This is a genomic window from Staphylococcus carnosus, assembly GCF_900458435.1.
Classification (GTDB): Bacteria; Bacillota; Bacilli; order Staphylococcales; family Staphylococcaceae; genus Staphylococcus; species Staphylococcus carnosus.
In genome coordinates, this window is the sequence record NZ_UHCT01000001.1 from 692060 (window position 1) to 807402 (window position 115343).

115 protein-coding genes, 2 pseudogenes and 1 riboswitch (1 of these 118 cut by a window edge) are annotated in these 115343 nt (G+C 34.3%); of the genes and pseudogenes, 75 read left to right on the forward strand and 42 right to left on the reverse strand.

Translation table 11 applies throughout. The annotated features are described in order from the left end of the window. Positions 1-1412, reverse strand: the 5' portion of a protein-coding gene (locus DYE31_RS03005) for a CDP-glycerol glycerophosphotransferase family protein (protein ID WP_015901110.1). 310 nt of this gene lie to the left of the window's left edge; 1412 of the gene's 1722 nt are visible here — the first part of the coding sequence; the start codon lies at positions 1410-1412; the stop codon falls past the left edge of the window. Between the two features lie 401 nt (positions 1413-1813). Between DYE31_RS03005 and DYE31_RS03010 the strand changes: the two genes are divergently transcribed. Beyond that, positions 1814-3415: an L-lactate permease gene (locus tag DYE31_RS03010; protein ID WP_015901109.1), complete on the forward strand. Its 1602-nt coding sequence runs from the start codon at positions 1814-1816 to the stop codon at positions 3413-3415. A gap of 100 nt (positions 3416-3515) precedes the next feature. Here the strand turns inward: DYE31_RS03010 and DYE31_RS03015 are convergent, their stop codons facing one another. Beyond that, positions 3516-4688 carry a glycosyltransferase gene (locus DYE31_RS03015; RefSeq protein WP_015901108.1) on the reverse strand — a complete coding sequence of 391 codons (1173 nt, stop codon included), beginning with the start codon at positions 4686-4688 and terminating at the stop codon, positions 3516-3518. A gap of 323 nt (positions 4689-5011) precedes the next feature. On the opposite strand from DYE31_RS03015, the gene mqo reads away from it, so the two are divergent. Next, complete coding sequence (gene mqo, locus DYE31_RS03020) at positions 5012-6493, forward strand: malate dehydrogenase (quinone) (RefSeq protein ID WP_115314359.1); 1482 nt, start codon at positions 5012-5014, stop codon at positions 6491-6493. Between the two features lie 49 nt (positions 6494-6542). On the opposite strand, the gene DYE31_RS03025 is transcribed toward mqo, so the two are convergent. Further along, entirely contained in the window at positions 6543-7922 is a 1380-nt protein-coding gene (locus tag DYE31_RS03025; RefSeq protein ID WP_015901106.1) for a sensor histidine kinase, read from the reverse strand. After that, the gene (locus tag DYE31_RS03030; RefSeq protein ID WP_015901105.1) at positions 7915-8589 is read right to left on the reverse strand and encodes a response regulator transcription factor; all 675 of its coding nucleotides are present in this window, start codon (positions 8587-8589) and stop codon (positions 7915-7917) included. The genes DYE31_RS03025 and DYE31_RS03030 overlap by 8 nt, the downstream gene beginning before the upstream one ends. Before the next feature lie 164 nt (positions 8590-8753). Here DYE31_RS03030 and DYE31_RS03035 point away from each other — a divergent pair, with 164 nt between their 5' ends. Both DYE31_RS03035 and DYE31_RS03040 read left to right on the forward strand, forming a co-directional pair. Further along, entirely contained in the window at positions 8754-9812 is a 1059-nt protein-coding gene (locus DYE31_RS03035) for an ABC transporter permease (RefSeq protein ID WP_015901104.1), read from the forward strand. Further along, a complete protein-coding gene (locus tag DYE31_RS03040) occupies positions 9812-10501 on the forward strand; it encodes an ABC transporter ATP-binding protein (RefSeq protein ID WP_015901103.1) in 690 nt (229 codons plus the stop codon). The genes DYE31_RS03035 and DYE31_RS03040 overlap by 1 nt, the downstream gene beginning before the upstream one ends. A gap of 76 nt (positions 10502-10577) precedes the next feature. On the opposite strand, the gene DYE31_RS03045 is transcribed toward DYE31_RS03040, so the two are convergent. Beyond that, the gene (locus DYE31_RS03045; protein WP_231839062.1) at positions 10578-11327 is read right to left on the reverse strand and encodes a YdcF family protein; all 750 of its coding nucleotides are present in this window, start codon (positions 11325-11327) and stop codon (positions 10578-10580) included. A 400-nt stretch (positions 11328-11727) separates the two neighbouring features. Between DYE31_RS03045 and DYE31_RS03050 the strand changes: the two genes are divergently transcribed. The 3 genes from DYE31_RS03050 to DYE31_RS03060 all read left to right on the forward strand — a co-directional run bounded on the left by DYE31_RS03050 (position 11728) and on the right by DYE31_RS03060 (position 15292). Next, entirely contained in the window at positions 11728-12189 is a 462-nt protein-coding gene (locus DYE31_RS03050) for a MarR family winged helix-turn-helix transcriptional regulator (RefSeq protein WP_015901101.1), read from the forward strand. Positions 12190-12520: 331 nt separating this feature from the next. Next, positions 12521-13879, forward strand: coding sequence for a TcaA NTF2-like domain-containing protein (locus DYE31_RS03055; RefSeq protein ID WP_015901100.1), 1359 nt, complete (start codon positions 12521-12523; stop codon positions 13877-13879). Between the two features lie 192 nt (positions 13880-14071). After that, the gene (locus DYE31_RS03060) at positions 14072-15292 is read left to right on the forward strand and encodes a multidrug effflux MFS transporter (protein ID WP_015901099.1); all 1221 of its coding nucleotides are present in this window, start codon (positions 14072-14074) and stop codon (positions 15290-15292) included. Positions 15293-15363: 71 nt separating this feature from the next. Here the strand turns inward: DYE31_RS03060 and DYE31_RS03065 are convergent. Then, positions 15364-17864: pseudogene (locus tag DYE31_RS03065) on the reverse strand (MMPL family transporter). Between the two features lie 131 nt (positions 17865-17995). Further along, positions 17996-18568 (reverse strand): TetR/AcrR family transcriptional regulator, encoded by a 573-nt coding sequence (locus tag DYE31_RS03070; RefSeq protein ID WP_015901096.1) that lies wholly within the window; start codon positions 18566-18568, stop codon positions 17996-17998. 126 nt (positions 18569-18694) lie between these two features. On the opposite strand from DYE31_RS03070, the gene DYE31_RS03075 reads away from it, so the two are divergent. Next, positions 18695-19342 (forward strand): HlyD family secretion protein, encoded by a 648-nt coding sequence (locus DYE31_RS03075; RefSeq protein WP_015901095.1) that lies wholly within the window; start codon positions 18695-18697, stop codon positions 19340-19342. A 12-nt stretch (positions 19343-19354) separates the two neighbouring features. After that, positions 19355-21271: a DHA2 family efflux MFS transporter permease subunit gene (locus tag DYE31_RS03080; protein WP_015901094.1), complete on the forward strand. Its 1917-nt coding sequence runs from the start codon at positions 19355-19357 to the stop codon at positions 21269-21271. Between the two features lie 159 nt (positions 21272-21430). On the opposite strand, the gene DYE31_RS03085 is transcribed toward DYE31_RS03080, so the two are convergent. The 3 genes from DYE31_RS03085 to DYE31_RS03095 are packed head-to-tail and all read right to left on the reverse strand — an operon-like array spanning position 21431 to position 23034. Continuing rightward, entirely contained in the window at positions 21431-22069 is a 639-nt protein-coding gene (locus DYE31_RS03085) for a hypothetical protein (protein ID WP_015901093.1), read from the reverse strand. Positions 22070-22114: 45 nt separating this feature from the next. Further along, entirely contained in the window at positions 22115-22555 is a 441-nt protein-coding gene (locus DYE31_RS03090) for a hypothetical protein (RefSeq protein WP_015901092.1), read from the reverse strand. Continuing rightward, positions 22552-23034 carry a thioesterase family protein gene (locus DYE31_RS03095; protein ID WP_015901091.1) on the reverse strand — a complete coding sequence of 161 codons (483 nt, stop codon included), beginning with the start codon at positions 23032-23034 and terminating at the stop codon, positions 22552-22554. Before DYE31_RS03095 ends, DYE31_RS03090 begins: the two co-directional genes overlap by 4 nt. A gap of 110 nt (positions 23035-23144) precedes the next feature. On the opposite strand from DYE31_RS03095, the gene corA reads away from it, so the two are divergent. From corA to nrdG, 5 genes and pseudogenes are all read left to right on the forward strand, one after another. Then, positions 23145-24092, forward strand: coding sequence for a magnesium/cobalt transporter CorA (corA, locus tag DYE31_RS03100; RefSeq protein WP_015901090.1), 948 nt, complete (start codon positions 23145-23147; stop codon positions 24090-24092). Positions 24093-24190: 98 nt separating this feature from the next. After that, a complete protein-coding gene (gene fni, locus DYE31_RS03105) occupies positions 24191-25231 on the forward strand; it encodes a type 2 isopentenyl-diphosphate Delta-isomerase (protein WP_041613132.1) in 1041 nt (346 codons plus the stop codon). Positions 25232-25550: 319 nt separating this feature from the next. Beyond that, positions 25551-26039 (forward strand): hypothetical protein, encoded by a 489-nt coding sequence (locus tag DYE31_RS03110; protein ID WP_041613016.1) that lies wholly within the window; start codon positions 25551-25553, stop codon positions 26037-26039. A 188-nt stretch (positions 26040-26227) separates the two neighbouring features. Continuing rightward, the gene (nrdD, locus tag DYE31_RS03115; RefSeq protein WP_015901087.1) at positions 26228-28081 is read left to right on the forward strand and encodes an anaerobic ribonucleoside-triphosphate reductase; all 1854 of its coding nucleotides are present in this window, start codon (positions 26228-26230) and stop codon (positions 28079-28081) included. After that, positions 28075-28610 (forward strand): annotated as a pseudogene (nrdG, locus tag DYE31_RS03120) (anaerobic ribonucleoside-triphosphate reductase activating protein). The gene nrdD and the pseudogene nrdG overlap by 7 nt, the downstream one beginning before the upstream one ends. A gap of 40 nt (positions 28611-28650) precedes the next feature. Here nrdG and DYE31_RS03125 read toward each other — a convergent pair. Next, positions 28651-29271, reverse strand: a complete 621-nt coding sequence (locus DYE31_RS03125) for a DNA-3-methyladenine glycosylase (protein WP_015901085.1) — start codon at positions 29269-29271, stop codon at positions 28651-28653. Between the two features lie 294 nt (positions 29272-29565). Between DYE31_RS03125 and DYE31_RS03130 the strand changes: the two genes are divergently transcribed. From DYE31_RS03130 to DYE31_RS03180, 11 genes are all read left to right on the forward strand, one after another. Next, positions 29566-29889, forward strand: coding sequence for a DUF805 domain-containing protein (locus tag DYE31_RS03130; RefSeq protein ID WP_015901084.1), 324 nt, complete (start codon positions 29566-29568; stop codon positions 29887-29889). Further along, positions 29867-30136, forward strand: a complete 270-nt coding sequence (locus DYE31_RS03135) for a hypothetical protein (protein WP_015901083.1) — start codon at positions 29867-29869, stop codon at positions 30134-30136. The genes DYE31_RS03130 and DYE31_RS03135 overlap by 23 nt, the downstream gene beginning before the upstream one ends. After that, positions 30121-30606, forward strand: a complete 486-nt coding sequence (locus DYE31_RS03140) for a DUF805 domain-containing protein (protein ID WP_015901082.1) — start codon at positions 30121-30123, stop codon at positions 30604-30606. Before DYE31_RS03135 ends, DYE31_RS03140 begins: the two co-directional genes overlap by 16 nt. A 44-nt stretch (positions 30607-30650) precedes the next feature. Further along, on the forward strand, positions 30651-31268 hold the full coding sequence (locus DYE31_RS03145) for a DUF805 domain-containing protein (protein WP_015901081.1): 618 nt from the start codon (positions 30651-30653) through the stop codon (positions 31266-31268). A 146-nt stretch (positions 31269-31414) separates the two neighbouring features. Then, positions 31415-31621 carry a helix-turn-helix transcriptional regulator gene (locus DYE31_RS03150; protein ID WP_046100007.1) on the forward strand — a complete coding sequence of 69 codons (207 nt, stop codon included), beginning with the start codon at positions 31415-31417 and terminating at the stop codon, positions 31619-31621. Further along, entirely contained in the window at positions 31614-32348 is a 735-nt protein-coding gene (locus DYE31_RS03155) for a DUF3169 family protein (RefSeq protein ID WP_041613015.1), read from the forward strand. The genes DYE31_RS03150 and DYE31_RS03155 overlap by 8 nt, the downstream gene beginning before the upstream one ends. A gap of 122 nt (positions 32349-32470) precedes the next feature. Next, positions 32471-33370 (forward strand): ABC transporter ATP-binding protein, encoded by a 900-nt coding sequence (locus DYE31_RS03160; protein ID WP_015901078.1) that lies wholly within the window; start codon positions 32471-32473, stop codon positions 33368-33370. Beyond that, positions 33363-34592: an ABC transporter permease gene (locus tag DYE31_RS03165; protein ID WP_015901077.1), complete on the forward strand. Its 1230-nt coding sequence runs from the start codon at positions 33363-33365 to the stop codon at positions 34590-34592. The genes DYE31_RS03160 and DYE31_RS03165 overlap by 8 nt, the downstream gene beginning before the upstream one ends. A 125-nt stretch (positions 34593-34717) precedes the next feature. Continuing rightward, the gene (locus tag DYE31_RS03170) at positions 34718-35044 is read left to right on the forward strand and encodes a YnfA family protein (protein WP_015901076.1); all 327 of its coding nucleotides are present in this window, start codon (positions 34718-34720) and stop codon (positions 35042-35044) included. A gap of 38 nt (positions 35045-35082) precedes the next feature. Further along, positions 35083-36099 carry an aldose epimerase family protein gene (locus DYE31_RS03175; RefSeq protein ID WP_041613130.1) on the forward strand — a complete coding sequence of 339 codons (1017 nt, stop codon included), beginning with the start codon at positions 35083-35085 and terminating at the stop codon, positions 36097-36099. 23 nt (positions 36100-36122) lie between these two features. After that, positions 36123-36806, forward strand: coding sequence for a ribose 5-phosphate isomerase A (locus tag DYE31_RS03180; RefSeq protein ID WP_015901074.1), 684 nt, complete (start codon positions 36123-36125; stop codon positions 36804-36806). Positions 36807-36863: 57 nt separating this feature from the next. On the opposite strand, the gene sdpC is transcribed toward DYE31_RS03180, so the two are convergent. After that, positions 36864-37940, reverse strand: coding sequence for a peptidoglycan release complex CPBP-like subunit SdpC (sdpC, locus tag DYE31_RS03185; protein WP_015901073.1), 1077 nt, complete (start codon positions 37938-37940; stop codon positions 36864-36866). A gap of 396 nt (positions 37941-38336) precedes the next feature. On the opposite strand from sdpC, the gene hutG reads away from it, so the two are divergent. Next, positions 38337-39266, forward strand: a complete 930-nt coding sequence (hutG, locus tag DYE31_RS03190) for a formimidoylglutamase (RefSeq protein ID WP_015901072.1) — start codon at positions 38337-38339, stop codon at positions 39264-39266. 94 nt (positions 39267-39360) lie between these two features. Here hutG and DYE31_RS03195 read toward each other — a convergent pair whose 3' ends face one another. Next, positions 39361-40239, reverse strand: a complete 879-nt coding sequence (locus tag DYE31_RS03195) for a LysR family transcriptional regulator (RefSeq protein ID WP_015901071.1) — start codon at positions 40237-40239, stop codon at positions 39361-39363. Positions 40240-40843: 604 nt separating this feature from the next. Between DYE31_RS03195 and DYE31_RS03200 the strand changes: the two genes are divergently transcribed. The 9 genes from DYE31_RS03200 (at position 40844) to DYE31_RS03240 (ending at position 51579) form a co-directional block, all read left to right on the forward strand. Next, positions 40844-42169 (forward strand): YjiH family protein, encoded by a 1326-nt coding sequence (locus DYE31_RS03200; protein WP_231839074.1) that lies wholly within the window; start codon positions 40844-40846, stop codon positions 42167-42169. Between the two features lie 30 nt (positions 42170-42199). Beyond that, positions 42200-43888, forward strand: a complete 1689-nt coding sequence (gene hutU / locus DYE31_RS03205) for a urocanate hydratase (RefSeq protein WP_015901069.1) — start codon at positions 42200-42202, stop codon at positions 43886-43888. After that, entirely contained in the window at positions 43881-45143 is a 1263-nt protein-coding gene (gene hutI / locus DYE31_RS03210) for an imidazolonepropionase (RefSeq protein ID WP_015901068.1), read from the forward strand. The genes hutU and hutI overlap by 8 nt, the downstream gene beginning before the upstream one ends. Before the next feature lie 149 nt (positions 45144-45292). Continuing rightward, positions 45293-46486 (forward strand): SulP family inorganic anion transporter, encoded by a 1194-nt coding sequence (locus DYE31_RS03215; RefSeq protein ID WP_015901067.1) that lies wholly within the window; start codon positions 45293-45295, stop codon positions 46484-46486. Further along, positions 46464-47579: an amidohydrolase gene (locus DYE31_RS03220; protein ID WP_015901066.1), complete on the forward strand. Its 1116-nt coding sequence runs from the start codon at positions 46464-46466 to the stop codon at positions 47577-47579. Before DYE31_RS03215 ends, DYE31_RS03220 begins: the two co-directional genes overlap by 23 nt. 69 nt (positions 47580-47648) lie before the next feature. Beyond that, positions 47649-48530 (forward strand): SDR family oxidoreductase, encoded by an 882-nt coding sequence (locus DYE31_RS03225; RefSeq protein WP_015901065.1) that lies wholly within the window; start codon positions 47649-47651, stop codon positions 48528-48530. Positions 48531-48710: 180 nt separating this feature from the next. Beyond that, entirely contained in the window at positions 48711-49322 is a 612-nt protein-coding gene (locus tag DYE31_RS03230; protein ID WP_015901064.1) for a flavin reductase family protein, read from the forward strand. 89 nt (positions 49323-49411) lie between these two features. Next, positions 49412-49509: riboswitch (SAM riboswitch) on the forward strand. A 76-nt stretch (positions 49510-49585) separates the two neighbouring features. Beyond that, a complete protein-coding gene (locus DYE31_RS03235; RefSeq protein WP_041613014.1) occupies positions 49586-50899 on the forward strand; it encodes a Na+/H+ antiporter NhaC family protein in 1314 nt (437 codons plus the stop codon). Between the two features lie 158 nt (positions 50900-51057). After that, entirely contained in the window at positions 51058-51579 is a 522-nt protein-coding gene (locus DYE31_RS03240) for an SRPBCC family protein (RefSeq protein ID WP_015901062.1), read from the forward strand. A gap of 58 nt (positions 51580-51637) precedes the next feature. Here the strand turns inward: DYE31_RS03240 and glpT are convergent, their stop codons facing one another. The 3 genes from glpT to DYE31_RS03250 form a co-directional block, all read right to left on the reverse strand. Further along, on the reverse strand, positions 51638-52993 hold the full coding sequence (glpT, locus tag DYE31_RS03245) for a glycerol-3-phosphate transporter (protein ID WP_015901061.1): 1356 nt from the start codon (positions 52991-52993) through the stop codon (positions 51638-51640). A 136-nt stretch (positions 52994-53129) separates the two neighbouring features. Beyond that, a complete protein-coding gene (locus tag DYE31_RS12670) occupies positions 53130-53297 on the reverse strand; it encodes a hypothetical protein (protein WP_156248362.1) in 168 nt (55 codons plus the stop codon). Positions 53298-53615: 318 nt separating this feature from the next. Continuing rightward, positions 53616-54152: a hypothetical protein gene (locus DYE31_RS03250; RefSeq protein ID WP_015901060.1), complete on the reverse strand. Its 537-nt coding sequence runs from the start codon at positions 54150-54152 to the stop codon at positions 53616-53618. A 218-nt stretch (positions 54153-54370) separates the two neighbouring features. On the opposite strand from DYE31_RS03250, the gene DYE31_RS03255 reads away from it, so the two are divergent. Both DYE31_RS03255 and DYE31_RS03260 read left to right on the forward strand, forming a co-directional pair. Further along, positions 54371-55006, forward strand: a complete 636-nt coding sequence (locus DYE31_RS03255) for an HAD family hydrolase (protein ID WP_115314360.1) — start codon at positions 54371-54373, stop codon at positions 55004-55006. A gap of 12 nt (positions 55007-55018) precedes the next feature. Next, positions 55019-55201 (forward strand): hypothetical protein, encoded by a 183-nt coding sequence (locus tag DYE31_RS03260; RefSeq protein WP_015901058.1) that lies wholly within the window; start codon positions 55019-55021, stop codon positions 55199-55201. A 54-nt stretch (positions 55202-55255) separates the two neighbouring features. Here the strand turns inward: DYE31_RS03260 and DYE31_RS03265 are convergent, their stop codons facing one another. The 3 genes from DYE31_RS03265 to DYE31_RS03275 all read right to left on the reverse strand — a co-directional run bounded on the left by DYE31_RS03265 (position 55256) and on the right by DYE31_RS03275 (position 56676). Further along, a complete protein-coding gene (locus DYE31_RS03265; protein ID WP_015901057.1) occupies positions 55256-55438 on the reverse strand; it encodes a hypothetical protein in 183 nt (60 codons plus the stop codon). Then, entirely contained in the window at positions 55435-55788 is a 354-nt protein-coding gene (locus tag DYE31_RS03270; protein ID WP_015901056.1) for a hypothetical protein, read from the reverse strand. The genes DYE31_RS03265 and DYE31_RS03270 overlap by 4 nt, the downstream gene beginning before the upstream one ends. A 66-nt stretch (positions 55789-55854) precedes the next feature. Then, positions 55855-56676, reverse strand: coding sequence for a formate/nitrite transporter family protein (locus DYE31_RS03275; protein ID WP_015901055.1), 822 nt, complete (start codon positions 56674-56676; stop codon positions 55855-55857). Positions 56677-57392: 716 nt separating this feature from the next. Between DYE31_RS03275 and DYE31_RS03280 the strand changes: the two genes are divergently transcribed. After that, entirely contained in the window at positions 57393-58784 is a 1392-nt protein-coding gene (locus DYE31_RS03280; RefSeq protein ID WP_015901053.1) for an amino acid permease, read from the forward strand. A 45-nt stretch (positions 58785-58829) separates the two neighbouring features. Here DYE31_RS03280 and DYE31_RS03285 read toward each other — a convergent pair whose 3' ends face one another. Further along, complete coding sequence (locus DYE31_RS03285) at positions 58830-59702, reverse strand: MurR/RpiR family transcriptional regulator (protein ID WP_053464353.1); 873 nt, start codon at positions 59700-59702, stop codon at positions 58830-58832. Positions 59703-59986: 284 nt separating this feature from the next. Continuing rightward, positions 59987-60334 (reverse strand): hypothetical protein, encoded by a 348-nt coding sequence (locus DYE31_RS03290; protein WP_015901050.1) that lies wholly within the window; start codon positions 60332-60334, stop codon positions 59987-59989. A 104-nt stretch (positions 60335-60438) separates the two neighbouring features. Between DYE31_RS03290 and DYE31_RS03295 the strand changes: the two genes are divergently transcribed. Then, positions 60439-61155 (forward strand): CPBP family intramembrane glutamic endopeptidase, encoded by a 717-nt coding sequence (locus tag DYE31_RS03295; protein WP_015901049.1) that lies wholly within the window; start codon positions 60439-60441, stop codon positions 61153-61155. 62 nt (positions 61156-61217) lie between these two features. Here DYE31_RS03295 and DYE31_RS03300 read toward each other — a convergent pair whose 3' ends face one another. Continuing rightward, entirely contained in the window at positions 61218-61916 is a 699-nt protein-coding gene (locus DYE31_RS03300; RefSeq protein ID WP_015901048.1) for a helix-turn-helix transcriptional regulator, read from the reverse strand. Between the two features lie 398 nt (positions 61917-62314). Here DYE31_RS03300 and DYE31_RS03305 point away from each other — a divergent pair, with 398 nt between their 5' ends. The 8 genes from DYE31_RS03305 to DYE31_RS03340 all read left to right on the forward strand — a co-directional run bounded on the left by DYE31_RS03305 (position 62315) and on the right by DYE31_RS03340 (position 71010). Next, a complete protein-coding gene (locus tag DYE31_RS03305; protein WP_015901047.1) occupies positions 62315-63124 on the forward strand; it encodes an inositol monophosphatase family protein in 810 nt (269 codons plus the stop codon). 116 nt (positions 63125-63240) lie between these two features. After that, positions 63241-64167 (forward strand): LCP family glycopolymer transferase, encoded by a 927-nt coding sequence (locus DYE31_RS03310; RefSeq protein WP_174221505.1) that lies wholly within the window; start codon positions 63241-63243, stop codon positions 64165-64167. A gap of 132 nt (positions 64168-64299) precedes the next feature. After that, positions 64300-64599 carry a hypothetical protein gene (locus tag DYE31_RS03315; RefSeq protein ID WP_231635377.1) on the forward strand — a complete coding sequence of 100 codons (300 nt, stop codon included), beginning with the start codon at positions 64300-64302 and terminating at the stop codon, positions 64597-64599. 584 nt (positions 64600-65183) lie between these two features. Next, the gene (gene fdhF, locus DYE31_RS03320) at positions 65184-68144 is read left to right on the forward strand and encodes a formate dehydrogenase subunit alpha (RefSeq protein WP_015901043.1); all 2961 of its coding nucleotides are present in this window, start codon (positions 65184-65186) and stop codon (positions 68142-68144) included. Further along, positions 68137-68607 (forward strand): helical membrane plugin domain-containing protein, encoded by a 471-nt coding sequence (locus tag DYE31_RS03325; RefSeq protein ID WP_041613013.1) that lies wholly within the window; start codon positions 68137-68139, stop codon positions 68605-68607. Before fdhF ends, DYE31_RS03325 begins: the two co-directional genes overlap by 8 nt. A gap of 123 nt (positions 68608-68730) precedes the next feature. Continuing rightward, positions 68731-68982: a hypothetical protein gene (locus tag DYE31_RS03330; RefSeq protein WP_015901041.1), complete on the forward strand. Its 252-nt coding sequence runs from the start codon at positions 68731-68733 to the stop codon at positions 68980-68982. Between the two features lie 21 nt (positions 68983-69003). Next, complete coding sequence (locus DYE31_RS03335; RefSeq protein WP_015901040.1) at positions 69004-69783, forward strand: N-acetylglucosaminidase; 780 nt, start codon at positions 69004-69006, stop codon at positions 69781-69783. Between the two features lie 102 nt (positions 69784-69885). Further along, positions 69886-71010: an FAD-dependent monooxygenase gene (locus tag DYE31_RS03340; protein ID WP_015901039.1), complete on the forward strand. Its 1125-nt coding sequence runs from the start codon at positions 69886-69888 to the stop codon at positions 71008-71010. A gap of 64 nt (positions 71011-71074) precedes the next feature. Here DYE31_RS03340 and DYE31_RS03345 read toward each other — a convergent pair whose 3' ends face one another. The 4 genes from DYE31_RS03345 to DYE31_RS03360 form a co-directional block, all read right to left on the reverse strand. Then, complete coding sequence (locus DYE31_RS03345; RefSeq protein WP_015901038.1) at positions 71075-72046, reverse strand: 2-hydroxyacid dehydrogenase family protein; 972 nt, start codon at positions 72044-72046, stop codon at positions 71075-71077. A gap of 81 nt (positions 72047-72127) precedes the next feature. Further along, a complete protein-coding gene (locus DYE31_RS03350) occupies positions 72128-72442 on the reverse strand; it encodes a DMT family transporter (protein WP_015901037.1) in 315 nt (104 codons plus the stop codon). Continuing rightward, complete coding sequence (locus tag DYE31_RS03355; protein ID WP_015901036.1) at positions 72442-72774, reverse strand: DMT family transporter; 333 nt, start codon at positions 72772-72774, stop codon at positions 72442-72444. The genes DYE31_RS03350 and DYE31_RS03355 overlap by 1 nt, the downstream gene beginning before the upstream one ends. Before the next feature lie 123 nt (positions 72775-72897). Beyond that, complete coding sequence (locus DYE31_RS03360) at positions 72898-73278, reverse strand: DUF4870 domain-containing protein (RefSeq protein WP_015901035.1); 381 nt, start codon at positions 73276-73278, stop codon at positions 72898-72900. Between the two features lie 441 nt (positions 73279-73719). On the opposite strand from DYE31_RS03360, the gene DYE31_RS03365 reads away from it, so the two are divergent. The 3 genes from DYE31_RS03365 to DYE31_RS03375 all read left to right on the forward strand — a co-directional run bounded on the left by DYE31_RS03365 (position 73720) and on the right by DYE31_RS03375 (position 77013). Continuing rightward, entirely contained in the window at positions 73720-74790 is a 1071-nt protein-coding gene (locus tag DYE31_RS03365; RefSeq protein WP_015901034.1) for an NAD/NADP-dependent octopine/nopaline dehydrogenase family protein, read from the forward strand. A 21-nt stretch (positions 74791-74811) separates the two neighbouring features. Beyond that, positions 74812-76191 (forward strand): Na+/H+ antiporter NhaC, encoded by a 1380-nt coding sequence (gene nhaC / locus DYE31_RS03370; protein WP_015901033.1) that lies wholly within the window; start codon positions 74812-74814, stop codon positions 76189-76191. A 318-nt stretch (positions 76192-76509) separates the two neighbouring features. Next, positions 76510-77013 carry a hypothetical protein gene (locus tag DYE31_RS03375; RefSeq protein ID WP_015901032.1) on the forward strand — a complete coding sequence of 168 codons (504 nt, stop codon included), beginning with the start codon at positions 76510-76512 and terminating at the stop codon, positions 77011-77013. Between the two features lie 173 nt (positions 77014-77186). Here DYE31_RS03375 and DYE31_RS03380 read toward each other — a convergent pair whose 3' ends face one another. Continuing rightward, the gene (locus DYE31_RS03380) at positions 77187-77978 is read right to left on the reverse strand and encodes a CHAP domain-containing protein (protein ID WP_115314361.1); all 792 of its coding nucleotides are present in this window, start codon (positions 77976-77978) and stop codon (positions 77187-77189) included. Between the two features lie 645 nt (positions 77979-78623). Here DYE31_RS03380 and DYE31_RS03385 point away from each other — a divergent pair. The 3 genes from DYE31_RS03385 to DYE31_RS03395 all read left to right on the forward strand — a co-directional run bounded on the left by DYE31_RS03385 (position 78624) and on the right by DYE31_RS03395 (position 80747). Further along, positions 78624-79673 (forward strand): LLM class flavin-dependent oxidoreductase, encoded by a 1050-nt coding sequence (locus DYE31_RS03385; protein ID WP_015901030.1) that lies wholly within the window; start codon positions 78624-78626, stop codon positions 79671-79673. Between the two features lie 18 nt (positions 79674-79691). Next, on the forward strand, positions 79692-80057 hold the full coding sequence (locus DYE31_RS03390) for a DoxX family protein (RefSeq protein ID WP_015901029.1): 366 nt from the start codon (positions 79692-79694) through the stop codon (positions 80055-80057). A 333-nt stretch (positions 80058-80390) separates the two neighbouring features. Further along, positions 80391-80747 (forward strand): transcriptional regulator, SarA/Rot family, encoded by a 357-nt coding sequence (locus DYE31_RS03395; protein WP_015901028.1) that lies wholly within the window; start codon positions 80391-80393, stop codon positions 80745-80747. Positions 80748-80910: 163 nt separating this feature from the next. Here DYE31_RS03395 and DYE31_RS03400 read toward each other — a convergent pair whose 3' ends face one another. The 7 genes from DYE31_RS03400 to DYE31_RS03430 are packed head-to-tail and all read right to left on the reverse strand — an operon-like array spanning position 80911 to position 85971. Then, positions 80911-81750 carry an urease accessory protein UreD gene (locus tag DYE31_RS03400; RefSeq protein WP_015901027.1) on the reverse strand — a complete coding sequence of 280 codons (840 nt, stop codon included), beginning with the start codon at positions 81748-81750 and terminating at the stop codon, positions 80911-80913. Beyond that, a complete protein-coding gene (gene ureG, locus DYE31_RS03405) occupies positions 81750-82364 on the reverse strand; it encodes an urease accessory protein UreG (protein WP_015901026.1) in 615 nt (204 codons plus the stop codon). Before ureG ends, DYE31_RS03400 begins: the two co-directional genes overlap by 1 nt. A 12-nt stretch (positions 82365-82376) precedes the next feature. Continuing rightward, positions 82377-83066 (reverse strand): urease accessory protein UreF, encoded by a 690-nt coding sequence (locus tag DYE31_RS03410; protein WP_015901025.1) that lies wholly within the window; start codon positions 83064-83066, stop codon positions 82377-82379. Next, positions 83059-83511: an urease accessory protein UreE gene (ureE, locus tag DYE31_RS03415; protein ID WP_015901024.1), complete on the reverse strand. Its 453-nt coding sequence runs from the start codon at positions 83509-83511 to the stop codon at positions 83059-83061. The genes DYE31_RS03410 and ureE overlap by 8 nt, the downstream gene beginning before the upstream one ends. 15 nt (positions 83512-83526) lie before the next feature. Then, positions 83527-85242 (reverse strand): urease subunit alpha, encoded by a 1716-nt coding sequence (ureC, locus tag DYE31_RS03420; protein WP_015901023.1) that lies wholly within the window; start codon positions 85240-85242, stop codon positions 83527-83529. Continuing rightward, positions 85239-85652 carry an urease subunit beta gene (gene ureB / locus DYE31_RS03425; RefSeq protein WP_015901022.1) on the reverse strand — a complete coding sequence of 138 codons (414 nt, stop codon included), beginning with the start codon at positions 85650-85652 and terminating at the stop codon, positions 85239-85241. The genes ureC and ureB overlap by 4 nt, the downstream gene beginning before the upstream one ends. 16 nt (positions 85653-85668) lie before the next feature. After that, complete coding sequence (locus DYE31_RS03430; RefSeq protein ID WP_015901021.1) at positions 85669-85971, reverse strand: urease subunit gamma; 303 nt, start codon at positions 85969-85971, stop codon at positions 85669-85671. A 304-nt stretch (positions 85972-86275) separates the two neighbouring features. On the opposite strand from DYE31_RS03430, the gene yut reads away from it, so the two are divergent. Next, entirely contained in the window at positions 86276-87217 is a 942-nt protein-coding gene (gene yut, locus DYE31_RS03435; RefSeq protein WP_015901020.1) for an urea transporter, read from the forward strand. Positions 87218-87285: 68 nt separating this feature from the next. Here yut and DYE31_RS03440 read toward each other — a convergent pair whose 3' ends face one another. Then, the gene (locus DYE31_RS03440; protein WP_015901019.1) at positions 87286-88200 is read right to left on the reverse strand and encodes an ABC transporter substrate-binding protein; all 915 of its coding nucleotides are present in this window, start codon (positions 88198-88200) and stop codon (positions 87286-87288) included. Positions 88201-88428: 228 nt separating this feature from the next. Then, positions 88429-89577, reverse strand: a complete 1149-nt coding sequence (locus DYE31_RS03445) for an acyl-CoA dehydrogenase family protein (protein ID WP_015901018.1) — start codon at positions 89575-89577, stop codon at positions 88429-88431. A gap of 221 nt (positions 89578-89798) precedes the next feature. Between DYE31_RS03445 and DYE31_RS03450 the strand changes: the two genes are divergently transcribed. The 3 genes from DYE31_RS03450 to DYE31_RS03460 all read left to right on the forward strand — a co-directional run bounded on the left by DYE31_RS03450 (position 89799) and on the right by DYE31_RS03460 (position 92176). Continuing rightward, on the forward strand, positions 89799-90743 hold the full coding sequence (locus tag DYE31_RS03450; RefSeq protein ID WP_015901017.1) for a nucleoside hydrolase: 945 nt from the start codon (positions 89799-89801) through the stop codon (positions 90741-90743). 98 nt (positions 90744-90841) lie between these two features. Beyond that, positions 90842-91393 (forward strand): biotin transporter BioY, encoded by a 552-nt coding sequence (locus tag DYE31_RS03455; RefSeq protein WP_115314362.1) that lies wholly within the window; start codon positions 90842-90844, stop codon positions 91391-91393. Between the two features lie 27 nt (positions 91394-91420). After that, positions 91421-92176 (forward strand): GNAT family N-acetyltransferase, encoded by a 756-nt coding sequence (locus DYE31_RS03460; RefSeq protein WP_015901015.1) that lies wholly within the window; start codon positions 91421-91423, stop codon positions 92174-92176. Between the two features lie 26 nt (positions 92177-92202). Here the strand turns inward: DYE31_RS03460 and fdhD are convergent, their stop codons facing one another. Beyond that, the gene (fdhD, locus tag DYE31_RS03465) at positions 92203-93024 is read right to left on the reverse strand and encodes a formate dehydrogenase accessory sulfurtransferase FdhD (RefSeq protein WP_015901014.1); all 822 of its coding nucleotides are present in this window, start codon (positions 93022-93024) and stop codon (positions 92203-92205) included. A 145-nt stretch (positions 93025-93169) separates the two neighbouring features. Between fdhD and DYE31_RS03470 the strand changes: the two genes are divergently transcribed. The 9 genes from DYE31_RS03470 to DYE31_RS03510 all read left to right on the forward strand — a co-directional run bounded on the left by DYE31_RS03470 (position 93170) and on the right by DYE31_RS03510 (position 101882). After that, positions 93170-94168 (forward strand): LacI family DNA-binding transcriptional regulator, encoded by a 999-nt coding sequence (locus tag DYE31_RS03470; protein ID WP_015901013.1) that lies wholly within the window; start codon positions 93170-93172, stop codon positions 94166-94168. Positions 94169-94257: 89 nt separating this feature from the next. Next, entirely contained in the window at positions 94258-95424 is a 1167-nt protein-coding gene (locus tag DYE31_RS03475; RefSeq protein WP_053464338.1) for a galactokinase, read from the forward strand. Positions 95425-95444: 20 nt separating this feature from the next. Continuing rightward, complete coding sequence (gene galE, locus DYE31_RS03480) at positions 95445-96434, forward strand: UDP-glucose 4-epimerase GalE (RefSeq protein ID WP_015901011.1); 990 nt, start codon at positions 95445-95447, stop codon at positions 96432-96434. 17 nt (positions 96435-96451) lie between these two features. Continuing rightward, a complete protein-coding gene (gene galT, locus DYE31_RS03485) occupies positions 96452-97948 on the forward strand; it encodes a UDP-glucose--hexose-1-phosphate uridylyltransferase (RefSeq protein ID WP_015901010.1) in 1497 nt (498 codons plus the stop codon). Between the two features lie 159 nt (positions 97949-98107). After that, positions 98108-98893, forward strand: a complete 786-nt coding sequence (modA, locus tag DYE31_RS03490) for a molybdate ABC transporter substrate-binding protein (protein WP_015901009.1) — start codon at positions 98108-98110, stop codon at positions 98891-98893. Positions 98894-98904: 11 nt separating this feature from the next. Next, complete coding sequence (gene modB, locus DYE31_RS03495) at positions 98905-99576, forward strand: molybdate ABC transporter permease subunit (protein ID WP_015901008.1); 672 nt, start codon at positions 98905-98907, stop codon at positions 99574-99576. Further along, positions 99577-100185 carry an ATP-binding cassette domain-containing protein gene (locus DYE31_RS03500; protein ID WP_015901007.1) on the forward strand — a complete coding sequence of 203 codons (609 nt, stop codon included), beginning with the start codon at positions 99577-99579 and terminating at the stop codon, positions 100183-100185. Positions 100186-100336: 151 nt separating this feature from the next. Beyond that, a complete protein-coding gene (locus DYE31_RS03505) occupies positions 100337-101338 on the forward strand; it encodes a ThiF family adenylyltransferase (RefSeq protein ID WP_015901006.1) in 1002 nt (333 codons plus the stop codon). 31 nt (positions 101339-101369) lie between these two features. Beyond that, complete coding sequence (locus DYE31_RS03510) at positions 101370-101882, forward strand: MogA/MoaB family molybdenum cofactor biosynthesis protein (protein WP_015901005.1); 513 nt, start codon at positions 101370-101372, stop codon at positions 101880-101882. A gap of 183 nt (positions 101883-102065) precedes the next feature. On the opposite strand, the gene moaC is transcribed toward DYE31_RS03510, so the two are convergent. Beyond that, positions 102066-102551, reverse strand: a complete 486-nt coding sequence (gene moaC, locus DYE31_RS03515) for a cyclic pyranopterin monophosphate synthase MoaC (protein WP_015901004.1) — start codon at positions 102549-102551, stop codon at positions 102066-102068. 64 nt (positions 102552-102615) lie between these two features. On the opposite strand from moaC, the gene DYE31_RS03520 reads away from it, so the two are divergent. Genes DYE31_RS03520 through moaA form a run of 6 tightly spaced genes read left to right on the forward strand, consistent with a single transcriptional unit; the run spans position 102616 to position 106715 of the window. Further along, on the forward strand, positions 102616-103875 hold the full coding sequence (locus DYE31_RS03520; protein WP_053464334.1) for a molybdopterin molybdotransferase MoeA: 1260 nt from the start codon (positions 102616-102618) through the stop codon (positions 103873-103875). Then, on the forward strand, positions 103872-104354 hold the full coding sequence (mobB, locus tag DYE31_RS03525; protein WP_015901002.1) for a molybdopterin-guanine dinucleotide biosynthesis protein B: 483 nt from the start codon (positions 103872-103874) through the stop codon (positions 104352-104354). Before DYE31_RS03520 ends, mobB begins: the two co-directional genes overlap by 4 nt. Further along, on the forward strand, positions 104351-104803 hold the full coding sequence (locus DYE31_RS03530) for a molybdenum cofactor biosynthesis protein MoaE (protein ID WP_053464333.1): 453 nt from the start codon (positions 104351-104353) through the stop codon (positions 104801-104803). The genes mobB and DYE31_RS03530 overlap by 4 nt, the downstream gene beginning before the upstream one ends. Continuing rightward, complete coding sequence (gene moaD, locus DYE31_RS03535) at positions 104803-105036, forward strand: molybdopterin converting factor subunit 1 (RefSeq protein WP_015901000.1); 234 nt, start codon at positions 104803-104805, stop codon at positions 105034-105036. The genes DYE31_RS03530 and moaD overlap by 1 nt, the downstream gene beginning before the upstream one ends. Before the next feature lie 4 nt (positions 105037-105040). Continuing rightward, entirely contained in the window at positions 105041-105634 is a 594-nt protein-coding gene (gene mobA, locus DYE31_RS03540) for a molybdenum cofactor guanylyltransferase MobA (RefSeq protein ID WP_015900999.1), read from the forward strand. A gap of 58 nt (positions 105635-105692) precedes the next feature. Further along, entirely contained in the window at positions 105693-106715 is a 1023-nt protein-coding gene (gene moaA / locus DYE31_RS03545) for a GTP 3',8-cyclase MoaA (protein WP_015900998.1), read from the forward strand. A gap of 102 nt (positions 106716-106817) precedes the next feature. Here moaA and DYE31_RS03550 read toward each other — a convergent pair whose 3' ends face one another. From DYE31_RS03550 to DYE31_RS03560, 3 genes are all read right to left on the reverse strand, one after another. Continuing rightward, complete coding sequence (locus DYE31_RS03550; RefSeq protein WP_041613012.1) at positions 106818-107117, reverse strand: transcriptional regulator, SarA/Rot family; 300 nt, start codon at positions 107115-107117, stop codon at positions 106818-106820. Between the two features lie 455 nt (positions 107118-107572). After that, positions 107573-108718, reverse strand: a complete 1146-nt coding sequence (locus DYE31_RS03555; RefSeq protein WP_046100076.1) for an MFS transporter — start codon at positions 108716-108718, stop codon at positions 107573-107575. Positions 108719-108782: 64 nt separating this feature from the next. Beyond that, on the reverse strand, positions 108783-109199 hold the full coding sequence (locus DYE31_RS03560; protein WP_015900995.1) for a MarR family winged helix-turn-helix transcriptional regulator: 417 nt from the start codon (positions 109197-109199) through the stop codon (positions 108783-108785). A 267-nt stretch (positions 109200-109466) separates the two neighbouring features. Here DYE31_RS03560 and DYE31_RS03565 point away from each other — a divergent pair, with 267 nt between their 5' ends. Continuing rightward, a complete protein-coding gene (locus DYE31_RS03565; RefSeq protein WP_015900994.1) occupies positions 109467-110222 on the forward strand; it encodes a VOC family protein in 756 nt (251 codons plus the stop codon). On the opposite strand, the gene DYE31_RS03570 is transcribed toward DYE31_RS03565, so the two are convergent. Then, positions 110219-110470 (reverse strand): hypothetical protein, encoded by a 252-nt coding sequence (locus DYE31_RS03570; protein ID WP_041613011.1) that lies wholly within the window; start codon positions 110468-110470, stop codon positions 110219-110221. The genes DYE31_RS03565 and DYE31_RS03570 overlap by 4 nt on opposite strands. A 121-nt stretch (positions 110471-110591) precedes the next feature. Between DYE31_RS03570 and DYE31_RS03575 the strand changes: the two genes are divergently transcribed. Both DYE31_RS03575 and DYE31_RS03580 read left to right on the forward strand, forming a co-directional pair. Continuing rightward, positions 110592-111842 carry a lipid II:glycine glycyltransferase FemX gene (locus DYE31_RS03575; RefSeq protein WP_015900992.1) on the forward strand — a complete coding sequence of 417 codons (1251 nt, stop codon included), beginning with the start codon at positions 110592-110594 and terminating at the stop codon, positions 111840-111842. A gap of 155 nt (positions 111843-111997) precedes the next feature. Beyond that, positions 111998-115156, forward strand: a complete 3159-nt coding sequence (locus DYE31_RS03580; protein WP_015900991.1) for an efflux RND transporter permease subunit — start codon at positions 111998-112000, stop codon at positions 115154-115156. Positions 115157-115343: the final 187 nt, after the last annotated feature.

The window sequence follows — 115343 nt, forward strand, 5'->3', positions numbered from 1 at the left end:
AAAATTAAATCTTGTGTTTCAATATGTGCTGAAGGTATGATGACTTCTTTCGGTAAATACTCAGCCATGTTTTTCAATTCTTCAATATGGCCTTTATAAATGAAATTATAATGTGCTAATAATTTTGGGGTGATAGGTAAGAGATTTTCTTTATGACTATCTGTCTGCCAAGTAGGTGCATATAACAATGTCGGTTTATTCAAATCTAACTGCAGTTCCTTTTTAATGAAACGTACGTAAGGTCTATCGTCTTTTTTATCAATTAAATAACGTACGCGAGGATATCCGCATGCAATCATTTCACTATTTTGCATAGGATAAGCTGACTCGAATAAATCAGCAGCTCTCATACTATCGCAAATTAAATAATTTTGCTGTATCCACTTATTATATTTTCGGGCACGATAATTATATATTTCTTTATTTTGGAACGGCTCTTTACTATCTAAGAATAGTTTTTTTATAGGCGTACCATGCCACAATTGAATAATAGTTCCATTAAGCTTTAAATGATCAGGGATATAACTTTCAGCTACTACAACACTTGCATTTTCAATTAAGTTTTCAGCTTCGGGATCATCAGGCTGTATAAAATGCGGTCCAGTTGCTTCTGATGTAATAAAGTAAACAGGATATCGAGAATGGTGTTTAGCAAAGTAATTAAATAAATATCGAGAGTTGCCTCTGAATCCGTAATCAAAACCTAAAAAGACAACAGCACCATTTAAGTTTGTGGAAATTGGTTCATCTATATTACTGTGTTTTTGATGCTTTTCATAGCTTCTATCAAGCACTGAACTTGTAATGAAATGCGGTACTTTGAAGCGTGTGTTCCATAACATTTTGTCAATAAAACGCGGGTTTTCCGGCATAGCACATTGATTCATTTTAAATGGCTTTTTATGATGATGAAGATAAGCTAATTTATTTAAATTAAAATGCGTTAATTCTGTAAAACTTCGGTCTTGTAAAGTTGTATAGAAAGAAGCAGAAGTGCGACAGCTTTCTTTAAAATCAAAAACAACATGGCCATCAACCTTAACTTTATGAAATAGTAAGATTGCTGCCATTAAGTCAAAAGCAGTCTCGCAACTTTCAGATTTAAGTTGTCGGATACTTTGTTGGATACTGAATATCATATTCGGATAGTGATTGATATTATTCATCCATTCATCAAAAGTAAGTGAAGTGTTTCCGAAATAACGGCAGTCATTTTGATAATATTGGTCTAGTGTATAGTCAATAATTACAGATTCTTTTATATCATTTTGCGTTATAGCATCCATTTGATCAGGATAAATATCTATGTTCAAGTCAGTGGGAATAAAATGCGTATAGCCATCTTTTTTTGCCTTCTTTAAAGCAAATAGCATTTCATCTCCTTGTTTATATTCTAATTTTATTATTTTCATTGTAAAACCTCTTTGATATTCATATGAATAAAATACAATCATTTTTAATGCATTGTTATCATAATTTATTAATCTCTATTTTATCACTTCAATTAAAAAGAAGGAAAGAGAACCTTCAAGTTAAAAGAGAAAGTTTTCGAAAATCCAAGTTATATAAAACTGTATCAATAAAAGCTGATTTGATGACTGATACAGTAAAGTGAGACATAGCTTAAATGTAAGCGTATACATTGATATTAAAGGGTTTTTATTAAAAAAACAGATTGAAAAAACCATAAAAAAAGATTGAACAGAGACTATAATCATGGTATATTATATGTGAATTAATTCACATATACAAATGAAGTAAATTATATACAAACTAGCAACAAAATAAAAAATAGAAAGAAGCGGGGAGAACAATGTTAGTATCATCTTTTGATCCATTCAATAATCTTGTATTATCAAGTCTTGTAGCAAGTATTCCGATTATTTTATTCTTGTTATGTTTAACAATCTTTAAAATGAAGGGGATTTACGCTGCGATTACTACTTTAGTTGTTACGTTGATTGTAGCAACATTAATCTTTAAATTACCAGGAGGTTCAGCTACTGGAGCTGTAATAGAAGGTTTTTACCAAGGTTGGCTGCCTATTGGTTATATCGTAATTATGGCTGTATGGTTATATAAATTATCAACTAAAACAGGACAATTCGGTATGATTCAAGACAGTATTGCCAGTATTTCACAAGACCAACGTATTCAATTGTTATTAATCGGTTTTTCTTTTAATGCGTTTTTAGAAGGTGCAGCAGGATTTGGTGTACCAATCGCAATTTGTTCATTACTTTTAATTTATTTAGGTTTTAAACCTTTACAAGCTGCAATGTTGTGTTTAGTAGCAAATGCAGCGGCTGGGGCATTTGGTGCCATTGGTTTGCCGGTAGCAGTTATTGACACTTTGAACTTGCATGGCGGTATTTCTGCAATTGAAGTTTCACGTTACTCAACTTTTACATTAGCGTTTATTAACTTCTTTATTCCTTTCTTATTAGTGTTTATCCTTGATGGATTTAAAGGTATTAAAGAAACTTTGCCAGCAATTTTAGTTGTATCTATTACTTACACTGTACTTCAAGGTATTCTTACATTGGCACAAGGACCGGAATTAGCAGATATTATCCCGCCGCTTGCTTCAATGGGAGCCCTTGCTTTATTCAGCAGAAAGTTTCAGCCGAAAAATATTTTCCGTATTCAAAAAGATGCAAAACCGCCTAAAATCAGAAAGCTATCTGTTAAAGAAGTATTATATGCATGGAGTCCGTTTTATATTTTAACCATCTTTGTAATGATTTGGAGTATGCCGTTCTTTAAAAAACTATTCTTACCAGGAGGTGCATTAAGTTTCTTAACTGCAGCTATTCCATTACCTGGTACAATGAGCGAAGCAACTCATAAATCGATCGTATTGAACTTTAACATTATTGGTCAAACAGGAACAGCTATTTTATTAACAATTATTATTACGTTGTTATTATCTAAAAATACAACACTTAAAGATGCAGGACTTTTACTTGGAGAAACTTTTAAAGAGTTATGGATTTCTATCTTTACTATTTGTTTCATTTTGGCAGTATCAAAGTTAACAACTTATGGGGGATTAAGTGCAGCAATGGGACAAGGTATTTCTAAAACTGGAGGTATTTTCCCACTATTATCACCAATCTTAGGTTGGATCGGTGTGTTTATGACAGGTTCTGTTGTAAACAACAACTCATTATTTGCGCCAATTCAAGCTTCCGTTTCAAGTCAAATCGGAGTGAGCGGCGGATTGCTTGTAGCAGCAAATACTGCTGGGGGAGTTGCAGCTAAAATTATTTCACCTCAATCAATCGCAATTGCAACAGCAGCTGTTAAAGAAGTAGGTAAAGAATCTGAACTCTTAAAAATGTCATTAAGATTCAGTGTTGGTATTTTAGTCTTTATCTGTATCTGGACATTTATATTATCTTTAATATTCTAACTTTAAAAAATACCGTTGTATGCTTGTTGATATGCATATAACGGTATTTCCATGAATATGTATTATTAAAAATTAAAGTAATGGGAATCCCAAGTCAATTTCAGTTGATTTGGGATTCTTGTTGACTATTGGCTGCTTTCATAAAATCTTGGTAAACACGGTCTGGAGAATATTGCGCTACAGTTTCAAAGCCACGTTCTATAATTTTTCCTTGTTCGGAAGGTGGTGCAGAAATCACGTTTGAAATATCATCTGCTAAGTCTTCGAAGTTTTGATAATCTGCAAGATAGCCATTATATCCAGAGCGGATTAAAGTTTCAGGACCAGCGTTACCTTTAAAGCTGACAACAATATCACCTTGATTCATCGCTTCTAAAATAATCAGACCAAAGCCTTCATTTCTAGAAGGGACTACAGTAATGGTACTCTCTGCTAATCGAAGCGGTAAATGCATTGTAGAAGGGTGAATAGAAACAATATCATTTAATTGATGTTGTTGAATATAATCTTCTAAATCATTTCGTTGTTGACCATCGCCATAAATCTTGAGTGAATAATTCATTTCACGCAAACTCTCTTGAATTAATTCAACACTTTGCAGCAACAAGTCAAACCCTTTTTCATATTCTAAGCGGCCGGCTGCAATAATTTGCGGCTTCTTGGGTATTTCTATGCGTGATTCACTTATCATATTGGGAACTGTATAAACGGGTACATGCGTTGCTTTTTCATAAGCTTTGCGGTCTGCATCTGTCAAAGTAGTAATGCAGTTTAAATCTTTGTAAGCTTCTATGATCTCTTTTTGATAAGAAGTTGGGTGTGCATGTAAGTTCATATGTTCCATTCCAATTGTCATGACAGAAGAAGGTGCATGATCAGCGATTAAAACATTATAGCTGGCACGTGTGCCTACTAATATATCTGTATCTACTTCTGATATTGCACGGACAATTTTCTTTTCTACATAACTAGAAAATTGATTTAACCCAGGTTCATAACTTGATAAGATAGTAGGTTTGAAAAATGGTGTCCATTTACGTAATCGATTGATGGTGATATTTAAAACATTTTTAAGTCTTAGATTATAGTCTATGAGTGACGTAACCTTAATATTATTATGAAGTTTAAAATAAGGAGACTTGCTGCCCTTGAATACAGAAATAATTTCTACATCATGTCCTTTATCTGCCAATACATTTGCTAATTGGGTTACTGCTTTAACTGTCCCGCCCATAGCAAATATGTTGTGCATTAAGAATGTAATTGACTTCATATTTATGTCAGCTCCTCCTGTAATTTCATTCAATTATAGCATATTACCTGTGTTTTAATGCAATGTACAGTGCATTAAAGCAACATTCTATATTTATTTGCCGATTAAGTATCCTTACCCCTTTTGTCTTGAGATGAATACGTATATAATAAAGGAATAGAACAAATTATTCTTCATTACATCAAAGTGGTTGTAACCTAACAACTAAAGACGTTCTTAGGTGTGTTAGTTTTTATAATAGAAAGCGCTTTCTCAAGAGAGGGTTGAGAAGCATACTTAAGTGTATGTCATCTTTAATTATTAAAAAGGGGGCTGTATTTGTTATGAGTGCACAACATAGCAAAACAGATGTCATCTTAATTGGTGGCGGAATCATGAGTGCGACATTAGGTACTTTATTAAAAAAAGTTGCACCGGAAAAAGAAATTAAAGTTTTTGAAAAATTGAAAGAACCAGCAGAAGAAAGTTCAAATGCTTGGAATAACGCAGGTACCGGGCATTCTGCATTATGTGAGATGAATTATACAAAAGAAATGCCAGATGGCTCTCTTGATATCTCCAAAGCATTGAAAGTCAATGAACAATTCCAAGTATCTAAACAATTTTGGGCTTACTTAGTTAAACATGGTAACTTAACACAACCAGAAGAATTCATTCACAGTGTACCGCATATGAGTTTTGTAATCGGCGTACGCAACGTTGATTTCTTAAGACGTCGTGTCAAAGCATTAACTGAAAATGCGCTTTTCAAAGAAATGACGATGACTGAAGATAAAGATAAAATTGCTGAGTGGTTGCCATTGATGATGGAAGATCGCACAAGTCCAATTCCTGTTGCAGTGAGTCGTGATAAATCAGGTACAGATGTGAACTTTGGCGCTTTAACTCGTAAATTATTCAACTATTTAGAAGAAAATAATGTTCAAGTTGAATATGAACATCAAGTGCTAGATATTAAACAACAAAAAGACGGTACTTGGAAAGCTAAAGTCAAAGATTTACTTACAAACGATGTCACAATTTATGAATCTGATTTTGTATTTATCGGTGCAGGCGGCGCAAGTTTACCACTTCTCCAAAAAACAAATATCAAAGAATCTAAACACATCGGCGGATTCCCAGTCAGCGGTATTTTCTTAGTATGTCAAGATCCAGAAATCGTAGAACAACATGATGCTAAAGTATACGGTAAAGCTAAAGTAGGTGCACCGCCAATGTCTGTACCTCACTTAGATACACGTTATATCGATGGTAAAAAATCATTATTATTCGGTCCATTTGCTGGCTTCTCACCAAAATTCTTGAAAACAGGTACTAATATGGATTTAATCAAATCTGTAAAACCGAATAACCTGTTAACAATGTTATCAGCAGGTGTAAAAGAAATGCCGTTAACACAGTACTTAATTTCACAATTAATGTTGTCTGATGAAGAGCGTATTGAAGAATTAAGAGAATTTATTCCTAATGCTAAAAAAGAAGACTGGAGCCCTGTAGTTGCAGGCCAACGTGTACAAGTGATTAAAGATACAGATAAAGGTAAAGGTACATTACAATTCGGTACAGAAGTAATTGTAAACGAAGACGGTACTTTATCAGCATTGCTCGGTGCATCTCCAGGTGCCTCAACAGCAGTGGATGTAATGTTGGATATTTTACAACGTTGTTTCAAAGATGAATTCCCGCAATGGGAAAGTAAAATTAAAGAGATGATTCCGTCATTCGGACAATCTTTAGCTGAAAATGCAGAACTTTATAAAGAAGTAAAAGCAGAAGAAGATAAATATTTAAAATTGCAATCATAAAAAGAAAAGCAGATGCAACGATTGAAAAATCGTTTGCATCTGCTTTTTTCTATAATTTTTTTGAAAGAGTAATAATGAACGTACTACCTTCACCAAGTGTACTTTCAACCTCGACTTGACCACCATGAAGTTGGATAATCATTTGAGCAATTGCTAAGCCTAGACCATTGCTGGTTGCAGAATGTGTGCCTTTATAAAAACGTTCAAATAAATGTGCTTTTGTTTCTTCAGACATTCCTGGACCATCATCAGAAATACGACATACAATAACTTCAGAATTTTGTTTTGAAGGGGCTATATCTATATCAACACTTCCATCTTGCTCAGCATACTTAATAGCATTTGAAATAATATTTTGGAAAGCTTGATACAACAATCTATAGTTACCTTGAATAACTACATCTTCAATATCTGTCATGACGATTAAGTCTTTCGCATCAATCGTATATTGTTCATGACGAATAATTAAACGAATGATTTCAGTAAGTTGCACCTCATCTTTAAATTCAAGGTGTTCGTTATTATCTAACTCAGCTAATAATAACAAAGCGTGGGTAAGGTTACTTAATCGGTTTGTAGTCGCATAAATTTCAGAGATATAAAATGTGCGATCCTTCTCGTTATCAGCTGTACTTAAGCGATTTAATAATTGATGAATATGCGTTAAAGGTGTCTTGATTTCATGCGAAACATTTTGCACAAAATGCTGACGCATGTCATCTAGTTGTTTAAGGGATAAGCGCATTTGGTCAAAGCGATATTGTAAAGTACCGAATTCATCTTTACGTGTAATAGCAATCGGTGTGTTAAAGTCACCCTCCATCAAACGATTAGTAGCGCGTTTTAATTGAGAGATTGGTTTGATTAAGGCGTAAGTTGAACTGATAATTAAAATCATTGAAATCATCAGTAATAAGATAATTAAAATAGCTAAGAAGACACGGAACTCACTGAAAGACTTACCGATATCAGGGCGAATGAAAACAGCAATTTTACCTTGTGGTGTATTAAAACTTGTACCTACAGTATTGGCAGTTTCATTATCGAAAAAGCCTGTCACGAATAATTGATAAGGATGATTGCGAATACCATGATAATCGTGATGATTGAGGACTTGTTGTACTGCTTTTTTAGAAAGATTGTCACGACGGAATTTATCACCGTAAAAATGACGGTGTCCTTCTTGATTGACGGTTAGAACTTGAAAATTTAATTCACTGATATGCTTAAAGTAAGCTTTCATGTTTTTAGTATCAGATGTTTCTTGATAATTTTTGGCTTCTTGAAGTGTCGTCATGATTTTATGATCATTAGATGGCTTCAAGTATATATGATAATAAATGTTGGATAGAATAAAGCTCGCAACCGCACTGAATAACATGATGACAACCGTATAAATCGCAATTCTTGAATAGAGTGTTTTAAACATGGACTTCCGCCTTATAACCTAAACCGCGTACTGTTTCAATGCTGATATTACTCCCGATTTTATTCAATCGATTACGTAAACGTCTAATATGTACATCGACTGTACGATCGTCACCATCATAATCAAATCCCCAAACACGTTCGATACATTCTTCCCGACTGAATATTTGTTTGGGATGACTGACTAAAAGGAATAGAAGATGGAATTCTTTGTTCGGTAAGGTCATTGTTTTATTAGCTGTTGAAATTTCTAAATAAGATTGATTTAATTTTAAATTCCCGATTTCCAGTTCGTTTTCTGCATTTATTTGATATCGGCGTAAAACGGCCTTAATACGAAAAATCAATTCTTGAACTTCAAACGGTTTTGTAACGTAGTCATCAGTGCCTGTTAAATATGCTTCTTCCTTATCACTTAAAGCATCACGCGCTGTTAACATGATAACGGGTAATGTATAGTTATCTTTGATTTCTTGGCACAATTCGAAACCATCCATACCATTCATCATGATATCTATTATTGCTATATCAACATGTTGCTTATCTAAATATTTCAATGCATCTTCTGCATTTGAGTACGTGACTGTCTTAAAGCCTTCTTTTTCTAAGTAAGATGATACATAATGCAGAATTTGGTAATCGTCATCCACAATTAAACATGTTGTCATTATATCCTTCTCCTACAATATGGTTTAGATTTATTATACATATTCTTTCAACATCACAACAACAGCTCTGCTATTTTTAACATTATTTTTTCGTAGTTGTTCATATTCAGTTCATATAGTAGTTCTACAATATAAATATCATAAAAAAAGAAGGAGAAATGACGATGAAATTAGCATGGAAAGAAATGACATTCTACAAATTCAAGTTCATCTTAATCATGTTGATAATCTTGTTGCTTTCTAGCATGGTACTTTTTATTAGCGGACTTGCTCAAGGACTTGGCCGTGAAAATATTTCTATGTTGAATAACATGAATGCTGAAAAATTTGTCGTACAAGATATTAAACAACCAGTGATTGAGAAATCTAATATTAAACCAGACCAACAAAGCAAAGTTGAAAATGTAATTAACGAAAAACCTTTTAAATTAGGACAGCAAACAATGGTTTCAGATAAAACAAATGATTTGGACATTTTGCTGATTAATCCTGTGAAAGATTTTAAACCTGCCTTGACTGAAGGACATTATCCAAAAGCTGATAATGAAATTGCAATCAATAAAAAATTAACAGGTGAAGGATTAAAAGTAGGGGATAAAATCAAAATGAAAGGGCATGATGATTCTTTTAAAATTGTCGGTGTAATGAATGACACAATGTATGCGCATAGTTCAGCAGTCATGACAACGAATCAAGAATTCGATCAATTAATGCCTCACTCTGCTTCATTCTATCCTGTAAAACATATGACTAAAGCAGAACAAAGCAAATTAAATGATATTTCAGGTGTAAAGGTAGTCAATGAAAAAACTTTAACTGACAATATCCCAAGTTATAATGCAGAACAAGCGCCGTTGAATATGATGATTATCAGTTTATTCTTTATAACAGCTATTGTACTCAGCGCATTTTTCTATGTAATGACAATCCAAAAAATCTCAGAAATCGGAATTTTGAAAGCGATTGGTATTCGTACGCGTCATCTCTTATGGTCATTGGTTTTCCAAATCTTATTAGTTACAATGATCAGCGTTATTATTTCTGTATTGCTGATCAGCGTATTATCAACTTTCATGCCAGTCACAATGCCTTTCCATATCACGATTACGAATATGCTGCTTGTGATTAGTGTGTTTATTGTTGTCGCTATTGTGGGTGCTTCATTATCATTTATTAAATTAGTCAAAGTGAATCCGATACAAGCAATAGGAGGGGAAGCTTAATGACATTAGAAGTAAAAAACATCACAAAATCATTTGGTACGGGTGAAGCCAAAACGGAAGTGTTGAAAGATGTTAATTTTGACGTGAAGCAAGGTGAATTTATCATCTTAAGCGGAGCTTCAGGTTCAGGTAAATCTACGCTTTTAACTATATTAGGCGGTTTGCAAGATCAAGATTCAGGTGAGATTTTATATAATGGCAAACCGTTATTTACGAAAGAAAAATCTAAAGCAGAAATGCGTTTGACTGAAATTGGATTTATTTTCCAAGCTTCTCATTTAGTACCTTACCTTACAGTGTTAGAACAATTAACAATTGTGGGTAGAGAAGCAGGTATGAGCAAGGGAGAAACGGACAAACGTGCACGTAAATTATTAGAACAAATTGGTTTGAAACATCGTCTGAAAGCTTATCCTCATATGTTGTCTGGCGGTGAAAAACAACGTGTAGCTATTATGCGTGCGTTTATGAATGACCCGAAAATTATATTAGCAGATGAACCAACAGCAAGTTTAGATGCACATCGAGCTGTAGAAGTAACACAAATGATACGAGACCGTATTACGAATGAAAATATGGTAGGTATTATGATTACTCATGATCAAAGATTATTTAAGTATGCAGATCGTGTTATTGATTTGTTTGATGGTAAAATTTTAAATAAAGAAGATAAAAGCGAAATTGTATAAGCAGCTACCTTTAGTTAAATAGATAAGCGTCCTATAAGCAGTCACATAAAAGTGAAATGCTTATAGGACGCTTGTTTTATTGGCCGAATAATTTTAACAGAAATGGATTAGCTTCTAACATACTTGCTATAAATAATAGTCCGAAGTAAATAGTGAGTAAAAGCTTATAGCAATACATTAAGGCTAAAAAATCACGAATTAAAGCCGTATCAAAAAAGGCGTAAGGTGTACGGCTGCTAATTCCAGATGCTTTGATTTTTAAGATTTGCGCAAAGCGGAGTGCACGTAAAATATGAAATTGACTAGTGACAATAGTCATATTTTCAGGACGAAAAGCAAGTCTATCATGTAATATTTGTTTCGTATTCGCCAAATTTTCATAGGTGCTATGAGATTCATCTTCCATAAGAATATGATTTTCTGGTATATGTTCTTCGATAAGATAAGCTTTCATAGCTTCTGCTTCAGATACATGTTCTCCCTCGCCTTTGCCGCCGCTAACGATGATATAAACTGGTTGTTCTTGAGCAAAATACAAAGCTACAGCACGATCTAAACGCCAAGCCAACATTTGTGTGACTTTTTCACGATAGAGCCCAGCACCTAAAACAATGATTAAATTAGTTGGTTTAGTAAATTCAATCATACTATATGTAGAAGACCAGCTTAAGTAATGAATGAGCGCAAACAATGTACTTACAGCTATCCAGCACAACCATAAAAATAGACCGTTTAAAAATAGAACAGGAAGCCAGCTGAGCAAGTAAAAACCATAAGCCAATATGAATACAGCAGCAGATATGCACAACAAACGTAATAAAAACATTCGTGCACTTTTCCACTCGAAAATAGACCGATGTTTAAATAAAAGCAGCAAACTGCCTACTAAGGAAATGCTTACTAAATCGTATGGAAAAGTATCTGTTATTAAATGTATAAAAATTATTCCAAAACCAGTGATTAAACTGAGAAAAAACGATATAATATTTAACCCATGCTGCCTATTAAAAAATAAGTAAAAATAACAGCACAGGAGTAATAAACTAAGTAACATAGAAAGAATCAACTTTACTAACCTCGATTCGATTAATTCGTGTACTTAATTCTACCCTATTTTTTCTTAAGATTCTTTTAATATGGTATGCTTAGATATACAGAAGAAGCACAGCATAGTTTAAAACCTAGCGACACTTCGAATTTATTAAAATAAATGAAGGAGAAAATTCATGCAGAATATTGAACAACATATTGACTTTATGGGCCATTTCTTAGAAGATATTAATTCTATGGTTGCCAAACTACTAGAAGATTTGCGCCATGAATATAATGTCTCTATGGAACAATCTCGAGCAGTTTTATTATTAGATAACAATAAATCACTTACTTTATCTGAAATTACAGAAAAACAAGGCGTAAATAAAGCTGCAATCAGTCGTCGTGTGAAAAAGCTGATTAATTTAGATCTCATCCAATGGGAAAAACAAAATGCAAGTGTAGATCAACGTTTGAAATATGTGAAGTTAACGCCGAAAGGGCGAGAATATATTGAACGTTCAAAAAAAATAATCAGTGAAGTGGCTGTTTATTTAGTGCAAGATTTAAGTGAAAAACAAATTGAAGATACAGCTGACAATTTAAGTATTATAGATAAACGTATTAAAGAGTACGTTAAAAAGAACCAATTATAATTTAAAGGTATAGATTACCGGTGCATATTTGAGGGATGCATCGGTTTTTTTAATATAGTATTTACATATTTCTAAGGCTAAATAGGTATATTATTTTAACGCTAGGTACATTATAATAGTATTCGAGTGCAAAAATGTGTACAGAAATAATTTTACTTTTAAGTAAAATACCTGTAAAATTTGTGCGGGTTAAATGTAAAAAATACAATTTTAATGTTAAGGATTGTTTACATAGTAGTTTAAAGGAATAACTAACATAATTGAAAAATATACAAGGTATTTCCCTGGAAATAAATCTACATGAGAATCGGAATAATTGAGGTGAATAATTATGGCGCAATCTCAAGATAGCAATCGTGATGATTCAAATAAAGCGAATAGTAAAAAGAAAAAAACAAATAAAACAACAAATGAGAATATCAACCAAAGTATACGTAAGATGGTACCATGGGGTATTGGTACATTCATTATCATACTGCTGATTATCCTTTTTTTCTTGTTGAAAAATTTCAACTCACCGGAAGCACAAGCTAAAATATTTGTGAACGCTGTAAAAAATAATGATACACAGCGTATCTCTAATATTTTAAGTACACGCGATAATAAAGTGGGCGGAGACGAAGCAGAAACGTATATAAAATACATCAAAAATGAAATTGGGTTGAAGAAATTCGATAAAGAATTAAATGATACGGTTCATGACATTGATAAGAAAAATAAAGATGCTGGTTACATCAAAACACCGGATGGTAATAATATTTTGAGAGTCACAATGAATGGACGCCGTTATATTTTCTTTGATAATATTGGTTTTTCTACAGAAACTAAAAAGGCAATCATTAAGAAAAAAGCAAAAACGACTTATGTCTTTAGAACAGATGACAAAAAGAGAAAAGTCATTGCAGAACCGAACGAAACAACAATGTTAGGTTATTTTATTCCTGGTGATTATAAAATACCAGCTACGAAAGAAACTGATAATGGTAAGTTTGTAGGCTATTTGACGTTTTCATTTAAAGGTAGCAATAGTGAAACTGTTGATGTACATGAAAACTTCCCAGAAGCTAATTTAAATATCAAACTAGATGGTGCCGATCAATTAGATAGTAAGCATACTAAAGTTAAAATCAACGGTAAGCAATTCAGCTATGACAATACCAAATTATATGGACCTTATCCTGTAACAGATGAAATAGAAGTGTCTGCAGAAGGAAAAGTAAAAGGTAAAACGTTTAAATCAGATACTTTAAAACTATATCCAAACGAATTAAAAGAGAATACACCTGTTCGATTAAAGTTTGAAAAAGATAAGATTGATAAATATGTAAAAGAAAAAGAGAAAGAAGAAAACAGTTTGAAGAATAAAGTGAACAAATTTTTCAATAAATACACTTCTGCATTGAATACAGCTGCTGGTGCAAATAACTTTTCAAGCATTTCTAATTTTTTAAAACCTGATACAGACAATTACAAGACTATGAAACAATCTTTTCAAAATGGGCAAGGGGCACAATCTATGATGCAAAGTCCACAAGTAACGGACGTGTCTCAAGATGGTTCTGATATCTATGCAAAAGTAGCAAATATTAATAGCCAAGGATTTTGGGTTACATCTAAATATAAATTAGAAGATACTTCAAAAAAAGATGGCGATGATTCTGATTTGAAAATTATCAGCAATCAAGAATAGAATAAAGCGACTTTTAAGTTGAATGCAGATAAAGATTGATCAATGTGATGTTAAGGACGAAACTATGAAATCTTTTTTAGATTTTTGTTTCGTTCTTTTTTATTTTGCATTCGTGCATTTACCCTTTATTTTAATAGCATTAAAGTATACGATTAAACTAATATTGATTCAAGAGAGAAAGAGGGGAATTTCGTGAGTCACTCCAATATAGGAAAAGAAAAACCGACAGTTTTTCTGGTTATCATATTAGGGGCATTAACCGCTATTGGCGCATTATCAATTGATATGTTTTTACCAGGTCTGCCTCAAATCAGATCAGATTTTCATACGACGACTTCAGCGGCTCAATTGACGTTGACGTTATTTATGGTTGGCCTCGCTTTCGGTAATTTATTTATGGGACCAATTTCAGATGCTTTAGGACGCAAGCAACCGTTAGTAATTGTGATGATAGTGTATACGCTTGCGAGTTTGGGAATTATTTTTTCTATTAATATCACAATGATGGTTGCTCTAAGACTAGTACAAGGATTGTGTGCAGGCGCTGTAGCTGTTATTTCACGTGCTATTGCTAGTGATATGTATAGTGGTAAAGAATTGACTAAATTCTTAGCTGTACTGATGTTAGTTAATGGAATTGCTCCAGTTATTGCACCTACACTAGGCGGTATCATCTTAATCTTTTCAAATTGGCATATGGTATTTATCATATTGACTGTTTTTGGTATTTTTATGGTCATGAGTTCTGGGCTTCGAATTCCTGAGTCGCTCAGTAAAGAAGCTAGAGAACCAGCAGATATTATGTCCATATTGAAACAGTTTAAATCACTTTTGCAGAGGCCGAAGTTTGTTTTGCCGATGTTGTTGCAAGGGATGACCTTTGTAATTCTGTTTAGTTACATATCAGCTTCTCCTTTCATTACACAACGTATCTATTCACTTTCACCGCAAGCTTTCAGTTGGATGTTTGCGACGATTGGTATTGGTTTGATTATTTCGTCACAGTTAGCAGGAAAACTTGTAGATTATTTTGAACCATTAACAATTATGAGAGGATATACCGCAGTGCAAATTATAGGTGTTATCATGATAAGCACTGTATTAATCTTGCATTTACCAATTTGGATCTTATTTATATCTTTTTTAGCATTGGTTGGACCAGTCACAGGTATAGCAACCATTTCTTTTTCAGTTGCGATGGATGAAAGAACAGGCGGCAGCGGAAGTGCATCAAGTTTATTAGGATTAGTACAAACTTTGATAGGCGGAATCAGTACGCCATTAGTTGGTTTAATGGGTGAAAACAGTTATATTCCATACCTCATTATTATAAGTATTGCTTCAGTCGTTTTAATCATTCTGCATCTTCTGATTGCAAAAGCCTTTTCTGGAAATGAAATAGTAGGAAAATAAATGAAACAATAGAAAGAGCGCTATAGCGACATACATTTCGCTATAGCGCTCCTTTTTAATTTTGTTTTGTCTTAAGATTCTTTATGGTTTTTAACATGTGTTTTAAATGGCCACCAGTTTCCAGCTCCGAATGATTTAACTAATGCTGGAATGAAGAGAGGCAGCATGAAGATATTATAAATAATTAATCCTAAGATAATTACAGTTGCAATTTCCATTAATGTCATTGCACCAGAAGTGTAAAGTGCCGCTACTGTACCGATTAAGATAATACAAGCAGTCATAATAACTGTTCCCATTTTACGCATTGCAGTAAGTAAGGCTTCGGATATTGATTTTCCATCGTCGACTTCTTCGCTGAAACGATTGACTAGGAATATCGCATAATCGACACCTAGTGCCATCAAGACCACAAAGCTGAAGAATGGTACAACCAATAGTAAACCACCCATGCCAAGCATATCGTTGAAAATTAAGTTAGCGATACCGATAGAAGCATAGTAAGTGATTAAAATTGAAGCAATCATATAAAGCGGCATAATGATTGAGCGTTCAAAGATTAAGAGTACAACGAACAAGAATACAGTAATTAAAGCGATTGCTTTAGTCATATCGCTGTCTATAATATTTTGTAAATCGTTGTTTTTGGATGACATTCCGCCATATTCAATATCACTGTTTTTGAATGCTGTACCTTTTACTTGGTTATCAACTGTATTGTGAATACGTTGAACAGTGTTCATTGAAGCTTTAGAGAATGGGTCATCTTTTAATTCAACATTGAGTAAAACGACTTTACCGTCACCTTTACTATATTGATCAACAGATTGTTTCATTTTCTTATCTTTTAACATGTCATCAGTAATGTACATGCCAGATTTACCCATGCCCTTATCTTTAGACATATCTTTTAATCGATCTTGTATTTGAGTTTGTCCATTTTGAACTTTATTAATGCCTTGTTGTGATTGTTCTAGGCCTTTAGACATTTCAGTAGCTTGTTGTGTAGCTTGCTGACCGGCTTGCTGTGGTGATTGGCTGGCTTGTTGCATCGTTTGTTGAACGCGACTTGGGTCAGTGTATGGTTTAACTTGTGAATCCATTTTGCCTAAACCATCATTAACTTGTCCTAAACCATTATTAGCATCAGTCAATTTACTTTGAATTTCATTTAATTGATCTGTTGCTGATAATTGTTTGATTGGTTTTCCTGTAGGACGAGTTATTGTGTTAACACTGTCGACACCTTTTACTTTTTCAATAGATTGAGCAAGTGTTTCTAGATCATTAACACCTTTAGCATTTGTTAATTTCTTATCATCTTTGATTGCGATATTAACAGGGAAGGCTTGTCCCACACTGAAGTCATCTTTAATGATGTTGATGGCTTTTATTGAATCGTATTCATCACCGATTTCATTGGTATTATCATACGTAATTGTATTAGGTGCAAATACGATTATCGGTACCATCACAACAAGTACAATGACTAACGCCAAGAATGAACGTTTATTGGTAAATTTACCTAACGCACCCCATAATGCGTTATCTTTATGTTCAGCAGATTTTTTACTTGGCCAGAATACTTTATTTCCTAATACTAATAAGAGTGTAGGTAATAGTGTGAATAAAATAATCATTAAACATAACACACCAACCGCTATACCCATTGCTGATCTGAATAAGCTGAATTCAACAAAGAATAATGCTGCGAAACCTACAAGTACTGTGATGGCACAAATTAAAATTGTACGTCCGCCATGTTTGAATGTATTTAATACGGCATTAAAATTACTTTGGTCTTTACCTAATTCTTCCTTATATCTGTTTAATAATAAGATACAATAATCTGTTCCAATACCAAATAGCAACGCTATTAAGAATGGTTGGATATAAACAGAGATAGGGAAATCAATATATTTTACAAGGAATGCGAGCACGCCTTGTGAAAACAGGTAAGATAAGCCTACTAATAAAAGTGGTACAAATGGTGTCACTACAGAACGGAACACCAAGAAAAGAATGGCTAAGATTAAAATGACTGTAATAATTTCAGTTGTTTTTAAACCTTCGTTTACACTTTTATTAATATCATTGTTAATTACTTCATTACCAGTTACATAAGACCCTTTGAAATCGTGATGATCAATTTTATTAATATCTTTAACAGCGTCTAAAGTCTTGTCTTTGCTATCTGCTGTTTCGATGGGAATTAAAATCGATTTTTTGTTTTTAGAAACGAGTTTATCTTCTACATCTTTATTCTGGAACGGGTCAGTAACATTTTTGACGTTTTTAACATCTTTAATTTTATTAATATACGATTTTAAGTTTTTCTTGCTATCAGCATCTAACTTATGATCGAGCTGCACTACAGCACTGATGCTTTCTGAACCTGCCCCCACATCTTTTAATTTCTGATCATATGTTCTGAAGTTGTGTCTTTAGGTGGTGCAATGCTGCCTTTATCATTAGCAAGTTGTGCTAGATTCGGAGCGAAAATAATGGAACATGCAATTGCGATAACCACAATAATTGAAATTATCCATCTAAACTTCAAAATGGTCTTCATAAGTAACCTCCCTTTAGTTAGAAATTGAATGGAATATACATTAGTTGAACTAAAGCAACTAATAAAAGTTTTACATCTAAATGATAGTTGATAGGGGATATATTGTAAAGAAAAGCCTGCCCTAAATAGTTTTATTTGGGCAGGTCAGTTTCCTCTAATTCTCGCATTTTAATTGTATTTCTTAACATAATTCGTGCCATTTCTTCTGGAGATTCTTTACATTTTCGTCGCAACCATGAAAATACGACACCAAGTTGTCCCCCAATCAAATATTGGACATAGTACATGTGATGATCCATGTCAGTATATTCAGCCATTACTTTTTCATATGAATCGTATGTAAGATGCACCATTTCTATTACAAAGTCCTTTTGAGGGTGACTGATAAATACAGCATGAAAAAAACGTTGATAACGATAGATATATTTAAATTGTATTCGGAAAAATTGTAGTAGTTTTTGCTTATTATATCTGACTCTGTCAAAATTTTGATATAAAGTCGAAGTAAGTCTGATATATCTTGCTTTGTGATATTCTTGAATTTGTTCGAACAAATCATATTTATCAGTAAAATGAGCATAAAAAGTGGAACGGTTAATACCGCTGTATGCGCAAATCATTTTGATTGTAATTTCATCTATTGAATATTCTTCCATTAAATCAATAGTACTTACAAAAATTTTACGTTTTGCGTTTTTCTTCATTATAGGCACCTCTGTCAATTGAGATAAATCAGTCCGACACATTTCTATAAAATGTTGGTATTTTTTTTAGTTACACCTATTTATAATAGATAAAGTAACTTTAAATAGCAAATAGGAGGAAAGAAAATGAAGAAGATAATATTGATTAATATTATTACAATTGTTGTTTTGGTACTTATCGGAATCGGTGGATTCTACTACTACAATCAAGCAACAGGATATATTAAAACAGATAACGCGAAAGTGGACGGGGAACAAATGAAAATTGCCAGTCCTATTTCTGGTAAATTAGACTCATTTGACGCTAAGGAAGATAAAGATTACAGCAAAGGTGATAAACTTGCTGAAGTAACTGGTAAAGGTGAAGATGGTTCACCACAAAAAATGGACATTGAAATGCCTCAAAAAGGTACTATTGTAAAAACTGATGGTATGGAAGGCAGCATGGTTCAAGCAGGTTCTCCAATTGCTTACGCTTATAATTTAGATGACTTATACATCACAGCAAACGTTGACGAAAAAGATATTTCTGATGTTGAAAAAGGTAATGATGTAGACGTTAAAATTGACGGACAAAACTCTAAAGTTAAAGGTAAAGTAGACGAAGTAGGTAAAGCAACAGCTGCTAGCTTCTCACTAATGCCTTCATCTAACAGTGACGGTAACTATACTAAAGTATCTCAAGTTGTTCCTGTTAAAATTTCTTTAGACTCTGCACCATCTAATTCCGTTGTTCCAGGCATGAATGCTGAAGTAAGTATTCATAAGAATTAAGGAGGTCATTAAATGACACTTGCCTTAATCATATATATTGTTGTCGCATTGGTTCTTATTGCGTTCGTGAATATGTTTGTACGTAAACGTAATAAGAAACAAGCTTCGCGAAAACTGGAACAACGTCAAGCACGTTATAATAGAAATCAAACATCTAAATTTAAAGCGAGCGACTTAGATAAACAACCATCACGCTCAAGTGAAGAAAAAATGACTGAACAACAAAGTGATGAGCAACATCATACTGAATCAGTCGAAAACTTAAAACCATTATCAGAAAATGATTCTGATAACCGCGAAACAGGCTCAGAAAAATCTGAGGATTCAAATGAAACAAAAGATGAAAAACATGAAGATACGCAAGTAGAAGCGAGCGAAAAAAACGGTAATAATAAACAACCTATGTTCCGTTTTGGTAACGGTGTATCACGAAATGTAATTTTAGCTGCCATGTTATTTGGTATGTTCATTGCGATCTTGAACCAAACACTACTGAATGTGGCATTGCCTAAAATCAATACTGACTTTAATATTTCTGCTTCAACTGGACAATGGTTGATGACAGGATTCATGTTAGTTAATGGTATTTTTATTCCTGTCAGTGCCTTCTTATTTGAAAGATATTCATATAGAAGGTTGTATTTATTCTCACTTGTCATTTTCACAATCGGTTCATTAGTTTGTGCTTTGTCACCGAACTTTTCGATTATGATGACAGGGCGTGTATTACAAGCAGCAGGTGCTGGTATCTTAATGCCATTAGGTTCTAATGTTATTATGACGATTTTCCCACCAGAAAAACGTGGTTCTGCAATGGGTGTTATGGGTGTTGCTATGATCTTAGCACCAGCAATTGGACCAACATTATCAGGTTACATCGTACAAAATTACCACTGGAACGTAATGTTCTATGGTATGTTCTTCATTGGTTTAGTAGCTGTTTTAGTAGGCTATATTTGGTTCAGATTATATCAACATACTGAAAATCCAAAAGCGGATATTCCAGGTATTATTTTCAGTACTATCGGATTCGGTTCATTGCTTTACGGATTCAGTGAAGCAGGTAACGATGGATGGGGTTCTAATACAGTAGTAATTTCATTCATTCTAGGTGCTATTTTCATTGTGCTTTTCGTAATCAGAGAAACAAGAATGAAAATGCCTATGTTGAATTTTGAAGTATTGAGATTCCCAACATTCACATTAACAACATTAATCAATGTCGTTGTAATGATGAGTTTATATGGCGGTATGTTATTACTTCCAATCTATTTACAAAACTTACGTGGCTTTACAGCAATTGATTCAGGTTTGCTAATGTTGCCAGGTGCTTTAGTAATGGGTCTATTAGGACCAATTGCCGGTAAATTATATGACATGATTGGTATTAAACCATTAGCAATTTTCGGTATCTCAGTGATGACATATGCAACTTGGGAGTTAACTAAATTAACAATGGATACACCATATATGTCAATCATGGGAATTTATATCTTACGTTCATTTGGTATGGCGTTCATTATGATGCCGATTATGACAGCAGGTATGAATGCTTTACCAGCAAGATTGATTTCACATGGTAATGCACTTGTGAATACGTTGCGTCAACTAGCAGGTTCTATCGGTACTGCAATTTTAGTTACAGTAATGACAAACCAAACAACGCAACACATGAACACTTTCGCACAGGATTTAGATAAAACAAATCCAGCTATTCAAGACCAAATGAAAGAATTAGGAATGCAATTTGGCGGTCAAGATGGTGCAATGCAAGTATTAATGGGATATTTCCAAAAACTTGCAACAGTTGAAGGCGTTAATGACGCATTCTGGATTGCAACTATCTTCAGTCTTATCGCGTTAATTATGAGCTTCTTTATTCAAAGTAAAAAGAAAGCTGCTAAATACGCAAAAGAACACAGCGAATAAGTTAATTAAATATTATGGGGTGAACGACAGTGTTGTAGCGGCACTGTCGTTTTTTATTTCAATGTTAAAAGTTATTATTAAAACGAATACTATAGAATGAGAAAAAGCAGTGAAACAATCTATCGACTAGATTTGTTTCACTGCTTTTTTTAATATCATTTATTTAATTCTGATACGACGATTTCTGAAGAATAGACTAATGAACAATAAACCGAAGCAACAAGCTAATAAAGTCACTGCGTTATTTAATGCATCTGCTGTAGTCAGAATTTGATCCGGTCTGAAACTTAAGAAATATTGACTAAGTGTATCTGCAACACGTTTTGCAGTCTCATTTATAATATTAGATAAACTAAAAGGAATTACAAACATGATTGCGATAATAACCATATTCACGATTTTAATCGCTGTACGATTAAAAATTAAAGTTAAGATAGTTAATATAATGCTCAGAGCACCTGCAAAAAAGAAAATATAAAAGCTCAATTTCAGTTTATCAATATTATCTTGAAGTTGATTGATTTGGGTTAAATCAATATTTTGAGTTGAGATGTTTCTCAATGTTTCTTGGAAATTTAAAATTTGTGAGAAATGAATCGGCTCATTGACCAAAACCAAATTGAAAATAGGTTCTTTCCACATACTGTACATTGAAATTGTAAGCAAGATAAGCACTATTATATGGATAATCAGGCTCACCCATGAACGTTTCTTTTTAGCAGAATATTGATGACCGCGGTGCAACGGTTGCTGCTCAAGTGTTTCTTGGAATTGGCGATGTGATTGTTGAGTGTTCATACTATGTAATAGCAACTCCTTTCTTTGTGTAATATGAAATTTTTTTTACTCGCTTTCTAAATGCATCTCTTTTATTTTAGCACCAATACTTTTAACAATGTAGCGTTTTCCTTGTAATTCATAAGTACGGGAGAGTGCTAGCGCTGATTGATAAATTTTTTCTGGAGACCAAATTACTTCGTTATTAAAGGTATTTTGAGATTCTTCCTCAGAGGATAAGTCAGATTCAAGTTGTGATTCAATATCATCTAATTCGCTTTTAAATACTTTGTCACTTACACTTTGATTCAATAACTCTTCTACCGCATGAATCATTTGGCGTCTTCCTTGTAAATAGCCTAATAAAATACCGCGTTCGAACAATTTGTGATCAGGTCCTCGAGTAATGTTTTCATCAGATTGATTCAATTCGCTGAGTTCCATCTTTACCTCGTCTGATAAATCATACAGAGTCATTCTAATTTCATCTTGAAATAATTGTGTCATGATTTTCCTCCTTTATTAGGAATGTCGATAAGATGGCCTAACTGCTTCGGCCATTTAATATCAGGCTGTTCTTTGTAATAAGCTTTTATTTGATTCAAGTATTGTTCAGGGAAGGGTGCGGATTTTTCTGTACTTTTATCTATTCCCATCATCATTAACTCATTTGTAGCTACTAGGTTATCACTTTCATCGTACATCATTAAAAAGAAATGGACACGTTTATAATCATAGTTATAGAGGTAAATACGAATGAAATACGCATCGTTTAATTTAAGTTGTGATAAAAAAGTAGTATGTTCTTCTAAGGTGAAAATAGTGTAATTCAAACGCTCTCGGTCTTTTAATGATAGACCGTGGGAGTAATTAAAAGCATTTGAAGCTTCGCTGAAAACTTTATTGAAGTCAGCATCATGCATATGTTGATTATGGTCTATCATTGATTCATCTACATAGCCTTTAATAGTAAAACATTCCGGCATTGCACATTTCTCCTTTTCAAAATCAGAATTACTTCTATTTTACTAAAAATACCGTTATGCTACACATAAAAGAAACTATATAATTCGACCTTAAATGAAGGGGGAAAGAAATGAGCGTTTCGATATATTATCAAACAAAAGAAAAGCCTTTAACACGTGTTGAAAATGCAAAAGAAATACCATCAGAAGCGACGATTATTTGGTATGATTTGAATGAACCTACAGAAGAAGAAAGTGATGAATTACTCAATCGTTTTGATTTTAATCCATTAGAAATGGATGATACGATTCATGTGAATCCAAGAGCAAAATATAAAGCGTATGAAAATTACCAGAATGTTGTATTCCATACAATTTCACCAAGAGATTATGAAATCGAAGTACTGAACATTTTTATTATAAATAAAATACTTATCACATATCATCACAATGTCATCAGAGAAGTGAACGAGGTTTATAAACAAATTAAAAATAACTATGATAAAGATTTAGATTGCGAAGATATTGTCTTGTATATGTTAGACCATATTGTCGACAATTATTTTTATTATATTGAAAACATTTCTGATAAAGTATTTACTTTTGAAGATGAACATGGCACTGATCGTACTAATAAATATATGATGGATAATATTTTTGATTTGCGTTCAGATATTATTAAGTTGAATCGTGTGATTATGCCGATGAAAGATGTAATTGATACACTGCAAAATGAAAGTCAGCTGGTACAAGATAAACGTCATAAAATGTATATACAACATATTACAGAGCATATTGATAAAGAAGAAAGTATGCTTCAGACAGCACGCGATATAACGAGAGAAATCAGAGATAACTTTGAATCTTATACGTCCTTTAGAATGAACCGTGTGATGCAGATTTTGACGATTGTTTCGATGATTTTCTTGCCGCTTACTTTGATTGCTGGAATTTATGGTATGAACTTCGAAAATATGCCGGAATTAAAATGGCATTATGGATATTATGCAACGTTAGTTATTATGGTATTAATCTCTTTAGGATGTATCTGGTATTTCAAACGTAAAGATATGTTTTGATTTTTGATATTGTTTCTAGCAAATGGGTAGCAGAAGCAAGCATAGATTGGTACACTTACAATATTATAAGTTTAAGAGAACAGAAAGTAGGAAATGCGATGAGCGATTCAAAAAGAGAACAACGAAAAGATGATCATGTAAAAATTGCGATGGCGCAAAATGACCCTCAGCTGACTGATTTTGATAAAGTCAGATTTGTACATCATTCAATTCCGAGTATAGATGTTGATCAAGTGGATTTATCTGTAAATCTTCCTGATTTTTCAATGTCTTCACCGTTGTATATTAATGCTATGACGGGCGGCAGTGAATGGACGAAACAGATTAATGAGAAATTAGCTGTGGTAGCCCGTGAAACAGGATTAGCAATCGCTGTGGGTTCAACACATGCTGCCTTACGTAATCATAAAATGGCAAGTTCATTTGACATTGTTCGAAAAACCAATCCTGATGGTATTATATTCAGCAATGTAGGGGCAGATGTACCGGCAGACCTTGCAAAACAATCTGTTGAAATGTTACAAGCAAATGCGCTGCAAGTACATGTGAATTCACCTCAAGAACTTGTGATGCCAGAAGGTAATCGTACTTTCTCAAACTGGATGGAAAATTTAAGTGAAATCGTCCAAACTGTAAATGTTCCGGTCATTGTAAAAGAAGTCGGTTTTGGTATGAGTCGTGAATTGATTCAAGATTTAAAAGAAATTGGTATACGTTATGTTGATGTCAGTGGACGCGGCGGTACTAACTTTGTAAATATCGAAAATGAAAGACGTCAACTTAAAGATATGTCTTATCTTCAGAACTGGGGACAATCAACAGTAGAATCATTGTTAGAAAGTAAAAACTTACAAAATCAAGTTACAGTATTTGCAAGCGGGGGTGTGAGAAATCCGCTTGATGCGATTAAATGTCTTGCTTTAGGAGCTGAAGCAGTTGGGATGTCACGTCCATTCTTAGAACAAGTGGAAAATAATGGTATTACACAAACTGTAGAATTTGTTGAAGAATTTATTGAACAAATGAAAAAAATTGCAGTAATGGTCAATGCACAAAATATCGAAGCATTACATCAAACTGAAGTTGTTTTAGATCCATCGTTAAAATCATGGGTTGAACAGCGTGGTTTAGATAAATAAAAAAGAAGCCGTTCAATTGGTAGAAGGTTGAACGGCTTCTTTTTGTAGCAATTTTGGTTTTGGTAATTGCATTATAAAGACTGCGAAGGAGATCACAATCTTGGTAACGCTTACATAAATTATAATTCAATTAGCTGCTTATTTCAATTACGCAAAAGAGAAAATTAACTTAAATATGTATAAAAAGTGACGATAAATATTTATAAAATATATATTGGAAACAAATCATCTGTAATTGGAAACTAAATGCCATATGACTGTTTTAAATTTCGTGCTAAATTTTTATTAGAAAAAAACAGACAAACTGGAGTGATAACAATTGAAGAATAATTATGCCAAAACAATTAACCCGGTTCAGAAATGCATGAACACAATTAAACAATCTTATAAAGCACAATTAGAAGATTTTGACTTTGGATTATCTTATGACTATACGAAGCGTCTATCTCAATGGAGACGTCCAGCACTTAGAAACTTTAATACAAAAGTAGAAATCATAGAGCAGAATTTTAATATAGAAAATTATAATCCAGCTCACAGTTATTATTTAACGATTAACTCTAAACAAAGTGCAACTGTTTTAGTGGAATTAAATCAAGAAGTACGAATGGAAATCAGTGGTGCACAAACAACTTATTTATACGACATTACACCTTATGTGAAAGATAAAAACAATTATTTATATCTTGGATTCTTACTTAACCGCGCACCATCTCAATATCCAGAGTGCAATTTGATTGAATTTAATAATCAAAAATTAAATGCGTTTCGACAAACGAAAGAGCGTCCTTTAAATTACTCTATTTAAAATAAAACATCTAATGGTACACTAAAATTTAATGAATTGAACTGCGTTGTATATAACATTAAATTCAATAGACTGACAAAAAGCTATGACATATCTGTTAAGAGATTTCAAAACTCCTTTCTTTTACTATATATTGTGGTAATTTAATAACCAGAACACAATATATAGTAAAAGGAAGGGGTATTTTTATGCTTGAATTAGAAAAAAGTCTTAGTAATTTAATCAATAAAGATCCGACAGTGATAAATGAAAATGCAAATAAAGATAGTGAAACATATACAACGATGAGAGATTTAACTGCAGGTGTAGTATCAAAATCATATGCCATTGAACATTTATTGCCTAAACATGTTGCTGATGCACACTTGTCAGGAGATATTCACTTTCACGATTTAGATTATCACCCGTTTCAACCTTTAACTAATTGTTGTTTAATTGATATTGAAGGCATGTTGAAAAATGGATTCGATATCGGTAATGCACAAGTAGATTCTCCAAAATCTATACAAACAGCAACCGCACAAATTGTTCAAATTATTGCGAATGTATCAAGCAGCCAATATGGTGGTTGTACTGTAGACCGTATTGATGAAGTTTTAAGTCAATACGCTGCAAAGAATGCTGAAAAACATCGTAAAATCGGTGCGCAGTTTGTATATAAAGAACAACTTGATACATATGTTCGCATGCAAACAGAAAAGGATATCAAAGATGCGATGCAGAGTTTGGAATATGAAATTAATACGCTGTATACTTCAAATGGTCAGACACCCTTTGTCACTTTAGGATTTGGATTAGGAACAGATACGTATAGCCGAATGATACAAAAAGCCATTTTGAATACACGCATTCAAGGACTTGGTCATCATCATGTTACAGCAATCTTTCCGAAATTGGTCTTCTCAATTAAAAAAGGAACCAACTTCTCACACTCTGATCCGAATTATGATATAAAACAATTGGCATTAGAATGTTCAACGAAACGGATGTATCCGGATATTTTAAATTATGATAAAACAGTAGAAATTCTTGGTGATTTTAAAGCTCCAATGGGTTGCCGGTCATTTTTACCTGCTTGGAGAAATGAAAATGGTGAGTATGAAAATAGTGGACGTATGAATTTAGGAGTAGTCACACTTAATATTCCGCGCATTGCGATAGAAACAGAAGGTAACCTAGCTACATTTTGGCTTCTGCTAGATGAACGCATGTCCTTGATTCATGATGCATTAAGTTATCGTATCAAACGATTGCAAGAAGCAACGCCTAATAATGCACCTATTTTATATAAGAGTGGTGCTTTCCATAAGAGATTGAACGAACAAGATGAAGTTATGTCATTGTTTAAACGTCAACGTGCTACCATTTCAATTGGCTATATTGGATTGTATGAAGCAGCAACTGTATTTTATGGCCCGAATTGGGAAACGAATCCAGAAGCGAAAACATTTACGTTAGATATTTTGCGTCGTATGAAAGATTTTCAATATCAATGGACTAAACAATATGATGTTTTCTTTAGTTTATATAGTACGCCGAGTGAATCTTTAACTGATCGTTTTTGTCGTTTGGATCGAGAACGTTTTGGTTTGATTCCGAATATTACAGATAAAGGTTATTACCAAAACTCTTTTCATTATGATGTACGTAAAGTAGTATCTCCATTTGAAAAATTGGATTTTGAAAAGGATTACCCTTACTTAGCAAGCGGCGGTTATATTCATTATTGTGAATATCCTAAGCTGACACATAACACAAAAGCATTAGAAGCGGTATGGGATTATGCTTATGATAAAGTCAGTTATCTTGGAACCAATACGCCGATAGATAAATGTTATGAATGCGGTTTTGAAGGGGAATTTGATACAACTGTTAAAGGTTATACTTGTCCGCAATGCGGTAACCATAATCCTGAAACAGTGGATGTAGTAAAACGTACATGCGGTTATCTTGGCAACCCTGTCCAAAGACCAACGATTGAAGGACGCCAAAAAGAAATTACTGCACGTGTTAAACATATGAAAGATAAAGGATCATGTTAATGTTTGAGAATGTACAGAACGGACAGGGATATATTGCTAAAATAGAAAAAGAGAGTTTTGTAGACGGTGAGGGTGTGCGATGCAGTGTCTATGTTTCTGGTTGTCCTTTCAATTGTAAGGGTTGTTATAATCATGCAGCTCAGAACTTTACGTATGGACATGCGTTGGATGATGTCACTTTAAAAACGATTATTGAAGAATGCACACCTGATTATATCGCAGGATTAAGTATATTAGGCGGAGAGCCTTTTTGTAATTTAGATACTGTAGAATGCATCATTCAAGCATTCCGTAAACAATTCAACACACAAAAATCAATTTGGGTATGGTCAGGTTTTCTTTTTGAGACGTTAATGCATGATTCTGGAAAGAGAAGGTCAATTTTAGAACAGATTGACGTACTAGTAGATGGTCCATTTGTTCAAAAGCTTTATCAACCTGGGCTGCCTTATAAAGGAAAGGATCTTTGAATCAACGAGTCATTGATGTTCAATCGTCTTTAGCAGCAAATTTAATTAAAGAATATTAAAAAAACCGGAAGAGTCGGGGTTAATCCTAACTCTTTCGGTCTATTTGTGTTTTTTCCAAGTATCTTCTGCTGCAAGCATATCCGATTTGCGCATTCGTGATACATAGGGGTTGCCCTCTACAGTGAAACGAAGCGGTTTGTGTGTCCATTCTCCCTTGTTCGGAACACCGATACGCGGACTTTCAAGAATTGAACTAGGGTATTTACGTGCTTTTGTATCTATAGAAAGCGGTCCTTCATTTAAGCGAAGACCATCTAATGCCATTGACATATTAAAAGCACGTGTCCATTTACCAGGTCCATTTGTTACATCAATGCCAACTTTGCCATTTCTGTTTTCTATCATTTGATCTGTAATCAATTCAGGTTCAAGTGCACGTATAAGTACTCCTTCAGCAGTTCCAGCTGGTTGTGTTACGAGGTTGATTAATAAATGTGTGTGCATCACATGCGCATAAATTGTACCGCCATCTTTATACATTGATTGTACACGCGGTGTTTGCCGGCCATTATAACTATGTGCTGCTTCATCAATTTTTCCTAAATAAGCTTCTGTTTCCACAATATAGCCAGAAAATTGATTTTCTCCATCGTCAAATATTAACTTAACGCCTAATAAATCTTTCGCAATTTCTGGAGTGGTACGATTGATAAAATCCATTTTTTCCTCCTTATCGAATTTACGATTATACTTAATATTTATTTTAAGCAATTTTTTCGCTTTTTGACAATAATGTGATTGGAAACACTATAATATCAGCGATGACAGCATTGTAAATATTGTAAAAAATTATAATTAAGAAGAGGCTGTTGAAATGTTGTGTTAATATAATAATAAATACTTTCGACAAATTATAACCTTTTATAATATTTAATCAAATTTCTAGACTTTCAAGATAAATATAATACTGAAAGCAAGTAGATCTTGTTGAAACATTATGAGGAGGAGATTTTATTGGAGAAAAGAGTGGGATTCGGTGAATCTTTTAAATTGTTCTGGAAGAATTATGTGAATTTTAAAGGACGTGCGACACGCCCTGAGTATTGGTTTATGACTTTATGGAGTTTTATTATTTTTCTTCCTTTTACATTTATTTTATTAATCGGCATGAGTATTATGATTGCAGGCGGTGTAAACGATTCAGATGGTCTCATAGCTATAGGTGCATTATTATATTTTGGCCTAATAATTATCGTCACGTTAATCGGACTTGCGATGCTGCTTCCATCTATCGCACTATTATTCCGTCGTGTTCATGATACCGGCAGATTCTGCTAAATTTTATTTCTTTTTCTTAGGTTATGCAATTATCGGATATATTATTGCAATTATTGCAGTTAATGCTTCTGATGGCGCAGCTTGGTCTATTATTTTAAGTCTATTAATTTGGTTAGGCTATATGGCTTTTGCAATTTACATGTTAGTGATAACAATCTTACCAAGCGAACCAAGAGACAATAAATATGGTCCTGTACGTGGAAGTGCTCGTATTCAGGCAGGTGATTCAAATTGGAGAGACATGTAGGGTTTGGTAAAGCGTTTATGCTCTTTTGGAAAAATTATATAAATTTTAAAGGGCGTTCTACCAGAGAAGAATTCTGGTGGTGGATATTGTGGTATTTTATTATAGACCTGCTATTTCTTTTTATAGGCTTAATAGGTTTTGTGTTGATCAGTAGCAGCAGCAGTGCAGGTCAATTAATGGGGACACTTTTCTTAATAGGTGTAATATTTTTATGGGTTTTCTTTGCACTAGTTACGCTTGTACCCATGTTGACGTTGAAAATTCGACGCTTTCATGATACTGGACGTAAGATGATAATCCCCATTGTATATTTTGTATTGTCAAATGGACTGTCGGTTTTTGCGAATTTCATTCCAGATGATTTCTATGACATAACAGTGTTAGCAATAGTATTTTTGATATTTGTTATAGTGAATATTATTTTATTTGTGTATATAGTAATAGTGGCAGTATTACCAACTAGAAAATAACAGCAGTTTAAAGTTGAGGAACTTTACAGAGAGGAAGAAGTAATATGGAAGAACGTGTAAGTTTTGGCGAAGCATTTATTCTTTTTTGGAAAAATTATATTAATTTCACTGGGAGAGCTCGACGAGCAGAATACTGGTGGTGTGTATTATGGGCCGCTTTTTTATTTTTACCGCTTTTGGGACTTGGGTTTATTACAATTGCAGCGATGTATGTTACCCTTCTAAATGGATTGATTTTTGATACGTACCTGACATTAATAGTCGTATTTATTTGTATGATTATATTCGGATTTATAGGTCTAGTACTTTTCGTACCGTTTTTATCGCTTATAGTCAGACGTTTTCATGACACAGGAAGAAAGATGGTTGTTCCGATAATATATATATCATTATCATTGGGCTATAATATTATTCAACCTATAGTTACATCCGATGCTAATGATAGCAACAGTGTGCTTTGGATATTTGCATTGTTGTATATATTGGTTAATTCAGGTTTATCGATTTATGTATTAATAGTTACTTTATTACCAAGTCAGCTTGCAGATAATAAATATGGACGAGGACCTGCTGGTAAGAAATTCGAGCAAGGTCATACACCAACGTCACACAAGTCGTATTCTGATTCGACATCAGGCAGCCATCATACACATTATGAATAAGATATTTTAAAGACGATTTCTAGACTTAATTAGAAATCGTCTTTTTTGTTTTTTGTTTTTTTGATTAACATTAATGTCATTTTGACTAATATGATTGTCAAAATGACAAAGATAATATAGTATGTTGGATAACGGAGGTTGGAAATATGAGAACACGCTTAAAAGAATTACGGGCACGCGATGGATATAACCAAACACAACTTGCTAAAAAAGCAGGAATTTCACGTCAAACAGTTTCTTTAATTGAAAGAAACGAATTCATGCCTTCCGTACTTACTGCTGCTAAGATAGCACGTATTTTTGGAGAACGGATTGAGGACATATTTATTTTTGAGGAGGATGATTATGAGTAAAGCGAAGAAAAATACGTTGTATATTAGTAAAGTTTTATTAGGAGGAATAGTAGGCGGAGTAATATGTTTTCTATTTTCTTTGCATTCTGGGATTAAATTACCTACATTCTTGAATACATTTGATACTCAAGTAAGCACCGGAATTACTATTTTAATAGTTATAATTTGCGGTATTTTTATGTTGAAGTATTTGAAAAACGCATATAATTATAAGCAAAAATCTGAAATACAAGAGGATTTTGCTGATGAATATAATCAAACCTATAATCAAACCTATAATCAAAAGTTTCTGAAAGCGGGCTGGTTTTATCAAGCAACAATTATTATCACATTGCTTAACATGATATTTGTTGCAATTTTTAAAGAGGATATGAATGATCAATGGGGTTTAACTACTATCCCTTTACTCATTAGCGCCGTTTTTGGAATAAGCTATAATGTTATATTACCAAAAATAGATTCGAGATTACCCAAATACAACGATTCTAATTACATTGGCAAAATGATTTCTGCGATGGATGAGGGAGAAAAGTATATCTCTTATTCTGCACTATTTAAACTTTATCATTATAATGTTATGGCAGTTATGATGATGATTATTCTGCTGGCTTTTTATTCAGCAGTTACACATACGGATCAAATTATTGCATTGTTAGTGTTAATAGCACTCTACATTTTCAATGTTGTTTTCTACTATGCCAAAATCAGTAAATATTATAAGCAATAATATTGTAAAATTTATGAAAATATATAGATAAGCTACAGAAATGTCCTGACAGTATGATAATATTAAGATAAGAATTATATATAATTTAAAACTTAAAAAATAACGCAAAGGAGATGAGGAATATGTCGTTAGAATTAAAAGATGTTACTAAAAAATATGGCGATAAGACAGTTGTTAATGATATTTCTTTATCGCTAGATAATGGTAAAATGTTAGGTTTTTTAGGGCGAAACGGGGCAGGTAAAACAACAACTTTTAGAATGATTCTGGGATTAACACCGCTTACAGAAGGCTCTGTTACATATAACGGTAATAAGATGGGCGAAAGTATGTTTAATAAAGTAGGCTATCTTCCTGAAGAACGTGGTTTGCATCCTAAAATGAAAGTTAAAGATGAATTGAGATATCTTGCGACATTGAAGGGAATGCCTAGAATAGATTTTGATAAAGCTTTGGATTATTGGCTGAATCGATTTAAAATTATGGAAAATAAAGATAAAAAGATAGAGTCGCTTTCCAAAGGAAACCAGCAAAAAATTCAATTACTTGCGAGCTTGATTCATCGTCCGGAGTTATTGATTTTAGATGAACCTTTCAGCGGATTAGATCCTGTAAATGTAGAATTGCTGAAATCAGCAGTTAAAGATTTAAACAAAGAAGGAACGACTATTATTTTTAGTTCTCATCGTATGGAACATGTAGAAGAACTTTGTGATGATGTTTGTATTTTAAAGAATGGAAATTTAGTTCTCCAAGGGGATATACAAGCAATTAAAGATCAATTTGATTTGAAAAAAGTGTTGATTGAAACAGATAAGCCGCTCGAATCCTTAGAAGATATAGAAGGTGTTTCTCAAGTGAATCGTTCTAAACGAGAAATTACATTGACTGTAGAAGACCAAGCAACTGCTGAACGTGTATATGATGCAGTCACAAAAAGTGGCTTTGTTAAACGATTCCAAGTATTAGAACCTTCTATTCAAGATATCTTTATTGAAAAAGTAGGTGATATTCATGAGTAAATTCTGGGCTACATTTTCTTTAACGTATATGAACAAAATCAAATCTCGTGCTTTTATCATTATGACTGTGATTATTTCATTGCTGATTATTGGCGGTGCAAATGCCAATAAAATTATTGATATGTTTAACGGAGGTCCTGATAAAATCGGAATTGTCTCTGAAAATCAGCAAGTATATCAAATGGTAAAATCACAAAGCGCAAAAATTGAAGATAAAGGAACTAAATTTCAACATGTTTCTGAAAAGCAAGCAATCAAGGATGTAAAAAATGAAAAGCTGGATAAAGCTTACATAATCAAAACAAAAGGGAAGCAAGTTGAAGGAGAGATTGTCAGCAAGGATTCAGTTTCTGACGAAACAAAACAAAAATTAGAAAGTATACTGACACCTATACAAACACAAGCAATTGCGAAGAGTGTTAATTTGAGTCCTAAAGATCTTCAAGCTTTACAACAACAAAGTAAAGTAACTGCCAAAGTAGTTGGCAAGGATGCTAAACAGCTTTCTGAGCAAGATAAAGTCGCTAATATTATAATTTTATATGCAGGTATTATGTTAATGTTCTTTATCATCCTTAACTATGCCAATCAAGTAGCCATGGAAGTGGCGACTGAAAAAATATCTCGTGTCATCGAAATGGTAATAACGAGTATCTCACCTGTTAAACATTTATTAGCCAAAATCTTAGCGATTATTTTAGTGGCATTTACCCAAGTTTTGATTTTTGTGGTAGTAGGGGCAATTAGCATTTATCTTTCTGATTTAAGAGATATTGTGAAAAAATTCAATGTTAAATTTACAGATGTCACAATGCACTTATTAATTGTCGGCGTGATTTGTTTTATCATTGGTATCATTTCTTATACGATTCTCGGTACTATTTTAGGTTCTTTAGCTACGCGTATTGAAGATATGAACCAAGCATTAATGCCGATGACTGCGGTAAGTTTTATTGCGTTTTATATCGCATTGCTTAATTTGAATACACCTGAAACAATGCTTACAAAAATTGCAAGTTTCATTCCATTACTTTCTCCTTTTGTGTTATTCTTGCGTGCTTCAACACCAGAATTGCAGTTATGGGAAATTATTGTCAGTGTATTGCTGTCACTTATTGTAATGATATTGCTACTTTGGATTGCAGTTCGCAGTTATCGAGATTCGGTGCTTACTTTCGAAAAAGGGTTCTTTAAAGGATTAAAACGTGCATTTAAAAAGTAATAATTGTATAATTCATGTTCAAATGTTCATCAAAGGCACATCTTTGCTAGATTGTATCTAGTCATAGGTGTGCCTTATTGTTAAAATATAGAGTGAGGAAAGTAATAAACAGGTGGCAAACAATAATGATTTATCCTATTTTAATATTTATTTTAGCAGGGTTGTGTGAAATTGGCGGCGGTTATCTTATTTGGCTATGGTTGAGAGCATCGCAATCACCGCTCTTCGGATTGCTGGGAGGCATCCTTTTAATTTCATACGGCATTGTCGCAACGTTTCAAGTATTTCCGACGTTCAGCCGAGTTTATGCCGCTTACGGCGGAGTATTTATTGTGATGAGTATTTTGTGGGGATACGTATTTGATAAACAGACACCAGACAAATACGATGTTTTGGGCGCAATAGTTTGTATTATTGGTGTCTTAATCATGCTGCTGCCTGACAGAAGCTGATTTTGAATCGGTGAGTTAGGAAAGGGTGTATTGAAATGATGTTTACAAGAGTGGAGCACCAAAGAAACGGACTCGATTTAATCAAAATTGATAATGATGAAGCAAAGATTGTATTTACGAATTATGGGGCAAGAATTGTATCTTGGAAATATGAAGATAACAATATTGTCTTAGGAAATGTAGTAGAAGCGGATGAATTCTATCAAGAAAACCCCTTTTATTTTGGCGCATCTGTAGGCCGTTACGGCGGTCGAATTGCAGACGGCAAATTTGAACTTGATAATCAAACGTATCAATTAGAGCAAAATGATCCGCCGAGTCACTTGCATGGTGGCTCAAATGGTATTGACCGTCATTTATTTGATTATGAAATCAAAGATGAAAATGGCGGATATATACAAATTATTTTCACGACAACCATTAAAGAGGCAGACGATCATTATCCGGGAGATATTAAATTAAAGATTATACATACGTATGATATCGATAACCGATGGTCTATTGAATACTATGCTGAATCTGATCAAACTACATTATTCAATCCGACAAATCATGTCTATTTCAATTTAAATCGGGATAATAAAGAAGTAGATAATCATTATTTTACAAGTGATAAGTTAAATATTCATTTACTCAATGACCAGAATTTACCAGAAGCAGCGGCAACATTAGATTTAGTAAATCTATTTAATAAAAATAAAATTCGTTTGACTGAGATGTTTGAAAGTGAAAATGCTAGACTTAATGAACAAATGGAAACATATAAAGGTTTAGACCATCCGTTTTCTATCGGAGATGAATTAATTGTAGAAAACAGTCAATTCCTTTTGAAAATGAAGACAGATATGCCGAATGTGGTCGTATTCACATTTAATGACACAAGTAGTTGGAAAAGTGATATGAATATCTATAAAGCACATTCAGGTTTTACCTTAGAAACACAAAACTTACCAAATGATATTAACCTATTTGGGAAAGATGCACCGTCAATTTTACAGAAAGACCAAGCATATTATTCTAGAACAACGTATCAAATCATTGAAAAACTGATGTAAATTGAAAACAAGGAGTATTCAGCATGGATATAAAAGAGTTGAAATTAAAAACTGTTGATGATGCAGTAACAGAAATTAAGGATGGTATGATTGTAGGCATAGGCACAGGCAGTACAATTGAACTATTATTACCTAAAATTGCAGCATTATTGAATGACGGCACTCAAATTACAGGTGTGTGTACTTCAAATAAAACTGCATTAATTGCTAAGGAACTCGGAATCAAAATCGTTGATGTGAATGATGTAGATTATATCGATGTCGCAATTGACGGTGCTGATGAGTTCGACTCTGATTTAAATTTAATTAAAGGCGGAGGCGGCGCATTATTCCGTGAGAAAGTCATTGATGATATGGCAGAACGGTTTGTTGTGATTGCTGATGAAACTAAGTTCGTTGATTACCTTGGACAAACATTTAAATTACCAGTAGAAGTAGACAAATTCAATTGGTTGCTCGTATCGAAAAAAATCACAAAAGATACACAAGCGGTTGTTTCACGCAGAAACGTTGAAGATATTCCATTTGTTACTGATAACGGTAATTATATTTTAGATGTAGAACTGCTACCGCATACAAATCCTTATGAAATGCATGAATACTTAATTCATTTAACAGGTGTGTTAGAAACAGGTTATTTCCTTGATGTTACTGATCGTGTCATTGTCGGCACAAAAGAGGGCGTTAAAATTCTAGATAAAGAATAATATAAGAAAGGCTGATAGGTTCGCTGTAATAATACAACGAATCCATCAGCCTTTTTGTTAGCGTCTGTGATTATTATTTGAAAACGGAGAACGTTTATTTGTTTCAGTGTTTTCTTCTGTATTTTCTTCTGATTGTTTAATTTCATCTTTAACGTCTTTTACAACTGAAGAAGTAGGACGTTCTTCTGCTTCTTCAGAAGTTTCAGTACTTTCTTTTTCTGCAGAAGTTTTTTCATGCACTTCTTTTTCTTCAGTTTGTGCTTTAGCAGCAGGAGAAGTTTTAATATCATCATCTTCAGGATCTTTTGGATACTCCAGATAATTATCTGGGGCAACTTCTTCTAAAGAGTCTTTGGTAAAGTAATAAAGACAAGCACGAATAATCAAGCTCAAGATGATATAAACTACAGCAACAGCTGCTGTGCTTAAAGCAATGACTTTCATTGAGAATAAATCGCCGACTTCTTCGCTGAAGAAAAAGACAAGAGCAAAAGTCATAGCTGCATGGAAAACAACTGCAATATAAATCGTACGACCTTTAGTTGCACGAATTAATTCCCCAATAATCATTGAGAAAGAAAAGTTGTACAGTAAGTTGTAGAGTGTGAATTCAGTCGAATATGTAGTGTTTACATTCCATATTGCATAAAGAACACCAACAATAATTGAAGCAAAAAAAGTATTCATTTTTGTTTCAACAATATTTTGCAAATAAGAACGGAATCCGAATTCTACGAAAAAGGCCATAAATAAATGACCGATTAAAATCGTCCAAACAGAAACAGATAAGTTTTTAGATTGTAATAAGATAAAACTATCTGCATAGTTATTGAAGATAAACATGCAAATAATAAAGATAATAAGTGGCAGAATAAGTGCCAATAATAATCGTTCAATCACTTTAAAGCTTAATGAAAGTTTTAAGCTTGCTATTTGAGCACGTTTGTTTTTAAATACGATGATACAAATAATTGCTGCAATAAAAGGTGCAAGTGTACTCATATCAAAAACAAAGCGTTTGAATGGTACCTCTGCCTGAAAATCTTTCAGAATCAATGGGAAGGCAAATGCAAGTACAAAGAAGACAAAAATCGTCATGGCCCATTGGAAACCTGATATACGTTTCATGTTCATTTTTTTGAAACCTCCAATTAAATACGGGGTGATTCCATACAATATTCTACGGCTGCTTTGCACTGTTGATTTATAGAGTCAATCTGTTGTTGTAATTAATAGTCAAACCGCTTCATCGCGGTTTTGTTTTATATAAATTTATTGTATGGAAACAAAAAACACCTAATTGCATTATACATCTGAATAATACAGAAATAAATTACTTGTCAAAAAATGACTCTGAATTGAAATACCATTGTAAAGGTTGTATCAGACTTATTAGTGTGAAAGCGTTTTGATTGTTGTCAGAGAAGGGTAAAGATGAGCCTACAAAGTGTAAATAATATCCAATAATTGAAACCGGATATATAAGCACTTATACTTAAACTGATGACGATTTTAAGGAGGATATGGATAATGTACAAACAAGCCAACCCAGATTTATGGCAAGGAAGAATTGATAGTGAAACGGATGAGTCGCAATTTAGACACTTCCAAACAATTGAATTAAAGGACATCAACGAAACGAAAGTGGACAAAAAAGCAGGCACAGGTATCTTAGGATATGCAGTAGATAAAGGCGTAGAACTAAACAACGGTCGTGTCGGAGCACAAGAAGGACCAGATGCAGTCAGAAAAGCATTCGGCAACCTATCTGTTTTGACACCATGTCCAGTATATGATTATGGAAATGTTTATCACGACCATGATCATTTAATTGACACACAAGAAGAATATGCTGAGTTAGCCGCTAAAATGTTTCAAAATCATAACTATTCATTTTTAGTCGGCGGGGGACATGATATTGCATATGCGCAATATTTAGCAATGCGTAAAGCATATCCGGATTCTTCAATTGGTGTCATTAATATTGATGCGCATTTTGATACACGTAAAGCAGATTCTTCTACTTCTGGAACAAGTTTCAGACAAATACTTGAAGGCGATGACAATGCAGATTACTTTGTGTTAGGCATACAATCAGCAAGCAACACAAAAAGTTTATTCGATTATGCTGAAGAACGCGGTATAGAATACGTAACAGCAGATGAAATCTTGCATGAAATTTCACCAACTATCAAAGATAAAATCGATCATTTTATTAATCGCCATGACGTCATCATGTTTACAATTTGCATGGATGTTGTAGACAGCGCGTTTGCACCAGGCGTAAGTGCACCAGCGGTAAACGGCTTGACACCGCATATCATTTTAGAATTATCCCGTCGTATTGTGGGGCATCCGAAATTAGTTTCTATCAGTGTGGCTGAAACAAACCCATTATATGATATGGACAATCGCACAGCAAAATTAGTAGCGTTGTTCTTGCATAACTTTATACATTAATAGCATAACAACAAACATAACGGACAGCATTTCATGTACTGCAACCACAAAGTCAGACTTTCAGGTGCAATACATCATAGCTGTCCGTTATTTTTTATTGGAATTTCCAATATGCGATACACTCATCAATTAAGGTATTGGCCGGTTCAGATAATTTTCTCTGCTCTAAATAATTAATATAAATAGTACGTTCAATCGACGGTTTGATTTTAACAGCATTTAAATGGTTGGCAGAAAAGGATTGATAATAAAAGCGCGGTATAATCGTATAACCTAATCCGCGATGGACGAATGTTGTAGCAGCTTCAAAACGATCAGTTTCCAGCACAATATTAGGATGGATATTTAAATGTTTGAAGTACTCATCCAGGTGTTTTCTGACTTGATATTGACGATTCGGTAATATGAGCGGAAGATGCTGTAAATCATCTGCTTTTTGTTCCGTTTCTTGAATCGCACCTTTAGGAGTAATCAAAACATACGGCTCATCATATAAAGGAACCGAAACGATGCTGTCACGCTCTATTTTTTCATTAGACAATGCAAAATGAACATCAAAATTCAACAAACTTGAAATGATAGTTTCCATACTATGCTGCTCTACAATCTGATAACGTTGTGTTTCATACTCATGATGGTGTTGCTGTATGACCATCGCTATCCAGGAACTTGTGGATTCTAAAATAGAAAATTTTATTCGCGGTGCATCTGAAATATTCAAATCATACATACGATCTAATGTTTTATGATAAGTTTCTACAAGAGATTGCGCATATTTATAAAACTGAATACCTTTTTCAGTAATTTTTAACTCTTTTGTAGTTCGAATAAATAAAGGATAGCCTAAATCCGCCTCCATTTTTTTAATAGAAGTTGTTAATGAAGGTTGGCTGATATGTAAAAATTGAGCTGCTTTTGTAAAGCTGTTATAACGAACTACAGCCAAAAAATATTCTAGTTGTATGATTTTCATAATCTGAACACTCCTTTCATTTTTTAAAATCAAGAAATATAAAGTTCCCCTTTAAATTATAAAGTAATTTGAAAAAACATGTGCTATATTTACAATTTGTAATCGACTTGAATCGCTTTTATCAAAGGTTTTAAGCCTGTTTATAGTTTTAAACTATGAATAATTAGTTTATTTATATTTGATGCTTATATTTTAGCATATTATACTTATGTTGTGAGGCAAGGGATACATCAATCGATTCAAACTGAATTTTTGGAAAATTCAAGAAATAAGATGAAGTTCTTTTCTCTTATTGAAATGGCAAATTGAGACGATGTTGGCGTCAATCTTATGTTGTTGAACTTTCTTAAGATGATATCCGCTTGCTATCTTTTCCTAGGAGAAATCAAACACAAGATTTTTCGAAAGCAAGCAAAAGTACAAAAGGGGTCGAAAGTGTACTTTCAAATGCTTGCAGCACATCGACAACTATATAAGAGATTCAGTGAATAGTATGTTATGGAGCTTAAGTCAACTAGGTTCAATCATAATCAGAGCTTTCACGTACTTGTAAAACAAAGGGGTGTCAAGTATGAAAACTGAAGCAAACTTACTATCTGAAGAGATGGAACTTCAATCGAGTTCAAAACCTGCCCAAAGTGAAAAAGGGGTAAAAATGTGGCGGTTTTACGCATTCAGCTTTATTGGAATTCTATGTTTCTTCGTTCCAGTGACAATTGGCGGTACGAATACCATTATTGTCGATCATGTCCATTTATGGATCAGACAATTACTTGGTCCGGCCATGCCTTATGTCGCATTGCTTTTGATTATAGCTGGAGCAGGGTTGCCTGTTGTCAGGCAGGATTTTAAAAAATCATTGACTGATTTTGTCATTGTCCTTTTTAAAGTGCTTGGTGCAGTCATTGGTATTATGTACGTATTTAAGATTGGTCCAGCATTACTTTTCAATCAAGATTATGGTCCGTTCTTATTCGATAAATTAATGTTACCGTTAAGTATTTTAATTCCGGTAGGTGCTGTTGCACTTTCATTATTAGTAGGATACGGATTACTTGAATATATCGGCGTTTTGATGCAGCCGGTTATGCGACCGCTTTTTAAAACACCAGGGAAATCAGCAGTTGATGCGGTAGCTTCTTTCGTTGGAAGTTATTCATTAGGATTGTTGATTACCAACCGTGTATATAAAGATGGGATGTATAACAAAAAAGAAGCAGTTATCATTGCGACAGGATTCTCAACAGTGTCGGCAACTTTCATGGTTATCGTAGCCAATACATTAGGTTTAATGGAACACTGGAATTTATTCTTCTGGAGTACATTAGTGATTACTTTTGCAGTCACTGCTATTTCAGCTCATTTACCGCCGATTCGCGGTGAGTCTGAAGAATACTATGAAGGTCAAGAAGGTGAGAAGGAAGTTGAAGTGACTGGCAGTCGTTTTAAAGCAGCATGCGACGAAGCGAAACGTCAATCTTATGATTCACTTCCATTGTTGAAAAATATTTGGTTGAACGTGAAAGATGGACTTGAAATGACAATGGCGATTTTACCATCTATTTTGTCTATCGGTTTTGCTGGATTGCTTTTAGCAAACTTCACACCGATTATTGATTGGTTGAGTTACATTTTCTATCCGTTTATCTATATCTTCCCGATTGGTGATAAAGCATTGTTGGCGAAAGCTTCAGCAATTTCGATTATTGAAATGTTCTTACCATCATTAATTGCAGTTAAAGCAACAATGGCTGTGAAATTTGTGACAGCTATTACAAGTATTTCTGCAATTATTTTCTTCTCAGCATTAGTACCTTGTATTTTAGCAACGGATATTAAAATTCCAGTATGGAAATTAGTGTTTATCTGGTTTATCCGTGTAGCTTTAACACTATTAATTGCAATTCCATTTGCGTTATTAATTTTTTAGAAAATGAATGAAACAAAGGAGAGATTGATTATGACTAAAGATGCAACTGCAAACGGCAGACAAATTAAAGCAAAAAAAGGTTTAGAAATCGAATGTAAAGGATGGGAACAAGAAGCGGTTCTACGAATGTTGTATAACAACTTGGATCCAGAAGTTGCAGAACATCCTGATAAATTAGTGGTTTATGGCGGTATTGGTAAAGCAGCTAGAAACTGGGAAGCATTTGATGCAATTGTCGATACATTACGTCGTTTAGAAGATGATGAAACAATGTTGGTACAATCTGGTAAACCTGTTGCTGTTTTCAAAACACATAAAGAAGCACCTCGTGTGTTACTTTCAAACTCTGTGTTAGTACCTAAATGGGCAAATTGGGATCATTTCCATGAATTAGATAAAAAAGGCTTGATGATGTACGGTCAAATGACTGCAGGAAGCTGGATTTATATCGGTTCTCAAGGTATTGTTCAAGGTACTTATGAAACATTTGCAGAATTAGCAAATCAACACTTCGGCGGTTCATTAAAAGGTACCATTACATTGACTGCAGGATTAGGCGGTATGGGCGGCGCACAACCACTAGCAGTAACAATGAATGAAGGTGTTGTTATCGGTGTAGATGTGGATCCTACACGTATTGAAAAACGTATTGATACGCGTTATTGTGACATCATCACTTATTCTTTAGATGAAGCATTAGAAAAAGCACAAGAAGCAAAAGAAGCAGGTAAACCTCTAGCAATCGGTTTAGTGGGTAATGCGCCGGAAGTTTATGAAGAAATTTTAAAACGCGACTTCCCGATTGATATCATTACTGACCAAACTTCAGCACATGACCCGTTAAATGGTTATGTTCCAGAAGGTTTATCTTTAGAAGAAGCGGATAAATTACGTGAAGAAAATCCAGAACAATATGTGAGATTATCTTCTCAATCAATGAGAAAACATGTGTCTGAAATGTTAGAATTCCAAAAACGCGGTGCTGTAGCATTTGACTATGGTAACAATATTCGTCAAGTTGCTTTTGATGAAGGAGAAGAACATGCATTTGACTTCCCAGGATTCGTTCCAGCATATATTCGTCCATTATTCTGTGAAGGTAAAGGACCTTTCCGTTTCGCAGCATTAAGTGGGGATCCTAAAGATATCGAACGTGCTGACCAAGCAATGCGTGAACTTTTCCCAGAAGATGAAAAATTATTGCGTTGGTTAGATATGGCAAGTGAAAAAATTGCTTTCCAAGGTTTACCATCTCGTATTGCTTGGTTAGGTTATGGCGACCGTGCAAAAATGGGCTTGAAATTGAATGAACTTGTACGTAATGGTGAAATTTCAGCACCTATCGTTATCGGACGTGACCACTTGGATTCAGGTTCAGTGGCTTCACCAAACCGTGAAACTGAATCTATGAAAGATGGTTCAGATGCAGTAGGTGACTGGGCAATTTTAAATGCTTTAATTAATACAGCGGCAGGCGGTTCTTGGATTTCATTCCACCATGGCGGCGGTGTTGGTATGGGTTATTCATTACATGCTGGTATGGTTATTGTTGCCGATGGTTCAGACCGCGCAAAAGAACGATTGAAACGTGTATTAACGACAGATCCGGGTATGGGTGTAGTAAGACACGCTGACGCAGGATACGAAATTGCGATTGAAACAGCGAAAGAAAAAGGTGTCGATATTCCAATGTTAAAGGAGCAAGATTCTAATGAGTAATGATTTAGTAATCCAAAATATTGCACAATTAATTTTACCGAAAAAAACGGATAAACCGTTAAAAGGTAAAGAACTTGATCAATTGAATGTGGTAGAAGATGGCACAGTTGTTGTAGATAACGGCAAAGTTGTTTATGCTGGTCCGCATTCAGACGAATATGAAGGTAAAGAAACAATTGATGCAACAGGTAAAGTTGTTTCACCAACATTAGTAGATGCGCACACGCATTTAGTATTCGGCGGTTCAAGAGAGCATGAAATGGCATTAAAACGCCAAGGCGCTTCTTACTTGGAAATTTTAGAACAAGGCGGCGGCATTCTTTCTACAGTAAAATCAACACGTGAAGCTACTGAAGAAGAATTGTTCAAGAAAACAGACAAAGCATTACGTGAAATCATGTCTTATGGTGTATTAACTGTAGAAAGTAAAAGCGGCTATGGTTTAGATAAAGAAAACGAATTGAAACAATTAAAAGTTTCACATGAACTTGAAGATAAATATGGTATTACGATGAAACACACATTCTTAGGACCTCATGCAGTGCCTGAAGAAGCAGAATCTAGCGAAGCATTCTTGCAAGAAATGATTGACTTGCTTCCAGAGGTAAAAGAATATGCTGATTTCGCAGATATCTTCTGTGAAACTGGAGTATTTTCAGTAGAAGAGTCTAGAAAATATATGCAAGCAGCAAAAGATTTAGGCTTTGATGTGAAAATTCACGCTGACGAAATTGATCCATTAGGCGGATTAGGCTTAGCAATCGATGAAGAAGCGATTTCTGCAGATCACTTGGTTGCTTCAAGCGAAGAAGATAAAAAAGCGTTGCATGATAGTAATACAGTTGCTGTGTTATTACCAGGTACAACGTTCTACCTTGATAAAGAAGGTTATGCAGATGCACGTGGTATGATTGATAATAACGGTGCGGTTGCAATTGCATCAGACTTCAACCCAGGCAGTAACGTGACGAACAATCTTCAATTGGTAATGACAATTGCCAACTTGAAATTGAAATTATCTCCAAATGAAGTTTGGAATGCAGTTACAGTGAACGCTGCAAAAGCAATTGATGCAGATGCAGGTACGTTAGAAACTGGCGACGATGCAAACTTTGTTATTTGGGATGCACCAAACTATGAATATATTCTTTATCATTATGGTATCAACCATGCTGAAAATGTTTATAAAGATGGAGAATTATTTATTGATAATACAATCAAAGTCAATACTGAATCAGAAAAAAGCAAAGCTTAATGATTAAGTAAATTTAACGAGAGCTGCGGTACTTGAAATTACAAGTATTGCAGCTCTTTTTTTGTTGTGGTTTTTAAGTTTTGTTCTCTAAAATATTCTGACAACTATGTTAAGATATAGGAATACAGAAAGAGAAGGGGAGAGCAGTCGTGAGAGTTGAACGTTATGCAGAAGAGTGGCAAGGAAATATTAAAGATAATGTGTTTGCCGGTATTTTAATTGCTCTTTCAGCATTGCCTGGTGCGATTGCTTATTCATTTATAGTCGGTATGAATCCGTCTATCGGTTTATTGAGTATGGGGATTATGATGATAGTACTCAGTTTGACAGCAGGGCGGACACTAATGATTACTGGTCCGAGCAGCGGTATAGCTTTAGTAGCAGCACCGCTTGTAGCCAGTCATGGTCCGATGTATTTAATTGCAGCCAGTATGGTAATGGGGATTTTACAAATATTATTTGGAATATTTAAAGTGGATTGGCTGATTGATCGTATTCCTATAGCAGTGGTTATTGGTTTTATGAATGCGTTGGCACTACTTTTAATGTCTTCTCAACTGCCGAGCATATTCGGTATTTCAACGGCAACTTATATTTTTGCGGTACTGTCGTTTTTAATTATTTGGCTTGTGCCACGGTGGATTAAGTTTATACCCGCACCACTTATTTCGATTGTTATTTTGACCATAATTGCACATTTGATTCATCCTCATTTGAAATATGTGCATGATTTAGCAGATATCCATGTGGTAATTCCGAAACTGCAATGGGAGGTTCTGCCATTATTTTCTAATACACATGCGCTATTAGTTATTCTTGGTTATGGGGTGACAATGGCGACAGTTGGGACACTGCAATCACTATTAACTGCTAAAGCGTTAGATGTTTTAACGAATGTAAGTAGTAATGAAAATCAAGAATCGATGGCACAAGGATTAGCTAACTTTGCTTCTGGATTATTTGGTGGTTTTGGCGGCAGTGCATTAGTAGGACAATCTAAATTTAATGTCAAAATAGGGGCTACAGCACGATTTTCAACCTTAGTCACTGCATTTTTCTTATTGCTTACTATCTATGTATTAGGACCTGTGATTTCCCTGATTCCGATGGTAGTGTTAGCTACGGTTTTAATATCAATCGCTTTTAATACGTTTGATAGAAGAACTTGGATGGCAATCAAAAAAGCGCCTGTTCAAAATACAGCAACAATTTTAATCACAATGATTGTCACTTTGACTACTAATAATTTAGCATTTGGGGTTGTTTCAGGTTCAATAATCTATTTCATAGTTAAATTTTTCAAAAAAGGATGGGGTAAAGATGACAGACATCAATCAAGTTAAAGAATGGAGACGAACATTTCATCGTTATCCAGAAGTGTCATATAAAGAGTTTGAAACTACAAAACGTATTCGTCATATTTTAGAAGACAATGATATTAAAATAGTGGATTATCCGCTTCAAACAGGTCTCGTAGCCGAAGTAGGCCAAGGCGACACAATCGTGGCTTTACGCACAGACATTGATGCATTACCGATAACAGAGCAAACGCATCTCGACATTCAATCAACTACTGAAGGCGTGATGCATGCGTGCGGGCATGATATTCACATGGCAACCATCTTAGCAGCAACAATGAAATTAAAAGCACAAGAAGCAACTTTGCCAGGACGTGTGCGTATTTTATTCCAAGCAGCTGAAGAAGTCGGAAGCGGCGCGCAGCAAATGGTAGAAGCAGGAGTACTGGAAGATGTAAAAGTAGTGACTGGATTCCATAATGATCCTACATTAAAAATCGGTGAATTTGCGATTAAACCTGGCGCAATGACCTCAGCCGTAGACCGTTTTGCGATTCGTATTCAAGGTAAAGGAGGACATGCGGCTAAACCAGAAGAAAGCAATGATCCAATGATTATATTAGGTCAACTGATGACAAGTATCCAATCCATTGTCAGTCGAAATATTTCAGCATTTGATTCAGCCGTTGTAACTATCGGAGAAGTTTCAGCAGGCAATACATGGAATGTCATTCCTGACCAAGCTTACATACAAGGAACAGTACGCACTTTTAATGCAGAAACGAGAGAGAAAACAGAAAAACGTATGCAAGATATATGTGATGGGCTTGCGAGCGCATTTAATGCTGAGATTGAATTAGAGTATATTCATTTGCCGAACGCTGTCATCAATGATGAAGTGTTGACACAAAAAGCGATTGAAGCAGCAAAAGATACAGGTTTTAATGTGGAACATCTGAAAGAACCTAAAACAATTGGTGAAGATTTTTCGGCAATGAGTGATACGGTACCTGGTGTCTTTGCTTTTATAGGTTCTGAAAGTGAATATGATTTACATCATCCTAAATATAATCCTGATGAACGTATTTTAGAAAAAGCGCCTGACTACCTTGTAGGATTAATTCAAAAATTATTTTAATGTAAGCATGAATGGATTTTAATGTGCAGGGTATAAGAAAACTATCAAACCAAAATAGGAGTGATAGGAATGGCACTTCAAGATCCACGTAAAAAATTTTCGGATAAAGATTTTCCAAAACAAGAACAACCTTGGCCGGGTCTTCAAAAAGACATGGACCCTAAACCAGATTGCGGTGAGGAATCTTATATCGGACATGGTCGTTTAGAAGGATTAAAAATGTTAGTAACAGGCGGCGACTCAGCAATTGGACGCGCTGTTGCGATTGCGTATGCAAGAGAGGGCGCATCAGTCGTTATTAATTACCACCCGAAAGAAGAAGATGACGCACAAGATGTGAAACGTGTCATTGAAGATAAAGGCGGCACAGTTTTCTTATTGCCAGGTGATATTACAGATGAAGACTTTAACTATGAACTTGTAGAATATGCAAATGATCGACTAGGCGGATTAGACAATGTCACTCTAGTTGCAGGATATCAGCAATATCATGAAAAATTTGAAGATTTTAAAACTGAAGACTTTACAAACACATTTGAAACAAATGTTTATCCTATTTTCTGGACAGTACAAAAGGCTTTAGAATATTTACAACCAGGCGCTACAATTACAACAACGACATCTATTCAAGGCTATGACCCGAATCCATTACTGCATGACTATGCAGCAACAAAAGCAGCAATTGTCTCATTAACTAAAAGTCTTGCGAAAGAATTAATCGAACGCGGCATTCGTGTTAATTCAGTTGCACCAGGTCCGTTCTGGTCACCATTGCAAATTTCTGGCGGACAGCCTCAAGATAAAATACCAGAATTCGGTCAACATTCATTGATGGGTCGTTCTGGACAACCTGTTGAATTGGCCAGCACTTATGTACTCTTAGCTTCTGGAGAATCAAGTTATACAACTGGCCAAGTGTATGGTGTAACAGGCGGTAAACAAATCAACTAAGAAAAAATATATTAAAAGTTAATATTTGAGATATACAACCCTCGACATGAGTCGGGGGTTTATGATTTCAGTCAAAATTATGATTCTTTATTAAGTTTTGAAGTACAAACAGTTTGTTGGTAATTCTGTATCGTTTTTTCTAAGATAAAGTCATTAATATAAATCGAATGAGGTGCAAGTATGAAACAGTTTGATCCGAATGAATTAACTCAAAGAGATAATTATAAGTTATTGAGCGGAAGTGTGTTGCCGCGTCCTATTGCATTTGTTACATCGCAAGATAAAGAAGGCAATATCAATGCAGCACCATTTAGTTTCTTTAACGTGGTCAGCAGTAATCCGCCGATGATTATGATTTCTACAGGACGTCTTAATGGTAAACGTAAAGATACATCAGTAAATATTGAAACAATGGGTGAGTTTGTTGTACACATTTCTCAACTCTCTATGATTGAAGGTATTAATGAAACAGCAGCACCGCTAGCGCCAGGAGAAAATGAATTAGAGCATACAGATTTTAAAACAATTCCTTCTAGTATAGTAGATGTTCCAGCGATAGAAGGTGCAAGTATCCGTTTTGAATGTAAGTTAGATCGTCTTATTGAATTAGGAGATGATGAATCAGGGAATGATTTAATTATCGGCCGAGTAGTTCAATATCATATTGATGACGATGTCTATATGGATCCATTCAAGATTGATGTTAAAGCATTACAGCCTGTGGGTCGTTTAGCAGGTAATGATTACGTGGAATTAGGGAAAGAGTTTGTGATTCAACGCCCAACTGAATAATCTATTAATAAATAGTTAAACTTTTGACGATTGACGTAAAACAGTTTGCGTGATAAGTTTAAAAAGATTCAAAATTTAAAAATAAATATTGCTTATCAAGAGAGGTGGAGTGAAGGGCACTTTGAAGCCTCGGCAACATGGAATGCGTGTGCCAAATCCCATAGCGATAATTGCTAAGAGATAAGATATTAAATATTTGTCCTTTTTTCTTAGCCGAGAAAAAAGGACTTTTTATTTATCAAATGAGAGGTGTAGAAGAAAACATGGCTGAAGAGAAAAAGAAAGGTAATGCTTGGGCACTGATTCCTTTGATTGTATTTGTCGGTCTATTTTTAGGAGTCGGCATTATTACAGGTGATTTTACTAAAATGCCGTTGAATATCGCGATTACCATCGCTGTAATTGTGGCATTACTGATGAATCGCAAACAAAAATTTGCAGATAAAGTTGAAGTTTTTACAAAGGGAGCAGGACATTCAAATATCATTTTAATGGTCCTCATCTTCGTGTTAGCAGGTGCCTTTTCTAAGGTAACTGAGGATATGGGCGGAGTGAAATCAACGGTTAACCTTGGTTTATCACTCATTCCAGGCAACTTGCTGATTATTGGTTTGTTCGTCATTTGTATGTTTGTGTCTATTTCTATGGGAACATCTGTAGGTACAGTTGCTGCAATTGCACCTGTAGGATTTGGAATTAGTCAGGCTACTGATATTCCATCTGCGCTTGCAATGGCTACTGTAGTAGGCGGTGCAATGTTCGGGGATAATTTGTCCATGATTTCTGATACAACAATTGCTGCTGTACGTACGCAAAATACTCGTATGAGCGATAAGTTTAAAGTGAACTTTCGTATTGTTTTGCCAGGTGCGATTATATCTATGATTATTTTAGGTGTCTTGACGCACAGTGCAACCATTAATAGTTCAAAAAATTATGATTTTGATCTTGTAAAAGTAATTCCATACTTATTAGTATTGATTTTGGCACTCATTGGTATCAATGTAATTATTGTATTGATTGGTGGTACAGTACTTTCAGGTATTATCGGATTGTTAGATGGCTCATTTAATTGGATTAAATTCTTAAAAGCTGCTTCTGAAGGTATGATCGGTATGGAAGACATCGCGATTATCGCATTAATGATTGGCGGTTTAATTGGATTGATTCAACATTATGGCGGTATCACATGGCTGTTGAATTTTGTTAGAAGCCGGGTGAAATCTCGCCGAGGTGCTGAAATAGGAATTGCCAGTTTAGTCAGTGCAGCAGATATTTCTACTGCTAATAATACAATCTCGATTTTAATGGCAGGTCCATTAGCTAAAAATATCGCAGATGAATATGACATTGATCCTAGAAAGTCAGCAAGCATTTTAGATATCTTCGGCAGTTGCTTCCAAGGTTTATTGCCTTATAGTCCACAAGTGATTGCAGCGGCTGGTGTTGCAGGTATTTCACCATTTATGCTGATGCCTTATTCGATATATCCAATTATACTTGGTGTGAGCGGCTTAGTAGCAATAATTTTCAATTTACCAAGATTGAACAAAAAGAAAGATAAAAAAGCGGCGTAGTTAATTTTTACTTTCACACAAGAAAAATGTTAAAGTAATCTTGTTGCAATATTAGTGTAAAACCGTGCATTTCATAAGGCTTTTCAAATTGATTACTTTGGCTTATGTATTAGAAATGCGTTAAAATAATGTTGAGTGTGAAAGTAGGTGACGACAGAGTGGCAAGATATAACATAGAAAATGATGTGGTAGTCATTTCTTTGGAACGATTAATGCGTATCAATCCTGAATTAATTTATCAAGCATGGACAGATGCAGATGTTATGAGACGTTGGTTTATGACATCTAATCGCTCAAACAAATCTATAGACTTGATTCCAGAAGAAGGTCGACGTTATGAAATCGTTGATGAACGAAATGGCAAAACGAATAAAATTACAGGTGTTTATCAAGAATTAGAAGCACCCAATCGTATTGTGATGACGATCGGAATGCCTGAACTAAGTGATAAAGAAGACACGATTGAAGTTGAAATCTTTGAACGTGAACCAGGTTCTGATATCACACAAATGAATTTCCAATATACTGCTGTTGTTCCGAAAGAACGACGCTGGACGACATTGGAATACAAGCAGCAAAAGAAAGAATATCATGATTCAACTGCACATGGATTTGAAAATATGTTTGTGAAATTACAAGATATTTTGACAGAGATGCAGAAAGAACAAGAAGAATTTTAAACGAAAAAGAAGCGGTACGTCACTTTTAATGTGAAGACGTACCGCTTCTTTTCATGTATTATACTGTTTCTTGACCACGTTTATTCCAAGTTAAAATAAAGCTGAACATTGCAAGTAAACTTACAATCGTTAATAAAATAAAACCTACATTCCAACCGAATTGATCAACCACAAATCCAAGTACAATATTTGCCATCACTGCACCAAATAAGTAACCGAATAAACCAGTTAAGCCAGCAGCCGTACCAGCTGCTTTTTTCGGTACGTAATCAAGTGCCTGTAATCCAATCAGCATAACAGGACCATAGATTAAGAAACCGATAGCTACTAAAGAAAGATTATCAATCCAAGGATTACCAGCTGGATTCAACCAATAGATAAGGACGAAAATCGTAACACCTAACATAAAGAAGAATCCTGCAGGACCGCGTCGTCCTTTGAATAGCTTATCTGAAAGCCATCCGCACAGTAATGTACCAGGAATACCTGCCCATTCATAAAGGAAGTAAGCCCATCCTGATTCTTTCATGTCAAAATGTTTTTCTTCACTTAAATAAACAGGTGCCCAATCTAAAACGCCGTATCGTACAAAGTAAACAAAGATATTTGCAAAAGCTATTGCCCATACCCATTTATTATTTAAGACATATTTGAAAAGTATTTCTTTTGTCGTCAACTCTGTTTCCATTGTTTCTTTTGATGCGTTCGGATAATCATCACGATATACCTCAATTGGAGGTAAACCTTGAGATTGCGGTGTATCTCTGACTAAGAAGAATGAAATAATTGCGATAATAATTGCGAATACAGCGGGGTAGATAAATGCACCTTCAAAACCCTTTAAATAACCGAAATTATAAAGTGCAGTCATCGAAATGCCCCAAGTTGCTATTGGTGCCATCAAACCGCCGCCGACATTATGTGCGACATTCCATAAAGCAGTTTTACTGCCACGTTCACTAACACTGTACCAGTGTACTAAGACACGTCCAGATGGCGGCCAACCCATACCTTGGAACCATCCATTTAAAAAGAGCATGATGAACATAATCAGTATGCCGGACGTAAAGAATGGTACAAAGCCAAGAAGTAAATTGATGATGACAGTTAAAATTAAGCCGAGACTTAAGAACACACGCGCGTTACTCCTGTCACTGACCATTCCCATTACAAACTTACTGAAGCCATAAGCAATGGAAACAGCAGATAATGCAATACCTAATTGCCCTTTACTAAACCCTTGATCAATGAGATCTGGCATTGCTAATGAAAAGTTTTTGCGCAGTAAATAATAGCCTGCATAACCGATAAAAATTCCTAAAAATACTTGTAATCTTAATTTTTTATATGTATTGTCCACTTCATCACTCGGCAAAGGTTTCCGGGGAGAAGGGGGCTTTAAAAAATTAAACATAGAAGTGCCTCCTTTTACAAAACATTAATATTATCTTAATATTAAATTTACAAAAAGACAACGCTTCCATAAAAAATATATAGTTGATAGATTTTTACAGAAATAGAAATATATAAATACAGTTTCTGCATTATTATTATTTCTTTTTTTTATTTTCATTAGAAAGTAACACTAAAGATACGGCTATTAATGGTAATAAGAAAGATTTACTAAGTTCAAACTGTCCGTCAAGGACAAAAATAATACCATTATATATAGCAAGTCCCATTAGATAATAGATTAAAAATAGATAAACTTTCTTCATACATATATCCTTTCAACATACATTTTTGTTAATTATAAATTATAACAAAAACATCACTAACTGGATTCTAATTCAATACAATGGAAAAGAACGACTTCCGTAATGAAAAATGGTCGCTTTCTGCATGCTCATTGCGAAAAATATATTCTTTAAAACACCTGAATATGTAGATGTTTTAAAGATATAGATTGAAAAGATCTTGAAGAGAATAAAGTTAAAATAAAAAGACGATGGAAAATATAGAAGTTTTCATCGTCTTTGGTATATACAAATAAAAAAAGAACATTTCATGATAAGAAACGTTCTAAAAAATCACTGCTATGAAATTGTGCTGTGTTTATATTGAGCGACTCTTGGGCGATAGTTCACGCACAAGACATCAATATTTTTAGTCGCTAAAGTATGAATTAATTTAGCGATGACACGTGGTGTGCAAGAAATATCAATATATTGTTGTGTCAAAATATAATTAATATCTTCTTGATGTGTCAAGTACTGCATAATATCAATAATCTTGTCTTTAATGAATACATCTTGCAAGCCATCGATTTTAAGTTTGAAATGCATCATTGCTTCAATATTTGCTTCAGTTTGGAAAATAAATTCTTTTTGAGATAATGGTAAGACTTGATAAATAGGATAATTATGGAAACTAAGGAAACTGATAAAATAAGGCAAGTTGCATTTAGGAATATGAACTTTCAATACAAGCTGTTGTTTAACTTTCATAAATTCTGCTTGAACAGCGTGGCTGCTTTGAAGTTGTTTGCATTCGTTGAGTAGGTGTCTGCGTTTTAGCCATGTCGATAAGTTTCCGATATTAATAATAAATGTGTCATATTTATCTAAAAACATAGACGATTCCTCCAGGAGATGTAAGATGGATTTGATTTCAAAAGAGGTAATATTAATACGTGCTGTTTCAAATTCATTTAAATTTTACCACTCTTTAATTTAAATTTCACTAGGACTTTTGGATGAATCTATACTGGAAATGTAAGAGACTTAATGAACTTAATAGAAATGATATATGATAAGATGAAGCTAAATCATTATTGGAGGATTAATCACAGATGAAATATAGAGCAGTTGTATTTGATTTTGATGGGACAATTATTGATACAGAACAACATCTATTCGAGACGATAAATAAGCATTTAGAAATGCATGGAAAAACGCCTATTTCTATTGACTATTATCGTGCATCTATCGGTGGTGCTGCTTCTGAGTTGCATACATATTTGGAAAATGAAATTGGTGAAAAAGAGACAGAAGCATTGTATGATGATCATCATACCCAAAGTGCCCATTTGCCTATGATAGAAAATATACGCAAGTTGATGAATCTGTTAGAAAAGAAAAGCGTTCCAATGGCAATAGCTACAAGCAGCAGTCGTTCTAATATACAACCTACTTTAGAAGCCTTGGATTTACCTGAACGAATGTCAGTGATTGTAGGAAGAGAAGATGTAGATGAGGTAAAACCAGCACCGGACTTATATTTAAAAGCTGTGCAAGAATTAAATTTAAATCCTGTTAGCTGCTTAGCTATTGAAGATTCTGTGAATGGCGCAACCGCAGCTGAAACAGCCGGGCTTGGTGTTATAGTTAATACGAATGCTATGACAGAGTTAATGAATTTTGATGCATTGCAATTAGTGGGTAAGAATATGACTGCTGATCAAATAGATACTGAATTTTTTAATTAAGCAGGTGAGACCATGATTATTTTATTTTTTCTTGCAGGTCCTATCATTATTGCGATTGGTAATTTAGTCTTAGGACCAATATTTAATAAGAAAATACCGATGAATGTCCGTTTTCGTGCATTTATGATAGGCTCAACGATTTATCTCATTACTGCATATCTATGTTATATCTTAGTTTTAAAAGGAAAATTATAAAGAAAAAGGCTTGCTTTTGTTGATATTATCAGCATAAGCAAGCCTTTTGTGTTGTTATTTTGTTGCAAAATATAATCCTACTACGACTAATAAAAGTAATATTGCATCTATACCTATCATTAAAGCACGGCGTGATGTTGCTTCGCCATTTTCTTTTAAGCGCTTATACATTATATAATTCGGTATGAGATTTGCAATTAATAGAACGATTATGAGTATAATGAGTATTATTTTCATTCAGAATCTCCATTTCTAATTGTTGATAACAAGTCCCAGAGAAAGGCAATGATAATACCAATAATCACTCCGGCGCCTACTCCGATTTTCATATGTCCAGTTAACTGTCCGATAACGATACCAAGAATAACTGTAATAGGAAGGACAATACCAAATTTTATTTTTCTAGCAGGAGAAGTCAACGCACTAAACATAGCAATATAACAAATCCCGAAGACAAGTGCTGCGCCAATGGATAGCAATAATGTGTGCATCATTGGTGCATGACTTCCCATACGATTCAAGAAAAAGAATAATGCTCCAAAAATAAATGTATATAAAATAGCGCGAGAGACAAGTTGTTTAGACACTACTGACGTCTCCTTTCATATTGAATAGTCAAATTATAACATATCAATAGAAAGGAACTGTATTAATCATTCTTTTTCAAATTGATGATGGTCATTTAAGAAAGCATAAAACAGACCAATGATAAGACCGCCACCGATATAGTTACCAATAAAAGCAGCGATAATATTGATCACTGCCGGCCAGAAATGCAGAACATCAACATTATAAACAATACCGCCGATAAATAGACATGCATTGTAAACAACGTGTTCATATCCCATAAATGCGAATACTGCTACCCCGAACATCATGACGAACATTTTCGCTAAAATATCATCAATCTGCATTGCAATAACTAAAGAAATATTAATGAAGAAGTTGGCGAAAATGCCTTTAGCCAGTAGTTCTAAAAAGCTTGCTGTCATCGTTTTATGATGGATAACTTCAGAAAGTTGTTTCATCATGTCAGGTGTCATACTATCGCTCATACGTAATATTAAGAAGAAGGCTAATGCACCTAATATATTACCTAAGAAACATAGCATAAAGATTTTGAATACCCGCCAAGGTTTAATGACGCGATAATACATTCCAACAGTAAAATACATAAAGTTGCTGGTTAAAAGCTCAGAGTTTGTAAATAAAATCAATACTAACGCAAAACTGAAGGCAATCGCACCGACAATATTGACGATTCCAGCAGTGGTATGATCAATTAAACTTGCTTTGATTGCGAGTACGAAGACTGAAATAATACTAATAATAAAACCAGCCATCATCGCACGAAGTAAATAGCGACGCATAAATGTAGCTTGCAGTACATCTTTCGTACGAATTGTAGCAACGACATCATTAACCCACTGTCGTCCATAAAATACTTTATCCCAACGAATATTCTTTTCATTCATCTTGCTTTCTCCTAACATTGTAAAATACAAGATTTAGTATAAGGCGTGAATATAGTTTTGTGAATACTTTCACAAATAAGTTTTTAAATTTTTTTCAGAATATGTCTTTTTCGTGAATAGAGAACATTAAATCTCTAGATATTTTGCTAAAGCATACGAAATAACGTATCAGAAGTGTGTTTAAATTCCGAGCAATTTAGTAAATATAATTAAAAAGAAAAGAATAATAAAAGAGTGATAACAAACTATTATACTGAAAATTCAAAAAGGCAGATTGCCAGTTAAACAAAAGACGTGCTATAATATTCAAATAATATGAAACTCTTATAAAAAGACATGAAAATAATAAAATATCCATATTGGGTGTTGGAATTATCTTTAAGTTGATAAGGACTAATATTTTTATGAGTGCAAATTACATGAATTCCTATGGTGACTATGGCGCAACATGATTGTAAATAAAAAAATGAAAGCGCATACATAAAAGTGTAATTTTTATGTTTTCATCATAGAAATTTATAGTATAATTAAGCTCATTAGGCATAGAAGCTACTTTCGATATGGTAAGAAAATTAGTGAGTAATTTGTCGCAATCTTCAGACAGAAAAAGGGGTACCGGATTAAGTATTGCGAAACAAGTAAGAGAATTAGATGCTTAAATATCGAAGAAACGAGCTGCGCCTGGAAATTTTGTAAAAGAGAAGGGGAATTTTCTAATGGAAGAAACTCAATTGCAACGAGGATTAAGTTCTAGACAGATACAAATGATTGCACTGGGCGGTACAATCGGTGTTGGTTTATTTATGGGTGCGACAAGTACAATTAAATGGACAGGTCCGTCAGTCATTTTTGCTTATCTGATCGTAGGTTTATTTTTATTTTTAGTTATGCGTGCTATGGGAGAAATGGTTTATTTACATCCGACAACAGGGTCATTTGCAAACTTCGCAAGTGATTATATTCATCCAGTTGCGGGTTATTTAACAGCTTGGAGTAATATATTCCAATGGGTTGTTGTAGGTATGAGTGAAGTTATCGCAGTCGGAGAATATATGAGATATTGGTTCCCGACATTACCAGAATGGATTCCTGGAGTTATTGTAATTGTGTTACTAGCAGGGGCGAACTTAGTATCAGTTAAGGCATTTGGTGAATTTGAATTCTGGTTCGCAATGATTAAAATTGTAACGATTATTTTAATGATTATTGCAGGTTTCGGTCTGATCTTCTTCGGATTAGGTAACGGCGGACATGCAATCGGACTTTCAAACTTATGGTCTCATGGCGGATTTATGCCAAACGGCTGGGTTGGATTCTTCTTTGCATTATCTATTGTTGTTGGTTCATACCAAGGGGTAGAACTGATAGGTATTACAGCAGGGGAAACAAAAGATCCTCAAAAGAACATTAAAAAAGCAGTAAATGGTGTTATCTGGCGTATTTTGATTTTCTATATTGGTGCAATTTTTGTAATTGTAACAGTATATCCTTGGGATGAGTTAGGCAATATCGGTAGTCCATTTACACAAACTTTCGCAAAAGTAGGTATTACATTTGCAGCTGGTTTAATCAACTTTGTAGTATTAACTGCTGCAATGTCAGGTTGTAACTCAGGTATCTTCAGTGCAAGTCGTATGATTTATACATTAGCGCAGCATAAACAATTACCGAAAATTTTCTTGAAAGTCATGAAAAATGGTGTTCCAGTTTATCCTGTATTAGCAATGGGAATCGGTATCTTTGTTGGTGTTATCTTAAATATTGTTTTACCAATGTTTATCAAAGGTGCTGACAGCATTTTCGTATATGTATACAGTGCATCTATTTTACCAGGTATGATTCCTTGGTTTATGATTTTAATCAGTCATATCCGCTTCCGCAGATTGCACCCTGAAGAAGTTGAAGGACATCCTTTCACAATGCCGGGCGGTGTTGCGGCAAGTTATTTAACAATTGCCTTCTTATTATTAGTATTAGTAGGTATGTTATTTAATAAAGAAACTGTTGTATCAGTAGTCATTGGTTTAATTTTCTTAGCATTTATGACAGCATTCTACTTTGTCAGAGGCTATGATAGATTGCCGGATGAAGATCAGCATTTAAAATAAGTTATAAATAAGAAAAGAGTTGAGACATTTGCCTCAACTCTTTTTTTAATGCTCAAATTCAATATTAGATAAATGTTTTTTGTAATTATTTAAGGCCATTTTAGACTGCGTGACTAAATCTAAGGAATTTGAAAAGTCCAATGAAAGGTAACGGTAATAAAGGACATTAATCATAAATAATTGTGCGGTAAGTGATGTAGTCGCTGCCATGCGTACTTCACTTTCATCTGTTTCACCATAAATTAAATCAATATCAGTGTAATTTGTGATAGGATTTTCTTTATTTCCCATGAGTGATATTAAGAATAGATGATAGTCAGAAGCAACACGTGCAATGGCTTCTAATTCATTGTGTTCTCCGCTATTTGAAATGATAAAAAGACAATCTCTTGCATCATGTGTAGCAATAACGTTGATTAGTGTATGCACACCTTCAATGCAGTGTACATTGATGCCGACACGAGATAGTTTTTGAAATAAATCTCTTGCAGCAACGTATGAAGCACCAAAACCAAAAATAAAGACGGTCCGTGATTGTTTTAATCTAGCACAAACTTTATCAATATCGTTTTCATCTACTGCATCAGATACTTTGCACAATGTTTGGGTAGTTCGAGACAACATTTTGCGTTTAATGGTATCGAGTGATTCATTAGATTGTAATTCAAGTTGACGTGGTTTTGTGCGGGCAGACATATATTTTGAAACTTCTGTTTTCAATTCTTGAAAACCGCCATCTGTGATTTTATATCCGAATCGCACGACAGAAGATGGGCTCGTACTTGTCCGGTCAGCAAGTGTGTGTGTTGTCATATCGACAATTTGTTGCGGACGTCGCAAAATATAGTCTGCTATTTTCTTCTCGCTTTTAGTGAGAGAAGGGTATTTAGATTCTAACTTATATAAAATGTTTGTCATAAAAAACCACCTGCTCTATGGAATAGCTAATAAATTTAAAGTTAATCTTTTTGGATGAAATGCATAGATAGCAGTAAACGTGTTCCCAATATCATTTTGATAGGAAAAACATAGTTGCTTTTTCCTATCAAGTAAGTCAGATATCCTCCCAAAAACTGTACTTACAACATGATAAAGTTAATTGTACCTAGTGTACTATACGTTATTAAGTTAGACAATTGTGAATTTTAAATTGACTGCAACTACTATTAAGATACCTATTTTCAAGGAAAATAAACCATCAATCAAGTACGGATAGATTGATTTGAAGCATCTATGATTTCATATATTAATCTAATAATAGGCGATTTCCATTGTACAAATACAGATTGAAATTCGCCTACATCTATTGTCGTTAATGGATACAATGATAGTGAACTTAACACATCCAAATATTGTTTTTCAAAATATGTAAGTGCACTTGTATAAGTTGTTATTCGTTGTAATTCTTTTTGTATAAAGGTATTGATATCAGTAGCAATCGACAGTACTTCTTTTTGTTTTGAACGAAACAGTGCACTATTACACGCTTCGCTTTTACTCAAAATAAATACTAAATTTTTGTACATATCATTTAAAGATGTTGTTGTCATGTGAAGTAATCTCCTTATGCAAAAATATTTGTGATTAAAATATTGGTAGAATATAATATATTAATAGCGTTATACTTATACGAAACATTATTTAGGGGGCCATCATGGTTTTAAGAAAAGATAAACCAGCATGGAGAGATTTATGGCTGCTGCCCATTGCACTTGTAGGAATATTTGCATTTTCTGGACTTGAGATGCTTGTAGCTTTAAACTTCCATGCACCATTTAATGAAGACACACTGAACGGCGTAGGCGCCATCGGGCAAATGTTAAGTTACATAGTTGTTTTAATTGTTTTTTATTATTTTCATTATCAAGAAATGCCTGGTCGTTTAAGCGCAGGATGGGCATATGTTAAAAAACATTGGCTATTTTTAGTGATTGTGCTTCTCATCGTTATGGGATTGGAATCATTATACAATCAATTAATGGCCATGTTGCCTGAAGGAATTGGATTTAAAGAAACTCAAAATGAAGAGAGTTTAGATGTACTTTTTAAAAATCCAGCTTTTTTACCATTGAGTTTTTTATTTGTAGTAATATTAGCGCCAGTGGTGGAAGAACTATTCTTTAGAAATGTGATAATTGGCGAGTTAGGAAAGAAATTTAATTATATTGTGATGGGTGTTATTTCTGCTATTACATTTGCTGGTATGCATGTGATTGGTGCAACATCACCATTTGAATTTGGTTCATACTTTATTATCGCAGTTGCTTTAGTTTATGTATACTTTAAATCTGGTAAAAATACCGCAGCAACAATTTTTATTCACATGACAAATAATCTCGTTTCATTTATCATGACTGCATTCTTCAGCTGATTTATAACTGGAAAAGTTATTTGAATGCTTAATTAAATAAGAACACTAAAAAATCCAACTGATCAGTTTGCAGAATCAGTTGGATTTAAAAATTTTTGGTAGTTATAAATAGAAATATCATGTGTTTTAACTGTTTTTTGGAAAGAATAAGAAATGTCTTTTATATCTGCAATTGAGATTTCTTTAGTATTGCCTCGGCCAATATCAAAAATAACAACATGCCAATCTGCTTTGCGACAAATTAATCCGATAAAAATCACATTTTCTTTTTCTAATGTTCCATTCATTTCATACTCTGCCAACATGACATTACGTTCGGCACAATAAATAAGTAAGTCAGAAAAAGTATGAGGTAGGGCTTCATTAGGATTGGATTCGAATTTTATATATCGATCCATTCGTTTTAAAATCCGGCGAATATGGGTGGCTGGTTGATTTAAACATTTTTTGATGAGTTGTTGAATTTCTTTACGGTAAGGCAATTTTGTATATGACTGACTTTCGTTTAATGTCATAAATAAAGCGAGCATTTGATCTTCGGTCAATTCTAGCTTGATGGGTGAATGATCTGGTTGAATACGGTAACCACCAAGAACACCTTGCTTTGCGATGATTTGAACACCTTGATTTTCAAGATCTTGTATATCACGCAAAATTGTTCGTTTAGAAACTTCTAATTTTTTCGCAAGTTGTGTAGCAGTTAGTTGATCATTCGTTTCAATAAATTGAATTAATTTATTTTGGCGTTCAACTTTATTCATATATGCCACCTCCCATATATTACATATTATAATGATTATATCATATTTAGTATAATATGATATTTATTCGCAAAAAAAATGCTAAAAAGTATGAAAAATTTTAAAGTAAACGCTTACATTTATTAAAAAGGTATGTTACACTTTCAATAGTAACTAGGAGATAGCACTGATGTAACAAAGGGGTAATGATAAATCATAGTCGTGTGATTTATTAAAAACGTGCAAATCACTAGTTAATAAACATCTTCAATATTATTACTTACTTTCCTTTCTATGCCGACTAGTATCGCTAGTCGGTTTTTTAATATGAAAAATTGAAAGTTATTCACTTTTTTCTAGTTTTACATGCTAAAATAATAATAATACATAATAAAATTAATTGATTTGAGGTGTAAAGTTTGAATAAAACAGAACGCATTCATCTTGATAAAGAAATAAGACAATGGTTAAAGGGACTAGACGATATTATCCCGCAATTGATAGCAGATATGCATACAGAGACAAAGGCGAATCAATTTGATTTAGTCACAAATGTAGATCGTATGATTCAAGATAAATTTGAAATGTTTTTACAAACCCACTACCCATCACATCAGCTTTTTGCTGAGGAGAAGAATAATGATTTAGTAGATGCAAAACATGGTGATGTATGGATTATGGATCCTATCGATGGTACAGCGAATCTTGTTAAACAACAAACGGATTATTGTATTATCTTGAGCTATTTTGCAGATGGTGAAGCACAGTTATCTTATATCTATGATTATCCGCATAAAGTACTTTATAAAGCGATTAAAGGTGTAGGTGCATTTGAAAATGAAACGCCGTTGCCTACCGTTGTCGAGCGAGATATTAAGTATTTGATTTTATCCTATAATATCTATGTTTTAAATGAAACAACATTGAAAGATTTGAAAGAAGCTGCTTTTAGTTATCGTTTGATAGGGTCATGCGGTTTAGATTCAGTGAGGGTTATTAAAGGACAATTTGGTGCACATATTAATACAAATTCTAAACCTTGGGATATTTCTGCTCAATTCTTGTTTGCTAAAGAACTAGGTTTGAAAATGACTGATTTACAAGGAGAGCCTCTTGATTTTTCAAAAGCAGGTCCGTTCATCATCAGTAATCCAGGGTGCCATAAAGCAGTTTTAAATATTTTAAATGAAAATGGCGGATATCAAGCTGATTTCATTAATAAGACTTAAGTATCATGTTTTATAAAAATAGATATAATATAATGTGTTTGTTAAGTAATTAAAATTAATATAGACAATGTGTGAGGAGTGGTTGGGTGAGAAGAACAGAGGATCCCAAAAGAAAAATGGGCACAGTTCCTAAGGTATTATTATGGGTTTTTGGTATTTTAGTATTACTTGCTGTAGTTGCTGCAATTTACTTAGCAGTGAAAATTTTTGCAGTAGGGGGCAATATACATAACCCATTGGACAGAAGCAAATCAGAACTAAGAAAAGAAAAAGTGGATTTGAATAAAGGAGAACCTTTCACTATTGCATTGTTTGGTGTAGATTCAGATGCACAGCGTAAAAGTGAAAATGATGGTGAACGTTCAGATTCAATTATGATTTTATCTATTAATCCAGATAAGAAAAAAACTGAAATCGTCAGCATTCCGCGTGATACACAAGCAGAAATTGTAGGACACGGTACTACTGAGAAGATTAACCACGCTTATGCTTATGGCGGTCCGAATATGGCTGTTAAATCTTTAGAAAAATTAATGAATGTACCGATTGATCATTATGCTACGATTGACATGGATGGTATGCATGGAATGGTAGATGCTCTTGGAGGCGTCGATGTTGTCAGCAATTCAACATTTAGTACAGATGGTTATAACTTTGTAAAAGGTAAAAAGGTTCATTTAGATGGAGATAAAGCACTTGCTTTCATTCGTTCACGTAAAGAAGAAGGTGCTGGCGGAGACTTTGGTCGTCAAGAACGTCAACAACTCGTATTACAAGGTATTGCCAATGAGTTAACAAGTGTTAAATCTATTACAAACTTCAATGGTGTTACAAACCAAATTGAAAAAAATGTTAAGACTGACTTAACTTTAGGACAATTGAATACAATTCGTTCGAAATATAAAGATGCCAATGAAAATGTAAGACGTCATCAATTACAAGGTAGCGGCGGTATTCAAGATGATGGTCTGTACTACTTTGTTCCTGACAAAGCTTCTTTAGAAAATATGACGGAACTATTAAGATCTAATTTAGATTTATAATTAGAATGATACAAAATGCCGAGTTTCAGGTTATTTACTGATTCTCGGTATTTTTTTACTCTAAAAGTTTAAATTATGTACAAATAAACTTCGAGTTTTAGGGTATTACGAAGGGAGAAGGGGGAATTAATGATGACAAATAATCATGACGAAAACAAAGTGAATGAACAAGAAGAACAAGATGTTTCAGAAATGGTAGATGAAGGCGGTTTAGGCGCCGATGGCTATTATAAAATCAATGAATTTCAAAAAGATGGTGGATCTGTCGAAGTTGGTCTAGATCAATTCAAACTAAGAGTAAGTGAATATAATGATTTAGACTTGGTCAACTCATTAATTGCACATGCTGATGCGAATCATGGCGGTTCAGAATTTGACGATGCAATTAATGTTGTTAAACAAGAGATTTTGGGCAGATTACACGATAAATAGAAAAAGTCGGCATGTTACATGCCGCTTTTTTTTGAAATCCTCTTTCTAATTGCCTTTTATTTCACTTTTAATATTCAACAAAATGAGTTTATAAGTAGTTTAATGTAAAAAAGAGTAGAATGTAATTATTAATTGGTTTAATATATCAACTTTTGAGAAATTATATAAGTATGGGACTTAACATTTAAGACCAAAAGTACTAGAATTAGTAACAAGACTATTTTTTTAATTGCGTGGGGCAAAAAAGATTTAGTCTTCGAATATTTACGGATAATATATAAAAGTAGAGGTTTGACAAAGGGAGTTGAATTTTTAGAGTCTATCTTGATTCTAAAAAAGTATTATGCAAGTACATGATAAGTTGCATGCTTCATACAATTAATCTTTTTAATAAAGAATAGGAAGGTTGCTTTGTTTATGATGATGTCTTACATAAATATGATTGCCGCCATCCATATATTGTTGATAGAAAGCGACTTTTTTCAAAACGTCTCTAACCCTCATCAATCAGAGGCAACTTGAGCCATGTTATTTTGTATAGCACTTAAATTCTTTAGATAACCTCAGAATATAGGGGTGATTATATGCAAGAACATCTTGTCATCACTTTAGATGGAAAAGACTATCTTGTGGAACCAGGAACAAATCTTCTTGCCTTCATTAAGTCGCAAGAAACATTTGTGCCGTCAATCTGTTATAACGAATCATTAGGACCTATCCAAACTTGTGATACGTGTGCAGTAGAAATTGACGGGAAAATTGAACGCGCATGCGGTACGACAATTGATCGTCCAATGGTTGTCAACACAACAAACAGCGATGTAAAAGCCAGCCAAAAAGAAGCTTTAGACCGCATCTTAGAAAAACACATTCTTTATTGTACAGTTTGTGACTATAACAATGGTGACTGTGACATTCATAATACAATGGATGAATGGGGTATCGAGGAACAATCATACGAATATAAACCGAAGCCATATGAAAAAGACTTTGGTCCATTTTATCGTTATGACCCTAACCAATGTATCCTTTGCGGACGTTGTGTAGAAGTATGTCAAGACGTTCAAGTCAATGAAACTTTATCTATTGACTGGGAACGTGAACAACCAAGAGTTATCTGGGACAATGATGTATCAATCAATGAATCATCTTGTGTTAACTGTGGTCAATGTGCAACAGTTTGTCCATGTAACGCTATGATGGAAAATAAAATGGTTGGTAATGCAGGTTATATGACTGACATTGAACCAGGTACTTTAGCAGACATGATTGAATTGACTAAAGAAGCAGAACCAGGTTACGGCTTATTAATGGGCGTATCAAATGGCGAATCTGCAATGCGTAACGAATATATGTCTAAGACGAAAACAGTATGTACATACTGTGGTGTGGGATGTACTTTTGATGTTTGGACTAAAGGCCGCGAAATCCTTAAAGTTCAACCTCAACACGATTCACCTGCGAACCGCGTTTCAACTTGTATTAAAGGTAAATTCGGTTGGGACTTCGTCAACTCTGAAGAGCGTCTAACAAGACCGCTTGTTCGTAAAGGTGACGAGTTCGTAGAAGTAGAATGGGAAGAAGCTTTAAATGTTATCAGCGAAAACTTCCGTCGAATTAAAGCGGAAAAAGGTGCAGATGCATTATCATTTATCGCTTCTTCTAAAGGTACTATTGAAGAATCATATTTAATGCAAAAACTTGCTCGTCAAGTAATTGGTACAAACAACGTGGATAACTGTTCACGTTATTGCCAAGCACCAGCTACAAAAGGTTTATTCAGAACTGTTGGTCACGGCGGTGACTCAGGTTCAAGTGATGACCTTATGCATTCAGACATGGTTGTCTTGGTTGGTACTAACACAGCTGAAGCGCATCCAGTTATCGCTTCTAAAATTAAACGCGGACACAAATTATACGGTAATAAACTTGTAGTATTTGATATCCGTCGTCACGAAATGGCAGAACGTGCTGACTTCTTCTATCAACCTAAACCAGGTACTGACTTAGCATGGATGTCAGCAGTAACTAAATACATCATTGATAATGATATGCATGATAAAGCATTTATTGATGAATGGGTTGACTATTTCGATGATTACTATAAATCATTAGCACCATTCACTATGGAATTTGCTGAAGAAACAACTGGTATTCCAAAAGAAGATCTTATTGAATTTGCACATAACGTTGTTGCAGCAGAAGGCGTAAGTATCTGTTGGGCAATGGGTGTTACTCAACAAGACATCGGTAGTGATACTAGTACAGCAATCTCTAACTTATTGCTTGTTACAGGTAACTACAGAAAACCTGGTTGCGGTGCTTATCCATTACGTGGACACAACAACGTACAAGGTTGTAGTGATGCTGGTAGTATGCCAGACAAATTCCCTGGTTACCAAGGTGTCGAAGATGACGAAGTTCGTGCGAAATTCGAAAAAGCTTACGGCGTAGAATTACCACCGAAAGCAGGTCGTGACAACCATCAAATGATGGAAGGTATTCATAACGACGAAATTGACGCAATGTACATTTACGGTGAAGATACTGGTATCGTTGATGCTAATATCAACTTCGTACAAGCAGCTTTAGAAAAAGTTGACTTCTTAGTTGTACAAGATGCGTTCTTAACACAAACAGCACGCTTTGCGAACGTTGTATTACCTGCAAGCCCTTCACTTGAAAAAGAAGGTACATTTGCAAATACTGAACGTCGTATCCAACGCTTGTATCAAGTTATGGAACCACTTGGTGAATCAAAACCTGACTGGCAAATCATGCAAATGATTGCTAACAAAATGGGCTTTGACTGGAATTATTCACATCCAAGTGAAATCATGGATGAAATGGCAAGCTTAACACCAACATTTGCTGGTGTAACTTATGAAAGACTTGAAGGTTTCAAATCATTACAATGGCCAGTTGCTCCAGATGGTACAGATGAACCAATCTTGTATCTTGGCGGATTCAACTTCCCTAATAAACGTGCGAAATTATATCCATTAACATTTGATAACTTCTTCAAACAAGATGAAGAATATGACTTGCACGTTAACAATGGTCGTTTATTAGAACACTTCCATGAAGGTAACATGACTTACCACGTTCCTGGTATTAAATACAAAGTTCCTAACGTATATGTGGAAATTTCTCCAGAACTTGCTGAACGCCGCGGTGTTCATGAAGGTGGAGAAGTTAAATTAATTTCATCTACTGGTGAAGTTAAATTAATGGTTCACGTAACAGACCGTGTTAAAGGTAATGAAATCTATATTCCATTGAACAACGATGCGGAAGAAGATGGCACACTTGGTGCAGTTAACTTATTAACTAATAGTGATGTTGATAAAGATACAGATACTCCATCATACAAACGTACATCTTGCCGTATGGAAGTAATTACACGCCGAGGCAGATCACCATTGAACCCTGCTAACTTCCGTGTAGATACAGAACGTAATCCGCAATACAGTGTTCAAGTTCAGAAAAAATGGGCACGTCCAGACTACGTATTCCCAGGAAATCAGGTGAGAAACGATGGCTGAAAACATTAGAAAAATTAAACGAATGGAAATCCCGCCGGAAAAGCAAAAAGCAGATGATCTTGCAGAAGTAACAGATGCGATTGCAGAAAACAAAGACGTGATTATCAAAGCAATCCGTTTAATGAAAGTACTTGATGATGCTAAGATTTTAGATGCATCTATCGGTGCAGTAGAAAGCCGCGGATTTATTACTGGTAAATTTACGAAAGAGTTGAGAAAAGAACAATACACTGGTGTATTAAATAACTTAGCTCCATTAGTATTTATGATTGGTAAATTAAATGTACCTAACTTACAAGATATGCTTGAAAAAGTAAATAAAGGTTTGGAAAACGCAAATCAAGCAAGTCCGAACCAACGTACAACAGTCGGCAGCTTAGTTGGTTTATTGAAAGACGAAGATGCCAACAAGAGTATTACTTATTTCTTAAATATCTTAAAAGGTATGTCACGCGAAGACTAATATGCGTCAACCTTTTAGAGCTGATCTTATCTTTTGAAAGAGGATCAGCTCTTTTTTTACATAATGTGATAAAATTTAGTAGGAAGATAGATTAGTAACGATTAGATTTTTGAAAGAAAGAGGGTGAGGACAATCAACCCTAATATATTAAAAGCACTAGCCATTATATCTAATGTCTTTGTTGTTTTAGGTTTTGTACTTTTAATTATGATGAAACTCGTTTTAGCAATTACAATGTTCGCAGTTGCAATTACTATCAGTTTAATGATGTTTAATGTTTTATTCCGTGACAGAACAGGAATGAAGATTATTGTAAACATTTCGTTTGTAATTGTAATAGGCGTAATTATATTGGCATACTTCTTGTTAAAATAAATAAATTGAGAGGTACAGGAAATGAGCCGTACATTTAAGAAAAAATTTTTAATCATTTTAATCAGTGTCATTGTGGCGATATTTGCGATTTTAATGATTATTAATGAGACTAATTTATTTAAACATGATCAAACACATACTTTTGAGGATGCTGTGAAATTACAGACAGGTGAAGGTATGTTGAATACTAAAGAAGATAATGGTCGTTTCATTAATGCATCTAAAGAAGATGTGAAAAATGCAATGACGATTAAAAAACAAAATCACAATATCAATTACATGGATATTTCTGAAAAAGTGCCGATGGATGAAAAAGAAGTTAATAAAATGCTGAAAGGTAAAGGCATCTTTGAAAAACAAGGTTCAACTTTTTTAAAGGCACAAGATAAATATGGTGTTAATGTGATTTATTTAATTAGTCATGCATTAGTTGAAACAGGCAATGGCCAATCTGATTTAGCAAAAGGCATTCCATATAAAGGTAAACGTTATTATAATTTTTTTGGTATCGGAGCGTTTGATGAAGATGCCATGAAACATGGCCACAGTTATGCAAAACAACAAAAATGGACTTCTCCTGAAAAAGCAATTTTAGGCGGTGCTTCTTTTGTTAGAAAAGAGTATTTTGATAAAGAACAGCTTACACTTTATCAAATGCGCTGGAACCCAAAAAATCCAGGGCAACATCAATATGCGAGCGATATTGATTGGGATAGTAAAATAGCGAGAGCTATGGATCATTATTATGAAAAGTATGGTATTAAAAAAGATCATATACGTAAAAATTATTATAAGCAATAAATATTTAAGAGGGGCAACCCTCTTTTTGTGTGAGAACAGTATTGATTGACTAAAGAGGGAATATGATAGAATAAAGATAACGTGAAAATGAGGTGTTAGGATATGAAAATAGCAATCGTAGGTGGCGGTATCGGTGGTTTAACAGCTGCTGCGCTATTACACGAAAACGATAATGAAGTACATGTATTTGAACAGCACAATAAAATTGAAGAAGTAGGTGCTGGTATTGGTATCGGCGGGAATGTGATAGACAAACTTGGAAACCATGATTTAGCCAAAGGTATTAAAAACGCAGGCCAAGTTATTAATGAGCTGGAGTTTTTAGATGACCATGGGAACATCTTAAACAAAGCTTACCTGAAAAAAGGAACTATCAATCTGACATTGCCGCGTCAAACTTTGATTGACATTATTAAATCTTATGTACCAGAAGAGGCTATTCACACTAATCATAAAATTATTCGAATTGAACAAAACAGCTCTAAAGTAACTTTGACAGAAGAGAACGGAGCACAGTCAGACTTTGATTTATGCATTGGGGCAGATGGGCTTCATTCTATTATTCGACAAGAACTTGACCCTAAATCTACGGTAAACTATCAAGGCTATACGGTATTTAGAGGTATGGTAGACGATATAAGATTATCAGATCCCAATACTGCTAAAGAATATTGGGGGCCGAAAGGGCGAATCGGTATAGTCCCTATGCTGGATAACAAAGCTTATTGGTTTATTTCAGTGAATGCCAAACAAGGCGACCCTAAATTTAATGATTTTACGAAACCATATATTCAAGCTTATTATAATCATTATCCAAATGAAGTACGCCGTATATTTGATCAAACAAGCGAAACAGGAATTTTACACCATGATATTTATGATTTAACACCGTTAAAGACTTTTGTCTTTGGACGTACTGTATTATTAGGTGATGCCGCACATGCAACAACACCGAATTTGGGACAAAGTGCAGGTCAAGCTATGGAAGATGCTATTGTATTGGCAAATTGCTTAAAAGAATATGATTTTAGAGAAGCTCTAGCAAGATATGACAAGTTACGTGTTAAACATACTGCAAAAGTAATTAAAAAATCTAGAAAAATTGGTAAACAAGCACAATTAGCTAATGGTTTGTTAGTTGGTTTGCGAAATGCATTGATGAAGCGTTTGCCTTCAAAACTCATTAGCAGCCAAGTAAAATTTATCTATAAAACTAAAGAAAAATAAAGTATAAAAAATCCGGAACACTCTATCATGAATGTTCCGGATTTTTTGTCTTTAAACAGGTGATTTATTTTTCAACACCATTAACAATATATTTTGGAGCTTTATCTTCTTTAATGACATCCACTGTATTATCAGCAACAATTTTAGCCATTGCATCACGTGCTTCAAAAGTAGCATTACCGATATGCGGTGTAATAACTACATTATCCAATGATTTCAAATCATCATTGATTTCAGGTTCGAATTCATAAACATCAAGTGCTGCACCTTCGATATCTTTATTTTTTAAAGCATCTGCGAGTGCTTGTTCATTTACAATCGGACCTCTTGCTGCATTAACAAGATAAGCTGTATCTTTCATTTTTTTTAATTGCTCAGTATCAAACATGTGATGCAATTCTGGTTTATAAGCAGCATTAATTGTAATAAAGTCTGCTTTTTCCAACATCGTATCTAAATCTACATATTTAACACCGAGTTCACGTTCTTTTTCTTCCTTACGATGAGGACCTGTATATAAGACATCCATATCAAATGCTTTGGCACGTTTTGCTACTGCTGAACCGATAGCACCTAATCCGACAATACCAAGTACTTTACCTGAAACTTCACGTCCTCTGAAGAATAATGGTGCCCAGCCATCAAAGCCTTTCGTACGAGATAATTGGTCGCCTTCAGGAATACGGCGAGCAACAGCAAGTACAAGTGCAAATGTAAGTTCAGCTGTTGAACGTGTTGAAACGTCTGGTGTATTTGTTACATAAATACCTTTTGCTTTAGCAGCGTCAATGTCTACGTTATTAAAACCAGCGCCATAGTTTGCAATAATTTTAAGATTTTCTCCACTATCAATTACTTCTTTATCTACGTTAGTAGAAAGAATGCTAATTAAAGCATCGGCATCTTTAACACGTTTTTTTAATGTTTCTTGATCCACTACACCTGGACCATCATACATATCAATTTCAATTTGATGTTTTTCTAAGATATCCAATCCAACTTGCGGAATGGGACCAGCAATAAATACCTTTGCCATATAAAAACACTCCTTTTCTGACTTCTTATATCAAGTATATTAAAAGGATGTTATAGAAACAATGAAAACACTTTCTTAATCTTATGTGATAAGTTTAAGTCCAACTGCAGAAACAACAATTAGACCAATAAAAGTAATTCGCCAGATATTTTTAGATTCATTATAAAAAATCATGCTAATCAGTGTTCCGCCACCAGTGCCAATACCTGTCCAAATAGCATATGCTGTTCCCATTGGTATCTCTCTCATTGAAAGTGAAAGTATGCTGAAACTGAATATAAACGCAATACCTAAATATAAAATAAAGATTTTCTTGCCAGTACGGTTAAGCTCATTTAATAATATTACACCTAATATTTCAAAGCATCCGGCAATTAATAAATAGATCCATGCCATTAGGATGTTCCCTCGCTTTCTTCATTATCAGTAGAAAGTTTTAAACCTAAAATACCGATTAATAGTAGGGCGAGTAGAAACAACTTGGTAAAGCTGAATGGGTCACCATAAAAGACCATATCTATAATGACAGTGCCTACAGTACCAATACCCACAAAGATGGCATAAGCTGTACCGACTGGTAAGGTTTTGCATGCTGAAATCACAAGTGCAAAACTGAGTGCAATTATTAAGAGTGTAATGCTCCAACTAAGAACTGAGTCTGCATTTTTAATGCAAGTAACCCATATGATTTCTACGATTCCAGCTAAAATAACTTTTAACCAGCGCACTTTTCTACCTCCTATCAATATTAATTTGTCAACATTATATATTCTCTCAAATTTAAATGAGACTTACAATATATGAATTTTGAGTATAAAAAACGAAGCGCTGAAGGCTTCGCTTTTACAAACTTATTTGAGAAATGGGATAGATAATGGAATTAAATATTTTTCTCCATTATAGGCTTTGACAGCTGCTACAATACTGAAAATGAAATGCATGATAGCTAATACTACAAAAGTAACAAAACCGATTAACACTAACATTAAGACAGTAGAAATTAAAAACCAAATTGTGTAAGAAATAACTGAGTTAAAATAATCTTTTCCAGTTTTATTTACAAATTGGGATTCAGAACCTTTAATCAACCAAACAATTAAAGGGCCGATAATTGAAGTAAAGAAACTTAAAATATAAATTAAGCTCGCAAATAATCTTTCGTCTTGAGTTGGAAACTGTTCGTATTTTTCAACTTCATCGTATACAGGTTCAAATTCTGGATTATTATCCATAAGTGGACCTCCTATATCCATTTGTTGAGTTAAATATAACAGTAATTGAAAGATAAAGATATGGAAATCATACATTTTCAACAAATATGTTGTTTAATAATCGATATTTATAAGAACTGCAGACTATGAACGAAGTTTCAAATTATAAATTTTGAAAAATTAGTATTAGGTAACAAAATTATATTTTAATATTTGCTTAGTCATGTTACGATACGTATAACATACTATTTATGCAGTGATAGAAACTGTCGTGACAGTTAGGTAAGCGTTTACATATAAAACCTGATAAGTGATGACAGTTTCTAATTTTTTCATAAAGGCTATATAAATAAGTACATATGTTTCATTTTAAGTTGAGAGACCGTCTATATCTTTATCCATTCTATAAAGCTTATAGCGGTCTCACATACTCATGATAATTTAAAGAAAGAAGGTTAAGTTATGAAAATCGCAATTGTAGGTTCAGGTAATGGTGCTGTCACATCAGCTGTAGATATGACAAATCAAGGCCATGATGTTAAATTATATTGCCGAAATGCTTCTATCGAAAAATTTGATAAAGCAATAGAACAGGGTGGTTTCCACTTTCATAATGAAGGAGAAGAAAGCTTCGTTAACTTCACGAATGTCAGTGATGATATTGAAGAAGTAATTTCAGATGCTGAAATTATTCAAGTGATTATCCCTTCTACTTTTATTGAATATTATGCAAAAATTATGGCGCCTTTTGTGAATGAAAACCAGCTTATTTTCTTCAATATGGCAGCTGCTATGGGATCAGCACGCTTTATCAATGTATTAGAGGATGAACATATTGATGTACGTCCCCATTTTGCAGAAGTAAATTCCTTAACATACGGTACGCGAGTTGATTTTGATAATGCAGTCGTAGATTTATCACTTAATGTACGTAAACTCTATTTTACTTCTTTTTATCAAGATCAACTTAGTGATGATTTTGAGAAAGTAGAACAAATCTATCCTAATATTGTTAAAGAAGAGAATTTATGGAAAACGAATTTAGAAAACGGGAACCCAGAAGTACATCCAGGACCAACTTTATTGAATGTAGGACGAATTGATTATTCAGGAGACTTCTCATTATATAAAGAAGGTATTACAAAACACACAGTACGCTTGTTGCATGCTGTTGAATTAGAACGCCTTTCTTTAGGACGTCGATTAGGTTTCGAATTACAGACAGCTAAAGAAGCACGTATTCAGCGTGGATACTTGGAACGTAATGATGAAGATGAACCGCTTAATCGATTGTTTAATGAAAGTCCGGTCTTCTCACAAATTCCTGGACCAAATAAAGTTAAAAATCGTTATTTAACAGAGGATATTGCGTATGGATTAGTTTTATGGTCAAGTCTTGGGCGTGAAATTGGGGTAGAAACGCCTAATATAGATGCAATTATTGTAATTGCATCAACAATCTTAGAACGTGATTTCTTTGATGAAGGTTTAACAATTGATGAATTAGGACGTGAAAAAGTCGGATTAGATTAAAATTGAACAGGGGGAATGGATATGAAGCGAAAACCAACATTTTTAGAAGCGGCTTCTACAATTATTGTCATGATGATTTTAGTTATTGTAGGGTTTGTAGTATTCGGTATACCCGTACAACCGCTTCTCATCTTATCAGCTGCCTATGCTTCTGTGATTGCATGGCGTGTAGGTTTGCGTTGGAAAGACTTAGAAGAAGGTATTACAGCAAGGCTCGGTACAGCCATGCCGACCATCTACATTATTTTATGTGTAGGAATTATCGTAGGAACATGGATGTATTCAGGGACTGTTCCTGCCTTAATATATTATGGATTAAAATTACTTAACCCGAATTACTTCCTTGTTTCAGCATTCATTATTTCAGCAATTACATCTATGGCAACAGGAACAGCATGGGGATCTGCGTCTACAGCAGGGATTGCATTAATTGCGATTGCACATCAATTAAATATTGATGCAGGAATGGCAGCTGGTGCAATCATTGCTGGGGCGGTTTTCGGAGATAAATTATCACCATTATCAGATACAACAAACCTTGCAGCAATGGTAACAAACGTAAATATATTCTCACACATCAAAGCGATGCTTTGGACGACTATACCAGCATCACTAGTTGGTATTGTTGTATGGTTCTTTGCAGGGCTTAAACATAAATCAGGTGCAGATAAAAGCCAAATCAATGCGCTATTACATCAAATTGAAGGTGTATACCATTTGAACTTTACAGTTTGGATACCTGCATTAGTGATTATTGCTTGTTTATTATTCCGTTTTTCTACAGTACCGGCAATGTTAGTATCAAGTGTTGCTGCGATATTAGTAGGATCATTTAACCACCATTTTAAACTGGCTGATGGTTTTAAAGCTGCATTTGATGGCTTCAAACCAGATATGATTACACATCATATACATTTGAATGAAAAGGCATCAACATTGCTTGCACAAGGCGGCATGATGAGTATGACACAAGTTATCGTTACTATATTTTGCGGTTATGCTTTTGCAGGTATTGTTGAAAAGTCTGGATGTCTGACTGTTCTTCTAGATACAATCAAAGACAAAGTCACTTCACCAGGTACATTGATTTTAGTAACAATCGTTTCAGGATTGATTATGGTACTTGCTGCTGGGGTTGCTTCTGTGGTAATCATTGTAGTAGGTATGTTGCTCTATGATATGTATGATGAAATGCACTTATCTAGAACAAACCTTTCACGTACACTAGAAGATTCAGGTACGATGATTATTCCATTGATTCCATGGGGAACATCAGGTATTTATTACACACAACAGCTTGGTGTAGATGTATATTCTTACTTTATTTGGACAGTACCTTGTTATTTATGTATTGTCTTCGCATTATTCTATGCATTTACGGGTTGGACTGTAAAAAAGTGAAGTCACCAAACGAAATACACTACACGCAACATGGATAATATACGTTAAGCAAATAACATAAAATATAAAAAAACACTTATGAAACGTTATGATTCATAAGTGTTTTTTGCTTATTTAGATGATTATAAAAGGGTACTTAAATTGTTCGCAAATAATTTTAAGTGAATCGGGTATAACTAAATAATGGTGGTAATACAATTGTAGTTATCGAAGAAGGATTAATTGCATTTTCCAATCATTTTTATTGAAATAATATTGTTAATAATGTTTAGCTAAGCGCTGATTTGGCTAATAATATAATATGAATGAGGTGGTTCCGTGTTATATGTAGTAATACTTGTAGCGATATTACTATTGTGTCTAGGAATTCATCGATACTTCAATTTAGATAATTTAACTTTAAAATATCCTTCTATTATCTATTTAGTGATCAGCTTTATATTGTATTTCGTAGCGATTTTGCAATATAGAGTTGATTCTACTATGTCGGAATTTTTAGCACATGAAATACTTGTGACAACGATTTTCGGATTATTGATATTTTGGACTTTATCTCAAACAAATAAAACGAAGGATACGGTTGTTTATACAATTTTAATTATTATTGCTTCTATTGGTGCAGTACTAACTAGAAGTCCTCAATTCGGGCTTAATGCATCAATGGAAATGCTGATTGTAAGAATGGTACTTACAACAGCATTAGCCGTAGGATTAGGCGGCTATGTTTTGTATAGACAGTTGAAAAAACCTGTTTCCGAAAGTTTCCCGTTACTTTATATATTGGCATTTGCCTATTGGGTAATGGTAGCATTTTGGATGTAGAGATAATAAAGTGCGTATAAGAAAAAGTATAAAGTTAAAGTCGGCAATTCGCAGTAAGACGAATTTGTCGGCTTATTTTATTTCTCTAAAAGAGAGAGGTAAGCAGACTTTAAGAAACAAAAAAACAGTTGATACAAATTGTACCAACTGTTTAATCATTTATTAACTTTAAATTAGCGAATGTAGTTGTATCCAGCAGCTTGGCTAGCTGAGATAGTACGTGAAGTTACAACACCAGGACCATGACCGTAGTTCATTTCTGAAACGCGGATTGAACCATTGCTGTTAACACTTTCAACGTATGCAACGTGACCATAAGCACCTTGGCTAGTTTGCATGATAGCACCTGCTGCAGGGCTGTTGTTTACTGTGTAACCAGCTGCTGCTGCTGCGTTAGCCCAGTTATTAGCGTTGCCCCAAGTTGAACCTACTTTACCGCCAGCGCGATCGAATGCATAGTAAGTACATTGACCAGCAGTGTAGTAGTTAGCGCCACTTGAAGTACGGCTAGACATTGTGTTTGAGCTAGTTGATGGAGCAGAAGTTGTTGATACTTTAACATTGTTGTCTGATGTTGAGTAAGTAGCACCCATTCCGCCAGTACGTGGTGTAGAACCAGCATTGTTATTGTTGTAGCTTGAGTAGTTGCTGTAGTTATTGTTAGCAGTGTTGTAGTTGCTGTAGCTTGAGTAGTTGTTGCTGCTAGTGTTATTGCTGTAACCATTGTTGTATTGAGCGTAAGTTGAGTAGTTATTGTTGAAACGGTTATCTTTGTTCCAGTTACCTTCCCAAGTGTAGTGGTAGTTACCTTGTTGATCTATTGTATAAGAATAGCTGTAAGAATAAGGATCGTTAGGGTTGTATCCATTATTGTTTTCTGCTGCATCTGCATCGTGGTGAGATAAAGTTAAAGCTGCGATTCCTGTTCCTACTGTAGCGATTGTAGTTGTAGCGATTTTATTCATAATAAAATATCCTCCTAAAGATAATAAGCTAAATGTTTTATTTTAATAATAATTCTCGTGTCTTAATTTACATTACTTTAAATTTTTTATTAGTGCGTTTTTTTCTTTCTCTTAACGACAAGACTTACTTTACCAAAAAAATTTGGGTTTGTGTGCGTTGTTATCGTTTTGTAATTTAGTTCTAATAATTAACTACTTGTATGTAATAACCATACTTATTGACATATTAGGTGGAAATGTTGATTTTATGGACTTTTTAACAATATTAATTCATTGTAAATATCACTAATGTTACAACGTTGTAATTTGACAGAAAAATTAAAAATATTGATTTTGTATTTTTAAATAGCATTTAATCTAATTTCAAACCAATTTAAATATATGATTGAACGATAGTTAGATACTAAATTGAGTCACATTCAGCTAACATATTTGTTATTTCAAAGGTTAGACAAGTAACCATTTTTAAATTAGTTGAGTGAAAAAATGAAGCACACTTATTTCGAGTATGAATTTATTGCTATTATTTTTTTACCATATTATAGAAGAAACTAGTTTTTTTGGAGAAAAATCTAAAGCGTTGACTTATTTTAAGAAAAAGGGTATGATGCAAGTATAAAAATTATACCTAGCGAGGTGAAACATGTGAAAGTAGAAATTGGGATGACTTCATTTGCAGATACAAATGACATACACACAGAAAATGGTGTTCAAGAAAAGTTATCAGCTGATGAAAGAATTCGTCATATTGTAGAAGAAATAAAACTTGCTGATGAAGTAGGGCTTGATGTGTACGGGTTAGGAGAACACCATCGTTCAGATTATGCAGTATCTGATCCAGTAACAGTTTTAGCAGCAGCTGCTTCATTGACACAACGTATTAAATTAAGTTCAGCCGTAACCGTTTTATCATCTGATGATCCAGTATGTGTCTATGAACGCTTTGCTACATTAGATGCGGTATCCAATGGACGTGCTGAAATAATGGTAGGACGTGGTTCGTTTATTGAATCTTTCCCTTTATTTGGTTATGACTTGGATGATTATGACCGATTGTTTGTGGAAAAATTAGAGTTGCTGAAAGAAATCAATCAACATGAAGTGGTAACATGGGAAGGTACAATGCGACCTGCTATAAAAGGACTTGGTGTATATCCTCGTGCAGTTCAAGATGAGATTCCAATTTGGCTGGCTACTGGAGGTACACCAGAATCTTCCATTAGAGCTGCTGAATTTGGATTACCGATTACTTATGCAATTATCGGAGGTAATCCAAAGCGCTTTAAACGCAACATTGCAATTTATAGAGCAGTAGCTGAATCAAGAGGCTATGATTTAGCTGATATGCCAGTTGCCGTTCATTCTTGGGGTTATATTGCAGATACAGATGAACAAGCACAACGTGAATTTTATGAGCCTACAAAAGTACATCATGAAATTATTGCGAAAGAGCGTAATTGGCCGCCATATACTGAAGCGCACTTCCAAAGAGAAATCAGCGATGAAGGTGCAATGTTTGTCGGAAGTCCCGAAACTGTAGCGCGAAAAATGATTAAAGTTATAGAAGAATTAGGATTGAATCGTTTTATGCTGCATATTCCTGTCGGGTCAATGCCTCACGAACGTATAATGAAAGCTATTAAACTTTACGGAAAAAGGGTAAAGCCTATAATAGAAGATTATTTCAATAATTAATTAAAGGAGCATATCAATATGTTATTACGTTATTTAAACAACATTAAAGTAGGTAAAGAATTATTACAAGCATCAGAACCAAAATTAAAAGGTGATCCGCAAATGAAAGATGCATTTGAAAATCATTTCGGTTTACCAAGTAAAATGGTTACAGTAGCAGGTACTTTGGAAGCAACAAGCGGTCTATTATATCTTTTAAGCTTCGGCAATAAAAAAATGACTCGTATTGCTTCATTAATTACATTTGGTGTTTTAGGCGTAGCAGCTTACAAACATTATGAAGCTGGAGATGGAAAAGCAGGTGCGCAACATGCGTTAGATTTATTAAAACTTGCTGGCCTTTCTACTCTTGATACAATCACATTACCAAATTGCAAAAAATAATAAATAAAATTATGAATAACGATGGTATATCTTTTTAGGTATATCATCGTTTTTTATTTAAAGGTAGTTGTTATTCTGTGAAATTTGAGTATATTAATAGAGGATTAAATTGAATGCTTGGAATTTAAAATGTATAGAGGTTAATAACTTAAAGAAGTGAGAACAGATTTCATTTAATTGGAAAATCAGCGCTATGATTTATTAAATTTTAAAAATAAATGGATTATTATAGAAAAATGTTATAGAATGATTTACATAAGCAAAACTCATTTCAAAATTCCGATTAATTCACCTAGCATCTTGAACCTACATCATGAAGGAGTGAATTCCATAATGGAAAATAAGATTGTTATTAATGATTTATCAAAGTTTGTGACAGTTGCACAAAAGGTACGAGAAATTACTGCACACATTAAAAGTGAACAACAGATTTCTTTTGAAGAATTATTTATCCTGAACTACATTCAAAATAGTGAAAAAGACAGATCTGAATTCAACGTTAAAGAAATTATTCAATTATCGCATCTTAAACCTTATTTTATTTCTAAAGCAATTCAAAAATTGAAAGAGCGTGGATTATTAAGCAAAAAAAGAAATAAAAATGATGAAAGAACTGTAATTTTAGTTATTGATGCAGCACAAAGACAAGAAATTGAAAGCTTATGCAATGCTATCAGTAAAATTTTTTGATTTAAGTAACAAGCAGTTAAGCGAATTAAATAAAATAGATAAAGGAAAGTTTTGAGTGAGCGCAAGCCTTTCGATAAAGTGATGGGGGTTGTCACGTATGATCGATGGGAAAAAACAAAAGCTGTTCAGCATATTTATGATATGCTGAACAGCTTTTTGCTTTTTAATATTTTCTTAAGAAGTTTACATCGCGATTATAGAATTGATTAACAACATTGTTTTGTACTTCTTTTAAAATTGACTCAATAATATCTGTTTGATGTGCTAAGATACGAATGGCTAAACCATGTGTTGCAAGTTCAGTAATACCGATTCTGCACTCATTTTCTGACATAAAAGGTTTCATCACTTCATATAATTCATCAAGCGTTTGTTTCGTAATATCAGGATGAATGAAGTAGCAAGAACCTAAATGTGAATAGCCTTCCATATAACCTAAGGCGTCAACTTTATTTTTGTTAGGGTCTAAGAGCATATTATCAAATACGACCAATTCATCATTTACGTAAATCTCGTTTAACAAATGGAGATAATCATATGTGAAATGACGTTCATCTGGAGAATAGCCAGGTGTTAAAATGTCAGTGTAAAACATTGCACCTGTTTTAGCCAAATGGAATTGATTACGTTGATAAAATTTAGCATCTTTATATGCAATAATCGGATCTCCAACATATTCTAGATAGGCATTATCTTCAATATGAAAATTTTGATATTGCTCAACATGATCTTTTAATGTTTTATAGATTTTTGTTGCACCCTGAGAAGTCAGTGTGACAGATGCGTTTTCTTGTACACGAATATCAAATTTATAACGGTCGCCATCTAAATAACCGCCGCCGACATTTACAATGTAGAAAGTCGGAATATCCGACCCATTTAAATAAACAGGGCGGATGACTTTCAATGCCTTTTCAAAAAAGATATCACGTGCAACTGAACGTTCACCATCATGAAAGATAGACAGATTAAGTTGTCCTGTCCATTCTTGATTTTTACTCATTAAGCTAATCCTTTAAGCAATACATCACGTTCAATCCATTCAATCACGTTGTCTAAACCTTCTTCAGTTTTTAAGTTTGTGAAAGTAAATGGACGGTTACCACGGAAAGTATTTGTATCTTCAGCCATTTGGTCTAAAGAAGCGCCGACATATGGTGCTAAATCTGTTTTATTAATAATAAAGAAGTCAGATTTAATCATACCTTGTCCACCTTTACGTGGAATTTTTTCACCTTGAGCCACATCAATAATATAAATAGAGAAGTCAACTAACTCTGGACTGAAAGTTGCTGCCAAGTTGTCTCCGCCTGATTCAATAAAGATTAAATCTAAATCGCCATGACGTTCCATTAATTCATCAATTGCTGCAAAGTTCATAGAAGCATCTTCTCGGATGGCAGTATGCGGACAACCGCCTGTTTCTACGCCGATAATTCGATCAGCAGGTAATACGCCTGTGTTAACTAAGATTTTTTCATCTTCTTTTGTATAAATATCATTTGTAATGACACCGATACTCATATCTTTTGAAAGATGTCTTACAAGTTTTTCTACGAGTTCGGTTTTTTCTGCTCCAACAGGGCCGCCGATTCCAATTTTAACTGGATTAGACATAATTTATTCCTCCTATGAAATAAATATTCTGACGTTTACATTTTCATGTTCCATTTGATTTATTTCTAAACCTGGTGCAGTAATTCCAAATTCTGATTCTGCAAGTTCAAAAATATGATCACGTGTTGTTTTCATGAAAGTAATCATGTCAGTCACTACGCGTTGACCAGCAGTTTGTCCGAGCGGTATCGCTCTTACTGCATTTTGAGTCAGCGCTGAAACGTTTTGATATAGGTAATAATCAATAATCATTTCTATATCGATACCAAGAAAATGACCGAGCATAGTAAAACAAATAGCAGGATGTAATTTCGCATTTTTTTCATTATATTGTGCTTCATACCATTGAATCCACTCACTATCGTATAATTCATTGGCAAGTTTTACCATCCGTGTACCCATTTGTTTCGTACCTGTACGTGTTTCTCTCGGCATGTTCTGAACAAATAACATGCGATCTAAATGTAAGATCTTTTCAGGGTCATTTTGATTTAAAGCTTCGTATACAAGACGGATAGCAAGTCCGTCTGCATACGTTAATTGTTCACTTAAAAAGAGTCTCAACCATTCTTTAAAGCTTTCTTCATCATGTACAGTGCCACGTTGAATATATGTTTCTAAACCAAAAGAGTGGCTGAAAGCCCCCGTAGGAAATTGAGAGTCACAGAATTGAAATAATCTTAAAGCTTGATGATCAATCATGTGAATGTCCGATATGTCTGAACGCTTTATTCACTTTACGATCTTCACGTGTATAAGGGATACCTAAAGATTTTAATAAATCTTCAACGAGGTAATCGTATTGAACAAGCATTTCATTTTCAGTAAATTGCGTTGGCAAGTGACGATTGCCGAGTTGGTGCGCAATATCTCCCATTTCCTTTAATGTACGAGGTTGTATCACTAAAATATCTTCTGAATTTACATCTACGACAATCATATTATGATCGTCTTGATATAAAATATCTCCATATTCTAAATCAACAGGGTTTTTTAATCGAATACCAATTTCGTTGCCGTGATCTGTAGTGACACGTTGGATTCTTTTTACTAAATCAGAATTTTCAAGGTATACTTTTTCAATATGTTTTTGTTTTTCTTCTTCTGAAAGATTAGCAACATTGCCGACTATTTCTTCAATTATCATAATTCACTCTATCTCCTAGAATAAGAAGTAACGTTGTGCAAGTGGCAATTCTTTTGCAGGTTCGCTTGTAATTAATTTGCCATCTACAAACACTTCATAAGTTTGAGGATCTACATCTAATTTAGGTGTTTCACTATTGTTTTTCATATCTTTTTTAGTAAGTTGGCGAATACCCTTAACAGGTCGTACCATACGGTGTAATGATAATTGACGTTCAATATCATTCATATAAGCAATGTTTGACACAAATGTAATACTTGTACCAGTTAAATTACCACCATATTGACCATACATTTTACGATATTTTAAAGGTTCTGAAGTAGGGATAGATCCGTTAGCATCACCATTGACTGCTGTATTAATCATTCCGGCTTTAAGTATCATTTCAGGTTTAACACCGAAGAAAGCAGGGTCCCAAATGACAAGGTCTGCAAGTTTACCTTCTTCAATTGAACCTACATATTCTGAAATACCGTGTGTAATAGCAGGGTTGATAGTATATTTAGCAATATAACGTTTAATACGGTTGTTATCATTATACTCTTTATCGCCATCTAAATATCCGCGTTGTTCTTTCATGCGATGAGCAACTTGCCAAGTACGTGTAATGACTTCACCGACACGATCCATTGCTTGGGAGTCTGAACTGACCATACTGAATACACCCATATCTTGTAAAACGTCTTCTGCTGCAATTGTTTCTTTTCTGATACGAGAATCCGCAAATGCAATATCTTCAGGAATAGAAGCGTTCAAGTGATGTGTAATCATAACCATATCTAAGTGTTCGTCTATTGTATTTACTGTATAAGGAAGGGTTGGGTTCGTAGATGAAGGAAGGACATTAGGATAGCTTGCAGATTTAATCAAATCTGGTGCATGGCCGCCTCCTGCGCCTTCTGTGTGATACATATGAATAACTCTATCTTTAATTGCTTTCATAGTATCTTCCATGAAGCCGGCTTCATTCAATGTATCAGCGTGCAAGGCAATTTGCACATCATAATCATCTGCTACATCTAAAGCATGGCTTAAAGCTGATGGTGTAGCGCCCCAGTCTTCGTGGACTTTCAAACCGATTGCGCCAGCGTGGATTTGTTCAATTAAAGCAGTATGATTGTGCGCTTGGCCTTTTCCTGTAAATCCTACATTGATTGGAAGACCTTCAGCTGCTTCTAACATACGGTGGATATGCCATGGTCCTGGTGCGACAGTAGTTGCTTTTGCACCTTCAGAAGCTCCTGTACCACCGCCGATATGTGTTGTTACACCACTTTCAAGTGCAACGTAAGCTTGTTCAGGATTAATAAAGTGAACATGTGTATCAATACCGCCGGCTGTAACGATTTTACCTTCTCCAGAGATAATATCAGTTGATGCCCCAATAATAATATCTACATCATCCATAATATCTGGGTTTCCGGCTTTACCGTATTTCATGATATAACCATTTTTAATACCTAAGTCTGCTTTATAAACTTTATCGTAATCAATAATTACAGCATTTGTAATTACAGTATCAGCAACATAGCGATCATCACGTGTAACGTTTGGGTTTTGCGCCATACCGTCACGTACAGATTTACCCCCGCCGAATGTTGCTTCATCTCCATAATTTGCAAAGTCTTTTTCAATTGTCGCAAACAAATTTGTATCCCCTAAGCGGATAGCATCTCCAATAGTGGGACCGTACAAACTTGTATATTGCGATTGTGTCATTTTAAAACTCATCGATTATCCCCACTTTCTTTATTTGCATTTTGTTTGCCTTCGTCATTTTTAACGCCGGCGTTTGGATGGCCATTTTCTACTCGGAAGACACGTTCTTCATCAATTGCGCCATCTACTAAACCTCGGAAACCGTAGATACGGCGTCTGCCATTGTATTCTACAAGTTGTACTTTCTTTTCATCCCCAGGTTCGAATCTTACTGCTGCGCCAGCAGGGATATCTAAGTGTTTTCCATAGGCTTTTTCTCTATCAAATTTCAAACCAGTATTGGCTTCGAAAAAGTGATAATGAGAGCCGACTTGAATAGGGCGGTCACCGATGTTTTTAACCGTGATGACTGTTTCAGAATCATCTGTTCCTTTATTGATTTCGATTTCAGTTTTCTTAACTATAATTTCACCAGGTTTCACTATGTTTGCCTCCTTTTTAAACGATAGGGTGGTGGATTGTGATTAATTTTGTTCCATCAGGAAATGTTGCTTCGATTTCCAAATCAGGAATCATATCAGAAACACCTTCCATAACATCATCTTTATTTAAAATTTGTCTGCCATAACTCATAAGTTCTGCGACACTTTTACCGTCTCTGGCACCTTCTAACATTTCATAACTGATAATTGCGACCGCTTCTGGATAGTTTAATTTCAATCCGCGAGATTGTCGTCTGCGTGCCAAATCATTTGCTACAACAAGCATCAATTTATCTTGTTCACGTTGCGTGAAATGCACAATAATCCCTTCTTTCAAACGTTTTTCAAATTTATATTGCTTATTTATTCTAAAACCATTCGTTTTATTATACAAGAATTACACACTTATAATTCAGAAAAACTGCGTTCTGACAACATTATTGCATAAAATGTAATTAAAGTATTATTTAAATATATTAGATTTTTCATTTTTTTGAAAGCTAATAAAATTTACCCCCTCATCCATACAAGCAAACAAGCATAGAAATTATAATTATTTTCAGCTTTAATTATTTTTGGTAAAATCAATATGTTTAAAAAACGTTGAAATCAGGTGAAGATAAATGCGTCATTTTACACGCGTCATATTGAAAAACATTTCACAGGTCATTTTATTAGAGAATAGCTGGACAGGATTATTTATTCTAATTGGTTTGTTTATAGGAAATTGGAAGGTAGGATTAGCAGCTTTGCTTTCTAGTATAATCGCTTATTTCATTGCTCCTATTACCAATTACTCTAAAGAAGAAATTAATCAAGGGTTAGCGGGATTCAATCCTGTGTTAACTGGTGTTGCGCTGACTGTCTTTTTAGTACCTGGGTGGAAAAGCGTACTCATGACTTTACTTGCAGTTGTATTAACGATGCCTATTGGGGCAGCTTTCAGAGCGTTGTTAAATCGTTTTGATTTACCGATGCTAACGATGCCGTATGTATTTATCAGTTGGATGTTTTTATTTATGTCTTTCCAATTTGAATATGTAAATGCTGGCGTCAATATATTGCCGTCAGTAGTGAAGGAAATTCAGTTTTCACACCATACCATTAATAGCTTATTAAGCTTTTTGGATGGATTCAGTGAAATCTTCTTGGTTAAAAGTGCAATAGGCGGTTTAATTATTTTAATTGGTATCTTTATTGCATCACGTAAAGCAGGAGTATTTTCAATCATCGCAAATATCGTCGGTGTCTTTGTAGTTATGATATTTGGTGCCAATCATGATGAAATTAATGCAGGATTATATGGCTATAATGTCATCTTAGTCATATTAGCACTGGGTGTGACGTTTAAAGAGGCATCAGTATTTAATAAATATGTGAGTATGCTGTTTGGTATTATTATTACTGTTGTGATGCATGCAGGTTTAGTAACATGGTTAAAACCATTCGGATTACCTGTATTTACCTTACCATTCATTGTAGCAACATGGATTATGCTGCTTGCTGGCAAAAAAGTTGAAACAACTGAAAAAGCTGAAGAAGAGGCCTACCCAGAAAATAAATAGTTTCATTGAACTGAAACAAAACAAAGAGCGGACGGAACAATTTTCATGTTCCATCCGCTCTATTTTGTTTATTTCATAAATTTTTCTTTTAAGTCTTTACGCATATAATCTAAAGTATAAGGATCGTTGAACCAATATGTTTTTGCATCAACATTGATCACATGGTGATCTTTGACTGCTGGCAAGTTTTTCCATAAGTTTGTTTGAGTGTATGAAGGTTCTGCTTTGCCGTCACGTGTTGAAACAATATAATCACCTGCATATTCAGGGATTTTTTCTTGTTTTACTTCAGCCCAACCATCTTTTTTCACAAGTTCTTCTTGTTTAGCTGGCATTTTCAATCCGAAAGCTTGATAGATAACTTCGCCGCCGCGGCCCCAGTTTGGTCCGTAAGTATAAAGCTTTTTATCAAACTCATCTAATAATGATACAGTTGAATCTTTACCGATTTTATCTTTGATTTCTTTGCCGTCTTTAGAAGTTTCTTTTTTCCAATCTTCTGTCCATTTTTTCGCTTTATCTTCTTTACCTAATAACTTACCTAATTCAAGTTGTTGATCAAGGTATTTATGTTTTGCATAGTCGAACACAACAGTAGGGGCAACTTTTTGGTATTTTTTAATGTTTTTATCAGTTGAATATACAATAATTAAGTCTGGCTTTTGTTTGATAACTTTTTCGACATCTTCACTGCCAGTGGCACCGATTTTTTCAACGCCTTTAAATTTATCTTTTAAAACTTTACTGTCGTCTACTTGGCTGTTTACTGCAACAACATTACCACCTAATTTTTTAATACCGCCTGCATATGTAGGTGCTACAACAGCAATACGTTTAGGGTCTTTTGGCACATCTATTTTTTTACCGTTGTCCATAGTATATGAACGTGTTTCTTTCTTAGAATCTTTTTGATCTCCCGACTTATTGCCGCATGCTGCTAGCACAAGTACTAAGATAATCATTGGGATAAGCAGTTTCTTCATTTATAATTTTCCTCCTAATTGAAAACGATTATCATTTATTCTCAATTATAAAGGCTTGTATTGAAATACACAACATTTTTTTAGAAAAATTGAGTTCCATTAGTTGTTTGTTTAAAAATAGTGAGGAATGAATACATATTAAAAGGGGTTGTAAATTGTATGCAAAAGAAAAACGCTATCTTCGATATTAAGAAGATAACGTTTTGTGACATGCTGGCGAATTGTTATTTAAAATAAATCTAATTCAGATTTAGCGATATTCGTATACGCTGCATCTTGCATAGGAGGGTTATGCAAGCCGGCACGCATATCGCGATAATAGCGTTGAAGCGGACGATCCATATCTAAACTTTTCGCACCGACAATACGCATCGCTATATCTACAACTTGTAATCCCTGATTCATTACAAGGACCTTGCTGGCAGATGTTTCATTCCAGACAGGAGCATCTGGTGATTCATTATAAATACGGGCTGTTGACCATAAGAAACCGCGTGCTGAAAGTAATAGAGATTCCATTTCACCGACAGATTGCTGAATTGTCGGTAAATCAGCGATGGTACCTTCGATACTGTTCGGACTATGTTCTTTTGCAAAGTCTTTTGCGTAGTCTGCTGCAGCTTGAGCAATACCTAAATAGACACTCGGAATATGGAGTATCCAGCCATTTGGACGTTTCGGTCCTTTGCCCATTACTTCAACAAAGTTTTCAGCAGGGATTCGCACATCTTTCAGTACTAAATCATGGCTTTCAGTCGCACGCATGCCTAGTTCATTCCAGGTTTCAGCAATTGATAATCCTGGCGTATCTTTTTCAACTAAAAAGAACCCGAAATCACCAGAAGTTTGATCATATCCGCTGACTAAGAAATGCGTCAATGCAGGACTCATAGAAGTGAAAGTTTTTACACCGTTTAAAATATAGTTGTCACCATCTTTTACTGCATGAGTGGAAGGTTTACCGCCTCGTGTTGGGCTGCCAGTTTCAGCTTCACTGACTGCGCGGTTGATGAGTGCACCATTTTTAATATCCTCTGCAAATTTTTCAAGAAGAGGTTTATCCCACATTTCGTGTTCATATAATTGTCCAACCACACTTAAATGCCATCCTATAGATAAAGCAGTCGCACCGTCGATTGAACCAAGATAGCTTTGTAGAATCACCATGTCTTCAATCGTTGCGCCTTCACCGCCATATTCTTTTGGTAAAGTTAATTTTGTATAACCTTCTTTTACAAGCCAATCAATATTTTCATAAGGAAATCTGCTTTCTAAATCATTCTTCTCTGAATAGGATTGGAATTGTTCTTTTACATCTTGAAGTTTTTTCAACCATTTACGTTGAATTTCTGTATGAATTAAACCTGATTCTAGCACCGTTTTTCCTCCTCGTTGTTTCTGAAGTATTAAGTTTAGTGTATCACTCGGATTAATAGCTTGAAAGCAATTTTAATTAATAAAGTTGCTTTCTATCAATCATCATAAAAATTCAGACACATTTAAGAGCTTTCTTTGATTGTATGGTTTAGTTTTGCAATTAAGTTAAAGAGACAATAAAATGGAAGTGTTGAAAAAATAGAACATCACGGAGGGCAAAAATGAAACCAGTATATTTTAACCATGATGGCGGTGTTGATGACCTTGTCTCATTATTCCTGCTTCTACAAATGGAAGAAGTCGATTTGATTGGTGTAAGTGCAATTGGTGCTGACAGTTATTTAGAACCAGCAGTCAGCGCATCTAGAAAAATTATAGACCGTTTTTCTAACAGAAAGTTAGCAGTCGCACCTTCATATGAAAGAGGAAAGAATCCTTTTCCTAAAGAATGGCGTATGCATGCATTTTTCGTAGATGCTTTACCGATTTTAAATGAAAGCAGAATAGAAAAGCGTTCTGCTGAATCTGATTTAGAAGCATATCAAGATATTATAGAGAAGGTAAATCAAAGCGCGCTTCCTGTAACGTTATTATTTACTGGACCTTTAACAGATTTGGCGAAAGCATTGAAGACTGAACCGAATCTCACACAAAATATTGAACGCTTAGTATGGATGGGCGGCACATTTTTAACTAAAGGTAACGTTGAGGAACCTGAACATGATGGTACTGCGGAATGGAATGCATTTTGGGATCCAGAAGCTGTGTATACTGTATTTGAAAGTGATATTAATATTGATATGGTTGCTTTAGAAAGTACCAATCAAGTTCCTTTGACAGTAGATGTTCGTCAGTATTGGGCTGATAGACGTCAGCATATCGGCGTAGACTTCTTGGGGGTATGTTATGCAGTGGTACCGCCTTTAACACACTTTATTACTAATTCAACTTATTTTTTATGGGATGTGTTAACCACCGCTTTTGTCGGAAAACCGGATTTAGTTAAATCTGAAGCCATGCAAGTAGAAGTAATTCCGCATGGTCCAAGTCAAGGACGCACGGTTAAAGTAATGGAAGGTGGACGTAGGGTTAATGTGGTAAATGATGTAGATCGAAATGCCTTTTTTGAATACATGACAAAGTTAGCAGAAAAGGTTGAAGGGTAGAGAAATAAAAATAACACACTTTTAATGTAAACTTTTAGTAAATTCAAGTTAACAATTATGGTATAATCTTTCTTGGATATATTTCAAGGAGGTTTATCATGACTACAAAACATATTACATTTACAGCAATTATGACTGCGATTATAGCTTTGCTTGGTTTAGTACCGCCGATTCCATTGCCATTTATGCCAGTACCTATTGTATTACAAAATATTGGTATTTTCTTAGCAGGTATTTTACTTGGTAAAAAATATGGTATAATCAGTGTCATTGTTTTTCTTATTTTAGCAGCATGCGGATTACCAGTTTTATCAGGAGGAAGAGGAGGAATTGGTCTTTTTGCAGGTCCATCTGCAGGATTCTTATTCTTGTATCCAGTTGTTGCATTCTTGATTGGTTGGTATCGCGACAGAACGATAGAGCGTATTAATTTTATTAAAATATTTATTCCAGTGATTATAGCTGGTGTGTTGTTATTAGACATCGCAGGTACATTAATCATGGGTATGATTACGAATATGCCGTTATCTAAAGCTTTCTTTTTATCATTTGTTTTTATGCCTGGTGATATTGTGAAAGCGGTGATTGCATCATTAATCGGTGCAGCTTTATTAAATCATACACGTTTTAAACAATTGATTCGTTTCTAATTTTTTTGATGAAAAGAGGAATCAGTCATGGTGAAACTTTCAATGAATTTAATTGATGAATCAGGAAATATTGCTTTTCAAGATAACTTTAAGACTATTTACCTTACACCAGAAGCACCCTTAACATATTATTCTAATAAATGGGCCTATCATGAAATGCCTGATTTTGAGCAATGGTTAAAGGATGCAGAAACACAATTAAAACAGCATCATGCACAAGATAGTCATCATCTTATGTTTGCTTTTCCTGAAAATACAGAACTCTCTCAAACTTTTCTGGATTACTTGGAAAAAGAAGGGTTTGAGTTAGGATTAATGGAAATGTATGCGATTGAAGCGGAAGCTTTACAAGGCGAGATTCCAGATACATTAACAATCGAATGGGTTACTAAAGATAAATTAGAGGATTATTTAACAATCCATCGCACATTCGCTATGCAATTTGGTGAAGATTATGCTGATGAATCTGAAAAAATGATTCGGCAAGCATTACTAGATGGAGAGAAAACTAAACGTGTAGTGGCTTATTACCAAAACCAGCCAGTCGGCTCTATAGATATTATCGAAACTGATCAAACCGTTGAGATTGATAGTTTTGGTGTAATTGAAAGTATGCGTAAGAAGGGGATAGGCAGGGCTGTACAAGCCTTTATTGCTGATTACGCAGGTACAAAACCGATTATTTTAGTTGCAGATGGTGAAGATACAGCCAAAGATATGTATATCAAACAAGGCTATACTTTTATTGGCTTTCGTTATCAAATTTTAAAAGAAAATATATAAAAAAAGAAGCTGTGCCTTACAAGAAATTATTCTTGTGAAGGGACAGCTTCTATTCGTTCGGGATGACTATAAACACTGAAGTTTCCGTCTCTGCAAAAACCGATTGCTGTGATATTTAAATCATCTGCTAATGTAACAGCTAAAGTAGTAGGTGCTGATTTCGATAAAATGACACCAACGCCGATTTTAGCAGCTTTAATTAAAATTTCTGATGAAATACGACCGCTGAAAATTAATACTTTATCTCGAACAGGGATATGACGTTCTAAGCAAAAGCCGTATAATTTATCAAGCGCATTATGTCTTCCTATATCTTGACGATGTTCAAAGAATGCATCGCCATCACTAATAGCGGCATTATGCAATCCGCCAGTACGTTTAAATAGTGTACTTGCACTTTGCAAGCGTGTCATCATATTTACTACCTGTTGAGGTTGTAGTTTGATGTGTGACATGGATGTTTTAGCAATTGCTGCATCATTGTGGAAATAGAACTCACGACTTTTTCCGCAACAAGATGCAATCATACGTTTTGTTGAGTACTCGAAGCGGTCGCCTAAGTCCTTTGTAAGTTCTACATGGGCAAATCCTTTACTATCATCTATTTGAATAGATTTCAGTTCACTGCGTTTTAAGATGGCACCTTCAGACGCTAAAAAGCCCAGCACCAACTCTTCCATGTGGTCTGGACTGCAGATGACGGTTGCAAACTCTTCTCCATTGACCATAATTGTTAAAGGAAATTCAGTCACATAACTGTCTGTAGTTTCGAACAACTTTCCATCTTCATAACGGACAATATTTTGATCCGTCATTACATCTATATCATTATTTATATCTTTATTCATAAGCATTGACTCCTTACTAAAAGAATATACTATATTATTCCTCTTTTCAAAAAAGATTTGGACATTTATCTGTATAAAAGGAAATTTAAGTTGAGACGAGGCATTTATAATAGTAAACTCAAAGTAAACAAAAGGAGGCGGGTGTATGGCAAGTATTAGAGATATTGCAAAAGCAGCAGGCGTCAGTCCAGGTACAGTTTCTCGTATATTAAACGAAGACCCGACATTGTCAGTAGCTGATAAAACAAGACAGCGTGTGCTTAAAGTAGCAGAAGAAATGGCTTATCAAAAGGCGACACGCATGAATCGTCAAGTTCAAATTATTACTTATGCTTCTAGAAGACGAGAAATGGCAGATCCGTTTCATCGTGAATTGCGGTTAGCAATTGAAACAGAAATCAAACGGTTAAATCTTACTTTAAAGAAGACCATTCGAGTTGAATCAGAAATGAAAAAACAAGATTGGACTGAGGTTAAAAAAGCAGGTGCACTGTTGGTCATCGGTAATTTTTCCAAAACAGCACTAGAAACAATTTATCAATATAATCCCAATATGGTTGTTATTAATAATCCTGAGGTACCTGATTTTATTGATTCGGTTTATTCAGATTTAGAGAAAACAATGCTGAAATTACTCGATAGAATTATACAAAAGCATCAAAAAGCTCAAATAACATACTTCGGCGGCATGCGAGAAGAAATGTCTTTAGACGGCAGTATTACCTATAATAACGATGTGCGATATCAAGCTTATGTGCAATGGTGCAAATCTCATGATAAAACACCGGATGCACATTTGGTTGGTTGGACGCGTGAAGATGGAGAACAAGAAATTGAATCTTTATCTCAATTGCCGGATATTGTAATAGCGGGCAATGATATGGTTGCTATTGGTGTTATTCAAGGTCTGCAAAAAAATGGCAAACACATTCCTAGTGATGTGAAAGTCATTGGATTTAATGATTTAGATGTAAATCAATATGTAACGCCTTCTTTGACTAGTGTCCAAATTGACATTGAACAATTTGGAAAAAGCGCTGTCGCAATGGCTGAAGATAGAGTTAAAAAAGTCCGTTCAAATGCTTTGCATACGATTGTACAAACGCGTTTGATTTTACGAGAGTCATATGCTGAAAAAGAATAAAATATATTTTGACAAAACATTTAGTAAACAGATAAACTTTAATTGTGTTTACTAAGATTATTTACTGTTTTGTGAGAGGAGAAAGTCCGATGTTGACATCAATGAAATCAAAATTCGATACTTTATTCAATACGCAACCTGAAGTCGCTGCTTTTGCACCTGGACGAATTAATTTAATCGGAGAACATACAGACTATAATGGTGGCTATGTTTTTCCAGCAGCCATTGAACTTGGCACATATGGTTTAGCAAGTAAGAGAAATGATAATAAGATTTGTCTGTACTCGAATAATTTTGAATCAACAGGAACGATTGAATTTTCACTTGATGAATTACAATTCGATACAACACATAGCTGGGCGAACTATCCAAAAGGGATGGTTAAATTTCTAAAAGAATCTGGTTATCAAATAGATTCTGGGTTCAATATACTGATAGAAGGAAACATACCAAATGGCGCAAGTCTATCTTCATCTGCATCTATCGAAATTTTGATGGGGTGGTTATTAAAGGCACTGTTCAATTTAGAAGTTGAAAGATTAGAATTGATTGAACTTGGTCGTAAAGTTGAAAATCAATTTATTGGCGTAAATTCTGGTATTATGGATCAATTCATCGTAGGTATGGGACGCAAAGACCAAGCAATACTTTTAGATACTGCTACGTTAGAGTATCATTATGTACCAACAGAATTCGGAGATTATGTTATTTCGATTATGAATACCAATAAGCGTCGTGAATTAGCTGAATCTAAATATAATGAACGTTTAAAAGAGTGTCAGAGCGCATTGGCATTATTACAACAAGAATTAGATGTGGATGCTTTAGGACATATAGATGTGACTACATTTGAAAAACATGCTTATTTAATAGAAGAAGATGTTTTATTACGCCGTGCACGTCATGCGATAACTGAAAATGCACGTGTTAAAGAAGCATATGCGGCTTTGAATCGAAAAGATTTCATAGAATTCGGCAGACTGTTGAATGCTTCTCATGCTTCATTAAAAAATGATTATGAAGTAACCGGAATTGAATTGGATACTTTAGCTGAAACAGCTCAACAAGTAGAAGGTGTTCTAGGCGCACGTATGACTGGTGCTGGATTTGCTGGGTGTGCAATTGCATTGGTACATAAAGACCGCATTAAAGATTTAGAAGAGGAAGTAACCAAAATCTATAAAGATAAAATTGGATATGAACCCTCATTTTATCACGTTGATATTGGTGATGGAGTAAAGTATATAAAGATATGAAATAAGGAAGGATGAATAAAATGTCAGTTTTAGTGTTAGGTGGAGCAGGGTACATCGGCAGTCATGCTGCTGATCAATTGATAGAACAAGGATATGATGTAGCAGTTGTAGATAATCTTGGAACAGGTCATCGTCAAGCTGTCCCGGAAACAGCACGTTTTTATGAAGGGGATATTAGAGATAAAGCATTTTTAAATCACGTTTTTGAACAAGAAAATGTCGAAGGTGTTTTTCATTTTTGTGCATATTCTTTAGTAGGAGAATCTGTTGAGAAGCCATTAGAATATTTTAATAACAATGTCTATGGCATGCAAGTATTATTAGAAGTGATGAAAGCACATGATGTTAATGAAATAATTTTTTCTTCTACAGCAGCAGTATACGGAGAACCTGAAATTATTCCAATTCAAGAAGATGCACCAAAAGCTCCAACGAACCCATATGGTGAAAGTAAACTTATGATGGAAAAAATGATGCATTGGTGTCATAACGCATACGGTGTGAATTATGCTGCATTACGTTATTTTAATGTTGCAGGTGCAAAAGAGGATGGAAGTATCGGTGAAGACCATAACCCAGAAACGCACTTAATTCCAATCGTATTGCAAGCTGCATTAGGACAGCGTGATGCTATCACTATTTTCGGTACAGATTATGATACAGAAGACGGTTCATGTGTTCGCGATTATTTACATGTTACAGATTTGATTGCGGCACATATTTTAGCGTATCAATATTTAAAAGACGGTGGAGAAAGCGGCGCGTTTAATCTAGGAAGCAGCCAAGGATATTCTGTCATTGAAATTGTAGAAGCTGCACGTAAAGCAACAGGAATTGATATCAAAGCAGAAATTGGTGAAAGACGTGCTGGGGATCCAAGTAAATTGGTAGCATCTAGTGATAAAGCACAACGTGTACTTGGTTGGAAACCTAAACATGATGATATTCATGAAATTATTGAAACAGCATGGAACTGGCATCAATCACATCCAAACGGATATTCAAATTAATTACAGGAGGCCCTATTATGAATTTGAATCGGCAATACGTCAATCGATTTATTGACGATGCAATACAATATGGTGATTATGAAAGAGAAGATAATTATTATCTTCAAAATCTAATATTAGAGATTACAAAAGCTGAAAGTATTGATGAAACTAAAAATAATAATGGATTAGTAAATCCAACGTCAAATGAGATTGCTCAATTTTGGATTCAACAAATGCTGAATAATGGTTTACTAGAAGATGTTGTTTATCAAAAAGAAATAGTTGAAACGAAATTATTAGATTTAATTACACCCAAACCATCAACTATCAATCGTGAATTTTGGAAACGATATGAATCGCATCCGGAAAAAGCAACGGGTTATTTTTATCAAATCTGTAAACGTAATCACTATGTAAAAGAAGATGCTATTGCCAAAAATATCCATTACTATACAGAAACTGAGTATGGTGATTTAGAAATTACTATCAATTTATCTAAGCCTGAAAAAGATGCTAAAGAAATTGCCAAAGCACGTGAAGCAAAACAATCGAGTTATCCAGCGAATGCGTTATGTATGGAAAATGAAGGCTTTGTCGGATCTGTTACTCAAGCTGCACGCCGTAATCATCGTATTGTGAGATTGAATTTAAATCATCAACCTTGGGGCTTTCAATTTTCTCCATATGCATACTTCCCTGAACATAGTATTGTTTTATCAGAAGCGCATGAGCCTATGAAAATTGAGAAACAAACTTTCAGTAATCTTTTACAATTTGTTCAGAAATTCCCTCACTATTTTGCAGGTTCCAATGCTGATTTGCCTATCGTAGGTGGTTCTATTCTGTCTCATAACCATTACCAAACCGGCCGACATACTTTCCCGATGGATCATGCACCTGAAATGAAACAATTTAAAATGGAACAATTTCCTGATGTACAGGCTGCAATCTTGAAATGGCCGATGAGTGTTATCCGATTGAAAGGCGAAGATCTTGATGAAATGACGGAAGCGGCAGATCATATTTTTGAAACATGGAAATCATACACTGATGAAAAACTGGATATCAGAGCGTATAGTCAAGATGGCACACGTCATCACACGGTAACTCCAATTGCACGTTTTAATCAAACAACTAGTGAATATGAATTGGATTTAGTGTTAAGGGATAATCAAACTTCAACACAATATCCAGATGGTATCTTCCATCCACACAACGATGTACATCATATTAAAAAAGAAAATATTGGTTTGATTGAAGTGATGGGAACAGCTATTTTACCTGGAAGATTGAAAAAAGAACTTCTAGAAGTAGAACGTTATGTTCTAGGAGATATTAATGCTGAACCAGGCTCGCACAAAAAGTGGGCAGACAAAATGAAAGAAAAATATAATTTCAATAATGAAAATGCCAAAAATATAATTCATCAAGAAGTAGGAAGAATTTTTAAGCGTGTATTAGAAGATTCTGGTGTATTTAAACAAAGCACCGAAGGTCAAAAAGGATTTGAAAAATTCATACAAACACTGTGAAGTCGGCTTTTGACAGCTTTTTTATTACAAAAAACTAAAAGATAACTACCTGTTAACCTTTGCAATAAAAAAATTAAATAAATTTTTAATATATCGTGAAATTTATTGGATATAGGGGTATAATCAAAAGTGAAATCATTTTTTTTAGGAGGTTTTGTAATGAAAATCAAACATTTTTTGATTGCATTAGTAGCGATTTGTTTAGTGTTAGCAGGTTGTTCTAATTCAGACAGCGGAGACAAAAAGGACAGTAAAAAGTCTGACAGCAATGACAAAAAACAAGAACTACAAATTTCAGCAGCAGCGAGTTTAACAGATGTATCTAAAGATTTGGAAAAAGAATTCAAGAAAGATCATCCAGATGCTAAAATCACATTTAACTATGGTGGTTCTGGTGCTTTAAGACAACAAATTGAAAAAGGTGCACCAGTTGATGTATTTATGTCAGCAAATACTAAAGACGTTGATGCATTAAAAGACAAGAAAAAAGCACATGATACTTATAACTACGCTAAAAACAAATTAGTACTTATCGGTGAAAAAGATTCAGATATTAAATCTGTTAAAGATTTAAAAGATGGTCAAAAATTAGCAATTGGAGAAGCTAAATCTGTACCAGCCGGTAAATATGCTACTCAATACTTACAAGACAATGGTTTATATGATGGTGTTAAAGACAAATTAGTTTATGCTAAAGACGTTCGTCAAGTATTGAACTATGTTGAAAAAGGTAATGCTCAATTAGGTTATGTTTATAAAACAGATTTATATCCTAACAAAACTAAAAATGACAAAGTAAGAGAAATCGAACAAGTCAAATTGAAAAAACCGATTGTTTATGAAGCAGGTGCAACATCTGATAATAAATTAGCTAAAGATTGGATGAAATTCTTAAAATCTGATAAAGCTAAAAAAATTATGAAAGAATATAAATTCGAAAACTAGGAGGAACGTAAATGCCTGATTTAACGCCATTTTGGATATCCATAAAAGTGGCTGTAATCAGCACGATTATCGTTTCGATACTGGGCATTATTATCTCCAGACTTTTATATCGTTATCGAGGTCGCATAGTAACTCTTCTAGAAAGTATCATTATACTGCCGATTGTTCTGCCTCCGACAGTAATGGGGTTCTTACTCTTAATCGTATTTTCTCCAAAAAGTCCGGTAGGCGCATTCTTCACAAATGTTCTGCATTTGCCGGTAGTATTTACATTGACGGGCGCTGTTATAGCGTCCGTTGTTGTAAGTTTTCCTTTAATGTATCAACATACGATACAAGGATTTCGCGGTATCAATAATAAAATGTTGAATACTGCGCGAACTATGGGAGCAAGTGAGAATAAAATATTCTTTCGTTTGATTTTACCTTTATCTAAACGTTCTATTTTATCAGGAATAATGATGGCATTTGCAAGAGCAATTGGGGAATTCGGTGCAACGCTTATGGTTGCAGGTTACATTCCGAATAAAACCAACACCTTGCCATTGGAAATTTATTTCTTAGTAGAACAAGGAAAAGAAAATGAAGCATGGTTATGGGTGCTGGTACTTGTCGCCTTTGCAATCACAGTTATCGGTACAATTAATATGATTAACCGTGATAAATATTTGGAGGTGGATTAAATGCTTACCATCCAAATAGAATATCAACTGCGTGATCATTTTATCCAACTTGATATTAATGATGACCAACCAAAGATTTATGCAATCAGGGGACCGTCTGGTATCGGTAAAACCACTGTGCTGAATATGATTGCAGGATTACGTAAAGCAGACCGAGCATATATTAAGATAGATGATCATTTATTAACAGATACTGAACATGATGTTAATGTTAAAATTCAAGAACGTGGTATTGGTTATCTGTTCCAAGATTATCAACTCTTTCCGAATATGACAGTCATGCAGAATATTACGTTTATGGCCAAACCTTCAGAGCATATAGATGAACTGATGCGTCAACTGAATATTGTGCATTTAACTAAACAATATCCTGCACGTTTATCAGGGGGAGAATCACAACGTGTAGCGCTTGCGAGAGCGTTAAGCACACGACCTGATATCCTGCTTTTAGACGAACCTTTTTCAAGTCTAGATGATGCTACGAAAGAAGAAAGTATGCATTTAGTTAAGAGAATGTTTGATGATTGGCAGATTCCAATTATTTTTGTTACACATTCAAACTATGAAGCTGAGCAGCTTGCAGATGAGATTATTACAATAGGTTCATAGCTTATTTTGAAACATAACCCGACATCGTGCTGAAAGAATTCAGTGCATGTCGGGTTTGTTGTATCTTTTAAAAAGTTTAGTTTGGAAAATTGTGTCGTGCTCAGAATCATCATATAATAAAAGTAATGTACTTTAGAAAGGATAAAAAAATATGAATGAACGCTATTCACGACAAATATTATTTAAAAATATTGGAGTGGAAGGTCAAGAAAAAATATCACAAAAACATGTTTTGATTATCGGGATGGGAGCTTTAGGTACACATCTTGCTGATGGCTTAGTACGTGCTGGGGTACGTAAATTGACTATCGTGGATCGTGATTATATTGAATTCAGCAATCTGCAGCGTCAAACAATGTATACAGAAAATGATGCTAAAGAAGCATTGCCTAAAGTAATAGCTGCAAAAGAAAGATTGACAGAAATTCGTAGTGATATTGAAATAGATGCATATATCGATCAAGTTAACCCGCCATTTTTAGAAGAACATGCACAACATGTGGATTTAATATTAGATGCAACAGATAATTTTGATACGCGTTTATTGGTAAATGATTTTGCCTATAAATATAATATACCTTGGATATATGGGGGCGTTGTACAAAGCACGTACATTGAAGCAGCCTTTATTCCAGGACAAACACCTTGTTTTAATTGTGTGATGCCGCAATTGCCAGTCATTAATATGACTTGTGATACTGTAGGTGTAATTCAACCAGCTGTCACAATGACAACGAGTTTACAGTTAAGAGACGCGTTGAAAATACTGACGGACACACCCTTTACACCTAAATTAACTTATGGTGACATATGGGAAGGTACACATTATACATTTGGTTTCAGCCGAATGTTTGATTCTACTTGTACAACTTGCGGACCGAACCCTACGTATCCTCATTTACATCAAACTGATCAGCAATATGCGACACTTTGCGGGAGAGACACCGTACAATACAGTAATGAAAATATTACCCAGGAAATGTTGAAACAATATTTAGATGCGCATCATATCCATTATCATGCAAATCCATATATGCTTCGTTTTGAATTTAATGGGCATCGTATTGTGAGTTTCTCAGGTGGAAGAATGTTAATTCATGGTATGACTAAGCCGACTGAGGCTATTAAATTAATGAATCAACTGTTAGGCTAGAAGTAGATTATAAATAACGGAGGTCAATCGAATGACAAAAAATGAACATGTAAACGTTAAGCTAGATAGAGATATTCAATGTGCGGTGTTGACAGTATCAGATACGAGAACACCGGAAACAGATAAAGGCGGCAACTTAGCAAAAGAATTATTATCTGAAATTAATGTAGAAATCAAACCAGAACATTATGCGATTGTTAAAGATGATAAACAAGCGATTACAGAGCAATTACAACAATGGTTGGCTGAAGATGTAGATGTCATTATCACAACTGGTGGCACAGGAATTGCACAACGCGATGTTACAATAGAAGCTGTAACACCATTGCTTTCAAAAGAAATTGAAGGTTTCGGAGAATTGTTCAGATATTTAAGTTATGCTGAAGATGTTGGTACACGTGCTTTACTTTCACGTGCAGTAGCAGGCACAGTTGGAGAACAACTTATTTTCTCAGTACCAGGTTCAACGGGTGCAGTGAAGCTTGCAATGAATAAACTAATTAAACCAGAATTAAATCATTTAATTCATGAACTGACAAAATAAATCATCCTTATAGACGATTATCATATGATGATTGAGGTTTATAATTAATATATGATACGAAAAAACGGAATCATTGAGCAGACATTTTATGTTAAATAAAAAATGTTGTTGCTCAACAATTCCGTATTTTGTTCTGTTTAAATTAAATAACTCAGAACGGGTATATAATTTAAATAAAGAATATTATTTAGATTCTCGGCGATAGTCGCCAGATTTACCACCAGATTTAGTTAGAAGATACGTTTCTCCGATGACCATTCCTTTATCTAAAGCTTTGGTCATATCATAAACCGTTAATGCAGTAGCAGAAGCTGCAGTTAAGGCTTCCATCTCTACTCCGGTTTTACCAGACGTTGAAACAGTAGCTTCAATGTTTAGAGTATAAGATGATGTTGTATCCCATTCGAAAGCAATATCAATACCAGTAAGTGAGAGCGGATGGCACATTGGAATAATTGTGGATGTGTTTTTGGCAGCCATAATTCCAGCAATCTGTGCAGTGTTCAGCACATTACCTTTCTTATTTGTATGATCGACAATTTGCTGATAAATATCTTGATTGACGGTAATACTTGAATGAGCGGTAGCAGTACGTTTCGTGATTTCTTTTTCAGAAACATCTATCATCTTCGCATTACCTTGTTCGTTGATATGAGTAAATTCAGACATGCTATTCCTCCTCGCTTAAATTATTATAGCACGAAATAAATTGAATGTTAGGAGCAGATAAATTATGCCAGTTGAAAAAAGAAATCCAATTCCTGTTAGAGAAGCTATCAAACGTGTTGTAGAACAAGATATTGAAACTGAAGTACAAAATGTACCATTAAATAAAAGTTTAGGGTACGTACTTGCAGAAGATATTGTAGCAACATATGAAATTCCTAGATTTAATAAATCACCTTATGATGGTTTTGCTTTGAGAAGTGAAGATACAGTAGGTGCAAGCGGTGATAACCGTATTGAATTCGAAGTGATTGATCACATCGGTGCAGGTTCAGTTTCAGATAAAACTGTAGGTCCTAATCAAGCTGTTCGAATCATGACAGGTGCAGAAGTTCCAGCAGGTGCAGATGCTGTGGTTATGCTAGAACAAACAAAAGAAGGCGACCATACATTTACGATTCGTAAAACATTCTCTCACAATGAAAATGTTTCATTAAAAGGCGAAGAAACAGAAGTGGGCGATGTTGTATTGAAAAAAGGACAACGTATTAATGCCGGCGGTATTGCAGTGCTTGCAACATTCGGCTACACAGAAGTTCCAGTTCGTAAATTACCATCTGCTGCAATTATCGCAACAGGCAGTGAATTATTAGATGTCGGTGATGAATTAGAACCAGGTAAAATTCGTAATTCTAACGGACCTATGATTGAAGGGTTATTAAATCAATTTGGTTTAGATGGAGAAGTTTATAAAATTCAAGAAGATGACTTAGAAAGTAGTATTGCCGTTGTAAAACAAGCGATGGAAACACATGACATGGTCATTACTACAGGCGGCGTTTCAGTAGGTGATTTTGATTATCTGCCTGAAATCTATAAAGCTTTAGATGCTGAAGTATTATTTAATAAAGTACAGATGAGACCAGGCAGTGTTACAACTGTAGCGGTTGCACATGGTAAATATTTATTCGGTTTATCCGGAAATCCATCAGCTTGTTATACAGGTTTCCAATTATTTGTTAAAACAGGCGTATTGAATATGATGGGTGCTAATGAAAAATTCCCTCAAGTTGTGAAAGCAACTTTAATGGAAGATTTCAAAAAAGCCAATCCATTCACACGTTTTATTAGATCAAAAGCTACTTTAAATGGAATGGAAGCAACAGTTGTACCTTCAGGATTTAATAAATCAGGTGCCGTTGTAGCAATTGCACATAGTAATGCAATGGTGATGCTGCCAAGTGGTACAAGAGGATTCCATGCTGGTAATACAGTAGATGTTATCTTAACAGAAACAGATGTATTTGAAGAGGAACTTTTACTATGATTTTGCAAATCGTGGGATATAAAGATTCAGGCAAAACTACATTGTTAGCTGAAACGGTTAAGTTTTTAAAAAATAAAGGTTATCGTGTAGTCACAATCAAACATCATGGTCATGGTGCAGAGGATATTACATTGCAGGAGAACACTGTTGACCATATGAAACATTTTGAAGCGGGAGCAGATCAAAGTATCGTACAAGGACACGAACTCAGAGAAACGATAACCCGCACGTCTGAAGCGTCTTTATCCCAAATTATTGATTCAGCTGTTACAATTGAATATGACATCATTTTAGCTGAAGGGTTTAAAAATGCCGACTATGATAAAGTTGTCATTTATAAAAATCCTGAAGAATTATCTTCTTTATCAGCGCTCAGTCATGTACAATATAAGTTGCCGTTTCAAAAATTAAGTGATTTAGAGCCTTTTAAAAATTGGCTTGAATCGTGGATTGATATAAAAAAGGATGAGTCAGAATGAAACAGTTTGAGATTGTAACAGAACCGATACAAACAGAACAGTATCGAGACTTTACACTTAATCCGCACCAAGGAGCAGTGGTTGTATTTACAGGACATGTCCGAGAATGGACTAAAGGGATACGCACTGAACATTTAGAATATGAAGCTTATATTCCAATGGCTGAGAAGAAACTCGCACAAATCGGTGATGAAATTAATGAACAGTGGCCAGGTACAATTGTAAGTATTGTACATCGAATCGGGCCATTAAAAATTTCAGATATAGCTGTGTTGATTGCGGTATCTTCTCCGCATAGAAAAGATGCATACGCTGCTAATGAGTATGCAATAGATCGTATTAAAGAAGTTGTTCCCATTTGGAAAAAAGAAATTTGGGAAGATGGAGCTGAGTGGATTGGCCATCAACGCGGCTACCACGATGATGCAGTTGAAAGGGGGCAAAATTAATGAAAGTCCTTTATTTTGCTGAAATCAAAGAGATTTTGCAAAAAGATACTGATCAATTTCAGATTGATGATGAAATGACTGTGGAAGCATTTAAACAATATTTATTTGAAAAATATCCAGAGATAGATGGAAAGAAATTTCAAATTGCTTTAAACGAAGAATTTGTACAACCTCACGAAAAAATCAACCAATCAGATGTTGTTGCTTTGATTCCACCAGTAAGTGGAGGTTAATGAAGTGAAAGCCATTATATTAGCAGGAGGGCAATCAGAACGTTTTGGGGCGCCTAAAGCATTTGCAGAAATAGATGGGAAAATGTTCTATGAACAAATAATTACTGTATTAGATAGCATGAATATGTTCAATGAAATTATTATAAGTTCAAACGAAACACTTGCATCTGAATTTAAAGGTGCACGTGTTATTGTGGACGATTCAGAACACAAAAATAAAGGACCTTTATCTGGGATTTATTCTGTTATGAAACAAGATTTTGAATCAGAATTATTTTTTGTGATTTCTGTGGATACGCCGCTTATTACCGCTAAAGCAATCAGCCAATTGTATCAATTCATGGTAGAACATGTGATTGAAGATCAATTAGACATTGCTGGTTTTAAAGAAGGTAACCATCCTATTCCGACAATTGCCTTTTACAGCCCTAATTGTTTGCCGATTATTGCACGTGCTTTAGAGTCAGATGACTATAGTATGCGTCATGTTTATCAACAAACCGCATCTGATTGGATAGATGTAAGTAGTGTAGACGATGATACAGAATGGTATAAGAATATTAATTATCCCCAAGATTTAGAGAGCATAAAGAAATAATAATCAACGTTTAACGAGATGTGTTAAGCGATTAATATAGATAGAAGGGGGTCAAAAGATGGTAAAACAGATAACGGATAAACTTGGACGTCCAATTCGTGATTTAAGATTATCTGTGACAGACCGTTGCAATTTCCGATGTGATTATTGCATGCCGAAAGAAATATTCGGTGACGATTTTGTCTTTTTACCCAAAGATGAATTACTGAGTTTCAGCGAAATGGAACGAATTGCTCGCGTATATACACACTTAGGTGTGAAAAAAATCCGTATTACAGGCGGAGAACCATTAATGCGCAGAGATTTATATAAATTAATTGCAGCCTTGAATGAGATTGAAGGTGTAGAAGATATTGGTTTAACAACCAATGGTTTATTACTGAAAAAACATGGACAGAAATTATATGATGCAGGTTTAAGACGTATTAATGTCAGTCTAGATGCTATTGATAATGAACTGTTCCAATCTATTAACAACCGTAATATCAAAGCAGATACAATTTTAGAACAAATTGATTATGCTGTTTCTATTGGTTTTAAAGTGAAAATCAATGTTGTTGTTCAAAAAGGTGTGAACGATGACCAAATTATTCCTATGGTTCAATATTTCAAGGATAAGAATATTCAAGTCAGATTTATTGAATTCATGGATGTTGGTAATGATAACGGTTGGGATTTTAGTAAAGTTGTATCGAAAGATGAAATGCTTTCAATGATTCAAGAAGAATTTGATATTGAAGCGGTAGAACCTAAATATTATGGGGAAGTTGCGAAATATTACCGCCATAAAGATAATGGCGCACAATTTGGATTGATTACAAGTGTGTCACAATCATTCTGCTCTACTTGTACAAGAGCGAGACTATCATCTGACGGTAAGTTTTATGGCTGCTTGTTCAGTACCGTTGATGGTTTTAATGTTAAAGAATTTATGCGTTCAGGTGTTTCAGATGATGAACTTCAAGCGAAGTTCGAAGAATTATGGAATATTCGAGATGATCGTTATTCAGATGAACGTACAGAACAAACTGTCGCAATTCGAAAACGTAAAAAAATTAATATGAACTATATTGGCGGTTAAAGATACGAAGACCCGAATCTCTTTTCTAAATAGGAATGAGATTCGGGTCTTTTTTATGCCGCTGTATTAAAATCAATTTCTTTAACAATTGATGACATTAAGTCATGCTGTTCCTTCATCTAGTAAATAAAAGACTTGTCGTTCATCAGTTTCTGAACGTTGTTTGGCTATCAATCCTTTTTTATAAAGCTTACGGATAAGAACATCTATCTTACTTGTATTCCATTTCATTTCATAATGTAAAGTATCTCTTAATTCTTTACCGCTCATTTTTTCAACGGAATGAATTTTATATAATATGATAAATTCTTCCATGTTCATTTGATGGGTTGCTTTTAACCAATGTTTGATTTGACTGAGTTGGCATTCTGTAGTAATTAATTGATTTATGGCTTCTGACATTGCTACTCCTCCTAGTGTTGTTCTTTGTTGATAAGTGAGCATTCTTTGTATTGTTTACTATTAAATTATATAACGTATGTCATATTAAATCTATTGTTTTTCATTTACTATAAAGTACAAAATAAGGTTAAAAAAAACGCTTCTAATTTGCATATCTTGGTTTTTAATAATAATTTTTTTGTTTGGTAATGTTAAAGTAAATATAAACTTTAATGTTTGGTGATATTAAAGCCTACTAAACAGGACATAATTTAAAAGAAGTACATTACATATTTTCATGACAAATGTCATATTCAATACATGACAGTCGTGACTTATCTTTTACTTTTTTGTATTTTTTTAGAATAAAAATACAAAGTAAAAGGAGGTGATGAACATAATTTCAAGGTTGGATAGTATAGAAAAAGTGTCTGAAACGCTTGAGCGTTTCAGACACTTTTTTATAATCATAAATATTAACCAGCTAAACTTTTAACTTTTCGTCCATGTAACAGGAAGTATACGATAGCAGTAATAACTGTTAGGATTGCCATCGCACCATATAATTGACCATAAGTAATTGATGAAGTGAATGCACCTAATAAAGATGGTCCGAAACCAATACCAATATCAATACCAATGAAGTAAGTTGAAGTCGCAAGACCATATTTCTCTGGAGTTGTGACTTTGATCGCAATTGCTTGCATTAATGAAGATAAGTTACCATAACCAATTCCTAACGCGGCACCTGCTAGTAGTAGTAACCAACCAGAATGTGCGAAATATAACATCACAAAGGTAGCAAATAAGAAAACATATGCAGGGTAAACTACTACGTTCTCATTTTTATTATCCATTAAACGTCCAGTAACAGGGCGAGTGACAAGTGAAGTAATTGCATAGAAAATAAAGAAATAACTTGAAACAGTTACTAAATCACGTTCTTCTGCAAAGAATTTCAAGAATGTCAAAATGGATGAATAAGTTAAACCAGTAATTAAAATAACAATAGCAATTGGTACTGCGTCTAAAGCGATAAATTGGTTGAGACTGAAGCCTTTTTTACCTTCAGTTATAGCAATTGGAGTTGTTTTGAATTCAATGTTGATGAAAAATGAAAGAATCAATGAAACAACACCAAAAACAAGACAAAGTCCGAATAAGATATCAATAGAATAATGACTTGATAACAATAAGCCGAAGAAAGGTCCAATAGCAGTTCCGAGTACTAAACTAAGTGAGAACATGCTGATACCTTCACTTTTACGTTCTGGCGGTGTGATATAAGCGGCAATTGTTCCGGTTGCTGTTGTAGCAACTGCAGTAGCTATACCGTTAATTAAACGCGTAAACATTAAAAAACCGAGTGATCCTTCAATAAAGTAAAGTAGTTGCGTAATAATTAAAAATATAATGCCGATTAATAAGGTTTTCTTCGGACCAATCGCATTCACATATTTTCCTGTGATAAAACGACCGATTAAAGAACCTACAATGAATAAACCTGTTACCAAGCCTGCTAAACTGTCTGAGGCATGGAATTCTGTTTTACTGTAGCCAGCAATGACCACGATTAATAAGTACATACAAAGATATACAAAGAAATTGACTAAGAAATTCATATTAAAACTCTTAGTCCAAATGGGTGCGCGATGTGTTTCTGTCTGTTCCACGCAATATGCCTCCTTATAAAATATTTTTTAACTTCTCAAAAGTTTGAACCGCAGCATTTATTTCTTTTTCGTTAAGTGCTGCTTGGTCAATAACACTTTCTTGAAAGGCTGTGATATCATCCATAGCTTCTTGATAGACACGGAAACCTTTATCAGACAGAGAAATTAATTTTTCTCTTTTATCTTCACCTTGTGTAATAATAAGTAATTCTTGCTCAATTAAGACTTTTAAAAGTTTACGTGCAGAAGGCTTTTCAATAGAACGTCGTTTTGAAATCTGAACAAGTGTTGTTTGTTCATGCAAATAAATATCTTTTAAAACTAGGAACTGGGCAGTGTGTAGATCATACTTATCTAAAATAGGTTGAATACGTTTGATATAAGGTCGATAAAGTTCCGTAAAGCTATTAAACAATTGATTAACATCCAAAGGTAATCACTCCTTTAACAAGATAGCAAGGGGTTGGGACAAAAGTGTTTCAACCCCTTATAGAAAACGAAGTAAACAAGATTTGCAGGGAATTGTTTTTTACTTCTTCTATACAAATGGTTAGCTTTGCTAACTAATTTACTTTATCTATTGTAGAGTGATTCAGAACATAAATCAAGAGGGTTAGAAAAAATAACTTAAAAACCATTGCAAAAGCAATCTGAAATATAATTTGATAAGATGGAGAAAACTAGAGGGGTGACAGAAATGCAGAATTTAAAATTTGATCACATCATTCATTACATTAAACATATAGATGAATTCCAGTACCCAGGAGAAGTACTTAAAGTTGTTCCTGGCGGTTTGCATAACCGCTACGCTACCCACAACAAACTCGCTTATACTGATTTAGCATATATTGAAATCATAGGTGTAAGTGATGAGGAAAAATTAAAAAAAGTGATTAAAACCAATGAAGGTCGAGTATCATTCGTCTCAAAAATTGTGCAAGATAATTTTAAACAAGGCTTTAAAGCATTTGCCTTACGAACGGATAATATTGAAAAACTAAAAACAGAGCTTGAAGAAAAAGGTATAGATACAGTAGGTCCTATTCAAATGGGTCGTGAAAATAAAAGAGGCGAACAAACTTCTTGGCAGCTGCTTTATTTAAATCAGCCTCATGCTGATTTGAAACCGCCATTCTTTATTCAATGGTCGAAATCAGAAGAAGAAAGAGAAGAAGCATTGAAAAGTAAGTTTCAACCTGAGTTTGAAATAAAAGCCATTGAAGTTCAAACAACTGATAAAGACCAAGTTGTGAATCAATGGCGCGATTGGTTTGATATGGAAGTAAAAGCATCTGATGAAGATGTTTCAATTTTATCATTACCAAATGAAGAAATTGAATTTAGAATCCGTAAAGCCCGTAAAAATGGGTATGATATTGTGATTCAAGATAAGGAAACAGATGCACCTTACAATATAACAACACGTGGTGCAGAATATCATTTTGTGCCTTAATAAATATAGTGATACACTTCACTAGCAATAACAGAAACATGTATAAGGGCTACTACAAATAAACCAATTGAAAGTAGTAAGTCAGTTCTGGTTTTGCGGAGCAGCATTAGATAAAATGAAATAATTGTAGAAAAGCCTACAAAAATAACACGTAAACTCAGATAAGAAACACCTGGCTGTACACTTAATGTGATACAGATTGCGATGATATTTAAAATAATCATGACGATTAAAAATATATTTCTCATTCTTCTCACCTCTAAATCATTTGTAGTTTTGTTTTGATTTCGTGAGATTACGAAATGAAAGTTACTTACTTTCATTGTATAATAAGAATTACTGTAAGGAAAATAAAGGAGAGCGGATAGTATGGAAAAGATGAATATCACTAACCAAGAACATGATGCATTTGTCAAATCCCATCCAAACGGTGATTTGCTCCAATTAACACAATGGGCAGAAACCAAAAAATTAACTGGATGGTATTCAAAAAGAGTAGCTGTAGGTGAAAATGGAGAAATTAAAGGAGTGGCTCAGCTTTTATTTAAAAAAGTTCCTAAATTACCATATACCCTATGCTATGTATCAAGAGGATTTGTAGCAGACTACAATGACAAACCAGTCTTGGAGGCACTCCTTAAATATACAAAACAAGTTGCACAACAAGAACGTGCGTATGCTATTAAAATTGATCCAGATGTTGAAGTGGACAAAGCAGGGGATACTTTAAGTAACTTAAGACAATTAGGATTTGTGCATAAAGGCTTTAAAGAAGGTCTCTCTAAAGATTATATTCAACCACGTATGACAATGATTACTCCGATTGATCAAACAGATGAAGAATTAATTAAAAGTTTTGAACGCCGTAACCGTTCTAAAGTACGTTTAGCATTAAAACGCGGCACTAAAGTAGAACGTGCTGGTCGAGAACAGTTGGATATCTTTGCGAATTTAATGCGTATTACTGGAGAACGTGATGGTTTCTTAACACGTGATATCAGTTATTTCCAAAATGTATATGATGCTTTACATCCTGATGGAGATGCTGAGCTATTTTTAGTAAAACTAGAACCAGAACCTGTGTTAAAAGAAATTACAGGTGAAAACAAAGAAGTAGAAGCTGAAATTGAAAAATTAAAACAGAAAAAGCAAGATAAGAAAACTTTAAACAAAATTAAAGATGCAGAAGCTAAAATTGCACGTAACCAAAAATTAATTGCACAAATGGAAGAATTACGCAGTAAGCATCCAGATGGTATTTATTTATCAGGCGCGCTCTTAATGTTCTGCGGTAAAAAAGCTTATTATCTTTACGGTGCATCATCTAATGACTATCGTGATTTCTTGCCTAACCATCATATGCAATTTGAAATGATGCGTTATGCAAGAGAAAAAGGTGCTACCACTTATGATTTCGGTGGAACTGATAATGATCCGGATAAAGATTCTGAACACTATGGATTATGGGCTTTCAAAAAAACTTGGGGCACATATCTCAGTGAAAAAGTCGGTGAATTTGATTATGTCTTAAATAAACCGCTTTATTATATCATCGAACAAGTCAAACCTCGTCTTACAAAAGCAAAAATAAAAGCTTCTCGTAAAATTAAAGGTAAATAATAATACTAAGAGGTTCTGAATGGTTAAACTGTCATCTATTTAATGATGGCAGTTATTTTTAATGTTTAATTTAATTTTCTATATGAAATTAGATACAACTTATTATTTTTCATGTAAAATTAAAGCTAAGTAGTATGAGTGTGGGAGGAAAATAAATGATTAACCGCTTGTTGAAATTTTCACTTGGCAATAAGTTCGCCATCTTTTTGATGGTCGTCTTAGTCATTTTAGGCGGCGTCTATTCTAGTATGAAGATGCGTCTTGAAATGCTGCCGGATGTAGAGGAACCAATGATTTCAGTTAATACAGTTATGCCTGGTGCAACACCAGAAACTGTCCAGGATGAGATCAGTGATAAAATTGATAATCAAGTTCGCAGGATGGCTCATGTACATACTGTGAAATCACAATCGCTTGAAAATGTTTCAATGGTCCAAGTCAGTTATGATGATGGAACTGATATGGATAAAGCAGAAGAAGATCTGAAAAAAGAGATAGATAAACTTAAACTAGATGAGAATGCACAAGAACCAGAACTTACGCGTAATAGTATGAATGCATTTCCAGTTGTGGCGTATTCATTTTCAACAAAGCATGACGATTTAAAGAAAGCAACGAAAGACATCGAAACACAACTTGTTCCTAAACTTGAAACAATTGATGGTGTACAAAATGTTCAGTTGAACGGGCAGACAGAACGCCAAGCAGTTATTAAATTCAGCCAACGAAAATTACAAGAACGCGGTATGAGTGCAAGTGGTGTAGAAGATTATATTAAAGGTGCTTCTGGTAAAACACCGCTTGGTTTATTCCAATTCGGCAAGAAAGAAAAATCTATTGTCATTGATGGAGAATTTACTTCTGTCGATGCATTGAAAAACTTTGAAATTCCTGTGGATGCAGCTAAAGGAGACGAAGGACAATCTGGAAGCGGAAGTGAAACACGTCAAAATGGTCCAAGTTCAAGCAGCATGAGTGCTATGAGTCAAAGTAATCAATCACAAGGTTCAAGCAGCGGTGAAATTGTTAAATTAAAAGATATCGCTGATGTGAATGTGGGAGATGAACGTGAATCAATTTCTAGAACGAATGGTAAAGATGCGATTGATGTTCAAATTATAAAAGCACAAGATGCGAACACTGTACAAGTTAAAAAAGATACTGATCAAAAAATTAGACAGTTTATTAAAGAAAACAAGGGTATGACGTATACAAAAATCATGGATACAGCAAAACCTATCCAAGATTCAATCTATACAATGTTAGAAAAAGCAATCTTAGGGACTATTGTAGCAATTATTATTATCCTATTATTCTTACGTAATATACGTACTACAGCAATTTCAGTGGTTTCAATTCCGATGTCATTATTGATTGCGATGATTGCATTGAAATTGTCAGATGTTTCTTTGAATATCTTAACGTTAGGTGCTTTAACTGTGGCAATCGGACGTGTCATCGATGATTCAATTGTAGTCATTGAAAATATTTACCGACGAATGTCAGATAAAAATGAGCCGTTAAAAGGTAATCAATTAGTAATTAGCGCCACAGCAGAAGTATTTAAACCAATCATGTCTTCTACTTTAGTGACAATTATCGTTTTCTTACCACTCGTATTTGTGGCAGGTTCAGTAGGGGAGATGTTTAGACCATTTGCGCTTGCTATTACTTTCAGTTTGCTTGCATCATTATTGGTCTCTATCACAATTGTACCTGCACTTTCTTCAACATTTTTCAAAAATGGTATTAATGAAAAAAGAAAGAGATCACTTGGTGCAGTGGGTCGAGGTTATAAAAAGGTATTGAAATGGTCGTTGAATCATAAATGGATTGTCTTGATTTTGACGACATTGATTCTAATCGGCAGTATTGCACTCGGTGCTGCAAAAATTGGAACAAGTTATATTTCTACAGGCGAAGATAAGTATATGGCATTAACGTATAATCCTAAACCTGGAGAAACAAAAGAATCTGTTCTAAAAAATGCCGAACAAGTTCAAAAATACTTAAACAGTAAAGATAAAGTGAAGAAAGTACAATATTCATTGGGCGGCGCTTCACCTATGGATCCAACCGGCAGTACTAATAGTATGGCGGTTATGATTGAATATGATAAAAACACACCAAACTTCGAAGAAGAGCCTGATAAAGTATTAAAACATATAGCAACCTTCAAACAAGAGGGTGAATGGAAAAACTTAGATATGGGTACAGGTGCAGGTAATAATTCACTCGAAGTTAAAGTATCTGGTCCATCTGCAGATGCGATTAAAGGTACTGTGAAGAAAATTCAAAGTGATATGAAAGATACAAAAGGACTTGTGAATGTAAAATCTGACTTGTCGGAAGTTTATCAACAATACAGTGTAGATGTTGATCAAAACAAAGCAACGGAAAAAGGATTATCAGCAGGACAACTCGCGATGGGTCTTAACCAAAACATTCCAGAAGATACAATCACAACAATTAACGAAAAAGGGCATAAAGTCGATGTTAAAGTAGAAAAAGAAAAACAAACGAATTGGACAAAAGAAAAATTAAACAACTTAGAAATTCCATCACCAACTGGAAAAGTTAAACTTAAAGATATTGCGACGTTGAAAGAAACTAAAACGCCAAGTAAGTTGATTAAAGAAGACGGTGATTATACAACTACAGTTACTGGTACAATTAGCGATAAGGATGTCGGTGGTATTTCACAAAAAGTGATGTCTAAAGTGAATAAAATCCATAAGCCTGATAATGTGAAAATTAATTCAGGCGGTGCAACAGATGATATTCAAAAAGCATTGACTCAATTGTCTATGGCAATGGGTGCTGCAGTAATTATCGTTTATCTTGTATTAGTATTAACATTCAAAGGTGGCCTTGCACCATTTACCATTTTATTCTCCTTACCATATACAGTAATTGGTGTCGTATTAGCATTAGTAATTACAGGAGAAACACTTTCAGTTCCTAGTATGATTGGATTACTGATGTTAATAGGTATTGTTGTGACCAATGCCATAGTATTAGTAGATAGGGTCATTAACAATGAACGAGAGGGTATGGAAATGAAAGAAGCGTTGATTGAAGCAGGCGGCACGAGAATAAGACCAATCTTGATGACAGCTCTAGCAACAATCGGGGCATTAATACCTCTATTATTCGGTCAAGATAGCTCAATCTTGATTTCTAAAGGATTGGCAGCAACTGTAATTGGTGGATTGATTTCATCAACATTATTAACTTTAATTGTTGTTCCAGTTATCTATGAAATCTTATTTACTTTAAAAAATAAACTCGCACATTTGTTTAATAGAAAATAAAATTAGTAAAGCGTATCCGCAATGTAAGAAATTGTAGGATGCGCTTTTTTTATTCAATACAAAATAAAGTTTAATTTCTGGGTTAATAAAAATACACTTACAGAGAAAAAGCACTAAAATATTACACATCTATTCTTAATATTTAGAAAATTATAAAAAATAACTTCACATAAGTAAAACTTAGTTC

What these genes read in the sequence shown, in the direction of transcription:
- DYE31_RS03010 (WP_015901109.1), top strand. Translation starts at nt 1,814, where the DNA reads ATGTTAGTATCATCTTTTGATCCATTCAATAATCTTGTATTATCAAGT.
- DYE31_RS03015 (WP_015901108.1), bottom strand. Translation starts at nt 4,688, where the DNA reads ATGAAGTCAATTACATTCTTAATGCACAACATATTTGCTATGGGCGGG.
- mqo (WP_115314359.1), top strand. Translation starts at nt 5,012, where the DNA reads ATGAGTGCACAACATAGCAAAACAGATGTCATCTTAATTGGTGGCGGA.
- DYE31_RS03025 (WP_015901106.1), bottom strand. Translation starts at nt 7,922, where the DNA reads ATGTTTAAAACACTCTATTCAAGAATTGCGATTTATACGGTTGTCATC.
- DYE31_RS03030 (WP_015901105.1), bottom strand. Translation starts at nt 8,589, where the DNA reads ATGACAACATGTTTAATTGTGGATGACGATTACCAAATTCTGCATTAT.
- DYE31_RS03035 (WP_015901104.1), top strand. Translation starts at nt 8,754, where the DNA reads ATGAAATTAGCATGGAAAGAAATGACATTCTACAAATTCAAGTTCATC.
- DYE31_RS03040 (WP_015901103.1), top strand. Translation starts at nt 9,812, where the DNA reads ATGACATTAGAAGTAAAAAACATCACAAAATCATTTGGTACGGGTGAA.
- DYE31_RS03045 (WP_231839062.1), bottom strand. Translation starts at nt 11,327, where the DNA reads ATGTTTTTATTACGTTTGTTGTGCATATCTGCTGCTGTATTCATATTG.
- DYE31_RS03050 (WP_015901101.1), top strand. Translation starts at nt 11,728, where the DNA reads ATGCAGAATATTGAACAACATATTGACTTTATGGGCCATTTCTTAGAA.
- DYE31_RS03055 (WP_015901100.1), top strand. Translation starts at nt 12,521, where the DNA reads ATGGCGCAATCTCAAGATAGCAATCGTGATGATTCAAATAAAGCGAAT.
- DYE31_RS03070 (WP_015901096.1), bottom strand. Translation starts at nt 18,568, where the DNA reads ATGAAGAAAAACGCAAAACGTAAAATTTTTGTAAGTACTATTGATTTA.
- DYE31_RS03075 (WP_015901095.1), top strand. Translation starts at nt 18,695, where the DNA reads ATGAAGAAGATAATATTGATTAATATTATTACAATTGTTGTTTTGGTA.
- DYE31_RS03080 (WP_015901094.1), top strand. Translation starts at nt 19,355, where the DNA reads ATGACACTTGCCTTAATCATATATATTGTTGTCGCATTGGTTCTTATT.
- DYE31_RS03085 (WP_015901093.1), bottom strand. Translation starts at nt 22,069, where the DNA reads ATGAACACTCAACAATCACATCGCCAATTCCAAGAAACACTTGAGCAG.
- DYE31_RS03090 (WP_015901092.1), bottom strand. Translation starts at nt 22,555, where the DNA reads ATGACACAATTATTTCAAGATGAAATTAGAATGACTCTGTATGATTTA.
- DYE31_RS03095 (WP_015901091.1), bottom strand. Translation starts at nt 23,034, where the DNA reads ATGCCGGAATGTTTTACTATTAAAGGCTATGTAGATGAATCAATGATA.
- corA (WP_015901090.1), top strand. Translation starts at nt 23,145, where the DNA reads ATGAGCGTTTCGATATATTATCAAACAAAAGAAAAGCCTTTAACACGT.
- fni (WP_041613132.1), top strand. Translation starts at nt 24,191, where the DNA reads ATGAGCGATTCAAAAAGAGAACAACGAAAAGATGATCATGTAAAAATT.
- nrdD (WP_015901087.1), top strand. Translation starts at nt 26,228, where the DNA reads ATGCTTGAATTAGAAAAAAGTCTTAGTAATTTAATCAATAAAGATCCG.
- DYE31_RS03125 (WP_015901085.1), bottom strand. Translation starts at nt 29,271, where the DNA reads ATGGATTTTATCAATCGTACCACTCCAGAAATTGCGAAAGATTTATTA.
- DYE31_RS03135 (WP_015901083.1), top strand. Translation starts at nt 29,867, where the DNA reads ATGATACCGGCAGATTCTGCTAAATTTTATTTCTTTTTCTTAGGTTAT.
- DYE31_RS03145 (WP_015901081.1), top strand. Translation starts at nt 30,651, where the DNA reads ATGGAAGAACGTGTAAGTTTTGGCGAAGCATTTATTCTTTTTTGGAAA.
- DYE31_RS03150 (WP_046100007.1), top strand. Translation starts at nt 31,415, where the DNA reads ATGAGAACACGCTTAAAAGAATTACGGGCACGCGATGGATATAACCAA.
- DYE31_RS03155 (WP_041613015.1), top strand. Translation starts at nt 31,614, where the DNA reads ATGAGTAAAGCGAAGAAAAATACGTTGTATATTAGTAAAGTTTTATTA.
- DYE31_RS03160 (WP_015901078.1), top strand. Translation starts at nt 32,471, where the DNA reads ATGTCGTTAGAATTAAAAGATGTTACTAAAAAATATGGCGATAAGACA.
- DYE31_RS03165 (WP_015901077.1), top strand. Translation starts at nt 33,363, where the DNA reads ATGAGTAAATTCTGGGCTACATTTTCTTTAACGTATATGAACAAAATC.
- DYE31_RS03170 (WP_015901076.1), top strand. Translation starts at nt 34,718, where the DNA reads ATGATTTATCCTATTTTAATATTTATTTTAGCAGGGTTGTGTGAAATT.
- DYE31_RS03175 (WP_041613130.1), top strand. Translation starts at nt 35,083, where the DNA reads ATGTTTACAAGAGTGGAGCACCAAAGAAACGGACTCGATTTAATCAAA.
- DYE31_RS03180 (WP_015901074.1), top strand. Translation starts at nt 36,123, where the DNA reads ATGGATATAAAAGAGTTGAAATTAAAAACTGTTGATGATGCAGTAACA.
- sdpC (WP_015901073.1), bottom strand. Translation starts at nt 37,940, where the DNA reads ATGAACATGAAACGTATATCAGGTTTCCAATGGGCCATGACGATTTTT.
- hutG (WP_015901072.1), top strand. Translation starts at nt 38,337, where the DNA reads ATGTACAAACAAGCCAACCCAGATTTATGGCAAGGAAGAATTGATAGT.
- DYE31_RS03195 (WP_015901071.1), bottom strand. Translation starts at nt 40,239, where the DNA reads ATGAAAATCATACAACTAGAATATTTTTTGGCTGTAGTTCGTTATAAC.
- DYE31_RS03200 (WP_231839074.1), top strand. Translation starts at nt 40,844, where the DNA reads ATGGAACTTCAATCGAGTTCAAAACCTGCCCAAAGTGAAAAAGGGGTA.
- hutU (WP_015901069.1), top strand. Translation starts at nt 42,200, where the DNA reads ATGACTAAAGATGCAACTGCAAACGGCAGACAAATTAAAGCAAAAAAA.
- hutI (WP_015901068.1), top strand. Translation starts at nt 43,881, where the DNA reads ATGAGTAATGATTTAGTAATCCAAAATATTGCACAATTAATTTTACCG.
- DYE31_RS03220 (WP_015901066.1), top strand. Translation starts at nt 46,464, where the DNA reads ATGACAGACATCAATCAAGTTAAAGAATGGAGACGAACATTTCATCGT.
- DYE31_RS03225 (WP_015901065.1), top strand. Translation starts at nt 47,649, where the DNA reads ATGGCACTTCAAGATCCACGTAAAAAATTTTCGGATAAAGATTTTCCA.
- DYE31_RS03230 (WP_015901064.1), top strand. Translation starts at nt 48,711, where the DNA reads ATGAAACAGTTTGATCCGAATGAATTAACTCAAAGAGATAATTATAAG.
- DYE31_RS03235 (WP_041613014.1), top strand. Translation starts at nt 49,586, where the DNA reads ATGGCTGAAGAGAAAAAGAAAGGTAATGCTTGGGCACTGATTCCTTTG.
- glpT (WP_015901061.1), bottom strand. Translation starts at nt 52,993, where the DNA reads ATGTTTAATTTTTTAAAGCCCCCTTCTCCCCGGAAACCTTTGCCGAGT.
- DYE31_RS12670 (WP_156248362.1), bottom strand. Translation starts at nt 53,297, where the DNA reads ATGAAGAAAGTTTATCTATTTTTAATCTATTATCTAATGGGACTTGCT.
- DYE31_RS03250 (WP_015901060.1), bottom strand. Translation starts at nt 54,152, where the DNA reads ATGTTTTTAGATAAATATGACACATTTATTATTAATATCGGAAACTTA.
- DYE31_RS03255 (WP_115314360.1), top strand. Translation starts at nt 54,371, where the DNA reads ATGAAATATAGAGCAGTTGTATTTGATTTTGATGGGACAATTATTGAT.
- DYE31_RS03260 (WP_015901058.1), top strand. Translation starts at nt 55,019, where the DNA reads ATGATTATTTTATTTTTTCTTGCAGGTCCTATCATTATTGCGATTGGT.
- DYE31_RS03265 (WP_015901057.1), bottom strand. Translation starts at nt 55,438, where the DNA reads ATGAAAATAATACTCATTATACTCATAATCGTTCTATTAATTGCAAAT.
- DYE31_RS03275 (WP_015901055.1), bottom strand. Translation starts at nt 56,676, where the DNA reads ATGAATGAAAAGAATATTCGTTGGGATAAAGTATTTTATGGACGACAG.
- DYE31_RS03280 (WP_015901053.1), top strand. Translation starts at nt 57,393, where the DNA reads ATGGAAGAAACTCAATTGCAACGAGGATTAAGTTCTAGACAGATACAA.
- DYE31_RS03285 (WP_053464353.1), bottom strand. Translation starts at nt 59,702, where the DNA reads ATGACAAACATTTTATATAAGTTAGAATCTAAATACCCTTCTCTCACT.
- DYE31_RS03290 (WP_015901050.1), bottom strand. Translation starts at nt 60,334, where the DNA reads ATGACAACAACATCTTTAAATGATATGTACAAAAATTTAGTATTTATT.
- DYE31_RS03295 (WP_015901049.1), top strand. Translation starts at nt 60,439, where the DNA reads ATGGTTTTAAGAAAAGATAAACCAGCATGGAGAGATTTATGGCTGCTG.
- DYE31_RS03300 (WP_015901048.1), bottom strand. Translation starts at nt 61,916, where the DNA reads ATGAATAAAGTTGAACGCCAAAATAAATTAATTCAATTTATTGAAACG.
- DYE31_RS03310 (WP_174221505.1), top strand. Translation starts at nt 63,241, where the DNA reads ATGGGCACAGTTCCTAAGGTATTATTATGGGTTTTTGGTATTTTAGTA.
- DYE31_RS03315 (WP_231635377.1), top strand. Translation starts at nt 64,300, where the DNA reads ATGACAAATAATCATGACGAAAACAAAGTGAATGAACAAGAAGAACAA.
- fdhF (WP_015901043.1), top strand. Translation starts at nt 65,184, where the DNA reads ATGCAAGAACATCTTGTCATCACTTTAGATGGAAAAGACTATCTTGTG.
- DYE31_RS03325 (WP_041613013.1), top strand. Translation starts at nt 68,137, where the DNA reads ATGGCTGAAAACATTAGAAAAATTAAACGAATGGAAATCCCGCCGGAA.
- DYE31_RS03335 (WP_015901040.1), top strand. Translation starts at nt 69,004, where the DNA reads ATGAGCCGTACATTTAAGAAAAAATTTTTAATCATTTTAATCAGTGTC.
- DYE31_RS03340 (WP_015901039.1), top strand. Translation starts at nt 69,886, where the DNA reads ATGAAAATAGCAATCGTAGGTGGCGGTATCGGTGGTTTAACAGCTGCT.
- DYE31_RS03345 (WP_015901038.1), bottom strand. Translation starts at nt 72,046, where the DNA reads ATGGCAAAGGTATTTATTGCTGGTCCCATTCCGCAAGTTGGATTGGAT.
- DYE31_RS03350 (WP_015901037.1), bottom strand. Translation starts at nt 72,442, where the DNA reads ATGGCATGGATCTATTTATTAATTGCCGGATGCTTTGAAATATTAGGT.
- DYE31_RS03360 (WP_015901035.1), bottom strand. Translation starts at nt 73,278, where the DNA reads ATGGATAATAATCCAGAATTTGAACCTGTATACGATGAAGTTGAAAAA.
- DYE31_RS03365 (WP_015901034.1), top strand. Translation starts at nt 73,720, where the DNA reads ATGAAAATCGCAATTGTAGGTTCAGGTAATGGTGCTGTCACATCAGCT.
- nhaC (WP_015901033.1), top strand. Translation starts at nt 74,812, where the DNA reads ATGAAGCGAAAACCAACATTTTTAGAAGCGGCTTCTACAATTATTGTC.
- DYE31_RS03380 (WP_115314361.1), bottom strand. Translation starts at nt 77,978, where the DNA reads ATGAATAAAATCGCTACAACTACAATCGCTACAGTAGGAACAGGAATC.
- DYE31_RS03390 (WP_015901029.1), top strand. Translation starts at nt 79,692, where the DNA reads ATGTTATTACGTTATTTAAACAACATTAAAGTAGGTAAAGAATTATTA.
- DYE31_RS03395 (WP_015901028.1), top strand. Translation starts at nt 80,391, where the DNA reads ATGGAAAATAAGATTGTTATTAATGATTTATCAAAGTTTGTGACAGTT.
- DYE31_RS03400 (WP_015901027.1), bottom strand. Translation starts at nt 81,750, where the DNA reads ATGAGTAAAAATCAAGAATGGACAGGACAACTTAATCTGTCTATCTTT.
- ureG (WP_015901026.1), bottom strand. Translation starts at nt 82,364, where the DNA reads ATGTCTAATCCAGTTAAAATTGGAATCGGCGGCCCTGTTGGAGCAGAA.
- DYE31_RS03410 (WP_015901025.1), bottom strand. Translation starts at nt 83,066, where the DNA reads ATGATTGATCATCAAGCTTTAAGATTATTTCAATTCTGTGACTCTCAA.
- ureE (WP_015901024.1), bottom strand. Translation starts at nt 83,511, where the DNA reads ATGATAATTGAAGAAATAGTCGGCAATGTTGCTAATCTTTCAGAAGAA.
- ureC (WP_015901023.1), bottom strand. Translation starts at nt 85,242, where the DNA reads ATGAGTTTTAAAATGACACAATCGCAATATACAAGTTTGTACGGTCCC.
- yut (WP_015901020.1), top strand. Translation starts at nt 86,276, where the DNA reads ATGCGTCATTTTACACGCGTCATATTGAAAAACATTTCACAGGTCATT.
- DYE31_RS03440 (WP_015901019.1), bottom strand. Translation starts at nt 88,200, where the DNA reads ATGAAGAAACTGCTTATCCCAATGATTATCTTAGTACTTGTGCTAGCA.
- DYE31_RS03450 (WP_015901017.1), top strand. Translation starts at nt 89,799, where the DNA reads ATGAAACCAGTATATTTTAACCATGATGGCGGTGTTGATGACCTTGTC.
- DYE31_RS03455 (WP_115314362.1), top strand. Translation starts at nt 90,842, where the DNA reads ATGACTACAAAACATATTACATTTACAGCAATTATGACTGCGATTATA.
- DYE31_RS03460 (WP_015901015.1), top strand. Translation starts at nt 91,421, where the DNA reads ATGGTGAAACTTTCAATGAATTTAATTGATGAATCAGGAAATATTGCT.
- fdhD (WP_015901014.1), bottom strand. Translation starts at nt 93,024, where the DNA reads ATGAATAAAGATATAAATAATGATATAGATGTAATGACGGATCAAAAT.
- DYE31_RS03470 (WP_015901013.1), top strand. Translation starts at nt 93,170, where the DNA reads ATGGCAAGTATTAGAGATATTGCAAAAGCAGCAGGCGTCAGTCCAGGT.
- DYE31_RS03475 (WP_053464338.1), top strand. Translation starts at nt 94,258, where the DNA reads ATGTTGACATCAATGAAATCAAAATTCGATACTTTATTCAATACGCAA.
- galE (WP_015901011.1), top strand. Translation starts at nt 95,445, where the DNA reads ATGTCAGTTTTAGTGTTAGGTGGAGCAGGGTACATCGGCAGTCATGCT.
- galT (WP_015901010.1), top strand. Translation starts at nt 96,452, where the DNA reads ATGAATTTGAATCGGCAATACGTCAATCGATTTATTGACGATGCAATA.
- modA (WP_015901009.1), top strand. Translation starts at nt 98,108, where the DNA reads ATGAAAATCAAACATTTTTTGATTGCATTAGTAGCGATTTGTTTAGTG.
- modB (WP_015901008.1), top strand. Translation starts at nt 98,905, where the DNA reads ATGCCTGATTTAACGCCATTTTGGATATCCATAAAAGTGGCTGTAATC.
- DYE31_RS03500 (WP_015901007.1), top strand. Translation starts at nt 99,577, where the DNA reads ATGCTTACCATCCAAATAGAATATCAACTGCGTGATCATTTTATCCAA.
- DYE31_RS03505 (WP_015901006.1), top strand. Translation starts at nt 100,337, where the DNA reads ATGAATGAACGCTATTCACGACAAATATTATTTAAAAATATTGGAGTG.
- DYE31_RS03510 (WP_015901005.1), top strand. Translation starts at nt 101,370, where the DNA reads ATGACAAAAAATGAACATGTAAACGTTAAGCTAGATAGAGATATTCAA.
- moaC (WP_015901004.1), bottom strand. Translation starts at nt 102,551, where the DNA reads ATGTCTGAATTTACTCATATCAACGAACAAGGTAATGCGAAGATGATA.
- DYE31_RS03520 (WP_053464334.1), top strand. Translation starts at nt 102,616, where the DNA reads ATGCCAGTTGAAAAAAGAAATCCAATTCCTGTTAGAGAAGCTATCAAA.
- mobB (WP_015901002.1), top strand. Translation starts at nt 103,872, where the DNA reads ATGATTTTGCAAATCGTGGGATATAAAGATTCAGGCAAAACTACATTG.
- DYE31_RS03530 (WP_053464333.1), top strand. Translation starts at nt 104,351, where the DNA reads ATGAAACAGTTTGAGATTGTAACAGAACCGATACAAACAGAACAGTAT.
- moaD (WP_015901000.1), top strand. Translation starts at nt 104,803, where the DNA reads ATGAAAGTCCTTTATTTTGCTGAAATCAAAGAGATTTTGCAAAAAGAT.
- moaA (WP_015900998.1), top strand. Translation starts at nt 105,693, where the DNA reads ATGGTAAAACAGATAACGGATAAACTTGGACGTCCAATTCGTGATTTA.
- DYE31_RS03550 (WP_041613012.1), bottom strand. Translation starts at nt 107,117, where the DNA reads ATGTCAGAAGCCATAAATCAATTAATTACTACAGAATGCCAACTCAGT.
- DYE31_RS03555 (WP_046100076.1), bottom strand. Translation starts at nt 108,718, where the DNA reads ATGAATTTCTTAGTCAATTTCTTTGTATATCTTTGTATGTACTTATTA.
- DYE31_RS03565 (WP_015900994.1), top strand. Translation starts at nt 109,467, where the DNA reads ATGCAGAATTTAAAATTTGATCACATCATTCATTACATTAAACATATA.
- DYE31_RS03570 (WP_041613011.1), bottom strand. Translation starts at nt 110,470, where the DNA reads ATGAGAAATATATTTTTAATCGTCATGATTATTTTAAATATCATCGCA.
- DYE31_RS03575 (WP_015900992.1), top strand. Translation starts at nt 110,592, where the DNA reads ATGGAAAAGATGAATATCACTAACCAAGAACATGATGCATTTGTCAAA.
- DYE31_RS03580 (WP_015900991.1), top strand. Translation starts at nt 111,998, where the DNA reads ATGATTAACCGCTTGTTGAAATTTTCACTTGGCAATAAGTTCGCCATC.